The following is a 110,494-nucleotide window of genomic DNA, read 5'->3' as shown; positions in this document are numbered from 1 at the left end:
TCTCGTAGGGCAGCTCGCGGCCCACGGCCTTCTCGAACGCCTTGAGCATGGCCAGCACGGAGGTGCCGGTGCCGGTGCCGAGGTTGAACGGCCGGCACGCCTCGTCCATCTTCTCGAGGTGCTCGAGGGCGGCGACATGGCCCTCGGCCAGGTCCATCACGTGCAGGTAGTCGCGCTCGCAGGTGCCGTCGGCGGTCGGGTAGTCGTCGCCGAAGACGTTGAGGTGGCTGCGGCGGCCGACCGCGACCTGCGCGATGAACGGCATCAGGTTGTTGGGGATGCCCTGGGGGTCCTCGCCGATGGTGCCCGACGGGTGCGCACCGACCGGGTTGAAGTAGCGCAGGAGGGCGACCTTCATGCCGTCGGTGGCGGCGGCGACGTCGGTGAGGATCGTCTCGATCATCGCCTTGGTGCGGCCGTAGGGGTTGGTGGACTCCAGGTGGCGCCAGCCCTCCTCGTAGGGCACGGGCGCCTCCTCGCCGTAGACGGTCGCCGAGGAGGAGAAGACGAGCTTCTTCACGTCGTGGCGGCGCATGGCCTCCAGCAGCGACATCGTGGAGTCGAGGTTGTTGCGGTAGTACTCCAGCGGCTTCTCGACGCTCTCGCCGACGGCCTTGTACCCGGCGAAGTGGATGACGGCGTCGATCTCCTCCATGGAGAACAGCTGCGCGGTCTTGTCCGCGTCCTTGAGGTCGAAGGCGTGGACGGGCACGTGGGTGCCGGTCAGCGACTCCAGGCGTCCCACCACCGTGGGCTTGGCGTTGGAGAAGTCGTCGACGACGACGACGTCGTGGCCGGCCTCGACGAGCGAGACGACCGTGTGGGACCCGATGTAGCCGGCACCGCCGGAGACAAGCACGCGCATGGCGCCAGACGGTAGCGGAGTTCGGGCCGGCCCCTGGCTTTACCGTGGCCACGACCCGAAGATGCGGCACATGAGCGTGCACACCTCCCTGATCCCGTCCCTGTGGTTCGACGACCAGCTCGAGGAGGCGGCCGCGTTCTACTGCGCGCTGTTCCCGCGCAGCGAGGTCACGTGGACGGCCCGCTACGGCGAGGCCGGGCCGGGCGAGGCCGGCACGGTCATGGCCGGTGAGTTCGTGCTGGACGGCCTCCGCTTCCGCGCCATCAACGGCGGCCCGATGTTCCACTTCACCGAGGCCGTGTCCTTCGTGGTCGAGTGCGCCGACCAGGCCGAGGTCGACCACTACTGGTTCGGCCTGCTGGCCGACGGCGGCGAGGAGTCGCAGTGCGGCTGGCTCAAGGACCGCTTCGGGCTCTCGTGGCAGGTCACGCCCACCCGTCTCGGGGAGCTGCTCGGGGACCCGGACCCGGCCCGCGCCCAGGCGGCGACCCGGGCGATGCTCGGCATGCGGCGGATCGTCGTCGCCGACCTGGAGGCCGCGGCGGACGCCGCGGCCGGCGGTGTGGGCTGACCGGGCGGGCTGACCGGGCGGGATGACCGGGCGGGATGACCGGGTGGCGGGACGCGGGCGCAAGCCGTGACTGGTTAGCCTGGCGAGCAGTCCGTGGACTCCATCGGGGAGCCGCGAGATGTCACGTGAAGGAGCTCGACGATGAGCAACGAGGAGACCGCTCCGTACGGCAGCGGCCCCGCGAACCAGGCCACCCCGGCTGGGCAGGCACCGGCAGCACCCGTGCGCCGGATCCGCACCCACCACCTGGCCGCCATGAAGCAGCGCGGCGAGAAGATCACCATGCTCACCGCCTACGACATGTTCACCGCCGAGGTCTTCGACGAGGCAGGCATCGACATCCTGCTGGTCGGCGACTCGGCCTCCAACAACGTCCTCGGCAACGAGACCTCGATCCCCGTCACGGTGGAGGAGCTGCTGCCGCTGACCCGCGCCGTGGCCCGCTCCGCGCGCCGCGCGATGGTCCTGGGCGACCTGCCGTTCGGCAGCTACCAGGCCTCCCCCGAGCAGGCGTACCTGACCGCGGTCCGGTTCCTGAAGGAGGGCGGCGCGCACGCGGTCAAGCTCGAGGGCGGCGTCGAGATGGTGCCCGTGATCGAGAAGCTGACCGCCGGCGGCATCCCCGTCTGCGCGCACATCGGCTTCACCCCGCAGTCCGAGCACGCCCTCGGCGGCTACCGCGTCCAGGGGCGCGGGGAGACGGCCGAGCGGCTGCGGCGCGACGCGAAGGCGGTCCAGGACGCCGGCGCGTTCGCCGTCGTCATGGAGATGGTGCCCGGCGACCTCGCGGCCGAGATCTCCGCGGAGCTGACCATCCCCACGGTCGGCATCGGCGCCGGCGCCGGCTGCGACGGCCAGGTGCTCGTCTGGCAGGACGCCTTCGGCCTGCGCACCGGACGGATGCCGCGCTTCGTCAAGCAGTACGCCGACCTGCGCTCGGTGCTGCTCGAGGGCGCCCGCTCCTACGGCGACGACGTCAAGGGCGGCACCTTCCCCGGACCCGAGCACACCTTCGAGGGCTGAGCCCCGGACGACCGCCGCGAGGGGTGTCCCGGACGCGGACACCCTCTACGGTGGGCGAGTGACCCCCCTCACACCTCCCCCCGCCCCGCTGGACGTCTCCCCCTCCCACCGGTCTCGGCCCCGACTGCGCGCCCTGACCGCCGGTCTGCTGGCCGCCGCCGTGCTCGGCGCGCCGGCCCCGACAGCGGCGGAGTCGGCGGAGTCGTCGGAGTCGTCGGAGTCGCCAGCGTCGGTGGAGTCGTCAGGGTCGGCGGAGGAGACGGCCACGTCCGCCTCGTCCCGCCAGGCCTCGGCCCGCGGCCGCCTCGTCCGCGTCTCGGTGATGGCCTCCGGCCTGGACGTGCCCTGGGACGTCCGGTCGATCGGCGGCCGCACCCTGCTCCTCACCCAGCGCGACACGGCCACGCTGCACACGTGGCGCCGGGGCGTCGTGCGCCGGGTCCGCTTCCCGTCCCGGCAGGTCTGGGTCTCCGGGGAGACCGGCCTCATGGGCCTCGAGGTCGACCCGCGGTTCCAGCGCAACCGCCGCTTCTACACCTGCCAGGGTGCCACCCGCTCCGGCGGCGCCCACGACGTGCGCGTGATCGCGTGGCGGCTCAGCAAGGACGCCACGCGCGCCGGCCGACCCGAGGTCCTGCTCAAGGGCATCCCCGCCACCAGCGGCCGGCACGGGGGCTGCCGCCTCACCGTCACCAGCAACGGGGCGCTGCTGGTCGGCACCGGGGACGCCGCGACCTCCTCGAACCCGCAGGACACGACCTCCCTGGGCGGCAAGACGCTGCGGCTGAACCGGGCCACCGGACGCCCCTGGCCCACCAATCCCTGGCCGGACGCCCGCAGCAAGAAGCGCCGCTACGTGCTCACCTACGGCCACCGCAACGTGCAGGGCGTGATGCAGCGGCGCAACGGCACGCTGTGGTCGATCGAGCACGGCTCCTACCGCGACGACGAGGTCAACCTGCTGCGCAAGGGCGGCAACTACGGCTGGGACCCTGGCCCCGGCTACGACGAGTCGGTGCCGATGACCGACCACTCGCTCCCCGGTCGGCAGCGCTCGGCCCGCTGGCGCTCCGGCGAGCCCACCATCGCGCCCAGCGGCGGCACCTTCGTCGACGGACGGGAGTGGGGTCCGTTGAGGGGCACCATGGCCGTGGCGGCATTGAAGGGCTCGCAGATGCTGTTCCTGCGCTTCGACTCCGACAACCGCCTCACCCGCGTCCGGGCACCGCGAGCGCTGAAGCAGCACGGCCGCCTGCGCACCGTCGTGCAGCTGCCCGGCGGCAGCCTCGTCGCCCTCACCAGCAACGGTGACGGCGACGACGAGATGCTGCGCATCCGCCCCGGCGCCTGAGGAGCACCCGTCGAGACCTCCGGCCGCCCCTTGGACGCTTCCGGCAGGATGATGCTCCACCTACCTCAGGAGCCCGAACGCCCCCGTGGACAGCCAGACGCTGCTCAACCTCGCTCTCGTCCTTCTCTTCGTCCTCGTCGGGGGTGTGTTCGCCGGCACCGAGATCGCCCTCGTCTCGCTGCGCGAGGGCCAGCTGGACGCCCTCGAGCGTCGCGGCTCGCGCGGCGCCCGGGTCGCGAAGGTCGCGCGTGACCCGAACCGGTTCCTGGCCGCCGTCCAGATCGGCGTCACCGTGGCCGGCTTCTTCTCCGCCGCCTACGGCGCCTCGACCCTCGCCCCGGACCTCGCTCCCCTGCTGACGGGCATCGGCCTCCCGGACGCGGCGGCGGACACGGTCGCGCTCGTGCTGCTCACGCTGCTGATCGCCTACCTCTCGCTGGTGCTCGGCGAGCTGGTGCCGAAGCGCATCGCGCTCCAGCGCGCGGCCGGCGTCGCCCTCGTCGTCGGCCCCCCGCTGGACCGGTTCGCCACCGCCGTCCGGCCGGTCGTGTGGCTGCTCTCGCGCAGCACCAACGCCGTCGTCCGCGTCTTCGGCGGTGATCCCGAGGCCACCGGCGAGGAGATGACGGACGCGGAGCTGCGCTACCTCGTCGCCGAGCACGAGGGCCTGGACGACGGCGAGCGACGCATCCTGGTCGACGTCTTCGACGCGGCCGACCGCAGCCTGCGCGAGGTCATGCAGCCGCGCGGGGACGTGGTCATGGTGCCGCTGGGCGCGTCGGTGTCCGACGTGCTGGCGACCGTCGCCGAGCACCCCTGGTCGCGCTACCCGGTGCACGGGGAGAATGCCGACGACGTCCGCGGCTTCGTGCACGTGCGCGACCTGCTGGGGGTCTCGCCGGACGCCCCCGTCGCGGACGTGCTGCGCGAGATCGCGTTCCTGCCGGGCACCAACCGGGTGCTGCCGACGCTGACCCGGATGCGCCAGACCGGCCCGCACATCGCCGTGGTCGTCGACGAGTACGGCGGCACCGACGGCATCGTGACCCTCGAGGACCTCGTCGAGGAGCTCGTCGGCGAGATCGTGGACGAGCACGACCACCCGCTGCCCGTGCCCGGCACGAGCGACGAGGTCGAGGCCGGGCTCTCGATCGAGGACTTCGCGAACCGCACCGGCGTGCCGCTGCCGGACGGCCCCTACGAGACCGCCGCCGGGTACGTGCTGCACCGCCTCGGCCGGCTCGCCGAGGTCGGCGATCGCGTGCCCGTGCCCGAGGTGCTCCCGGACGGCGCGGACGCCGAGGGCGAGGGCGTCCAGGTCGGCGAGCTGGTGGTGAGCGAGGTGGACGGCCGGCGGATCACCCGGCTGCGGCTCGTCCACGCGGCGCCGGCACCGGAGGAGACGGCGCCCGGTGAGCCGGCAGTCGGCTCCGACTAGCGCGCCATAAGCAGCACGTCGTCCGCCAGGCGGTCCACGTGGTCGCGATCGACCGCGAGGCCGAAGACGACCCGGTAGTAGAGCGGCGCCACCACGTGGTCGAGCACCTGCTCGACGCTGGGCACGGACTCACCCCTCGCGGAGGCGGTCGCGAGGAGCCGCGCGGCCTGCTCCGCGCGCACCTCGCTGACCGGGCAGGAGCCGACCAGCCCGTCGCGCGCGCCCACCATGGCACGCAGGTAGCGCGTGCGCGCCGGCCTGCTGATGTCGGCGGCGATCGCCTCGGCCCAGGCGGTCAGGTCGGCGGCCAGGGACCCCAGCGCGGGCAGGGTCTCCCCGTCCCGGGTCAGCGTGGCCACCGTGACCTCCTCGAGGAGGGTGTCGACGTCCGACCAACGCCGGTACAGCGTGGTCGGGTTGACGCCTGCCCGCTCCGCGACGACGGGGAACGTGATCCGGTCCGCGCCCTCGGCCACGAGGTCGGCGACGGCGGCGTGCACCGCCTCACGGACCCGGCTGCTGCGACCGCCGGGGCGGGAGCCGGCATGAGCATCGGTCATGTGCACCACATTAGCGCAAAGAAGTTTGCGTTAAGAGGTACCGGGCACGTAGCGTCCTAACGCAAGGTTCATTGCTTTAGGAGGCTCTCGTGCTCAGCCGACCCGCGTCGTTCGCCCTCGCCGGCGTCATCGGCGCCGCCACGCTCACCGCCGCGTCGGCGCCGTCCCCGCTCTACCCCGTCTACCAGCAGCTGTGGGGGTTCTCCTCGTTCGTGCTGACGCTGGTGTTCGCGGTGTACGTGCTCGCGCTGCTGCTCGCGCTCCTCACGGTCGGGTCGCTCTCGGACCGGGTCGGCCGCCGGCCCGTGGCCTGCGGCGCGCTGCTCCTGCTGGCGGTCGGCATGGCCCTCTTCGCCCTCGCGGACGGCACGTCCTGGTTGGTCACCGCCCGGATCGTCCAGGGCCTGGCCGTCGGTGCCGCGGCAGGCACGACGACCGCCCTGATCGTGGAGGTGTCCGGGTCGCCCACCGCCGGCGCGGTGGTCAGCAGCTCCGCGCCGCTGCTCGGCATCGCGGTCGGCTCCGTCCTCTCCGGCGCCCTGGTCGAGCACGCGCCGTTCCCCCGGCAGCTCGTCTTCTGGGTGCTGGCTGCGGCGTACCTCGTCCTCGCGGCGCTGGTGTGGACGATCCCGGAGCCGCGCCGAGCACCCGTGTCGGGCTCGCTCGTCCGCTCGCTCCTGCCCCGGGTCGGGCTGCCGCCCGCCACGCGGGGCGTGTTCCTCGCGCTGCTGCCGGCGATGGCCGCCACCTGGGCGCTCGGCGGGCTCTACCTGTCCCTGGGATCCTCGGTGCTGGGCCGGCTGCTCGGCGTCGGCGACCACTTCGGCGTGGGCGTGGTGCTCGGCGCATTCTTCCTGGCCGGGGCGCTCGGCACGGTGGGGTCGATCGCGCTCCCGCCCGCTCCTCGCGCGGTGCTCGGCTACGGCACGCTGCTGATCGGTCTGCTGGCGACGATCGTCGCGATCGAGAGCGGGCTGCTCGGCGTCTACGTCGCCGGCTCCGCGCTGGCCGGCCTGGGCTTCGGCGCGACCTTCCGCGGCGTGGTCAGCGAGCTGGGCGCCGCGGCACCCGCCGCGCAGCGGGGCGAGGTCTTCGCGACCATGTACGTCGCCTCCTACCTCGCCTTCAGCGTGCCGGCCCTCGTCGCCGGGCTCGCGGTCGACGGGTGGGGCCTGCGCACCACGGTCGCCGCCTACGCCGGGCTCGACGTCGTCCTGGTGCTGGCGGCGGCCGCCGGCACCGCCGCACGAGCCCGGGCGACCCAGGCACGGCAGCCGGCCTGAGCCGTCAGGCCCCGACGGCGACCGCGCCTGCCCACAGGGCGGCGAGCACCAGCGGCACGGCGAGCACCCGCAGCGGGTGCGTCGTCCACCATCGGTAGCCACGCTCCAGGCCGATCGCCCACAGCAGGAGCAACGGCACCAGCGCCCACCAGGAGAGGAAGGGGGTGCTGGCCAGCAGGAGGAACAGCATGGCCGCGTGCAGCACGAAGCCGACGAACGGCCACGGCGAGACGTCGGTGCGGCGCTGCCCGGGCGGGCGGGTGAACAGCGAGATGGCTCAGTCCTCCCCGTCGGCGGCGTCCCACTCCTCGTTGCGCTCCTCGGCGCGCTCGAGGGCGTGCTCGGCCTCGGCCCTCGTCGAGTAGGGGCCGAGGCGGTGACGGGCGGGGCACATGTCCTCGGGCGTCTCCACCCGGTGGTGCTTCACGCAGAACCAGTACTCGTCGGGGTTGCCGCCGTCCATGGGCCCGACGCTAGCGCGCGGATGCCTCGGCCTGCACCACCCACGACTAGCCTCGAGCCGTGTCCCCGACCCCCGTCGCCCCGGCGCCGATCTCGGCGCGCCGCCCCGTCCCCGCTGACATCGAGCGGCCCGAGTACGTCGGCCAGGCCGCGCCGCTGCCGTTCCACGGCAGCGAGGTGAAGGACGCCGAGACGATCGAGAAGATGCGCGTGGCGTGCCGTGTGGCCGCCCAGGCCCGCGAGGAGGTCGGCCGGCACGTCGCGCCCGGCGTCACCACCGACGAGCTGGACCGGGTCGGCCACGAGTTCCTCTGCGACCACGGCGCCTACCCGTCCACGCTCGGCTACCGCGGGTTCCCCAAGTCGCTGTGCAGCAGCGTCAACGAGGTCGTGTGCCACGGCATCCCCGACGCGCGCCGGCTCGAGGACGGCGACATCGTCAACATCGACATCACCGGCTACCTCGACGGCGTGCACGGTGACACCAACGCCACGTTCCTGGTCGGGGACGTCGCCGAGGAGACCCGCCTGCTGGTGGAGCGGACACACGAGGCGACCCTGCGTGGCATCCGCGCGGTCAAGCCCGGGCGCCGGATCAACGTCGTCGGTCGCGTGATCGAGGCCTACGCGGCGCGCTTCGGCTACGGGGTCGTGCGCGAGTTCACCGGCCACGGCATCGGCACGTCGTTCCACTCCGGTCTGATCGTCCCCCACTACGACGACCCCGAGCACGACGACCTGATCGAGGTCGGCATGACGTTCACGATCGAGCCGATGCTCAACCTGGGCACCCACGAGTGGGAGATGTGGGACGACGGGTGGACCGCCGTGACCGCGGACCGCCGACCCTCCGCCCAGTTCGAGCACACCCTCCTCGTGACGCCGGACGGCGCCGAGATCCTCACCCAGCCCTGAGCCGGGCTTGACCCTGGCCTGACTCGGGCCTGACCCGGGTCTGACCCGGGCCTGACTCCGGCCTGAACCGGGCGGAGTCCTCGGCGAACCCCACCCGCTTCATCCCCCTGGGGGTTGCGTTTCGTGCCCCGCGCCAGGCGTCGAGAGCGCTGCACAGGTCACAGGCCGGGACACCGCGCGTTCTTACGTTCCAGAAACACTCACGTGGGTAGGGTCCGGCTCATGACGGCCATGTTCGAGGGCTACGGGTCGAGCGGCCCGGCCTATGACGAGATGTTCGACGGGCAGCGGCTGCGGCCGCCGTACCGACGGCTCCGCCACTCGCTGCGGGCCCTGACGACGCCGGAGCTGGTGCAGCGCGTCGAGGCGCTCCAGGCCGGGTACCTGGACCAGGGGGTGACCTTCGACATCGGCGGCGAGGAGCGGGCGTTCCCGCTCGACATCCTGCCGCGGGTGATCGAGATGGACACCTGGTCCACGATCGAGAAGGGCGTGCAGCAGCGGGTGAAGGCCCTGGAGGCCTTCCTCGCGGACGTCTACGACACGGGCCAGGTCTTCGACGACGGCGTCATCCCCCGCCGCGTCATCATGACCTCCTCGCACTTCCACCGGGAGGCGGCGAGCGTCCGGCCGCCCAACGGCGTCCGCGTGCACGTCTCGGGCATCGACCTCATCCGCGACAACGCGGGCGAGTTCCGGGTGCTCGAGGACAACTGCCGCGTCCCGTCCGGCGTCTCCTACGTGATGACGAACCGGCGCGCGATCACCGCCGCCCTGCCCGAGACGGTCGCGCAGCACCGCATCCGGCCGGTGGCCGGCTACCCGCAGCGGCTGCTTGCCGCGCTGCGCGCCGCCGCACCGGCGGGTGTGAGCGACCCGACCGTCGTCGTCCTCACCCCGGGCGTCTACAACGGCGCGTACTTCGAGCACGCGCTGCTGGCCCGCACGATGGGCGTGGAGCTGGTCGAGGGTCGCGACCTGGTCGTGCAGCGTGGCCGCGTCTTCATGCGCACCACCAAGGGCCTGGCACCCGTGCACGTCATCTACCGCCGCATCGACGACGAGTTCCTCGACCCGGCGCACTTCCGCAAGGACTCCGTGCTCGGCGCCCCCGGGCTCATCGACGCCTCGCGGGCCGGCAACGTGACGCTGGCCAACGCGGTGGGCAACGGCGTCGCCGACGACAAGCTCGTCTACACCTACATGCCCGACATCATCCGGTACTACCTCGACGAGGAGCCGGCGATCCGCAACGTCGACACGTGGCGCTGCGGCGACGCCGAGGCCCGCGAGGAGGTGCTGGACCGGCTCGACGAGCTCGTGCTCAAGCCGGTCGACGGCTCCGGCGGCAAGGGCATCGTGATCGGCCCGCGCGCGTCGAAGGCGGAGCTCGACGAGCTGCGGCAGAAGGTCATCGACTCCCCGCGCGACTGGATCGCGCAGCCCGTCGTCCAGCTCTCGACCGTGCCGACGTTCGTCGACGGCGAGCTGGGCCCGCGCCACGTGGACCTGCGCCCGTTCGCCGTCAACGACGGCCACCGCGTGTGGGTGCTGCCCGGCGGCCTCACCCGCGTCGCGCTGGCCAAGGGCGAGCTGATCGTGAACTCGTCCCGCGGCGGCGGCTCCAAGGACACCTGGGTGCTGGCGGGCCCGTCCACGGCGCCCGACGGCTACGAGGAGGACGACGACCTCGACCTCTCCCACGAGGTCGACCCGGCGGACGAGCTGGACACCCAGCCCACGTCGCCCCCGGCCCCGGTCACCGGCGTGATGCCCGCGATCACCCCGGAGGTCGAGGCCGAGATGGCCGCGGCCTTCGCGCAGCAGAGGCACCAGCAGTCGCAGTCGCAGACGGGCGCTGCGACCGAGAAGGGTGGGGACGCCTGATGCTCAGCCGCATCGCCGAGTCGATGTTCTGGATCGGCCGCTACGTCGAGCGGGCCGAGGACACCGCCCAGCTCCTGGACGTGCAGAGCCAGCTGCTGCTGGAGGACGCGACGCTCGACGAGAACGCCACCTGCCGCGACCTGCTCAACATCATGGGGGCGGAGCTGGGCGAGCACGAGGGCCCACTCGGCCTGGGAGCTGCCCTCCACATGCTCTGCTACGACTCCGGCAACCCCAGCTCGATCGCGGCCAGCCTCGAGGCTGCCCGCGAGTCGGCCCGTCGGGCCAGGGAGACCCTCTCGGTCGCGATGTGGGAGGCCATCAACACCACGTACCGCGCGATCCCGTCGGGGCACTTCGGCCGCATGCGTGCACCCGGCGTCTTCTCCTGGGTGCGCGACCGTGTCTCCCTGGTCAACGGCATCGCCGACGGCACGATGACGCGCGACGAGTCCTGGCAGTTCATGGTGCTCGGCCGCAGCGTCGAGCGGGCCGACATGACGAGCCGCCTGGTGGCCAGCGCGTCGTTGGCGTCCGGCTCGGAGACCCCGTGGACGACGACGCTGCGGGCGTCCGGGTCCTACGACGCCTTCCTACGGACGTACCGGGGCGTGGAGACCGAGCGCGCGGCCGCCGAGTTCCTGCTGCTCGACCGGCTCTTCCCCCGTTCCGTGGTGTACTCCCTCCAGCGCGCCGAGCAGTGCCTGCAGAACCTCGAGTCCGCCGACCCGCGCGCCGGCTTCCAGAACGAGGCCCAGCGCCTCCTCGGCCGGATGCGCGCCGAGCTCGAGTACCGCTCCCCCACGGAGCTGATGACCGACCTGCCGACCGAGATGGAGCGGCTCCAGCGCACCTGCGCCGCCGCCACCGAGGCGGTGACGCGCCGCTACTTCGCCGGCGCGGAAGCGACGAGCTGGACCGGGGTGAGCGTCTGATGCAGCTGAGGATCGTCCACACGACGACGTTCGAGTACGACGGCAAGGCCAGCGCCTCGGTCAACCAGGCGCGCCTGACCCCCGTCACCTCGCCCGAGCAGATCCTGGTGCACTCCCGCATCGAGGTGCACCCGGCGCCGTACACCTACGAGTACCGCGACTACTACGGCAACGCGGTGACCTCGTTCGAGATCATGGAGCCGCACGACCAGCTCACGGTGACGGCGACCTCGACCGTGCAGACCGAGCCGCACCACCACCTCGACCACCACCTCTCGTGGGCCGACATGGCCGCCTGGGACGTCTCCGACCGGTGGGCCGAGTTCCTGTTCCTGCCGGACCTCGTGGCGCCGTCGGAGGACTTCGCGACCCGGGTCAAGGACGCCGGCGGCGCCGCTGCGTCCCCTGCGGACGCCGTGGCCGCGGTGGCCGCGCTGGTGCGCGGCGAGGTCGAGTACCTGCCGGGCTCCACCGGCGTGCACTCCACCGCCGCCGAGGTCTGGGCCCAGCGGGCCGGCGTCTGCCAGGACATGGCGCACCTGACCATCGGTGGCCTGCGCTCGCTCGGCATCCCGGCGCGCTACGTCTCCGGCTACCTGCACCCCGCTCCCGACCCGGTCGTGGGGCTCCAGGTCACCGGTCAGTCCCACGCGTGGATCGAGTGGTGGGACGGCGCCTGGCGCGCGGTCGACCCGAGCCAGGACGCCGCGATGGACGAGCGGTACGTGACCGTGGCCGTCGGCCGCGACTACACGGACGTGAAGCCGCTCTCCGGCATCTACTCGGGCTCCGGCTCCTCCACCATGACCGTGGACGTGCAGATCACCCGCCTGTCCTGAGGTCTGCGCGCCTACCGGAGGTCGAGGAGGTTGCGCAGGAACCGCCGCGAGACCTCTACCCCACCGGCTGGTCGTGCAGGATGCGCTGGAACAGGTGGTGGTCCTGCCACGCCCCGGCGATGAACAGGTACTTCTCGGCCGTGCCGAACTGGCTGAACCCGGCGGCGCGCAGCACGGCCTGTGACCCGGTATTGGCGGTCATGGTTCCGGCCTCGAGCCGGTGCAGGCCGATCTCTCGCGCCCGGACGACGGCGTGCTCGACGAGCGTGGTGGCGAGCCCGCGCCGCAGGTGGTCGCGGTCGACCCAGTAGCCGACGCTGGAGGAGGCGAAGACCCCGCGGACGATGTTGTTGAGGTTCATCCGCCCGACGACCCGGTCGCCGTCCAGCAGCAGCCAGGGGTCGACGAGTCCCAGCTCCCACTGGCGAGCGGCACCGGCGAGGTTCTCGGCCTGCCCGGCCTCGGTGTAGAAGGCCGCGGGACGCACCGGGTCCCACGGCGCGAGGTGGTCGCGGTTGTGGGTGTAGGCCTCGGCGAGCCTGGGGGCGTCCTCGAGGGTGGTGGGCCGCAGGACGAGGCCCTGCACGTGGACGCTGGTTCCTGGCGCGATGCTGCTCTGCACGGCCGTGACGGTACGCTCTCGTGCTGCGGACGGGCTGGTCGGGCGACCGCGTTGCTCTCGTGAGGGAGCACCGAGGAAGGTCCGGGCTCCGAAGGGCAGGGTGGTGGCTAACAGCCACCCGGGGCAACCCGCGGGAAAGTGCCACAGAGAACAGACCGCCGGGCCCTCACGGGCACGGTCAGGGTGAAACGGTGGGGTAAGAGCCCACCAGCGGCCGAGGTGACTCGGTCGGCTCGGCAAACCCCACCCGGAGCAAGGTCAAGAAGCCACCTCAGGGTGGCGCGCACGCGTTCGAGGGCGGCCCGCCCGAGCGTGCGGGTAGACCGCTGGAGGGTGTCGGCAACGGCACTCGTAGATGGATGGTCGCCCCCTGGTCACCAGGGACAGAACCCGGCCTACAGACCAGCCCGTCCGCACCTCACCGGCCCCGGCGCCCCGTGCAGCCGGCGAGACGCTCACCGGTCTGCGTGACCGGCGGACGCACGCCCTCGCCGGCCGCTACCGTCCAGCCGTGACTGACACGTCTCCAGGAGCACCGGCCGGCGACGACAAGCGCATGCGGCTGCGCTACGCCGGCTCCTGCCGGCTGTGCGGCCACCCGCTGGCCGCCGGTGCCGACGCCGTCTACGAGCGAGCACGGCGGACGGTGCGGTGCGTGACCTGCCCGGAGGCGGGGGCAGCGACTCCGGGCGCACCGACCACCACGGAGGGGACCCTTCCCGAGCCCGTCCGTCCCGGGACGGCCGGTGCCTCTGCGCGGCGCGAGTACGAGCGTCGTAGGGACGACCGCGAGCGCCGTGTCCGGGAGCGGCATCCCCGGATCGGGGGCTTCCTGCTCGCCGTCGCCGGCGAGCCCGGGTCCACCCGGGCCTGGAGCATCGGAGCCGCCGGCGAGGAGAGGCTGGGGGCACGCCTCGATGCCCTGGACCCGGCAGCCGTCCGGGTGCTGCACGACCGACGGGTCCCGCGCACCCGGGCGAACATCGACCACGTCGCTGTGACCCCGACCGGGGTCGTGGTGATCGACGCCAAGCGCTACCAGGGCCGGCGCCCGTCGCTGCGGGTGGAGGGCGGCCTCCTGCGTCCTCGCGTGGAGTCGCTCCTCGTCGGGAACCGCGACCGGACGCCGCTGGTCGAGGGCGTGCAGCGTCAGGTCGAGGTGGTGCGCGGCGTCGTGGGCGAGGACGTCCCGGTGACGGGGGTCCTCTGCTTCGTCGACGCCGAGTGGCCACTCATCGGCGGCTCGTTCACCGTCCGCGGCGTGGACGTGGTGTGGCCACGACGGCTGTGCGACCGGCTCCCCTCGCCCGGGCCGCTGGCCGCTCGTCTGGACGAGCTGCACCGCCGCCTGGCCGAGGCACTGCCACCGGCGTGACGCTGAGCCCACGGACCCACCCGCGGTCGGCGGACACCCCGATCCCCCACCCTGGGGAAGCTGGCGGGATCTGCTCCGCGCGCACCCCGGCACCGCCACGATGTCGCGGGTGCGGATCGGCACGTGGAACCTGGCGGGGCGGTGGTCGGAGGCCCACCGCGCCTTCGTCGTGTCCCTGGACTGCGACGTCCTCCTCCTCACCGAGGTCTCCGAGCGGGTCCGGCTCCCGGGGCTCTTCGCCCACACCACGGCCGCCACGATGGCGCGCCGGCGGCGATGGGCGGGTGTCTACTCGCGCGACAGGCTGAGCCCCTTGGCCGACCCGCACGGAGCGACCGCCCTGGCGCAGGTGGACGGGCTGCGGGTCGCCTCCACCGTCCTGCCGTGGCGCGCCAGCGGCGGGCGTGCGCCGTGGATCGGCGTCAGCACGCACGAGCGGACGGTCGAGGCCGTCGACGCGATCGTCGACGCCGCTCCCACGGTCTGGGGCGGGGACCTCAACCACGCCTTCCTGGGCCGGGAGTACTCAGGTTCCCTGGCGGGCCGTCGGCACCTCCTCTCCGCGATCGAGGGTCTGGGGCTCCAGGTGCCCACAGCCCAGGCCCCGCACCAGATCGAGGGGCTGTTCTCCATCGACCACGTCGCCGTGCCGGCGTCCTGGACGACCACCGTGGAGCACCACTCGACGTTGCGAGAGGTCGGACGGCTCTCCGACCACGACGCCTACGTGGTGGAGGCTGAGCCCCGCTGAGCCCCGCTGAGCCCGTCCGACGGCTACGCCCGGTGGACGCGGGAGCGGCCGGACCGCGACGATCCGAGCATGGACTTCTCCGAGGCCAGCCTCGTCCCCGTCACCCTCGAGAGCTGCGGCACCCTCGGCGGGCCCTTCTGGCACGGCACCGCCGCCGCCCTGGAACCCGGTGCCGAGCTCGTGCCCGGCCACCGCTCGAACTACCAGTCCTCACGAGTGATGAACCACGTCTACTTCGCGGGCGACATCGAGGCGGCGGTCTGGGGCGCGGAGCTGGCGACCGCGCTCACCAGCGGCGGCCGCGGCCACGTCTACCTGGTCGAGCCGACCGGTCCCTTCGAGGACGATCCCAACGTGACGGACAAGAAGTTCCCCGGCAACCCCACCCGCTCCTTCCGCTCCCGGCACCCGCTGCGCGTGCTGGAGGAGGTGCCCGGCTGGCCAACGCACGACCCCGACGTCGTCGCCGGGATGCTCGCGGGTCTGGAGCAGCTGCGCAGCGAGGGCAGGGACGTCATCGAGGACTGAGCGGCACCCGACGCCCGCGGGGCGTCAACGCTGGTGCCACTGCCCCTGGGAGAGGACCCGCACGTCCTGCGCGCCCCGCTCCCCGGTGACGACGAGAGCGCTGAGGTCGTCGAGCAGGTACGACGGCCCGCCGACGCCGCCGGCCCACTCCTCGGCCGCGGCCAGCGTGTTCCCGGGCAGGTCCGGGTTGTCCAGGTGCGGGAAGATCGAGAAGTCGACCAGGCCGAGCGTCGTGTCGTGGCCGGGCTCCCCCGCGCCCGGGTGCCCGGGAGGGGTCCACCCGACGAACTCGGTACCGATCCGCGGCGTCACGACCATCGACCCGGCGCTCAGCCCGACGTAGACGAGGTCCAGGTCGGGCAGCAGGTCCGCCAGGCCGGAGGCCACCATCCAGTGGTGCAGGAACAACGGGTCACCGCCCTCCACGAGCACGGCGTCCGCCCGCCCGAGGGCCGGGAGCCACACCGACTGCTCCAGCGAGGGCAGCGCGGTCAGCTCGAGCACCCCGAGCGAGCCCCAGCCGGCGCCCGCCAGGCTGTTGCCACCGCGAGCACGGATCACCGTGCCCGCCATGTCGACCCCGATGCCCATCGCGTAGAGCGCGGTCGGCACCAGCACCGCGGAGGCCTCGGACACCGGCTTGTCGAGCAGCTCCTCCAGGGCAGCGGTGATGTCGTCGGTGGTCAGGCCACCGGAGGTCAGCAGCATCTTCACGAGGTCTCCCGAGAAACGTGGACGGCGGGCGTGGCAATCTTCGTCCATGCCCACCCAGATGTTCGACGACGGCACCGACAGCGTCCCCGAGGCCGTGGCCGGCGACGTGGGACGGGTCGTCGTCATCGGCGCCGGCATCGCCGGGCTCACGTGCGCCAACGCCCTCCTGACCGCCGGCGTCGACGTCGTCCTCGTCGAGGCACGCGACAGGGTCGGCGGCCGACTGCGGACCGTCGACGTGGACGGGCACCCGGCCGACCTGGGCGGCTCGTGGGTGCACCACCCCGAGGACAACCCGCTCACCGACTGGCTGGCGCTGGCCGGCGTCCCGAGCATCGTGGACCCCACCGGCACGCGCTTCACCGGCGCCGACCTCGGAGAGGGCCGCACCCTGACCCCCGCCGAGCTGGAGGGCACCGGCTACGCCGTGTTCGAGCCGCTGGAGGCGGAGGTCCGCGCCGCGATCGCCGCCGACGAGCCCGACGTGTCGGCCGCCGCGGCGATCGACGCCCACCTCGCGGCCACCCACGCCCCGAGCCCCGAGCGCGACAGGCTCCGCCAGCTCATGGCCGCCATGGTCGAGCAGGACGGGGCGGGGCCGCTGTCCGCCATCTCCGCCCGGTGGGCGCTGACCGGCGGGATGTTCGTGGGCGACGTCGTCGACCACGTGCCCGTGGGCGGCTACCGGGCGGTGCTCGCTCCGCTGGCCCAGCCGCTGATCGACGCAGGCGTCCTGCACCTGGGGCGGCCCGTGGACCGCGTGGTCACCTCGCCGGAAGGCGTCCGCGTCGAGGGCACCACGACCGAGGGCCAGGCGTGGGCGGAGTCCGGCACCCACGTGGTCGTCACCGTGCCGCTCGGCGTGCTCAAGGCCGGTTCGATCGCGTTCACCCCGCCCCTGCCCGCCCACCGGCAGGCCGTGGTCGACCGCACCGGCTTCGGCACGATGGAGAAGGTCGTGCTCGCCTTCGCGGAGCCCTTCTGGCGCGACGTCGACGCCGGTCTCATGCACTCGGTGATCTATCCCGACGACCGCCGCGAGGCCGCCACCTGGACGTGGGACTTCGGGCTCTCCCCCACCCTCATGTTCCTCGTGGCCGACAGTGCGGTGGCCTCGATGCAAGCCGATCCCCGCGGCTTCGCCACCGCCCAGCTGGCGGCGCTCCTGGGCGGCGACCTGCCGGCCGAGCCCACCGACGTCGCCAGCACCACCTGGGCCGACGACCCGTACGCCCGCGGCGCCTACGGGCACGTCCACCCTGGCCAGGACGACAGCGACTTCGACCGCCTCGGCGAGCCGGTGGGTCGGGTCTGCTTCGCGGGCGAGTCCACCCAGTCCGAGCGGGCCGGTTACGCCGACGGCGCGATGATCAGCGGGCTGCGGGAGGCCAAGCGGCTGCTCCAGCGCCCGGCCGTGGCCCTGACCGCCGCTCAGACCAGCAGCCCGACCAGCAGGTAGACCAGCGCGGCGAGGGCGAGGAGGCCCCAGGCGACCAGGATCAGGCGCGCGCCACGGACCTCCGCGTCCCAGCTCCGGTGGTCGCCGTCGCCGTAGGTGCGCGCCGACTCCAGCACGTGCGGGTCGCCCTCCTCCAGTCCGGTCAGGTAGTCCTCCTGCAGGGCGGCCAGCGCCGCCTCCCGACGACGTCGGCGCTCCCGACGGGCGTGCAGCAGCGCACCCCAGCCACGGCTGGTCACCGGCGTCCACCTCCCGAGTGGTTGACGAGGTCAGCGACCGTACAGCAGCACCTGACGCAGCGGAACCCCAGCGGAACCCCAGCGGCCCTGCTCAGGCCCCCACGTAGGCCGCCAGGTGCCGTCCGGTCAGCGTCGAGGCGTCGGCGACGAGGTCCGCCGGGGTGCCGGTGAAGACGACCTGGCCGCCGTCGTGCCCGGCCCCGGGCCCCAGGTCGATCACCCAGTCCGCGTGCGCCATCACCGCCTGGTGGTGCTCGATGACGACGACGGACTTGCCCGCGTCCACCAGCCGGTCCAGCAGGCCCAGCAGGGTCTCGACGTCCGCCAGGTGCAGCCCGGCCGTCGGCTCGTCCAGGACGTAGACGCCGCCGTCGTCCGCCATCTGCACGGCCAGCTTCACCCGCTGGCGCTCACCGCCGGACAGCGTCGACAGCGGCTGGCCCAGGGTCAGGTAGGGCAGGCCGACGTCCACGAGGCGCGCCAGGATCTTGGCGGCGGCGGGCACCTTGCCCTCGCCCGCCGAGAAGAAGTCCGCGGCCTCCGCCACGGGCATGGCCAGCACGTCCACGATGGTGCGGCCGCCGAGGGTGTACTGCAGCACGTCCTCGGAGAACCGGCGCCCATCGCAGGTCTCGCACGTGACCGAGGAGGCCTGCGCGAGCGGCAGCCCGTTGTCGATCACCCCGGCACCGTTGCAGGTGGGGCAGGCGCCCTCGGAGTTGGCGCTGAACAGGGCCGGCTTCACGCCGTTGGCCTTCGCGAACGCCTTGCGGATCGGCTCCAGCAGGCCCGTGTACGTGGCGGGGTTGGAGCGCCGCGACCCCTTGATCGCCGACTGGTCGACCACGACGACGTCCTGACCGGGCGCCTTGGCCACGGAGCCGTGGATCAGCGAGGACTTGCCCGAGCCCGCCACGCCGGTCACCACGCAGAGCACGCCGAGCGGCACGTCCACGTCCACCTCGCGCAGGTTGTTCGCGCTCGCGCCCCGCACCTCGAGCCAGGACGACGGCGTGCGCACCGTGCTCTTCAGCGAGGCGCGGTCGTCGAGGTGGCGACCCGTGAGGGTGTCGGCGTCGCGCAGCGCGTCCGCCGTGCCCTCGAACACGATCTCGCCACCTGCCGAGCCCGCACCCGGGCCGAGGTCGACGACGTGGTCGGCGATGGCGATCACCTCGGGCTTGTGCTCGACGACGAGCACGGTGTTGCCGAGGTCGCGCAGCCGCTGCAGCAGGTCGTTCATCCGGTCGATGTCGTGCGGGTGCAGGCCCGTGCTGGGCTCGTCGAAGACGTAGGTGACGTCGGTGAGCGCGCTGCCCAGGTGCCGGATCATCCTGGTCCGCTGCGCCTCGCCGCCGGACAGCGTGCCCGAGGGCCGGTCCAGGGAGAGATAGCCCAGGCCGATCGCCACGAAGCTGTCCAGGAGGTGCGCCAGCGACCCCAGCAGAGGGGCCGCCCCGGCCGCCTCGCCCGAGGCGCGCAGGTCGGCGACCCAGCCGGCGAGGTCGGTGATCTGCATGGCGCACGCCTCGGCGATGGAGAGACCGGCGACCTTCGAGGCCCGGGCCGCCTCGGTGAGCCGCGTGCCCTCGCACTCGGGGCAGGTGGTGAAGGCGATCGCGCGGTCGACGAACGCACGGATGTGCGGCTGCATCGCCTCCCGGTCCTTGGCGAGCATCGACTTGCGGATCGTCGGCAGCAGGCCCGCGTACGTCAGGTTGATGCCGTCGATCTTCAGCTTGGTGGCCTCGCGGTGCAGCAGGTCGTCGAGCTGCTTCTTCGTGAAGTCCTTGATCGGGGTGTCGCAGTCGAAGTAGCCGCAGCCGCGCAGGATGCGGCCCTGCCAACCCTCCATCGAGTACCCGGGGATGGTGAGCGCGCCGTCGTTGATGGAGAGGTTCTCGTCGTACAGGGCGGTCAGGTCGAAGTCGGAGACGCTGCCGCGTCCCTCGCACCGGGGGCACTGGCCGCCGGTCACCGAGAAGGCGCGGCGTTCCTTGACCTCGCGGCCCGCCTTGGTGGTCGTCACCGCGCCGGCCCCCGAGACCGAGGCGACGTTGAAGGAGTAGGCCTGAGGCGGGCCCACGTGGGGGTCCCCGAGCCGGGAGAACAGGATGCGCAGGAGCGCGTTGGCGTCCGTCGCGGTCCCCACCGTCGACCGGGGGTCGGCGCCCAGCCGCTCCTGGTCCACGATGATCGCGGTGGTCAGGCCCTCGAGCACGTCCACGTCGGGGCGTGCCATGGACGGCATGAAGCCCTGCACGAACGAGGAGTAGGTCTCGTTGATCATCCGCTGCGACTCGGCAGCGATGGTGGCGAAGACGAGCGAGGACTTGCCCGAGCCGGAGACTCCGGTGAACACCGTGAGCCGTCGCTTGGGCAGCTCCACCGCGACGTCGCGCAGGTTGTTCTCGCGGGCCCCGACGACCCGGATGGTGTCGTGGGAGTCGGCAGGATGCGCCGACCCGGGCGCGGTGTCGGAAGAGGGGTCGGGCACGGGCTGCCTCCTGCCGGGCGAGGGACGGACAGCCATGTCTACCGCACCGTCCCGACACAGACCTTGCACGGCCCGCGGGCTGCCGGGAGCCGTGACCGGACGGCGGCGAGCGGCCCCGGGCAAAGACTGGCGCGAGCAGGCAATCAACCCCGTACCGGGTCTCGCTTTCCGCGCGCGGCGCCCCCTAGAGTGGCGGCGTCGACGCGGCGAACTCCGGGGGGAGGCTCGCCGCCTGTCGAGTGCGGCGGTGATTTCCCTCAGTGGTCACCGATGACGCACCGAGGGCCCCGTCCATCCCACTCGGGCGGGGTCCTCGCTCGTTCTGCGGACGGCTCGAGGAGCATGTGGCCGGGCCGCCCGCGAGGGGGGTGCGCGAGCGACCCGGTCACCGGGTGTGTACCCACGGAGACCCACCAGCAAACGGCAAAGGTAAAGAAACTGTGCGCCCCCGGTGAGCCGGGCACCTCACACCAGCGAGAACCGCACCCGCCGCTCGGCGACGTCGACCTCCTCGAGGCGGAGCCTGACCTGCCCACCCAGGGGCAGCTCCCGGTCGGCCACCAGCGGGGCCTCGACCGCCGGGCTGCTGATCACGACCTGCCCGCGCGTGTGGTCGTCGTCGTCGCGGTCCACCACGAAGGCGTCGAACTGCTCGCCCACGGCGCCGGCCAGCACCCCGGCCTCGACGAGGTCGAGCACCGCCCGCTCGTAGGCGACCGCGCGCCGCCCGGAGGCCGCCAGCGTGGCCGGCAGACCGGGCAGCGCCGTGCGCACCCAGGTCGGCACGTCCCCGCCCGAGCAGAGCGCCAGGCACACCTCCAGCGCGTACCGGTCGCCCAGGCGCCGCAGCGGCGCCGTGACGTGGGCGTACTCGGTGGCCAGACCGGCGTGCCGGGCGTAGGGCGGCACGTCACCGTCGAACGTCACGTACCCGGCACCCCGCAGCACCCGGGTCACGTCCAGCAGCATCGCCACGTGCCGCGGCTCGTCCGGGTCGAGCGTCCGCACGAAGTCGGCGAAGAGCATCTCGGCGGGCCAGTCCAGGCCCAGCGCACGGGCACCGCGGTGCAGCCGCTGCTCCTCGCCCGGGTCGCGCGCCGGCAGGGTCCGCAGCATCCCCACCTCGCCGTAGAGCATCATCGCGGCGGCCGCGAAGCCGGTCAGCAGGGAGACCTGCGCGTTCCACTCCTCCACCGGCAGGCGGGTGCGGTGCTCGAGCCGCCACCGGTCCCCCACCACGTCCACCTCCTGCTCCGGCACGGGCAGGCTGATCCCACCGCGGGCGGCCTCGCGCGCCAGCCGCAAGGGCCCGAGGTCGGCCAGCACCGCCAGCGTGGACGGTCCGGCGCCGGCGTCCACCAGGGCCTGGGCCTCCTCGTAGGACAGCTGCTGGCGCGACCGCACCCGGACCCGCTCGAGGTCGGCGTCGACGCGCTCGCCGTCCGCGGTCATCCGGATCGTCCACAGCAGCGCCGGACGCTCCTCCCCCGGCAGCAGCGACGCAGCGCCCTCGCTGAGCACCGGCGGGTACAGCGGCACCGTGGCCTCGGCGCCGTACAGGGTCTGGCCGCGGCGGTGCGCCTCCTCGTCCAGCGGGTCGCCGGCGGTGACGAAGGCCGCCACGTCCGCGATCGCGTAGTGGACGAGGAACCCGCCGTCCTCCGTCCGTTCCAGGTGCATCGCCTGGTCGAGGTCGCGCGAGCCCCCGGGGTCGATGGTGATCAGCGGCAGGTCGGTGCGGTCGACCTCGGGCATGCGCGGGGCCGCCGCCGCGGCGCGCGCCGCGGCCAGCACCGCGGCGGGGAACTCCGGGTCGACCCCGAGCTCGACCTGCACCTCACGGACCCCCGCCGCCAGCGTGCGCGCCGACACCCCCTCGTCGTAGGCACGGACCCTGACCACGGGGTGGGAGCTCATACCAGGCACGATAACCAGCACCATGCTGATCCTGCTGCCCCCCAGCGAGGGCAAGACCGCTCCCCGACGCGGCGCCCCGCTGGCCCTCGACTCGCTCTCCCACCCCGCGCTCAACCCGACCCGCGAGCGCGTGCTCGACACCCTGGTCACGCTCTGCTCCGGGCACGCCGAGCACGCCGCCTCCGTGCTGGAGGTCGGCTCCACCCAGCTCGACCTGGTGACGGCCAACGCCCGGTTGCGCGAGGCGCCGACCGGGCGCGCGGACGCGATCTACACCGGCGTCCTCTACGACCACCTGGACGCCGGCGGGCTCAGCGCGGCCGCCAAGCGGCGGGCGTCCTCGCGGCTGGCGGTGGTCTCGAGCGTGTTCGGGCTGGTCCGCCCCGGCGACCGGGTGCCCGCCTACCGGCTCTCCGGCCAGACGAGCCTGCCTGGCCTCGGGCCCGTGGCGTCGGCCTGGCGGCCCGTGCTGGGCGAGGCCGTCGCGGCGCAGGTCGGTCGCGGCCTGGTGGTCGACCTGCGCTCCAGCGTCTACGCCGGCTTCTGGCGCCCCGGCAAGGACGCCGGCGACGTGGACCCGCGCACCCGGGTGGCGACCGTGCGGGTGCTGCACGAGCAGGGCGGCAAGCGGAAGGTGGTCAGCCACTTCAACAAGGCCACGAAGGGCCGCATCGTGCGGGCACTGCTCGAGGACGGCGCGGACCCGACCACCCCGGCCCGGCTGGCCGAGGCGCTCCGCGACCTGGGGTGGGCCGTGGAGGTCGGCGAGCCGGGCGCCCAGGGCACCCGGCTCGACGTGGTCGTCACCGAGCTCTGACGAGCTTCACCTCACCAACGGGAGGCGTCGAAGCTGCCGCCGTCCCCCGGGGGTCGGGCGTTGAACAGCCGCATGGACCCGCGGTGCCCCGGCAGCGGACCGTCGGTGACCCGGTCGTCGGGGTAGAAGGAGACGACGGTGACGGACGCCGGGGCCAGCTCCATCCGGTGGACGACGGCGATGTCGACGCCGAGCGCCGCCGCCGTCAGGGTCTTGATCGGCGTCACGTGCGAGGCCACCACCACGGTCGACCCGGCGTGCTCCTCGACCACTCGCCGCAGCCCTGCGTGCACCCGGTCGCGCACCGACCCGAACGACTCCCCGCCCGGAGGCGAGACCTGGGGGTCGGCGATCCAGCTCATCAGGTGCTCGGGGTCGCGCTCCATCACCTCGGGGAAGGTCAGCCCCTCCCAGTCACCGAACTCCATCTCGGCGAAGCCCGGCTCGGGCGCGGCGGCACGTCCCAGGCGGTCGCCCAGCACGGCCGCCGTCTCGACGGTGCGCCGCACCGGCGAGGTGACCAGGGCGCCGACGGTCTCGGCCAGCGGCGCCAGCCAGTCGGCGGTCGCCCGCACCTGCGCCAGGCCCTCGGCCGACAGCGGCGGGTTGTCGCCGCCCAGGCCCCCGGAGAACTTCTTCGAGGCGGTGTGCACGGTGACGCCGTGCCGCACCAGCACCAGGGTGGTGGCGGGCCCGCCCGACGCGGCCCAGCCGCGCGCGGGCGCGGGCTTCTGCTCGGTCGCAGCCGCGGTGGGGGCGTTCTCCACCTCGGGGGCGTAGGAGACCCCGTCGCGAATGCCGTCCAGGGCCTCGTTGGCGAGGCGGTCGGCGTGGGCGTTCTCGGCGCGCGGCACCCACGTGTAGGTGGTGCCGGCCGGGGCGAGCGCGGACGCCTCCGCGTGCAGCGGCCTCATCGCCGGGTGCTTGACCTTCCAGGCACCCTTCATCTGCTCCACGACGAGCTTGGAGTCCATCCGCACCTCGATCGCGGCGCCCGGGGCCACCTCGGCGGCCAGCCGCAGCCCGGCGACCAGGCCGGAGTACTCGGCCACGTTGTTCGTGGCGCGACCGATCGTGGTGCCGTCCTCGGCGAGCACCTCGCCGGAGGCGGCGTCGCGCACCAGGGCGCCGTAGGCGGCCGGGCCGGGGTTGCCGCGGGAGCCGCCGTCGGCCTCGACGACGACCGTGGTCGACCGGGGCCGGCTCACAGCCCGGATTCGGCCGTGCGCACGATGATCCGGTCGCACTCCTCGCAGCGCAGCACCTCGTCGGTGGTGGCGGCGCGGAACTCGGCGAGCACGCCCGGGTCGAGCGCCAGCTGGCAGCCGGTGCAGCGGCGCTGCACCAGCGGTGCCGCCGCGACCCCGCCCTTGGCGGCACGGAGCCGGTCGTAGAGCTTCACCAGCGGCTCGGGCAGGCCCTCGGCCGCCGGCCCGCGGGCGCCCTGGACCTCGGCGAGCTCGGTGGCCAGGCCGGCGTCCTTGGCCGCGCGGGTGCTCTCGAGCTCGTCGCGCTTCTCCTCGATGACCGCGACCTGGTCGGAGAGCTGCTGGAGCATCGCGGTCGCGGCCTCCAGCCGCTCCATGACCTCGAGCTCCTCGTCCTCCAGGGTCCCGATGCGACGCTCGAGGGAGACCAGCTCCGCGCTCATCCGCTCGAGGTCCTTGGGGTTGGAGATGGCGCCGGAGTCCATCCGGTCGCGGTCGCGGGTGCGACGCGTCTTCACGGCCTCCACGTCGGCGTCGACCTTCTTCTGCTCGACGGTCAGGTCGTCGACCAGGATCTGGGCGTCACGCACCTGGTCGACCAGGCCGGAGCGCTCCTTCTCCAGCTCGGCGACCTGCGCGATCTCCGGCAGCGTGCGCCGCTGGTGGGTGATGCGGTCGGCGCGGGAGTCGAGGTCCTGCACCTCCAGCAGCTGGAGCTGGGCGGCGGGGTCGGCTTTCAGCGTCGTCTCCTTGTTCCTCTACCCGGGCGCGTGCCTGCTGTTCAGGCCCGCAGCGACCAGGGGTCCGTGCACGTCGTGCTGACGCGGACCTCCACGGTATCGCCCCCGGGCAGCATGGGCAGCGTCGCGGTCAGCCGATCGGCCAGCACGGGCAGCCAGGTCCACTCCGCAGCCCAGTGCGGGACGTCGACGAGGGCCGGCGCGCCGTGCTCCAGCAGCTCCGAGGCGGGGTGGTGGCGCAGGTCCGAGGTGACGTACACGTCGGCCTCGCCCCGCGCGGCCAGCCCGCGCACGGTGTCCAGCAGGAAGTCGCCCGCGCCGCCGCACAGCGCCACCGACCGCACCAGGCGGTCGGGGTCCCCACCGGCGCGCACCCCGGCGGTGGTGCCGGGCAGGCTCGCGGCCACGTGCCGGGTGAACGCGGCCAGGGTCATCGGCGCGGGCAGCACGCCGAGGCGTCCGGTGCCGGTGGTCGGCTCGACGAGGCCGGGGTCGGCCATCTCGAGCACGTCGTAGGCGGGCTCCTCGTAGGGGTGCGCGGCGAGCATCGCCCGGACGACGGCCGCCCGCCGCGTCCGCGGGAGCACGACCTCGATCCGCACCTCCTCGACCACCTCCGGCACCCCGACCGTGCCGATCGTCGGGTGCGCGCCGGCGACGGGCCGGAACCGCCCCTCCCCGGCCGTCGTGAACGAGGCCTGCTCGTAGTCGCCCAGCCGGCCGGCGCCGGCCTCGGCCAGCGCGGCCCGCATCCCGTCGGCCTCCGCCACCGGCACGAAGACGCTGAGCTTGTCGAGCGCCGGGCCGCGTGCCTCGTCCGGGACGAGGGGGCGGACGTCGGCGAGCCCGAGCGCGAGCGCCATCGACTCCGAGACACCCCCGAGGGCCAGGTCGGCGTTGGTGTGCGCGGTGAGCAGCGCGCAACCGGTGCGCACCAGCGTGGTCAGGGTCCGCCCCTTGGGCGTGGCCGGCGTGAACCCGTGCACGCCCTTGAGGAACAGCGGGTGGTGGGTGAGGAGCAGGTCGGCGTCCCAGGCCTCCGCCTCGGTCGCGACTGCCGGAGCGGGGTCCACGGCGAGCAGGACCCGGCGGACCGGCTGGTCGTCCTCGCCCCAGGTACGGCCCACCCTGTCCCACGACTCCGCCGTGGACGGCGGGTACCAGCCGTCCACGAGGGACTGGACCTGCTGGAGCGTGGGGGCCGGTGTGCTGTCCGCCATGCGCCCGACCCTAGCCACCGCCACGGGCCTACGCTCAGGGCGTGCCCGTCGTGAAGATCAACGCCATCTCCGTCCCGCCCGGCGCCGGTGAGGAGCTCGAGAAGCGGTTCGCCGCCCGTGCCCACTCCGTCGACGGCTCCCCCGGGTTCCTCGGCTTCCAGCTGCTGCGCCCCACCGGCGGGGAGACCCGCTACTTCGTGGTGACCCACTGGGAGGACGAGGAGTCCTTCGCCGCGTGGCGCGACGGCGACGCCCGCGCCGCGCACGCCGCCCCCGAGGGCGAGGCCCCGCGCAAGCCGGTCTCCTCCGGCGCCGAGCTCCTCGAGTTCGACGTCGTGCTCGACGTCCGCCCCTGACCCACCCGTCCTCGCGCCGAGTCGGCAGCACGTTGCTGCCGACTCGGCGGCGGGGGCAGTCGAGCAGTGTCGGCGGAGCAGGGTCAGTTGACCTGGCGGGTGCGCCCCTCCCAGTAGGGGGCGCGCAGCTTGAACTTCTGCAGCTTGCCGGTGGCGGTGCGCGCCAGCTCGGGGCGGAACTCGATGCTGGTCGGCGACTTGTAGCCGGCGAGCCGGTCCTTGCACCACGCGATGAGGTCGGCCTCCGTGGCTTCCTCTCCGGGGGCGAGCACCACGAGCGCCTTGATCGTCTCGCCCCACTTCTCGCTGGGCACGCCGATCACCGCCACCTCGGCCACGGCCGGGTGGCTGAACAGGGCGTCCTCGACCTCGATCGAGGACACGTTCTCGCCGCCGGTGATGATCACGTCCTTCTTGCGGTCGCTGATGGTGAGGTAGCCGTCGGGGCCGATGGTGCCGCCGTCGCCGGTGTGGAACCAGCCGCCCTCGAGGCAGCGGGCGGACTCCTCCGGCTGCTCCCAGTAGCCCTCGAGCACCTGGTTCGCACGGGCGAGCACCTCGCCGCCCTCGCTGTGCTCGGTCGGCTCCGAGAGGGCCAGGCGGACGCCGAGGGCCGGCGCGCCCGCCCGCGTGAGCAGGCCCGCGCGCTCCTCGGCCGGCAGGTGGTCCCACTCGGCGCGGCCACGGTTGAACGTGAGCAGCGGGCTGGTCTCGGTGAGGCCGTAGATCTGGATGAACTCCCAGCCCAGCTCCTCCTCCACGCGCACGACCGTCTTCGTCGGGGGCGGGGCGCCGGCCATGATGATGCGGACCTTGTCGCGCCCCGGGATCGGCCCCTCCCAGTCCTTGGCGGCCTCGAGCACGGCGTTGGCGACCGCGGGCGCGGCACACATGAACGTGACGCCGTGCTCCTCGACGCGGCGCAGGATCTCCGCCCCGTCCACCTTGCGGAGCACGATCTGCGGGATGCCCAGCCCCGTGGTCGCGAACGGCATGCCCCAACCGTTGGCGTGGAACATCGGCAGCGTGTGCAGGTACACGTCCCGGTCGCTCAGGCCCGCGTGCATCGCGAACGTGACGGCGTTGGTCCACACGTTGCGGTGGGTGATCTGCACGCCCTTGGGCCGCGCGGTCGTGCCCGAGGTGTAGTTGATGTAGGCGGTGGCGTTCTCGTCGGGCTCCCAGGCCCGCGGCTCGGCCCCGCCGTCCTCCGGCGCCGCCGCGTAGAGGTGCTCGTCCTGCCCGAGCACGAAGGTGTGCTCCACCGGCATGTCGCCGAAGGTGTCGACGAGCTCCGGGTCCAGGTAGAGCACCCGGGCGCCGGAGTGCTCGAGGATGTAGCGGACCTCGTCGGGGCGCAGCCGGAAGTTCACGGGCACCAGGACGCGGCCGAAGCCGGCGACGCCGTAGAAGGACGTCAGCAGTCGCGCCGCGTTGTGGCTCACGACCGCCACCCGCTCGCCGACCTCGATCCCCAGCTCGTCCAGCTTCGCCGCCTGTCGCCGGGCCAGGGCGTGCATCTGCGCGTACGTGAGCGCGCCCTTCTCCCCCAGCGCCTCCGCGGGCTGCTCCGGCTCGTCGACGACGCCGGTGCGCTGGCCGTAGACGGTGAGTGCGCGGTCGAGGAAGTCGTTCACGCTGAACGGGACGATCATGGGCCCTCCTGGCGGTGGCGGAGCTCGGGCGGCGGTCGCAGATGTGACCGCCGCCACTGTAGGCCGGACGTCCGAGACTGCCCCGGCGTCACGCGGCGGACGTCGCTGAGCGGACGGCTGAGCACGCTCAGCGGCACGCTCCGCCGCGAAGGTCCCGGGCCGGTCGACCCTGGCGGCGCCCGGCCGCGCCGCGGTCCCCGATCCCCGACGCGGATGAGATGGCTCTCATGAACGGCTCACGCAGGCGTCATCCTCGGGCAGGATCGTCCTCGTCATGAACCGTTGGATGACCGCCGGGCTCGGCCTGGCCCTGCTCCTCGCCCTCGGCCTCGCCGGCTCCGTCGCCTGGGCCTCCTCCGGCGAGGACGAGGAGGAGCGCCGCGCCCCGATCGTGCTGCGCTCCCCCGGCACCGCCACACCCTCGGACACCGCCTCGCCCGGCACCGGTCCCTCCGACGACGCCACCGGCCGCGGCACCCGCGACGACCGGTCTGGCGACGGCGGGGACGACGGCGGGGACGACAGGGACGACCGCTCCGGTCGTGACGACGACTCCGACGACCGCGACGACGACCGCGACGACGACCGCGACGACCCCGACCTCGTCGTCCCGGACTACGACGACGATGACGACGATGACGGCGCGGACGACGACTCCTCCCGCGACGACTCCGACGACCGCGACGACGACTGACCGTGCCGCACCTCCCCCACCGCTCCGTCAGCGTCCGCACCCGCATCACCGCGGCCGTGGCGGCGCTGGTCGCGGCCAGCCTGGCGGTGGCCGGCCTGCTCGTCTGGGCCATCGAGAACCAGCGGCTGGAGGAGCACACCCAGGAGGCCGTCGAGCAGGAGCTGGGCGAGTTCGCCACCCTGGCCGCCGACGGCGTCGACCCCTCGACGGGCGAGCCGTACCCGGGCGTGGCCGCGCTGCTGCGCGAGTTCTTCGAGCGCAACGTCCCCGACACCGACGAGCTGCTGGTCGGATGGGTCGAGGGCCGCGACGTGCGCTACTACTCCGGCCAGGACGCCGACACGCTGGTCACCGACCCCGCGTTCGTCTCGGCGGTCGCCGACGTGGTGGCCACGGGCGGCACCAGCCGACTCAGCCTGCCCGGGGCGGGCGACCTGCTGCTCGTGGCGCAGCCCGTCACCGTCGACGGCGGCGAGCAGACCGGGGCGCTGGTCGTGGTGACCCGTCTCGACGTCACCTTCTCCGGTCTGGCGGAGACGATGCGCACCTACACGCTGGTCTCCCTGGTGGCGCTCCTGCTGGTCACGGCGGCCGCGTTCGCGCTCACGGGCAGGCTGCTCGCGCCACTGACGTCGCTGCGCCGCACGGCCGAGGAGGTCGCCTCGTCCGCGGACCTCTCCACCCGGCTGCCCGAGCGGGGCAACGACGACGTCACCGCGCTGACGCGCACGGTGAACCAGATGCTGGCCCGGCTCGAGGACGCCTTCGCCGAGCAGCGGCGGTTCCTCGACGACGCGGGCCACGAGCTCCGCACGCCGCTCACGGTGCTGCGTGGCCACCTCGAGCTGCTGGACGGCTCCGACCCGGCCGACGTGGCGGAGACCCGGGCGTTGCTGCTGGACGAGGTGGACCGCATGTCCCGCCTGGTCGGGGACCTCATCCTCCTCGCCAAGAGCGACCGGCCCGACTTCCTCCGCCCCGGCCCCGTCGACCTCGCCCGGCTCAGCGAGGACCTGCTCGCCAAGGCCACCGGCCTCGGGGACCGGGCCTGGCGCCTGGAGGCCGTCGGGACCGTCGGGACCGTCGAGGCCGACGAGCAGCGCCTGACCCAGGCCGTGCTCCAGCTGGCGTCCAACGCCGTGCGGCACACCGACCCCGGCGGCGAGATCTGCCTGGGCACGGCCTGGCGCCCGGACGACGGCGGGCGGCTGCGGCTGTGGGTGCGCGACACCGGCCCCGGGGTGCCGGAGGCCGAGCGGGAGCGCATCTTCGAGCGCTTCGCACGCGCCCCGGGCCAGCCCCCCGAGCACGAGGGCTTCGGCCTGGGCCTGTCCATCGTCTCGGCCATCGCCGGGGCGCACGACGGCCGGGTCACGCTGGACGAGGAGCACCCGGACGCCCCCCCGGACGCCCGCCACCGGGGCGCCCTGTTCACCCTCGAGGTCGCGGCGCCCGCGATCTCCGTCGAGCCGCACCCGGCTCCCACCGCCCAGGAGGTCCCGTGGCCCGCATCCTGATCGTCGAGGACGAGGAGCGGATCGCGTCCTTCGTGGCCAAGGGGCTGCGGGCCGACGGTCACCAGACGACCGTCGTCGGCGACGGCCTGTCGGCGCTCGACCACGCGCTGGCCGGCGTCGCCGACCTCGTCGTGCTCGACATCGGCCTGCCCGACATCGACGGGTTCGAGGTGCTCGAGCAGCTGCGCTCGCAGGGCAGCCGCGTGCCCGTGGTGGTGCTGACCGCCCGGGACTCCGTCACCGACACCGTCTCCGCCCTCGAAGGCGGCGCCGACGACTACCTCTCCAAGCCGTTCCGGTTCGCCGAGCTCCAGGCGCGGGTGCGGCTGCGGCTACGCCAGGCCCAGGCGGTCGCGGACGAGGCGCGCGGCCGCGACGTGCTCGAGGCCGGCGGGATCAGCCTGGACCTGCGCACCCGCCGCGCCCGCGTCGACGGCACCGAGGTCGACCTCTCCGCGCGGGAGTTCGCCATGGCCGAGCTGTTCATGAGCCACGCCGGCCAGGTGCTCTCCCGCGAGCAGCTGCTCGACCGGGTCTGGGGCTTCGACTTCGACCCCGGCTCCAACGTCGTGGACGTCTACGTGGGCTACCTGCGCAAGAAGCTCGGCGCCGAGGCGATCAGCACCGTCCGCGGCATGGGCTACCGCTTCGTGCTCTGAGCCGCCGAGGACGTCATACGTCTGAGGGACACTGCGTCCGCCCCGTATGACGTCCCGGCAGGCGTCAGCGCTTGAGGGCCGCCTTGGCCCGGACGCGGGCCTCGGTGCGGACGCGGTCCCACGGGGTCGGCCGCCCACGGCCGACGGCGTCACCGGCGACCGGCTCGGTCTGCTCCCACACGCGCCGCCAGGCGGCCACGTCGGGGCCCGACGGGTCCGGCGTGGTGCCGGCCGAGCGCCGCAGCTGGGCCTCGTACCAGGACGTCCGCTCCTCGTCGAGCAGCGCCGCGACGGCGTCCTTGATCCGGGGCGCGAACTCGCGCACCGACTCGCCCTCGGCGGCCCGCAGGGGCTCCCCGAAGCGCACGGTGACCTCGCGTCGACGACCATCCGTCTTCGACGGCCACCCGGCGCCGCGCGGCATGGCCGCGAAGGTGCCGCGGTGGGCCACCGGCACGACGGGCACGTCGTGGGTCTGCGCGAGGAACGCCGCGCCCATCCGGAAGCCCTGGAGCCACCCGTCGCGCGACCGGGTGCCCTCGGGGTAGACGACGAGCGACCAGCCGTCCGCGAGCACCTCGCCCGGGGTGGCGGCCATGGAGCCGCCGCGCCGGTCGATCGGGAAGGTGTTGAACACCAGCGAGGAGCCGACGGCCTTCCACCAGGTGTCGAAGAAGTAGTCCGCGGCCGCCGCGACGGCCGTCTTCCGCCGCCAGGCGTCGGGCAGCGACAGCAGCAGCAGGGGCGTGTCGAGGTGACTCGCGTGGTTGGCCACGAAGATGACCGGGCCGTCGAGGCGCTCGAGCACGTCGAGACCCTCGACGCGGGTGTGCACCTGGGAGCGGAACAGCGGCTCCAGGCCCACCTTCTGCGCGACCTCGCGGGCCGCCATCACGGCAGGACGCCGCGCCCAGCCCGTGTCGAAGACGGTGCTGTGCTGCGGCAGCACGTACGGCTCGGCCGAGCGCGGCACCTGGCCGCGCCGGCCCCAGCGGAACCCGCGTGCGGTCCGGCGGACGTCGCTGACGCCACCGGAGAGGAACTCACCGACGCCCATCCTCAGACCTTCACGTCCGCGAGGATGTGCGGCGGGTTGTGCAGGTAGGTGATCGACGGGCTGGTGCCCACCGACCCCGAGACCATCTCGAGGGCGTCGTTGAGCGAGGACGCAGCACGGAAGCCGAGCCGCTTGGCGACCTTGCGGTCGCCGCCCACCCAGACGACGTCGCCGACGTGGTCCATCGCGTGCGCCGCCCAGTACCACATGTAGAACGGGTGGACGCCGTGGTAGGCGTTCGAGGTGCGGTACAGGTGCCGGTACCAGGGGTCCTCGGCGAACTGCTTCTCGTACTTCTCCCCGATCACCTGCGGGTCGGTGGTCTCGGCGAGCACCTCCTCGTAGAAGTCCACGTAGGAGGGGTGGTGCAGCTGGTTGAAGCCCTCGTTGAGCGGGTGGTAGAGGATCACCGCTCCCCCGCGCTTGACCATCGGGTGGCCGCGGTAGGAGTTGAAGTAGTAGCCCAGGCCCATGCAGGTCGCGAGGATCGGGTTCATGGAGCTGTTGACGTTGTAGGGGCCCAGGTAGGGCACGCCCAGCACGAGGACGTCGGAGTAGCCGTCGACCTCGACGAGCTGCTGCTGGTGCACCTTGGCGATCGTCCGCTCGTGCACGGCCTCGACCTCGCCGGCGTTGACGCCGGTCAGGCCGTAGGGGGCGCGCATGTCGTGGAAGATCTTGTGCCGCAGCTTCTGCGGGGCCACCGCCAGGCCGCGGCGGGCCGCGAGCATCGACGCCTGGTCCTTGAGGTTCCACTCCCACTCGCGCTTCATCAGGAAGTCGAAGGGCTTGGGGAAGACGTCGTTGTTGACGGTCGTCTCGATCTGGAAGACCTTCACGTGGTCCTTGATGAGCCGACCCATGCGCCACGCGGAGTGGTGCATCTTCGAGGCCTTGTGGTCCATGAACGACCGGCTGTGGACCATCGTCTTGGCCGTGTGGTGGTGCTTGAGCGAGGTGTAGGACGACAGCCCCACGCCGACGGACTTGTGCCCGCCGTCCATCGCCACCAGGTTGAGGTTCACGTAGACCAGCAGGTCGGACTCGGCGGCCCGCTTGCTGATCTCGACGTCCTCGCCCTCGTCGGTGGTGCCCAGGTGCGCGAGCGCGTCGCGGTCCTCGGCGTCGAAGTTGTAGAGCTTGCCCTGCGGGTAGAACGACCGGAAGACGCGCTCGCCGACGATGTGCTCGAGCTCGGCGGCGTTCATCCGGCGGTGCAGCGCGTTGGCGGCGATGATCTCGACGTCGTCCACGCCCGCGGCGGCGGCCAGGGTCAGCACGGCCTCGATCACCCGCTGGCGGACGTCGGGTCGCTGCATCGTGGGCAGCGGCAGCGAGAGGTCGTCGAAGGCGATCGTCAGTCGCATGCCGGAGAACAGCAGCTCGGGCAGCGGCTCGGAGTCGACGGGGTTCAGCAGGGCGTCGCGGATGGCGCCGTCCACGTCGTCGATCGCCGGGAGGGACTCCGGCGGGTAGACGACGCGGGTCCCCAGCGGGAACTCCTCCATGCGGAAGCCGAGGCCCTCGTGGACGACCAGCGGCGGGGTGCGGTCGTCGACCTCCAGGACGAATCCGGGTCTGCTCACGGGTGCTCCACCTTGATCTCTCGTGCAGTAGTACTGGGTCTCGACGCGCCGCCGCGCCCTCGTGCCTCGGTCGCGCCGCTTGCTCGACCTCCCCGGGCCCACGCCACTCGTTCGTCCCTCACGAGCGGCTGCCCGGTGAGAAGGCGACCTTCACGGTGCCGAGGCGGCCTGCGGAGTGCGCGTGGTCGATCGCCTCGCGCCAGCGGTGCAGCGGGTAGCGGGCCACGGAGTCGGCCATGGCGGCGACGGCCTCGTGCCGGGCCAGGTCGACGGCCACGTCGAAGGAGCCCTTCTCGGCACCGTCCGCGCCGGTCAGGGCTGTCTCGGTGCGGGCCGAGGCGTAGGTGCCGACCAGCTCGAGCTCGCGGAACCACAGCGCCGAGAGGTCGGCCGGAGCCGGCATCCCGGAGACGACCACGCGTCCGCCGGCGCGGGTGGCACCCATGGCGGTCTCCAGGGAGGCCGCGGAACCGACGGCGTCGATCGCCACGTCCACGCCACCCAGCAGGTAGGGACGCGAGAACTCCGGGCGCAGCTGGAAGGCGCCGGTGGAGCGGCGCACCCGGCGCAGCACCTCGGACGGCGCCACCACGTCGGTCGCGCCGGCGAGCCGGGCGATCTCCTTCTGCAGCGGGTGCTTGGCGACGACGAGGATCTCGGCGGCCGGGGTCAGCTCGCGCAGGGCGAGCGTGGCCAGCAGGCCGACCGCTCCGGCGCCGGAGACGAGCACCCGGTCACCGGGCTGCACGCCCGCGCGCAGGGCGGTGTGGACGGCGCACGCGATCGGCTCGACCAGCACGGCCTGCTCGTCGGTGAGCGCGTCGGGCACCGGGTGCAGCTGGCTGCGGTGCGCGACCAGCTGCTGGCCCCACCCACCGCCGGTGTCGGCGCAGAAGCCGGTCTGCAGGCCGGGCGAGAGGTGACCGACCGTGATCCGCGAGCAGCGGTTCGTCGCGCCGACCGCACAGGCCTCGCAGGACTCCACGCCACGCGCGGCGCAGGTCAGCACCGGGTCGACGACGACGCGGGTGCCGGCGGGCAGGTCCTCGCAGTCGTCCACCAGGTCGGCGACGACCTCGTGGCCGGGGGTGAACGGCAGCGACACGACGGCCGAGAAGTACAGCGACGTGCGACCCGAGAGCATCCCGAGGTCGGAGCCGCAGATGCCGGACAGCCGGGTGCGCAGCCGGGCCCAGCCGGGCTTGCCGGTGGCCTTGGGGGCCTCGGGGCTCGCCACCCGCAGCGGCGCGGCGAAGCCGGACAGGATGCCGGGCATGCGGCTGCCCATGGCCTTGCCGGCCAGGGTCCGCGGCACGGACCGGAACATCTCCAGGGCGACGGTCATCGGGCGCTCCCGGCGGGGTCGAGGGTGCGGCGTCCGGTCTCGGGGCTGGCCCAGTCGACGATCGTCCAGTGGTGCCGGCGGGCGTGCCGCATGAGCGCGACGTCCGGGCTGACGGCGACGGGGTGCCCGACCTCGGCCAGCAGCGGCATGTCGGAGTGGGAGTCGGCGTAGGCGAACGAGCGGGACAGGTCGAGCCCGTGCTCGCTGGCGTAGCCGCGCAGGAACGCCGCACGGGACTCCCCCACCAGCGGCGAGGAGACCAGGTGACCGGTGGCGCGGCCGCGCTCGTCGGCCACCAGGTCGACGGCCTCGACGTGGTCGAACAGCGGCGCCAGCGGCCGGGTCAGCGGGCGCACGGCACCGGTCACCAGCACGGTGCGGTGCCCGGCCCGGCGGTGCTCGCGGATGCGGCGCACCGCCTCCGGTGCCAGGCGGGAGAGCACGTGGGCGGTGAGCAGCTCGTCGGCGACCGCGTCCAGCTCGGCCAGGTCGGCGCCGGCGTACTCGCGGTACACCGCACGCAGCAGGGCGCCGCGCTCCTTGCGCTCGGCACGCACCAGCCCCGGCACGCGGGCCGCGGTGCGGGCCAGCTCGGCGAGGCGTCCGGTGCCCTCCAGCTCGGCCAGGCGCATCCACAGGTAGGTCTCGACCACGTTGGACGACAGCAGGGTGCCGTCCATGTCGAAGACGGCGACGACGTCCGACTCCCCCGAGCCCTGCTCCGGCGTCGGACCCGCCGCGGGGCCCTCGACGACCGTGCGCAGCTCGGAGCCTCCGGCAGTGCGGCCCTTCTCGCGGCGCAGGCGCAGCTCGTCGAGACGGCGCACCGGCTTGGTCACCGACGGGAAGTGGATGTCGCCCAGGTACACGGGCCACTCGACCGCCGCGGTGTCGAACTTGAACACCGCTTGGTCGGCGTCGGAGAGCGAGTGCTGGAGCGCCAGCGTGCGGCGGTCGGAGTAGCGCAGGTCGGCCTTCGCGTACTCCTGGTAGAGCGTCAGGTAGCGGCGCAGGAACTCCACCCGCGCGTTCTGCTTGTCGATGCCGGTCGCGATCGACCGCGAGCGGGCCGAGCGGGGTGCCCGGTCGACGAGGTAGTCGGCGACCTTGAGGGCACGCTCGCTGGTGGACAGCAGCCGCTCGACGCTGGCCGCACCGGGGAACTTCCAGGTCGGCAGCGCGACGGTGCCGCGCGGGCCGCCCGCGAACGGGTGGGCCTGGAAGTAGTCGCGCACCTGCTCGTAGAGCACGCGGAAGGTGAGCGGGTTGCGGTCGCCGGAGGAGACGTGGAAGTAGGCCACCTCGGCGGGGGCCGGCGGGTGGGCCAGCACCGCGACGATCGCGGAGACCACGTGGTCGACCGGGACGATGTCGATGGTGGTGTCGGACGCGGCGGGGAACTCGGGCAGCTCGCCGCGGCCGTAGGCGAGGATGAGCGGCTCGGCCATCTTGAAGCCCTCGATCCAGCCCGGGTAGGGCCGCTCGAGCGCGGACTCGATGATGCTCGGGCGGACGATCGAGACGACCCGGCCGCCGGCGGCGTGGGCCTCGACGACCCGCTCCCCCAGTGCCTTGGTGAAGGTGTAGCAGTCGGTCCAGCCGAGGCTGCGGGCCCGCTCGGTGCCGACCCGGACCAGCTCGTCCTTCACCCACTGCTTGCGGGCCTCCTCGGCCGCACGCGAGGCGGTGAGCATGCCGGCGCGACCGTGGGTGCGCTCGGCGGCCTCGCTCAGCTCGGCGAGCTTGTCGCTGGTGCGCGAGCGGTGCTCGACCTCGCCCTTCTGGGCCAGGCCCCAGGCCAGCTCTGCCGCCACGTCCACGTCGTGCTCGACGCTCGCCTCGGGCACGTGGCCGCGGCGACGCCCGGCCACGTAGGCGGTGGAGACGTGCACGTAGTGGACGGGGCTGCCCTGGGCGGTCTCGACCTCGGCGACCCGCGCGAGCAGGTCGCGCGTGCCGACCACGTTGGTGGTGAAGGCCTCGTGCACGGGCGGGTCGAAGCTGACGTCGCCGGCGCAGTGCACGACCGCGTCGATGCCGGTGGGCAGGGCGGGGACGTCGGCCAGGTCGCCGTCCAGGACGCCGACCTTGGCCGCCATCAGTGCCTCGACCCCGCCGGCGGCCTCGACCACCTGCCTGAAGATCGGCTTGCCGAGCAGCTTGGCGGTGCGCTGCGCACCGGTGATCGCGCCCTTGGGGCGGACGAGCACGGTGGTGCGGACGTCGGGCACCTCGGTGAGGAGGAGGTGCAGCAGTGCCTCGCCGACGAACCCGGTGACACCGGTGAGCAGCACGTGCTGACCCGCCAACCTCGCCGCGACCCCGCCGGCCTGCGCCTGTGCCTGCGCCTCTGCCTGCGCCATGCGTCCTCCTGTCGTGCCACCGGGGTGTGGTCCCGGTGCCTGCGCACCGTACCGGGTGGGGGCGACGGGCCCGTCACAGGTGGCGGACATCCCTGCCCGCCGGTGCGACCGAACCCACGCCCCCTCACCCGATCGGTGGGCCCGGGGGTCAGCCGATGACGCCGGCGCCCTCGAGGATCAGCCACACGCCGAAGAGCGCGAAGAGCACCGCAGCACCGATCTGGATGACCTTCTCGGGCAGCTTCCGGCCGAGCACGGCACCGACGACGATCGCGAGCGCGTCCGCGGCGACCATGCCGACCGTCGAGCCGATCCAGGTGCCGAGCCAGCCGTGCTGCGTGGCCAGCGTGATCGTGGCGAGCATGGTCTTGTCGCCCAGCTCGGCGAGGAAGAAGGCGGTACCGACCGCGAGCAGGGCCATGCCCTTGGACTTGCGGGCCTTGTCGGCCTCCTCGTCGGTGAGCTCGTCGCCGCGCAGCGTCCACACCGCGAAGGCGAGGAAGGCGACACCGGCGACGATCGCGATCACGCCCTGGTACTCGCCGAACGCGTCGCCGATGAAGAAGCCGATCGCCACCGAGGCGAGGTGGACGATCGCGGTGGCGACGGTGATGCCGAGGATGACGTCGCGGGCGCGGTAGCGCGAGGCGAACGTCATGGCCATGAGCTGCGACTTGTCGCCGAGCTCGGCCACGAAGATCACGGCCGTGGAGATGAGGAATGCTTCCATCAGGGGGTCCTTCCCGGGCCCGACCTGGCGCTCACCGCGGGGGACGCGCGCCTCGGCCGGGCACGTGTCGTGGGCGTCCGCGCAGGCTCGCGCGGACGTACTGGCAGTGCCGGCCGAAGGTCTCGTCCGCCGCAGGCGGCCCCTCGTACCGGACCCGGCACTCCTGGCGGAGAGCCCGATCAGTGTGTCGACACGAGGCGTTGAGGACTACTCCCCCTCGAACAGGCAGCAACGCTACCAGGCGTGCACTCGCGCGTGCACTGCGACGTCGGCCACGCCCGCCGGCGCGGGTGGTCTCACTCCCGCGAGAACGCCGAGGCCCGGGCCACCTGCTCGTCGGTGGGCAGCACGCCGGTGTAGCGCTCGAACTGGCGCGCGGCCTGCAGCGCGATGACCTCGGCGCCCGTCACGACCGGCAGCGACGCCTCCCGGGCGGCACGGACCAGCGGGGTCTCGGACGGGAACGCCACCACGTCGAGGACACCCGAGGACGCGGCCAGGTGCCGGTGCGGGTAGGCCAGCTCGTCGGCCTGGGGCCCGTCCATGCCCAGCGGCGTCACGTTCACCAGCAGCGCCCCGTCCACGGGTGCGTCCGGCACGTCGGGCACCCAGCGGTACCCGTAGCGCTGGGCGAGGGCCTGGCCGGCCTCGGCGTTGCGGGCCACCACGGTGACGTCCTCGTAGCCGCTCCCCCGCAGCGCGGCGACGACGGCCTTCGCCATGCCGCCGGAGCCGCGCAGCAGCACCGGCGCGGAGGAGTCGAGCCCGTGCCGCTCGACCAGCAGCTGCACCGCCTCGTAGTCGGTGTTGGAGGCGACGAGGTGACCGCCGGTGTTGACGATGGTGTTGACGGCGTCGATGGCGGCCGCCGACTCCTCCACCTCGTCGACGAACGCCATGACGTCGGTCTTGAACGGCATCGAGACCGACGCGCCGCGGATGCCCAGCGCCCGCACCCCGCGGATCGCGCCCTCGAGGTCGTCGGTGCTGAAGGCCTTGTAGACGAACGGGAGCCCCAGCTCGTCGTAGAGGTAGTTGTGGAAGCGCGTGCCGATGTTGGAGGGCCGGCCCGAGAGGGAGATGCAGAGCGTCATGTCGCGGTGGAGGATCGGCATGGTCACACTCTGCCCGGCGTGGGAAGAGCCGCGTCACCCGGTGGGTTCCCGACTGGCGTGACTCCCCGCTCCCCGATCGAGCGCGTCGTCGTCCTGCACGGCTACGGCGCGACGCCCGACGACCACTGGTTCCGTTCCCTGGCCGCCTCCCTCGCACCACGCGAGGTCCTGCTCCCGACGCTGCCGGACCCGCAGACCCCCGGGGTGGAGGCCTGGCTCGCCGTCGCGGGCGACGCGATCGGCACGCCGGACGAGACCACGGCGATCGTGGGCCACAGCCTGGGGTGCGTGACCGCCCTGCACGCCCTCGACCGGGTGCCCGGCGCGTGGCGCCTCGGCGGCCTGGTCCTGGTGGCGGGCTTCACCGCCCCGCGGCCGGCCCTGCCGATCGGCGCCTTCACCGAGGCGGTCCCGGACCTGGCGCGCACCGCGAGCCGCACCGGCCGTCGCGACGTCCTGCTCTCCGACGACGACCCGTTCGTGCCCGCGCCCCTCACGCGAGACCTGGCCGCCGGGCTGGACGCCCGCGTGCACGAGGTGCCCGGTGCCGGGCACTTCCTGGCCTCCGACGGCCTCACCGACCTGCCGGAGGCCACCGCCCTGCTGCTCGGCTGAGCCGGCTCACCAGTCGCCGAGGTGCTCGTCCACGTCGGCGACGGTGAGCGAGGTGGCCGGCACCTGGAGGGTCGGGCGGGCCCCGGTGGTCTCCAGACCGAGGTCGTCGGTCGTGCCGCGCACGACGGCGGCGAGGGCACGGACGGCGGTGGCGCCGTCCTCGCCCGCGGACACGTGGACGGTGCCGTACATGCGCCCCTCCTGCACGGCCCGGACGCCGTCGATGCTGCCGCCGAGGCCGACGACGGCGATCTCCGCGGCGCGCCCGGCACGGGTCACCACGCGGGCCGCGGCCACGCACTCGGGGTCGCCCTGGCACACCAGCACGTCCACCCGGTCGTGCGCGGCGAGCAGCTGCTCGGTCACGGGCACCGCGCGGGCGGCGTCGAAGTCGTTGTAGGCGCGACCGACGAGCCGGATGCCGGTGGTCGTCGCCAGACCGTCCTCGAAGCCGCGGGTGCGGGCCAGCTGCGGCGAGGACCCCTGCACCCCCTCCTCCAGGAGGACGCGGCACGGCGACGGGACGTCGGCGCAGACCTGGGCCACCAGCGCTGCCTGGGCCGTGCCGATCGCCACGTCGTCGAAGCCGGTGTGCAGCAGCGGACCGCCGTCGCCGTAGTCGGTCGCCAGGGTGCGGTTGGCGGTGATGACCGGGATGCCGGCGTCGATCGCGGCCTGCGCGGCCGCCAGGTTGGCCTCGGGGTCGACGGGCGCGACGGCGAGCGCGTCGACGCCCTGGTCCACGAGGTCGGCGATCGCCGCGTCCATGGTGGCGACGTCGTTGCCGGTGTCGACGAGCACGAGGTCGAGGTCGAGCGCCTCGGCCTGGGTCCGCGCGGAGGTCGTCCACGCACCCCAGAACACCTCCTCGGTGGCGGGCAGGACGATCGCGACGGTCGGCCGGTCGGCGTCGGCCGGGGCGGCCTCGTCGGTGCCGCACGCGGCCAGCACGGGGGCGAGGGCGAGGAGAGCGGCGATGGCGAGACCGGCCCTGCGCGAGCGGGGCGGAAGGACGGTGGTGCGAGACATGGGGGCTCCCGGGGAGTGGGCGGTGAGAGGGGCGAGCGGTCGCGTCAGAAGGTGAAGCGACGGACCTGGTCGGCCAGGCGGTCCGCGGTGCCGGAGAGCGTGTGGACGACGTCCCGGTTGGCCCGGACGGAGGCGGAGGTGCTGTCAGCGGCGTCGGCCACGCGGGCGATGCTGCCGCTGATGGCCTCGGTGTCGGCGGCCGCGCCGGAGGCCGAGCCCGACATCGTGGCGGTGGTGGCGGTCTGCTCCTCCACGGCGGCGGCGATGCGGGCCTGGTAGTCGTTGATCTCGGCGATGATCCCGCCGAAGCGCTCGATGGTGCTGACGGCCGCGGCGGTGTCGCCCTGGATGGTGTCGACGCGGCGCGAGATCTCCTCGGTCACCTGCGCGGTCTCCCGGGCCAGCTCCTGGACCTCGGAGGCGACCACGGCGAAGCCCTTGCCGGCCTCGCCGGCCCGCGCGGCCTCGATGGTGGCGTTGAGGGCGAGCAGGTTGGTCTGCTCGGCGATCCCGGCGATGAGTCGGACGGCCTCGTCGATCTGGCTGGAGCTGGTGCCGAGGGTGCCGACCAGGCCGGTGGCCTCCTCGGCGGCCAGGGTGGCGTCGTGGGCCACCTTGAGCGCGTCCTGGGCGCCACGGGAGATCTCGGTGATCGACTCGCGCAGCTCCTCGGCGCCCAGCGCCACGGCGTTGACGTTGGTCGTGACCTTGTGGGTGGCGTCCGCGGCCGCGGCGGACTCCTGGGTGGTGAGGCCGACCTCGGTCTCGATCCGCCCGGCGGACCCGGTGAGCTGCTCGACCGCCCCGGCCACCTGCTGGGAGCCGGCGGCCACGTCGCTGAGGATGGTGCGCAGACCGTCGGCGGCCTGGTCCTGGGCCGCGGCCACGCGCCCGATCTCGTCGCCGCGGCGGATGCCGGTGCGGGCGGTGAGGTCGCCGTGTGCCATCGCCTCGGCGACTCGCAGCACGTGCCCGACGGGGCCGGTGATGCTGCGGCTGAGCCCGACGGTGAGCAGGACACCGAGGAGCAGGGCCACGGCCACGCCCACCCAGACGAGCAGGATGGCTCGCTCGGCGACGGTCGTCGCCTCGACGAGCCGCTCCCCGGCAGCAGCCTGCTCGGTGCCGGCGATCTCGCTCAGGGCCTCGTTGATGGTCGCCGCGGAGGAGCGCGCGACCGAGGCGTTGTAGGTGGCCACCCAGTCCTCCACGGCACCGGCCTGCACCAGCGGCTCCAGGTACTGGCCCCGGATGAAGCGCCAGGTGGCGAGCGCGGCGGCGAAGTCGTCCCGCAGCGAGGCAGGGCTCGCCGGGTCGGCGGCCAGGTAGGCGGCCCAGGCCTCGTCGAGCTCGGTCTCGAGGTCGCTGCGTCGTTCGGTCAGGGCAGCACGGATGTCCTCGTCGCGGTTGACCAGCAGGTCCTGGTCGGTCTTGGCCAGGGCGTTGAAGCTGGAACGCACGTCCCCGGCGGCCCGGGTCGCCTCCAGGCTGGCGGAGCTGGTCCGTGCCAGCGTGTCCTCCAGGTCGCGCAGACCCAGGCTGCTGATCAGGCCGATGGCCACGCTGAGCAGCAGGATCAGGCCGATCCCGCCTCCCAGTCGCCGGCCCAGTGGCAGGTCGCCGATCCATCGCCGCAACGTCATGCCCGTCCCCGCTCGGTGCTCTGGCGCCGGCACGTCACCGGCACTGCTGCGCTGGGCAACGGCTCGACCGGGCGGGGCTGAAGGAAGCCACCGGCGTCCACACAGGATCTTCATGGCCGTCCCCGCAGGAGCGGCCGACCGCGACGGCGAGCCGGGTCAGCCCCGGCGGACCTCCCACGTGGTCCGCACCAGGCCGTCGGCGGTGACGTGGCTGCCGAGCACCCGCAGCTGGACGTCGGCACCGAGACCGCCGAACAGGCGGCGGCCGGCGCCGAGCAGCACGGGCGCGGTGGAGACGGTGATCTCGTCGAGGACGCCGGCGGCCAGGAAGGACTGCACCGTGCGTCCGCCGTCGACGTAGACCTCGCGGGCGCCCACCTCGTCCAGCAGGTCGCAGGCCTGCACGAGACCGGCGACCACCCGGACGCGTCCGTCCTCCGTGGGGGCGGCGTCCGAGGCGCTCAGCACCAGCACCCGCAGCCCGGTGAAGGGCCACTCCTCGAAGCCGGCGACGGTCTCGTAGGTCTCGCGGCCCATCAGCAGGGTGTCGATCTCGGGGAAGAAGGTCTCCCACTCCAGGCCGGGGTGCTCGCCCCGAGTGGCGGCGTGGCCCACGTCCTCGGGCAACGCGGTGAGCCAGTCGAGGTCGCCGTCGGGCCTGGCCAGGTAGCCGTCGAGGCTGGCGCCGACGAAGGCGCGGGCGCGCCAGGCGCGGCGCTGCGGACTGAGCGTGGTCATCGCACTCTTCTACCAGCCGCCGCCGACCGCGTGCCGCCGTCCCGCGGCACGCGTCGGCCGGGCACGACGGTGGTGGGCGCAGAGGGGATCGAACCCCCGACCGCCTCGTTGTAAGGGATCGAGTGTTATGCGCTGTGCCGACCTGCGGTTACGCAGGACTCCTGCGAACACTGTGCTTAAGACTATGCGGTCTGGTTCCCGCTCGTCGCGGCTCCGAGGAGCTGGACGGGTGCGCCGATGGTGGCGTTGTCGCTGAGCTCGCGGATGACGAGCACCACGATGACGATGAGTAGGACGCTGATGATGATCACGGGGATGCGCTCGCGCAGCACCGACGGCTCGGGGAGGTCGTCGCGGTCGTCGTCGGTGCGGTCGACGTCGTCGTGGTGGTCGCTCATGCGGTGGCCTCTCCGTCCTGGTCGTGCCCGTGGTGGTCGCTGATCTCCTCGAGGCGGGCCTGGAGGTAGGCCCGCTCGGCGGGGTGGCTGATGAACCGGAGCCGGTCGCGGAGCGTGGGGACGTCGACCCACAGCTCGTCGGCCGCGGCCTCGAGGTCGCCCTCGGCCCAGGCGAGGGCGTCGGCGATCGCGCGGATGTCGGGGAGCAGCATCTGCGCAGCGAGCTTCCGCACACGCAGCTCCTCGCGCGCGGCCAGCCCCTCGGGGACGGGGCCGCGCTCGACGTGGAGGCACTCGTGGAGGATCGTCGAGCGGCGGCCGGCCTGGTTGAGGCCTCGTCGCAGGCTCACGGTCTGCGACTCGAAGTCGGTGAACCCGAGGTCACCGCCCTCGTGCCAGCGCAGCTTGAAGTGAGCGAGGTCCCGGAACCGACGCCACGGATGGATCATGGCGGGGACCGTAGGGGTCGCCGCCGACAGGTGTGGCGTGGTCGCCTTGACGGGGGCGGTCGTCAAGAGTCGTCCCGGCGCGCTGCCCGGGTCTGGACTCGCTGCATCTTGCGGCGCTTGTCGAGCTCGTCGCCGGCGGGCTGTTTGGCGTCGCCCTCCCCTGCCTTGAGGATGGCGTCGACGACGGACAGCACGACCTTCCGCTGGTCCTGGTCGAGCCGGTCGGCTCGGGTGGGTAGTTCGAAGCGGCCGAGTCGCGGCGCGATGCCGGCGGCTCGGTAGACGTCCGAGAGGGGGACGTCGAGCATGGTGGCGAGCGCGCTCGCGGTCGTGTCGGTGATGCGTGTGTGGCCGTTGCGGATGCGGCGGAACACCTCGTAGGTCGGCGGGCCGGCCTGGTTGAGCGGCACCCCTGTCTCGGCGGCTTCGAGCTCGTCGCGGTTCCGGGCGTCCAGCACTCGCTGGTAGGCCTCTCGCAGGCTGATGCTCTCGCCACGTCCACGTCGGTGTCCCATCTCTCGGAGTCGCCGCTCCATGAGGTCCTGGAGCGTCTCGTTCATGTCGCTCAAGGTGGGCCTTCCGGTGGTGGTTGGGAATCGCCGACGCGTAACCGACAGCGCGCCCGGTACAACTCGCCGTCGGATTTGTGGCGTGCAGGCTGCTTCTGACCTGCGCGGCAATTACTACTCGGCCACTTGTACAACTCACAACTGGTTGCTACTGTCTCGCGTGCCAGTTGTATTCACCGACGAAGGAGCGCACGATGACCCGAATCACCCGATCGCGGCCGGTACGCCGGCTGCGACCACCGACCAACGAGGTGTGGATGTACATCAAGGACCCGGACCGCCTGCGCCGGCGCCGCAAGACCAAGGGCTTCACCCAGACCCAGCTCGCGGTGCACGCCCGGTGCACCCAGCAGTACATCTCCAAGCTCGAGTCGGGCCTGGACCGCGACTGCGGCGAGGACATCGCCATCCGCGTCTCCAAGGCCCTCGACATCGAGCTGGAGGACTACTTCGAGACCCGTGCCGACGTTCGCATGCCGCACGTTGCTACTGCCTCGCGTGGCAGTCGCAACCCGGCCACGGTGCACGCCGGGGTCCGCGTCGTCCGCCCGGCCGGAGCCCGTCGGTGACCGCGTCCGACCCCGGGCAGCGCCGGCAGATCGCCAAGCTCGCCGCTCACGAGCGGTGGGCCCGCGAGACCGACCGGTCCGCTGCCACCCAGGCCGCCCGCGACGGGATGGCCCGCAAGTTCGAGAACCAGGTCGACCCCGACCGGGTGCTCTCCCCCGCCGAGCGCGCCAAGCGCGCCGAGTCCGCGAAGCGCGCGCACTACCAGCGCATCGCCATGAAGTCCGCCGCCGCGCGCCGTGCGCGCACCGCGAGCTGACTCCCCACACCTGCACATGCCGGAGCCCCCGGCGACGCCTGCACAGCACACCGAGGGCTCACGAACGAGAGGAAGTGTCTCAGATGGCACACCCCAACGCCGCCTCCCCGGCGCACTGCAACGCCGCGCTGCTCGCCGTGGCGCACCACCTCAACGAGCGGGACGTCCCGACCCCGATGGGTATCCACTTCGACCGGCACGTCGACCGCATCGAGGTCCACGTCCACCGCGACGAGCTCGACGCCTGGGTCACCAGCGGCCTCGCCGTCGACGAGGTCACCGAGAACATCCTCAGCGACACCGTGCCCGCCCCCTACCGGCAGAAGACGTCGGTGTCCGGGCGGCTCCCCGACAGCGGGGTCCGCGTCTGCGTCGTCACCTACGGCGCGGCCTCGGGTCGTCACCTCCGCGCGGTGGAGGTGACGGCATGAGCCGGAAGCCGCAGCCCGAGCCGCTCATGGTGTTCACCCACCACCCGACCGGCCGCCGCTACGCCGTCATCCACCGCACCCCGGCCGGCATGTGGATCCTCCGCTGCCTCGACCTGGACTGCGACCACAGCGTCGAGGTGTCGCCGCTGCAGCTGGCCGCGTTGTTCTTCGTCGCCGCGCCGCCCGTCGACGTGCCCGCCGAGGCCTTGCCGCCGGCGCGCGGTGTCCAGCCGGTCGTCGAGTTCGACGGCGTCGCGCCGATCCACCCCTCCCACCGCGCCGAGCTGACCGACCCGGTCATCGAGGCCACCGTCCGCGCCTGGGCCAGGGAGGTGCAGCCGTGATCGACCTCGACACCGGCCTCCACATCGTGGCCGTCGACGCCGCCGACCCCGACCAGGGGCCCATGTCCTGCGGGGCGTGCGGCGACGACACGAACCTCGCCTGCGACCACGGCACCGCGCAGTGCGGCGCCTGCGACCGCGGCGACGCGTGCGACCACTGCCGCGTCGAGGCCCGCGAGACCTCGGCCGCGACCCGCTACCCGGTCGCCGCGGCGCCCTGGGCCGGTCTGGCCTACCCCGACCCGCGGCCGGCGCCCACCTGGGCCCGGTCGGACGTCCACACCGGAGGTGACGCGGCATGACCGCCCCCCTGCACTCCCGAGACATCAAGGGCAAGGGCCGGTACTACGGCGCCTGCTCCGAGACCTGCCCGCTGGGTGAGGAGCTGCTGATCTCCGTCACCAACGCGCAGGGCGTCATCGCGAAGCCCCAGCTGGTGCCGGCGGCCGCGAAGGCCACCGCCGAGAAGGCGTGGGCCGAGCTGCCCCGCATGGTCGCCACCTCGAGGCAGCCCGCCGCCGGCCCGTGCGCGAAGGCCCGCGTCGCGGACCGGTGCGGCCACTGCCGGTTCTGCCTGACTGCGGAGATCAAGGCCGAGCACCGCAACCAGTGGGAGCGCGCCGCCGACTTCGGCACCGCCGTCCACGACCACGCCCACGCGCACGTCCTGGGCGAGCCCAGGCCCTACGTGCCCGAGGTCCAGCCGTTCGTGAACCAGCACCTGCGGTTCCTCGACGAGTTCGGCGTCAACATCGACCGCGACGTCGAGGCCGCGGAGACCACCGTGTTCTCCCGGAAGCACCGGTACGCCGGCACAGGCGACCTGTGGGTGTGGCTCCGCATCGACCCGGCCACCGGCCGCCCGTCGCCGCGGAAGCGGTTCCTGTGGCTCGTCGACATCAAGACCAGCCTCAAGAAGCCCGTCGGGACCGTGTACGTCGACCAGGTCCTCCAGCTCGCCGGCTTGAAGTACGCCGAGGCCGCAATCCTCCCCGACGACTCCGAGGTCGAGCTGCCGCGCTTCGACGGCGCGGCGCTGCTGAACCTCCGCGCCGACGACTACCGGCTCATCCCCCTGCCCGCCGACCGGGCCGCGCACCGCGCGTTCGTGAACGCCGTCGGGCTGCAGACCTTCCTCCACACCCAGGACACCAAGACCTGGACCCCCATCGACGCGCCCGCCGTGGCGCCCGCACGAAAGGCGTCCTGACCATGCCCATCTCTCCCCTCATGCTGCAGCGTCGGCACGCCGAGCTCGGCCGCATCCGGCTGGGCCAGAAGGGCTCCAAGGGGCAGCCCCAGAAGCTCGACCGGTTCCGCTTCACCTCGGTCTCCGAGCGGTACATCCGCGACCTCGCCGAGCTGTACGGCGGCACGGCGACGTCGTGGGACAACGGCGGGGTCGCCTCGTGGGAGGTGTTCACCGACGCCCGGTCCATCCCGGTGATCGCGGTGAAGGGTGGCCTGTCGCAGTGGCTGGAGACCTGGTCCGGCGGCGGCTGCGTGCACCGCTGCGACGGCGAGGTCAACGCGGTCACCGCGGAGCCGTGTGACCCGAACGACCGGGCCCACCAGGCCGCGAAGCCCACGACTCGCCTGTCGGTGATGCTGCCCGAGCTGGAGGCCATCGGCGTGTGGCGGCTGGAGTCGCACGGGTGGAACGCGGCCGCGGAGATCCCGGCCGTCGCCGAACTCGCGCAGTTCGTCGGCGACCTGGTGCCGGCGCACCTGAACCTGCAGGAGCGTCGCGCGATCAAGGACGGGAAGACGTCCCGGTTCGTGGTGCCGGTCCTCGACCTGCAGATCGGTCAGGCGCGGCTGCGTGAGGTGGTGAACGCGAAGGCGGGCACCGAGCTCGCGGCGCCGGAGCCGCAGCAGGAGCGGCCGGCGCTCGCCGCGGCCCCCGCGTCGTCCGATGGCCAGCCGGCCGAGGCAGCCGACGCGGCCGGGCCGAAGGTGCACATCCCGTCGCGGGAGCAGATCGAGGCCGCCGACCTGGACCTGGCGCGCCAGATGGTCGCCTACCTCGAGCAGCACGACCTGGCCGAGCACCCGGCGACCGCGGCCGCGCGGGCCCGGGTGGCGGCGTTGGAGCCGAAGCCGGACGCCGACGGTGTCGTGGACGCCGAGCTGGTCCCGGACGCTGCGCCCTCGCCCTCGACAGGTGCGGGCGCTGGTGCTGGTGACGCGGACGCGATCTGGCAGCAGATCCTCAAGCGCACCGGCGACCTCGGTTGGGACTCCGACCGGCTGGTCGCGGACTTCAAGGACGCCATGGGCGTCATCCCGGACGACGCTGCGGCGGCCGAGCTGGGGCTGTACCTGGAGCGGATCACCACCGGCGAGGCAGGTGCCGCATGAGTGCGGATCGAGAGGTGTACGTCGTGACCGGCCCCGACGGCTTCACGGAGTCATTCGATGCCGAACAGGTCGACACCCTGGTCCGCCTGGGTCTCATCCAGCACGACTACGACGGACACGTCCTCCAGGACGGCGCAGGCAACGGGGTCGGCCACCTGCACCACTTCTATCGGGAGGCCGACCGTGGTCACGAGACTGGTGCGCTCCTGACCCCGTCGGAGCGCACGGCGATCGAGAAGGCCGGAAGCCTGTGGAACGACCTGTGCCAGATCGTCGGAGACGGGCCTTCGCGTGCGGCCGACCTGCGGGAGCTCGTCGCTCACATCCATGCCATACAGCGCGCCGTCATGGCTCAGGCTGGGGCGCGCACCTGCCCGGACCACTTCCGCCTTCTCGGCGAGACGTTAAGCGATCGGCCCGGTCAGGGCGGTGTCCGCTGATGGCCGCCCCGAAGTGGCACGAGGGCCCCATGGTCGCCCTCGACACCGAGACCACCGGCATCGACCCCACCGCCGACCGCATCGTCACCGCCTCCATGGTCTGGCGCGTCCCCGGCTCCCGCCCCCGCGCCACCACCTGGGTCCTCAACGCCGGCATCCCCGTCCCCGACGAGGCCGCCGACGTCCACGGCTGGACCACCGACCGCCTCAACAACGAGGTCGCCCCCGGCCACGCCACCCGCCACACCCAGGACGGCCCCCCGCTCACCACCAGCATCGAGCGGGCCCTCGACGAGATCGCCGGCCACACGACGCTCCCCATGAACCAGGGCGTCCCCCTCGTCGTCCACAACGCCCCCTACGACCTCACCCTCCTCGAGCACGAGCTCGCACGCGCCAGCCTGCAGACCCTCACCGCCCGGCCCGCCGGGATCGCCGGCGTCATCGACCCGATGGTCATCGAGAAGGCCTACGACCCCTACCGGAAGATCTGCCACCGCGCGCCCGGCTGCGACCGCGAGAACAACCACCACGAGTGCGGAGGCTGCCGCGGCGGGAAGTGGAAGTGCGGAGGCTGCGGCGCGCTGAACAAGCAGCTCGCGTCCCTGTGCGCCCACTACGGCGTGGGCCACACCGGCGCCCACGACGCCACTGCCGACGCGCTGGCCGCGATCCGCCTCGCCGGCCGCCTGGCCGAGGCGTGGCCCGACATCGCCCGCCTCAAGCTCTCCACCCTCCACGAGAAGCAGGCCGGGTGGCGCGTCGAGCAGCAGACCAGCCTCGCGCAGTTCTTCCGCAAGGTCGGGAAGACCGCCGAGGCCGACTCCTGCGACACCGGGTGGCCGCTGCAGACCCGCACGGCGGTGGCCGCATGACCACCCAGCCCACCACCGGCCTGCCCGACACCGCGGTCGTCTGCCACCGCCTCAACGGCCACGTCGCCCACGACACCACCGCCGGCCGCTGCCCCGGACGCCCCCACCAGGCCGCCCTCGCGCTCGCCGACGTCCACACGCGCGCCGACGAAGCCCGCGCACTCCTCCACCCCACCCCGGACCCGAAGCAGGACCAGTCCGTGCACGACCACCCCCTCGCCGCCCTCGGCGGACGCCACCGCGCGCCCGTCCGCGTCGACACCGCATCCACCCCCATCACCCACGCGCCCAGCCACTGCGCCGGCCGCAACGGCGAGCACTGCCTCCACGCCCACCCCGACGACCCGCCCGGCCTCGAGCCGCCCGGGTTCTGGGGAGCCACACGGACGGCGGACGCCTGATGGCCGGCCTCGCCACCCTCCTCGTCCTCGCCATCGCCGCCTGGCTCGCCGACGCCACCGCCGACCCCACCCGACCAGCCACCCACCGGAGGAACCCGTGACCCTCGCCGCCGCCATCCCCGCCCAGCTCCGCGGACACCACGGATTCCGCATCACCGGCATCCCCGTCCCCCAGGGCTCCAAGGGAGCCCGCGTCATCAAGGGCCGCGCCCAGCTCTTCGACACCAACGCCACCGTCCTCGACGCCTGGCGCAAGCACGTGCGGGACACCGCCATCGACCAGTGGCGCTACACCGACACCCTCACCGGGCCCGTCCGCGTCTGGCTCTGGTTCGCGTTCCCCCGCTACCAGAGCCACTACCGCACCGGCCGCAACGAGACCCTCCTCAAGGACTCCGCGCCCCGGTACCCCACCAGCCACAAGCTCGGCGACGTCGACAAGCTGCAGCGCGCCGTCTTCGACGCCCTCACCGAAGCGAAGGTCTGGACCGACGACTCCCTCGTCGTCGACGTCCGCGCCCGCAAGTTCTGGGCCGGCGAGCACGAGTACGCCCCGCCCGAGCCCGGCGTCGACGTGATCCTCCAGGCGGTGACCGACTGATGGCCACCACGCTGCCCCGCGTCACCGTCACCCCGTCCGCCGGCATGTGGCTCGTCCAGTGCTCGACCTGCGGGCCCCTCGGCCTGAACCTGGCCCGCCCCTCGGCCGACCTCGCCGCCGTCCGCCACCGCGGCAACCACCAGCGCCCGGACCCCCGCGACCACATCACCGAGACCCCCACCGCCGCGCCCGCACCGGCCACCCCGGTCGAGCCCGCCACCGAGAGGAGCGCCTGATGGCCATCACCACCATCGCCGAGGCCCACGCGGCCCTCGTCATCGTCGACACCCTGACCCGGGAGGCGTCCCACGACGCCGAGACCGTCCGCGGCGCCGTCCGCGCCATCGACGAGGCCGCCAGCACCCAGCTCGGCGCACCCGTGCACCGTGACGTCTACGCCCTCGACGCCGCCATCGTCGCCGCTCAGCAGGGGGCCGGCCGATGACCCTCACCGTCACCGACCTGTTCTGCGGTGGAGGCGGGTCCTCGACCGGCGCGATGCAGATCCCCGGCATCGAGATCCGCATGGCCGCCAACCACTGGCAGCTCGCCGTCGACGTCCACAACCAGAACCACCCCGACGCCGACCACGCCGCCGTCGACCTCCACGAGGAGGACCCCCGCTACTTCCCCCGCACCGACATCCTCTGGGCCTCCCCCGAGTGCACGAAGTGGTCCCAGGCGTCAGGCGGGAAGTACGCCTCCATCTCCGTCGAGGCCGACCTGCTGTCCCTCCTCGACCCCGACCTCGTCGACGAGGACCCCGAGACCGCCGTCGTCCAGCGCTCCCGGCTGCTCATGTTCGACGTCCTCCGGTTCGCCGAGCACCACCGCTACGCCGCGATGGTCATCGAGAACGTCGTCGACATCGCCACCAACCCGAAGTACTGCGAGGCATGGGCCCTGTGGAAGAAGGGCCTTCGGAACCTCGGCTACGAGTACCGCGTCGTGTCGCTCAACAGCATGCACGCCCAGGCGCACGGCGACCCCGCACCCCAGTCCCGAGACCGGCTCTACATCGTCTGCTGGCTCGCCGGGAACACCGCACCCGACATCGACCGCGTCCTGCGGCCCATCGCCTGGTGCACCAGCTGCGAGACCGTCGCCGAAGCCCAGCAGTCGTGGAAGAACGGCCGCACCGTCGGGAAGTACCGCTCCCAGTACGTCTACGTCCACGCCGCCTGCGGCACCGTCGTCGAGCCCGGCTACCTCCCCGCGGCGGCCGCGATCGACTGGACGCTGACCGGCACCCGCATCGGCGACCGGCCCCGGCCCCTGGCCGAGAAGACCCGCCGCCGCATCGCCGCCGGCATCGCCCGCTACTGGTCGCCGTTCCACATGGAGTCCGGCGGCAACCAGTACGACGCCGCCGACCCCAAGCACCCCGCGTTCGGCCGCCCCGACGCCTACTACCGCGCCTGGTCCACCGACGACGTGCTCCGCACCCTCCACACGATGGAGTCCAAGGCGCTCGTCGTGCCGCTCGAGGGCCGCGCCGGCGACCGCGTCGCCTCCACCGACCGGCCGCTGCGCACCCAGACCAGCCGCCACCTCGACGCGCTCGTCCAGGCCCCGTTCATCGCGGAACTTCGCGGCGGTGGGTCCACAGCCCGCCCCGTGACTCATCCCGCAGCCACGTTCACCGCCTCCGGCACGCACCATGGCCTCGTCGTGCCAGCCGGCGGGACGTGGAACGACGACGCCCGCCCGACGAGCGAGCCGCACCGGACCCTGACCACCCGGGAGACTTCCGCCCTCGTGCTGCCGTACTACGGCGCCACGAAGACCGCCCGCCCCGCCACCGAGCCCCTCGGCACCCTCACCACCGTCGACCGGTACGCCCTCATCCAGCGGCATAACAGCAGCAAGGGCGACGGCGCCGAGATGCTCACCCCCGCCACCGAGCCCTACCGGACCCTCACCACCACCGGCCATCAGTCGCTCATCACCCCCGGCGACATCGCCGCCGCCGAGGCCCGGGTCGACGACTGCCTCTTCCGGATGCTCGAGCCCACCGAGGTCGCCGCAGGCATGGCGTTCCCCGCCGACTACCACTGGCACGGCACCCGCCGCGAGCGCGTGAAGCTCGCCGGCAACGCCGTCACGCCCCCGGCCGCCCGCGACCTCATCGCCGCCGTCGCCGCCTCCCTCGGAGCGGAGGTACCGGCGTGACCCCCGACGACCACCGCCATGGGACCCCGGCAGGCGGCCGCGCGCACCGCAAGGCCGGACAGGACCTGTGCACGCCCTGCCACGACGCCGAAGCCCGCTACCAGCGCGGCCTCGACTACGACCACCACAACGGCCGCCGCCGCCGCAGCGAACCCGCCACCGGCACCCGCCTCCGCCTCCGCGCACTCGTCGCCCTCGGCCACAGCGTCCCCCGCATCGGCGAGGCCCTCGGCATCAGCCAGACCGCCGCCAACCAGCTGCTCAACCGCCCGAAGAACTTCGTGTGGACCAGCACCGCCGACCGAGTCCGGGAGCTCTACCGGGACTGGTCCATGACGCTGCCGCCCAGCGACACCCAGCGCGACCGGTACGTCGCGGCCAGGGCCCGCGGGTACGCCACCCGCCGCGGATGGCTCCCGCCGCTCGCCCTCGACGACGCCCGCATCGACGACCCCACCTACCGGCCCCGCCGCCACGTCCCCCGCACCGAACGCCGAGCACTCGACCTCGACCTCGACGAGGTCTACGTCGACCGCCTCTTCGCCGACCCCCGAGCACGCACCCGCGCCCTCACCAACCGCGAAGCCCAAGCCCTCTACGACCGGCTCACCGCCCACGGCCACACCGGCCACGACATCGAGACCACCTGGGGCCTCAACGCCGCCCGCTACGCCACCCCGAGCACCACACCCACCTCACCCACAGGAGACACCGCAGCATGACCGACACCACCGCCAAGATCCGCGCCAAGGGTCTCGACGCCACCGGCATCACCGAGACCGTCGCCGCCCAGATGTACGGCCGCAAAGGCGCCCGCTACATGGCCATCGTCGAGCTCCAGGTCGACGAGCTCCACGAGAAGGCCGACGGCACCCGCAAGGTCGACCTGATCCTCACCCAGGTCGAGCCAGCCGTCGACGCCCACCTCACCGAGCACCTCCGCGAGCTCACCCGCACCTGCTACTTCAACCGCAAGGTCGACACCGACGGCCCCTCCCTCCCCGTCGACGGCGACGACGCCGACGAGCCCACCGTCGACGCCGTCATCGCCGCCGGCGCGAAGCACAAGCCCCACGGCTACCTCGCCTCCGGCCTCGCCGTCGACGACGACGCGATCTGCGACGTCTGCGGCCTCGCCCCCGCCGCCGGCGTCCACTCCGCCCAGCAGCTCCTCGACGACGAGGACGACGACGGGCAGGACGAGCTCCCCGAGCCCGAGGACCACCTCGAGGACACCGCCGACCCCACCGACCGGCTCGCCGACGACGACCCGGACCCGGACGACGACGAGGACGACGAGGACGACGACGAGCCCGTCCCGGCCGCCAACGTCCACCACCTCAACCCCTTCGCCCCCAGCGGCACCGCCTGACACCAGGCCCACCAACCAGCGCCCGGGGAGTCAACGAGGCACACGCACTCACCACCTCGAAGGCGGCCAGCACGCGGAGAACCAGCCGTTTCCTTTCCGGCCGGCGGCCCGCCTGCTCCCCGGGCGCACCCCAGCACCACCCCGCAACACCCAGAGCAACACCCGGCGACCACCAGCCGCACGGGACACCACCGCACCACCCAAGGGACACCAGTGACCAACGAGGGACCACGGCCCACCCGCCTCCGCCCCGTCACCACCGACGGGCCACCACCCGACCCATGGGCCGACACCTGGGACGACCACCCCACCACCAACAGCCCCGGCGACCGCGACGCCGAACGCGCCCTCCTCGACGCACTCATCACCGACCCCACCGGCACCCTCCCCCACATCACCCACCTCACCGCCGACCACTTCTACTGGCCCACCCACACCACCATCTGGGACGCCTGGCACCACCTCGCCGAAACCCACGCCGCCCACCCCGACGGCATCGCCATCGCCGCCCACCTCGCCGCCACCCGACAGCTCGACGCCGCACGCGCACTCCCCGAACTCACCGGCACCAGCCACCCCGGCATGGCACCCATCTACGCCACCCGCGTCCGCGAAACCGCCCGAGCCCGCGTCCTCACCAACCTCGGCGCCACCTTCAACGACCTCGGCCGCCGCGGCGGCGACCTCCAAACCGCCTTCGAGACCGGCCTCGACACCCTCGAGCAAGCACTCCGCGCCGGCTGGGGCCACGACCCCACCACCGCCAACAACACCGGCCTCAAGGACCTCTCCTGGGTCGGCACCGGCACCCCACCAGCCATCGCCCCACCAACCTGGTGCCAACGCGCCGACGGCACCGCCCTCTTCTACGCCGGCAAAGTCAACGGCGTCTTCGGAGACCCAGAAGCCGCCAAGACCTGGCTCGCCCAGATCGCCGTCGTCGAAGCCCTCCACGCCGGCCACACCGCAGCCATGATCGACGTCGACCACAACGGCCCCGACCACACAGCCGCCCGACTCCTCCTCCTCGGCGCCACCATCGACCAGATCGCCGACCCCAACCGGTTCCGCTACTACGAACCCGAAGACGGCGACGAACTCCGCGCCGCCGTCGACGACGTCTGCCGCGTCTCCCCCGCCGTCGTCCTCATCGACAGCCTCGGCGAGATCTTCCCCATGCTCGGCGTCAAGACCAACGACGGCGACGAGATCACCTCCGCCATGCGCCTCGTCTGCACCCGACCAGCCCTCACCGGCTCCTGCGTCATCACCATCGACCACCTCCCCAAGTCCCCCGAAGTCCGCGCCTCCGGGTTCGCCATCGGCTCCATCGCCAAGAAGCGCATGATCCGCGGCTCCTACATCCGCGCCGAAGCGAAAACCCAGCCAGCCCCCGGAGCAGTCGGCCGCGTCACCCTCCGCATCGAGAAGGACACCGCCGGCGAGCTCCGCAAGTCCTCCGGCGGCGGCTACGCCGGCACCTTCACCCTCAACTCCACCCAGCCCCACACCACCACCTGGGTCATCGGACGCGAAGAGACCCCCCGCAACGACGACGGGACCGTCCGACCCACCAACATCATGGAGCGCATCAGCAGGTTCATCGAGGACCACGACGGCTGCACCATCGCCGACATCAAGCACAACGTCTCCGGCAAGTCCGAGACCATCACCAACGCCATCGCCAGCCTCGTCGCCGACGGCCACGTCGCCCGCATCAAGGGCGCCCGCAACCGCACCCACCACCAGGTGATCGCCCCCTACCGGGCCCGCGAAGACGACCGCGCGAACCCCGAGCCCACCGACGGCCAGGACCACGCCGACGACGTCACCACCCGGGCAGCCGCCGACGCCGACACCCCCGGCCCGTCCACCGGCCCGTCGTCCAGCACGTCGTCCAACTCGGTGCCCGCCGACACCTCCCGACGACCCGCCTGGGAGGACCAGTGACCAGCCACCCCAACACCACCCCGAGCCGTTCCCGAGCCGTTCCCCAAGCCGTTCCCGAACCGTTCCCCGGGCATGCCGAGTCGAGCCGTTCCCCGTCCCCCCTCCTCTACGAGGGGAACGGCTCGAGGAGCCCCCACATCGAGCCATTCCCAAAACCAGGGAACGGCTCAACATCCACCCCCACCTACACACCCACCAGCACCACCACCATCCACCCCACCCAGCAACCCACCGGAGGCCAACCGATGAACCAGCCGGACCCCACGTCCTGCACCAGCTGCGGACGACCCCACCTCCGCTGCAGCGCCCACAAGCGCAACGGCGACCCATGCACCCAGCCGGCCATGGACGGGCAGCGCGTCTGCCGCCTTCACGGCGGCCGCGCGCCCCAGGCCCTCGCCGCCGCGACCCGCCGGCGCGACGAGCGCCAGGCGCTCCTCGCCGCCGAGACGTTCGGGCTGCCCCGCGAGGTCGACCCGCACACCGCGCTGCTGGAGGAGCTGCACCGCACCGCCGGCGCCGTCGCGTGGCTCTCCGCTCTCGTCGCGGACCTCGAGCACGACGAGATCGCCTGGGGCGTCGTTCGGGAGAAGACCGGCGGGGAGGACCACGGCACGACGAAGGAGGCGCGGCCGTCGGTGTTCGTGGAGCTGTGGGGTCGTGAGCGTGACCGGCTGGCGCGGGTCGCGAAGGTGTGTGTGGACGTCGGGATCGAGGAGCGGCGGGTGCGGCTCGCGGAGGAGTCGGGTCGGCAGATCGCGGCGGTGTTGCGGGCGGTGTTGGAGCGGCTGTCGTTGTCGCCGTCGCAGCAGTCGTTGGCGTTGCAGGTGGTGCCGGAGGAGCTGCGTCGTCTGGCGGAGCTCGAGGCCGGCCCTGCTGGTGCGGGGGTGGCGTCGTGATCGGCGGTCCGGTGGCTCGGCCGTGGCGGATGACCTGTGGCATGTGCGGTTTCTCCGAGGTGGTGCACCGGGCCGAGGACGCGGGGCGCTGGGACCTGGACCACCGGGCTGTGTGCCCGCGGGGTGCGACTCCGCCGGCATCCGGTCAGTCGTCCACGAACGAGGTGGACCGATGACCAGGCAGTCCGAGCGCACCCCCGAGTCCTGCGACTGCCTGTGCCACAGCCCGAAGGTGGTGGTGACGGGCATCTACTCGCCCTGCTGTGCGAGCCCCGGGGCAGATCGGTCAAGGCGAGTCGTCACCCTCAACCTCCCCAGGCTGGTCGGAAGTCGCAGCCGGATCTGGGTCGCGCTTGAGGCCGCGACCAGCGATCCCGACCTCTCTGACGCGCACCTGATCGTTAACGGCCGGGAACTTGCATCCATCTCGGACTCCGCCATGGACGAACTCGGAGCAGTCATCGCGTCAGCCTGCTCGGCGGAGATGGTCGACCTCACGGACGACGTCGTCAATGCAGTCCGTCCCGACTCCGACGAGGGGGCCGGCCGATGAGCGCGTGCCCGAAGTGCGGTCACGTGCACGTCGCCGCCGATGCCATCGCGCTGTCCAAGTTCGCGGGGATCAGCGACTACCGCACCGCCGACGGAGTGATCCACCAGACCCGCGCCGACGCCCAAGAGTGGCTCTGCGAGCAGCGACAGGCCCGTCAGAACTCCCGCCCCACCACCACCGAGCCCGAGGAGGGCACCCCGTGAAGGTCTACCTGGCCGGCCCCTACGCCGCCCGCTCCACCCTGCACACCTACGCCGCCGAGCTCGAGCCGATCGGCATCGAGGTCACGTCCTCCTGGCTCAAGGAGACCCACGAGATCACACCCGGCACCGAGAAGGCCGCGACCGACCTCACCGACGACGAGGTCTCGGCGCACGCCCGCATGGACATCGCCGACGTGAGGACGGCCGACCTGCTCGTGCTGTTCACCGCGGCGTCCGTGGGCTGCGAGGGCGGTGGCGGCCGGCACATCGAGACCGGCATGGCCATCGCCCTCAGCAAGCCCGTGCTGGTCGTCGGCGAGCCCGAGAATGTGTTTCACCGCATGGGGTCGCCGGTCTTCGTCTTCCCGGACTGGCACGCGACCCTGATCGACCTCGCGCGTCGGCACGCGGCTCCTCGCCAGCACACGTTCGCCGGGCGGTCCGCATGAGCGACACCGAGACCCCCGACCCGCTGGTGACGACCACCCTGCGCCGGCTCGTCGCGATGGACGTGCGCCTCATCCTCGCCGAGCTGGAACTGGACATCCCCGGCCTGCACGTCGCCATCGGCGCGAAGGTCGCCCAGACCCTCCGCGCCGCCGGGTGGGTGCAGCGAGACGAGCGGTCCTACCTGGGCCGGCACGTGCTCGAGCGGACCGGGATGCGCACCCGCATGGACGACCCCACCGAGCGAGAGGAGCAGGACCGTGGCTGACCTGGACATCGACGCGCTGCGGGAGGTGGCGCGAGGGGCGACAGATGGGCCGTGGGGCTACGACGCCTGGGGCAACGAGTCTTCCAGCGTGTACGTGAGCGGCATCCTCCGCCCGCCTACGGGCGTCGCCGTGGCGCACGGATCGTCCGTCGAGCCGACCGACGGCGAGCCCGACTGGGCGTGGGTGGAGAGGCGCTTCAAGCAGTCTCGCCGCGATGCCGAGCACATCGCCACCTTCGACCCGCCGACCGTGCTGGCCCTGCTCGACGAGCTGGAGCGGCTGCGGGCGACGGTGGCGCGGGTGGAGGCGCTGGCCGAGGCCGGCGTCCACTTCGACATGACCCCGACCATGCCCGGCCACGGCGTCGCCTACGCGGCCTGGCAGGGATACCTCCAGCGGCTCGATGACGCCTGGACCGACCGCCTGCGCGCCGCGCCAGGAGCACCGATGAACGCCCGCCTCGCCGACCTGGTCGCGACCCTCATGGGCCTCGCCGGCGCCGCGCTCATCACCTGGCGCTGGCGCACCACCCACCCCGCCACCACCAGCACCCCCGCCACCCAGCGGCCAGCACCACCCCCACGACCCGAACCACTGCCCAACCCCGTCGTCCCCAGCCACTAGCCAGCACCACCCCCGCACCACCCGACGCGACACCGGAGGACCAGTGCCCACCAGCACCAGCACCACCCCCAGCTGCCACTACGACCCCGCCCTCAACACCCGCGTCACCAACCACCACACCCCCCACTGCCCCACCCACACCGGCGGCCCCTGCCCCGCCCGCCACCACGGCTGCACCCCCTGCCCCCACCCCCACTGCACCAACTGCGGCCACCGCCACCTCACCCAACGCGACGTCGACACCACCACCGGCCACCACCGCACCTGCCCCACCTGCATCAACACCACCCGCGACGACCTCCACGACATCCGCTGGAACTGCCGCCACCTCCGCTGGCACGCCACCCGCGGCGGCCACAACGGCCACCTCCTCGCCGCATCCCCCATCCCCGGCGGAGACGCCATGGTCCTCATCGGACCCCACGGCGGCGACGGCGACCAGCTCATCTGGAACCCCCACCTCGACGACGACCACCACGCCCGCGACGTCGTCCCCCCACTCCTCCCCCTCGCCATCTGGGACACCCGCATCCGCGCCCTCCACGGCCACACCCCCGCCACCCGACCCACCCTCACCACCATCACCGGCTACATGGCCGCCCACCTCACCGCCCTCGCCCAGAACCCCCGCTTCGACTGGCCAGGGTTCGCCGCCGACATCGCCGCACTGCGCCGCATGCTCGAGCAGGTCCTCCACGACGAGACCGAACCCGAGCAGGGCGTCCCCTGCTTCGACTGCGGCTCCCACCTCGTCCGCCGGTTCGGGAAGGCCGCCCCGTGCCGCCACGACACCCCCGGCCGCCGCCACATCGCCGCCGTCCACGCCCAGGCCGCCGCCGCCCGCGACCGGCTCGCCGTGTACGCCACCTACCCCGAGCTCGGGCCGGCCACCTACGCCGACGAGAAGGCCGCCCGCCGCCGCCCCACCGCCGCGGAGGAGTCCGCCGCCCGCCGACCCTGCGCCGCGTGCGTCGAGGCCGGGCAGGGCGGGATCGCCGACCCGACCGTGGGGCAGTCGTGGGAGTGCCTGGGGTGCCGGAAGCAGTACACGGCCGGCGAGTACGCCACCGCGGTCCGCACCCACCTGCTGACGCGGGGGCAGGACGGTGACGGGTGGACGTTCCCCACGATGGCCGCGGACGCCGCGTCCACGCAGACCGGGATGGTGGTGCCGGCGGCGACGGTGCGGAAGTGGGCGGACCGTGGCCGGGTCGCGTCGTGCTGCCGGCTGGTGATCCTCGAGCGGGGCGAGGGCGAGGTGGTGCTGGTGCAGCCGTCGCCGCAGCGGCTCGTGTACTGGCCGGACGTCGCGGAGGCTGCGGCGGAGGCGGTGGCGCGGCAGCACGAGCTGGCGCGGGAGCGGGACCGGCGTGCCCGTGAGGCGTCCAGGTTCTACGCGCTGCTGGACGGCGGGATGCGGGTGGTGGATGCGGCGGAGCGGATGGCGTTGCACCCGAATCGGGTGCGGTCGCTGGTCGCAGCGTGGGAGGCTGCACGCCGTCATGACGAAGCGAACGACGCGACGAGCACGGCGTGAAAGCTGGAGCGACGAGCACACCATCGCGGTAGGGCTCCTCGGGGTCTGCATCGCCTGCATCATCCTGATCGGCACCGTCGTCGGTCTGGACCGCGGCACCACGGCCGACTGGGTCATCGCCCTCGCCACCGTGGCTGCAGTCCTGGCCGCCGTGTGGGCCGGACGGTCGGCTGCACGGACCCTGCAGCTTGAGGTCGAGCGTGACCGCCGCGCGCAGGCCAGCACCATCGCCGCGTGGTTCACGGAAGGTGCACTGCCACCACCGGGAGCCCCCGCGGTGCTCGTCAGCATCATGAACGGGTCCGGCAGCCCCGGCTTCAACCTCGAACTGACCGTGAACCTGATACGGCGGGGCCAGGTGATCCACTTCGGCACCTACACAGAGCGCGTCATCCCTCCTGCCGACCGCAGGGAAGGCCGTGAGCGCGTCATCGAGGTGCTTCGACCTGGCGTGCGTCCAGGGTTCCGAGGAGCCGAATCACTGCTCCAGTCGATGGCCATCGACGATGTACTCACAAACCGGTTCTGGATGCTGAACGGAACCCCCACCCTCGAACTCACGATGCGGTTCACGGATGGGCAATCGCAGCGTTGGGAACGGGGCCCCGACGGCACTCTCACCCTCCTAGAGCACGCGCCAACCACTTGACTCGCGAGGCAGTAGTAGTGTCTCATTCGCTCAAGAACCCCCTACCCAAAACCCGGGCGTAGGGGGTTCAGCCCGTCCGGACGGCGGTGAGACATGGGCAGCCTCAACGTCTGGGAACAAGCCGCACAAGCCTTCGAGCTCGGCGCCCCCGACCCCATCCGCGAAGCCGCCGACGCCGACTCCTGGTCCACCCCCGGCACCCTCGCCCGCCGCCTCGACCCCCGCACCCGACAGACCCCCGCCCTCGACGTCATCGACCGCGAGCTGCAGAACCTCGTCGCCACCCCCGACGGCCGGCTGATCATCACCATGCCCCCGCAGGAAGGGAAGTCCACCCGCGTCGCGAAGGACTTCCCCACCTGGGTCCTCAAGCAGCGACCCTGGACCCGCATCGTCGGCGCCTCCTACGGCCAGGGCCTCGCGAACCGCAACGGCCGCGCGATCCGCAACACCATCGCTTCCAACCCCGACCTCGGGGTGCGGATCGCCGCCGACAACGGGTCCGCCTCCGAGTGGCAGCTCGCCGGCCAGGACGGCGGCCTCGTGTCCGTCGGCATCGGCGCCGGCCTCACCGGCCGTCCCGCTGACCTGATGATCATCGACGACCCCATCAAGGACCGGAAGGAAGCCGACTCCCAGGTCTACCGCGACAGCGTGTGGGACTGGTGGACCGACGTCGCCTCCACCCGCCTCGCCCCCGGCGCGCAGGTCGTGCTGATCCTCACCCGCTGGCACGAGGACGATCTCGCCGGCCGCCTCCTCAAGGGCCCCGACGGGCACCTGTGGCGGGTCGTGAACATCCCCGCGCAGGCCGACCACGACCCCGCGAAGGGCGAGACCGACGTGCTCGACCGGGAGGTCGGCGAGTTCCTCGACTCCGCCCGCGGCCGCACCGTCGAGCAGTGGGCCGCGATCAAGGTCCGCGTCGGGTCCCGCACCTGGGCGTCCCTCTACCAAGGCCGCCCCTCGGCGACCGAGGGCACGATCTTCAAGCGCGAGCACTGGCGGTTCTACGACCAGCCGCTCTGGATCGAACGCCCCGACGGCACCCGCATCGTCACCGCCGCAGACCAGCTCCTGATCTCGTGGGACATGAGCTTCAAGGACACCGTCGGCGCCGACTACGTGTCCGGTCAGGTCTGGATGCGCCGCGGCGCGAGCGCCTACCTCCTCGACCGGGTCCACGGCCGCATGGACTTCCCCGCGACCCTCATCGCGTTCCGCGCGCTCTCCGCGCGGTGGCCGCAGGCACTGCTGAAGCTGGTCGAGGACAAGGCCAACGGCCCGGCTGTCATCGCGATGGCTTCCCGGACGATCCCCGGCATCGTCGCGGTCGAGCCCGACGGCGGGAAGGTCGCCCGCGCCACCGCAGTGTCCCCTGTCGTGGAAGCCCGCAACGTGTGGCTGCCCGCCCCGGAGATAGCGCCGTGGACCACCGAGGTCGTCGACGAAGCCGCCGCGTTCCCCACCGGCAGTCACGACGACGACGTCGACGCCATGACCCAGGCGCTGAACCGGATGCTCATCCAGCCCCTCCTCGACGGCGACACCTTCGACGAGAACGACCTCGACGACGAGCTCGCCGGGTTCCGCATCACCGCCTACTGACCACCCACCGCCCAGGAGGTGCCCGCCATGCCCGAGCTCCCTCCCGACGTCGAGGTCGCGGCCCTCCGCGAAGACCTGGCGCTCGTGTCTGAAGCGCTGGTGGACCTCGAGCTGGAGGCCGCCGACCGCGGCTGGCAGGTCGCGTCCCGCGCCCAGGAACTCGAGTTCACCCGCGCAGGCCTCGACGACGTCGCGCGGAACTGCTCGCTCATGGCCCTCGCCTCGCCGCTGGTCAAGCGCGGGGTGCTGCTCCGCACCGGCTACGTGTGGGGCCAGGGCGTCACCATCACCGCCCGCGCGAACGCCGACGCCGACCAGGACGTCAACGCCGTCGTCCAGGCGTTCCTCGACGACCCCGCCAACGCCGCAGCGCTGTTCTCCGCAGACGCCCAGGCCAGCCTCGAGCGGCAGGTCGCGACCGCAGGCAACCAGATCCTCGCGCTGTTCCCCGACCCGCTGACCGGAAGCGTGCAGGTCCGCACCGTCCCGTTCGCCGAGGTCCGTGAGCGCGTGACCAACCCCCAGGACCGCGCGGACACCTGGTTCTACCTGCGGTCGTTCGCCGCCACGGTCGTCGAGCCCGGCTACCTCCCCGGCTCGACCCGCCGCCGGCAGGAGACCCGCCGAGTCCTCCACCCCGCCCTCGGCTACTGGCCCCGGGTCCGGCCCCGCACCATCGACGGCATCCCCGTGCTGTGGGACCAGCCGATCCTGCACGTCGCCGTCAACCGACCCGAGGGCGCTGACTGGGGCGTCCCCGACGTCTACGCCGCGCTCCCCTGGGCTCGTGCCTACGAAGGCTTCCTCACCGACTGGGCGAAGCTGGTCAAGGCCCTCAGCAAGTTCGCGTGGCGGCTCTCCGGCGACCGGGCGTCGAAGGCGTCCCGCGCGGCCGCCCGCATGGCGCAGGGCCTGCAGACCGCCGTCGGCGCCGGGCCCGTCTCCGACCCGACCGGCACGGGCGGGGTCGGGATGGTCGCCGCCGGTGGCCCCGGCGTGGACCTCGAGGCCATCCCGAAGACCGGCGCGACCGTGGACTCCGGCTCCGGCCGGCCCCTGGCGTCGATGGCTGCCGCAGGGCTGGGAGTGTCGATGGTCGACCTGCTCGCCGACCCCGGCGTGACCGGTGCGCGCGCGGTCGCCGAGACCATGGACAAGCCCGTCGTCCTCGAGATGGGCATGCGCCGCCGCGTGTGGGCCGGTGTCATCCAGCAGGTCCTCGCCTACGTCATCGACCAGGCCGTGAAAGCACCGCGTGGTCCGCTGCGCGGCAGCATCGCCCGCGACGTCATCACCGGCCGCGAGACCGTCACGCTGGCCGGCGACGTTGACCGGACCGTGACCGTCGACTGGCCGGCGCTCGACGACCTCGACCCGCTGAAGCTGGTTGAGGCGATCGTCGCTGCGGACGGGACCGGGAAGATGTGGCCGCCCGAGACCGCGCGGCTGCTGATGCAGACCCTCGGGGTCGAGGACGTCGACGAGGTCCTCGCGCTGATGACCGACAACCAGGGCCGCTGGATCGACCCCGAGATGTCGGCCGGGCAGGCTGCGGCTGACGCGTTCCGCCGCGGCGACGACCCGGCGGCGGTGGCCTGATGACCGCCCGACGGTTCGAGCTGCACCGCGACGTCGATGTGTCCGGCATCTCCGGGACCGGCGTCGTCGCCGAGGGGGTGGCCTTCACCGACGGCAGCGCCGTCCTCCGGTGGACCGCCGGCGTGCACCACTCGACCGTGGTGTGGCCGGACATCGCCTCGGTCGAGATCATCCACGGCCACGGCGGCGCGACCCGCGTGCTCTGGATCGACGAGGCCTGACCGTGGCCGCCACCCGCGTCACCCTCCGCCTCGTCCGGGCCCTCAACGCCCAGCTCGCCGGCGTCACCGACGCGCAGGTCCGCGACCTCGTCGCCGCCTGGGCCGACGCGTGGGACGAGATCGCGCCGGACCTGAACGCCGCGCTCGTCGAGCAGCTCGTCGCCGGGGAGCGTGTCACCCGCCGCCAGATGCTCCGCTCCCTGCGCCTCCAGGCCGCGCTGCAGGTCATCGCCAGCCAGCTGCAGGACCTCGCCGCTAAGGCCGGGGTGCGGATCACCGCGGACCTCGACGACGTCATCGACACCGCCGGCGCCGCGCAGGCCTCGATCATCGACTCCCAGCTGCCCGCCGGGTACAACCTCGTGCAGCTCGACTCGTGGGCCCGGGTCGACCCCGACCAGATCGCCGCGATGGTGGCCCGCTCCACCGAGCAGATCACCTCCCTGACCCGCCCGCTGGCCGCCGACGCCTACCAGGCGGTCCGCCTCGAGCTGATCCGCGGCGTCGCGGCCGGGTCGAACCCCCGCGCCACCGCGGCCCGGATCGTCGACCGGGCGCAGGGCCGGTTCAACGGCGGCCTCACCAGGGCGCTGAACATCGCCCGCACCGAGACCCTCGACGCGCACCGCGCGGCCGCGCAGGTCAGCCAGGCCGCGCACGCCGACGTGCTCGCCGGGTGGCGGTGGGTCTCCGCGCTCGACGCACGGACCTGCCCGTCGTGCTGGGCGCAGCACGGCACCCTGCACGACCTCGACGTGCCAGGCCCCGACGACCACCAGCAGGGCCGCTGCGCACGCGTCCCGGTCCCTCGGCCGTGGTCGGACCTCGGTGTCGACGTCGAGGAGCCGCCGTCGCTGATCCCGGATGCGGGCGACACCTTCGAGGCGCTGCCCAGCGAGCAGCAGCTCGCGATCCTCGGCCCCGCCCGCTACCGGGCGTGGATGGCTGGCGACTTCCCGATGGGGTCCTGGTCGGTGCGGCGCAGCAACGACGGATGGCGCGACAGTCACACCGTGGCGCCGGTCCCGGCCGGGTACCGCCCGGGTCAGAGCGGCGGGCGTGTGTCCCGCAGCGCGGCCTGACCTGGCTGCACGGCGACCGCGTCGCAGCGGCCGCAGACCTTCACCCGCTCCATCCCGCGCAGGGTCGGGCGCAGCTCGGAGAGCTCCCACACGTGCTCGACGCAGTCCGCGTCGTCATCGAGACCCACGCACCGAACGGTAGACGCCCCAGGGAGGGACACGCCATGGCCCACATCAGCCTCCGCATCGGCGGCGCCACGCCGGACGACCCCCGGCCGGCCCGACTCGTCATCGACGGGGTCGAGATCACCGGCTCGGTCCTCCGCGACGGCTTCGCGATCGCGCTCGCCGAGGGCCCGGACGACCGGGCCGTCGTGTCACTGCGCATCCGCGCCGACCGGCTGGACCTCGACATGCCCGACGCGGTGCTCCAGGCCGTCGCCGCAGCCCCGACCGCGCCCGACCAGGAGGCCTGACCATGCCCACTCGTCCGCTCGAGGAGACCGCCCAGGCCGTCTCCCGCACCGCTGTCCTCGAGGCCGCCGCCTCCGGGCGGATGCTCGTCCAGCACCTCTCCCCCGGGTGGGGCTCCTCGGGCTACTACTCCAGCGAGGTCCTCGAGCAGGCCGTCGCCGACAACGTCATCCCCGCCGGCACCCAGATGTTCGCCGACCACCCCACCGCCGAAGAGGCCCAGGCCCGGCCCGTGCGATCCATCAAGGACCTGATGTCGATCACCACCGAGCCCGCCCGCATCGCCACCACCGACGACGTGGCCCGCGGCGCCGACCTCGGGTCCCTCGTCTCCGAGGTCGACATCGTCCCCACCTACCGTCCGCTGCTCGCACACCTCGCCGAGCACATCGGCGTCTCCATCCGCGGCGATGGCGAACTCGTCCCCGGCGAGGCCGAGGGCCGCACCGGGACCATCGTCGAGTCCCTCGTGCACGTGAAGTCGGTCGACTGGGTCACCCGGGCCGGCCGCGGAGGGAAGGTCGTGCAGCTGCTCGAGTCCGCCGCCGCCGACCACGACGCCAACACAGCCGCCGTCCGCCGAGGCGTCGCCGAGGCCACCGTCAACGACACCCGCGAGGCGCTGCAGGTCGCGCTGCGGGACGCCTACGGCCTCGAGCGCGTCGGCCAGACCCCGCCCACCTGGGTCTGGGTCCGCGACTTCGACGACACCCGCGTCTGGTTCGAGATCGACGGCCCCACCGCCTCCAGCAACGGCCTGTTCGAGCAGACCTACACCCAGGACACCGCCGACGCGGTGTCCCTCACCGGCGACCGCACCGAGGTGCGGGTCCGCACCACCTACGTCCCGGTCGCCCGGCCGGGCAGCACCACCACCACCGAGGAGTCCCAGGAGGACACCATGCCCAACATCGAGGAGGCGCGCCTGCGCCAGCTCGAAGCGGACGCCGGCCGGGTGACCGTGCTCGAGTCCGAGCGCGACACCGCTCTCGCCGAGCGCGACACCGCCCGCGGCGAGCTCGCCACCATCCGGCGCGCCAACCGCGCCATCACGCTCGTGAACGAGGCCGCCGCCGAGGCGAACGTCGACTTCACCCGCCTGGAGGTCCGCGGCATCACCGCCAGCCTCCCCCTCACCGAGGCCGGCGACTTCGACGAGGCCGCCTTCACCACCAGCCTCGCCGAGCACATCGCCGAGAAGCGGTCGGCCGGTGCCGGCGTCGTCATCGGACACGGCTCCCGCACCACCTCGGCGCCCGTCGCCGAGGCCGGCTCCCACCTCGCGGCCATCGACCGCGCCCTGGGCATCAAGAAGGAGTCCTGACCATGGCGAAGAACCTCGTCCTCAAGGGCCAGAAGCCCGCACTGAGCCTCCCCGTCCCCGCGGAGACCCGCTCCGGTGACCCCGTGATCGTCGGCGGCATCGTCGGTGTCGCCGAGACGGACCGCACCGAGGTTGTCTCCGGCGTCACCTACGGCGCCCCCGGCAACCCCGACGGCTACGCCTCGGTCAACGTCGACGGCACCTTCGAGGTGTCCGTCGCCGACGCCGTGACCGCCGCCGGCACCGCCATCTACATCCCCTCGGCCGGCGGTGCGCTCACCACCACCGCCACCGACAACGTCCTGTTCGGCCACACCGTGCCGGTCTTCCTCCGCGGCGCCGCCACCGGCGCCACGAAGGCGTCCGGTACCGGGACGGTCAACGTCGCCCTCGCTCCGACGGTCTGAGAGGAGACCACATCATGACCATGACGCTCCCGGAGATCGTCCAGCTCGTCGAGGCCGAGGTCGCCAACGGCACCTCCCCCGCCGCGTACCGCGCCCAGCTGACCCGCCGCCCCGAGGTCCTCGAGGCCGCCGGCCACCTGGCCACCCTCATCGGCCACACCCGCACCGGCTCCCGCCGGGCTCGCTTCGAGCTCTCCGAGGCGATCACCACGTCCGACCTGGCCAAGTTCGCCACCGGCATGCTGATCGACCGCGAGATGCAGGCCAACTACGAGTCGCTGCCCACGCAGTGGCCCAAGTTCCTCACCCCCACCACGGTGAAGAGCTTCAAGCCGAAGTACCTCTCCGAGCTGTACCTCGGCTCGCAGGTCTTCAAGGACGTCCCCGAGCGCAACCCCTACCCGCATGCCCAGGGGCCCGAGCTCGGCGAGTACCCCATCAGCGTGAAGAAGACCGGTCTGCTCTGGGGCTTCTCCTTCGAGGCCCAGGTCAACGACGAGCTGGACCAGCTGCTGATGGTGCCGAACCAGATGCCGCAGATGGCCGTCGACACCGAGGACGACCGGGGCCTGCGGCTCATGGTCGACCCGACCACCGGCGCGCTCAACACCGGCTTCTTCAACGTCGGCAACGCCAACATCGGGACGCTGGTGCTGAACGGCGCCAACCTGCAGACCGTGGTCACCTCGCTGCGTTCCAAGCGGGACCCGCGCACCAACGCACTGATCCCGGTCGGCCGGCTCCAGCTGGTCGTCGGCCCCGCGCTGGAGTTCGAGGCGGAGCGCATCCTGACCGCCACCGAGCTGTTCGTCGACGACGGGAACGGCGGCTACGTGCGGCAGCCCAACCCGCTGAGCGGGAAGCTCGAGCTGGTCGTCAACGAGAAGCAGGTCGGCTCGTCGTGGATCGTGATGCCGAAGCCCGGCACCACGCTGCGCGCGCCGTTCTGGCTCGCGAAGCTCACCGGCTACGAGCAGCCCGACTTCCGCTACAAGGCCGACCAGGGCAAGGCGCTGGGCGGCGGCGACATCGTGGTGACGGGCGGGTCGTTCGACGACGACACCACCTGGTACCGCGGCCGCCACATCGTGGGTGCGGCGACCGGCGACCCGGTCCTGACCTACGGGTCCGACAACACCGGCGCGTGAGAGGCGGTCTGATGAGCGACAAGAACGGCCGCCACCTGCTCGGGAGCAAGGACATGGTCGACCTCCTCGGCGAGGACGACAAGGTGATCGGCTCGGTGCCGAAGCACTGGGACGAGACGCTCCTGACGCCGGGCACGAAGAAGAAGGGCCGGTCCTCCGGCTCCCGCACCGCCTCGACCGGCGACGGCTCCAACGGCTCGTCCACGCCCTCCGGGTCCGGCTCGACCCCCGAGCCCCCCGCGGGGAACGCCTCCCTCGAGGACTGGACCGAGTACGCCAAGACCAGCAAGGGCGCCACCGACGCCGATCTGGTCGACGCCGAGGGCAAGCCGCTGACCCGCGACGCGCTCAAGGCGAAGTTCGGCCCCCAGGCGGGCTGACCCCGGTTCCGGGTGGCCGGTGGGGACGTCATACCCCGCCGGCCACCCGGCCACCACCCGCACGACGCCTCGGAGGAGCTGACCCATGACCGCCACCTACGACCTCACCACCGACGTCGGCCAGGTCCGACTCCTCCTCAACGACATCCCCACGACCGCCGAGGGTGCCACCGAGCCCACCGCGGTCTTCACGGACGCCGAGGTCACGGCCTTCCTCGCGCTCGAGGCCGGCAGTGTGAAGCGCGCGGCGGCGCAGGCGATCGACACGAACGCGACCAACGAGGCTCTCGCGTCCAAGGTGCTCCGCACCGACTCCGGCGTCACCACCGACGGCGCCAAGCTGGCCGACGCGATGCGCAAGCACGCCGCCGAGCTCCGCCGCCAGGCCGACGCCTTCGACGATGACGGCGACGCCGGCTACTTCTTCGACGTCATCGACCCGCTGCCTGGCTACTGCGCTCCCGAGCGCACCCAGCGCGGCTACCTGTACTGATGCCGCGCCCGACCCGGGCCCACGGCCGCCCCGGCACCCCCGTCATCCCCACCAGCTGGGCCGCCGACCACCAGCCCGTGGCCGAGGCCACCATGATCTCGGCCCTCGCGCTGTACCGGCAGGACGCGCCCACCCGCCAGGAGTGGGACCCCGCCGAGCAGCAGCAGATGGCCATCCCGCCTGGCGCCTACGACACCCGCCCGTGCCGCGTGATCGCCATGGCCGCGCAGGCCCGCACCGTCGAGGTCGTCGCCGACGACGAGACCGTCGCTCGGTACCTCGTCACCACCACCGTCGACGTCTCCGACACCCCCACCCTGCAGCCCGCCGAGGGCGACACCGCCGTGTGCACCGACACCGGCGACCCCCTCATCGAGGGCCGCACCCTCCGCGTCGAGCAGATCCTCCGCGGCACGCACCAGTTCGAGCGCGGCCTCGTCTGCACCCTCACCGACTGACCCGCCACCCGGGCGGGCCCCGACCCGCCTGGAGGTGGCCCCGTGAGCGTCCGCATCGACACCAGCCAGGTCCGCGCCCTCGGCGCCCGCGTCGCCACCAACGGCGGCCGCGTCGGGTCCCGCGGCTCCGCGGTCCTGCGCCGCGCCATGTACGCCATCCAGGAAGACGCCCAGGCCCTCGCGCCCGTCGACACCGGCGCCCTGGTCGAGTCGATCTCCACCAGCTTCACCGGCGACGGCCGCAACGGCCGCATGTCCGGCGAGACCGGCCCCACCGTCGACTACGGCCTCTACGTCCACGACGGCACGTCCCGCATGCCCGGCCGCCCCTACCTGGCCACCGCCTTCGACCGGCAGGTCCCCCGCTTCGAGGCCGCCGTCCGCCAGCTCGGCGAAGACATCCTCTGATGGCCGTCTCCCGCCGCCTCGTCGCCCTGGCCGTGGCCGAACGCCTCGCCACCGTCACCGGCCTGGTCGGCTACTTCGGGCAGATCGGCCGGCCCCTGCCCGGCCTCGAGGCCACCACCCCCACCGACCCGCCCACGAAGAGCGACCGCGACCGCCGCGTGCGGCCCTACGCCGTCCTCTACCCCGGCGCCGGGACCCCCGGCAGCGAGACCAGCCTCGCCGAGTGCGACGACGACCTCGACGCACCGTTCACGGTCACCGTCGCCGCCGGCGACGCCGAGGACCTCCTCGCCGCGATCGACCGCGTCCACGCCGCGCTGCACCGGTGGGCGCCCGGCCGCCTCGACCGCGACGGCACCCCGTTCACCGCCGGCCCGCTGCGCGTCCCGCCCGGCTACGACCCCGGCCCGCTGCGCCAGGACCGCGACGTCCAGCCGGTCCGGCTGTTCCTGCCGCTGGCCTACCAGCTGACCGCCCACACCTGAGCCGAACAGCACCGAGGAGACACCCATGGCCGCCGACTTCATCTGGGTCTACCGCAAGGACAACGGCGAGAAGCAGCGCGTCCCCGCGCACTGGATGGACCACCGCGTGCTGTCCCGCCCGTTCCGCAAGACCCCCAAGACCCGGGCCGCCGAGCAGCAGCCCGAGAGCACCACCAGCAGCACCCCCACCAGCACCGACGACGCCCCGGCCGCCGGGGACAAGGAGTAACGACATGCCCAAGTCGCTGGCCGACGGCCACATGAAGCTCACCCTGCTCACCACCAAGCCGGTCGACGAGGAGGCCCCCACCGCGGCCGAGCTCAACGCCGGCATCGACGCCTCGTGCGCGATCCTCGCCTCCGACTTCACCTGGACGGCCGCGGACTCCGACAAGATCGCCGAGGCCGCCCTCTGCGACACCCTCAACGTCAACGCCCTCGGCCGCGACAACTTCACCGCCGGCATGACCCTCTTCCGGTACTTCGACGACACCACGAAGAACGCCGACGCCACCGAGGACGCCGCGTTCGCCGCGACGAAGACCAAGGGCACCGAGCTGTGGGGCTACCTCCGCGTCACCGGCAAGGAGGCCACCGAGGACTGGGCCACGGACGACGAGATCGAGCTCGGCCTCAAGGTCCTCACCGACAACCCGCAGCGCCCCTCCAACGGCGGCGGCTACGTGAAGACCCGCATCCCGCTCGAGCCCCAGGCCGGCTGGCCGCAGATCGCCGTCGGTGCCGGCGCCTGACCGGAGCCGCGAGCCCCATGACCGGGGCGGCGGGTGCCTGAGGTGGACGCCCGCCGCCCCTCCCCCGGGACCAGACCCGGGACGCACGACCTCCACCTCGACCACCACCTCACCCACCTCGCAGGAGCACCACGATGACGCAGCAGCCCTTCGACGAGACCCCGCTGGCCGGCGACACCACCGACGGGAACCCGTTCGCCGTCCCCACGCCCGCCGCGGCGCCCAGCATCGACCTCACCGGCACCACGCCGGAGGCTGAGTGGACCATCGACGACATCCTCACCCGCGCCCGCCGCCCCGAGCGCCGCGCCCGGATCTGCCTGCGTGCCGACCTCGACGCCAACCACGCCGAGCTCGTGCGCGAGCTGGCCACCATCGTCGGGCCCGACGGCGCGCTCCTCGACCCCGAGGACGACGAGGTGTCCCTGACCGAGGAGTCCCGCACGGCCCGCGCGAAGCGCCTCAACGCCGAGCTGGACGGCGTCCGCGCCGAGATGGCCGCCAACATGTGGCGCCCGCTCGTCCGCGCCATGCCCTCCGACGAGTTCGCCGTCTTCCACGAGACCCACTACCCGAAGACCGAGGGCGCCCCGCTGGCCGACTACCAGAACCGGCTCGTCGCCGCGTGCCTGGTGGCGCAGCCGGCCTTCACCCCCGAGCACGTCGCCCAGCTGCGGAAGACCCTCTCCTTCCACGCGATCAACACGCTCGTGCGGACCGCCACCGAGGTCAACACCCGCTCCGGGGTCGACCTCCCTTTCTGACCGACCTCCTGGCCCAACCCTCTTCGGCCACGGCCCGGAACCTCATCGCCGCCGCACGCAGCATCGGCACCGCCGTCTCGATCTTCCTCGGGCAACGGCTCATCACCACCCGCTACCTCTACGAGGACCCCGACCACCCCGACCGGGTCACCGGCGCCGTCCAGACGCCCGCCTGGACCCCCGAGGACCGGGCCCTCGTCCTCGCCCTCGACGCCTACGAGGCCTCCCTCTGCCCCGGCTGCAACCAGCCACGCCACACCGCGTGGCACAGCGAGATGGACGGCTGGTACGAGACCCGCGGGTTCGTCTGCCACGCCTGCACCTCGCTGCGGGGACAGCAAGTCTCCTACGGCCTCGTCGAGAACACCCGGCCCACCTCCAAGGGCGCCCTCCCGGCGTTCGAGGTCGGCGTCACCACCACCGAGCCGGACACACCCGACCCGCCCCCGCGGCCGCGCTGACCCGCGCACCGCCCGTCCCCCACCAGGTCGAAGGGAGGCCCGGCCCATGACTGCCACCTCCCGCTCCGTCGTCGTCCGCCTCGACCTCGACACCGCCCAGGCCATCCGCAACAGCCAGCAGTTCGGCGACGCCATGGGCCGGGCCATGGACGACACCGAGGCCGGCGCCCGCCGCGCCGACGCCGCCGTCAACCAGCTCGGCAACACCGCCGGGAAGATCGGCGCCGTCGCCACCGGCGCCCTGGTCGCCGCCGGCAAGGCCGCCATGGACTGGGAGTCCCAGTTCGCGGGCGTCGAGAAGACCGTCGACGCCACCAGCGCGCAGCTCGTCACCCTCGAGGACGACCTGCGCGGCATGGCCCGCACCATGGCCGCCTCCCACCAGGAGATCGCCGCCACCGCCGAGGCCGCCGGCCAGCTCGGCGTCGCCACCGACGACATCACCGACTTCACCCGCACGATGGTGCAGCTCGGCGAGACCACGAACCTGACCAGCGACGAGGCCGCCACCTCGATCGCGCAGTTCATGAACGTGCTCCGGTCCTCCGGCGACGACGTCGACGAGATCGGCTCCACCATCGTCGCGCTCGGCAACAACGGCGCCTCCACCGAGGCACAGATCGTGTCCATGGCGCAGCGCGTCGCGGGCGCCGGCGCGACCATCGGCGCCAGCGAGGCCGACGTCCTGGCGCTCTCCGCAGCCATGGCGAACCTCGGCATCGAGTCCGAGCTCGGCGGCGGCGCGATGCAGCGGGTGCTGCTGGAGATCAACTCCGCGGTCCTCGAAGGCGGCGAGCAGGCCGAGGCGTTCGCCGAGATCGCAGGCATGTCCGCTACCCAGTTCGCGGCGGCGTGGAAGAACGACCCCATCGCCGCGGTCGACGCGCTGATCGGTGGCCTGGGCGACGTGCAGGCGTCCGGCGGGAACGTCGTCGCGGTCCTCGACGACCTCGGCATCCGCGGCACCCAGAACCTGCAGGTGATGCTGCGGCTCGCGGGCGCCGGGGACACCCTCACCGAGGCGCTGGACCAGTCGCGGTCCGCCTGGAGCGAGAACACCGCGCTCGTCGACGAGTACGGCAAGCGCGCCGAGACCACCGGCGCGCAGGCACAGGTGGCGTGGAACAACATCCGCGACGCCGGCATCGAGGCCGGTGACGTCCTCCTCCCCATCGTCGCCGACATCGCCGGCGGCGTCAGCGACGTCGCCCAGGCGTTCAGCGGCCTCCCCGACCCCGTGCAGAACAGCCTCGTCGGGCTCACCGGCATCGTGGCCGTCGTCGGTGGCGGCGCGTGGTTCACCTCCAAGGCCATCGGCGCTGTCCGCGACACCCGCTCCGCGCTGCAGGACCTCGGCCTCACCGCCGACCGGACGTCCGGGTCGCTCGGCAGCGTCGCGAAGACCGGCGCCGGGCTCGTCGCGGTCGCCGGGGCCGTCACGATGATCGGCAACGCCCTCGCCGAGGCGTCCGGCGCGAAGGTCGACGCCAGCGACCTGAACCGGCAACTCGAGGCCATCAGCCAGGGCGCCGGCCAGGACCTCATCAACCGGGTCACCGAGGACCTCACGATCCTCGACAGCACCCTCGGCAAGGTCAACGAGCCCCTCTACGAGACCGTGACGCTCTTCGGCGCGTTCGGCAACACCGGCCGCGACAACGCGCAGGACAACATCAAGCAGGTCGACCAGGCCCTCGCCGCGCTGGTGGAGTCCGGGAACGCCGAGCAGGCCTCGGAGATCTTCAACCAGATCCTCGCCGCCCAGACCGGCCTGTCGGCCGAGTCGTCGTTCACCAGCGACGCCATCAACGGGCTCGCCGGGAACTTCGGGTCGTTCCAGACCGCCCTCGGCAACGCCGGCCTGTCCGCCGTCGAGGTGTCCCGCGGCATCACCGAGGCCGGCGACTCCGCCGACGCCGCAGCCGATCCCACCGCGCAGTACAACGCGCAGATCCGCGAGACCCAGCAGGTCGCCCGTGCGTCCGCGCAGGAGATCCGCGACCTGGTCGACGCCATGTCCGAGCAGCGCGAGCAGGCGCTGTCCGCGTTCGACGCCGAGACCCGCTACCGGCAGGCCATGAAGGACGCCGCCGCGCAGGCCAAGACGAACTCCGCCGGCATCCGCGGGATGAGCGACGACGCGATCGCCAACCGCAACGCGCTCTCCGACCTCGCCGGCGCCTGGAACGACCAGGACAAGGCGGTCAAGAACAACGTCGAGCGGTACAAGGACGCGCGGAAGAACTTCATCGACACCGCGGCCAGCATGGGCGTGGCCCGGTCGGCCGCCGCGGACCTGGCCGCCGAGGTCCTCGACATCCCGAAGTCGCGGGTGATCAAGCTCGACGCGGACGCCCGGCAGGCGATGGCCGACATGCAGGCCGCGAAGGCGGCGCTGGACCAGCTGCAGAGCAAGACCATCACGATCCGCTACACCGCATCGGGCACGCAGGCGCTCTCTCCGGGGTTCGGGCCTGTCCCGGTGTCGGCGGACGGGTCGACCGTCCCGCACGATGGCGGCCCCTACGGTGACCGGTACCTGTACATGCTGGCGCCCGGCGAGGAGGTCGTCTCCAACCGCCGCGGCCAGGCCGACCGGTTCCGGCCGCTGCTGAAGGCCATCAACAACGCCGCCGACGGCGACACCGTGGGCGGCCTCCGTGGCTTCTCCCTCGAGCAGCGCGGCGACGTGTACAGCCTCACCCAGCAGGTCCGGCAGCTTGTCCGGTCCCTCGCCGCGACCGGCGACGACCAGCTCAAGGGCCTGGACCGGCTCATCGCGCAGAACGACCTCGCCCAGACCCGCGAGGACCTCCGCGACGCCAAGAACGCGCTGATCTACGCCCGCCAGGAGCAGCAGCTGGACCGGCAGTACGCGATCCAGCAGAAGCTCGTGGCGTCCGCCGAGCGGCAAGTCGAGGTGTCGCAGCAGAACCTGCAGGCCCTCCGGTCCCAGGCCAGCGAGCTGAGCGCGACGGTCGCGCAGCGGCTCACCACCAGCGACCTGTTCGCCGGCGCCGACGTGCCGTGGGTCGAGCTGGCCCGCCCGTCGTCCTACGACTCCTGGTCGGCCGAACAGCAGCAGGCGTGGATGGACCGGCAGACCGAGTGGAACGTCGCCAACGGGTGGGGCGGCAACGCCTCCGACCCGAACAGCATCCTGCGGGCCGACATCCGCAACGCCCGCCAGGAGCGCCGCGACATCCGGCAGCTGCGGCGACGCGGCCTGTCCGGCGACGCGCTGGAGTACGTGATCTCGCAGGGCAACGTCGACGACGCGCTCAACATGAGCCGACGCGAGCTCGCCGAGTTCCAGCGGCTCTACGGCCGCCGCACCGACGCCGTCGGCCAGGCCGGTGGCACCGCGGTTTCGGCGGTGCTCGGCGAGGAGCTCCGCGAGTCCCGCGAGGTGGCCAAGGAGTCCCGCGCCGAGCTGCGTGAGGCGAACCGGACGCTGGCCCGGATCGAGCGGCTCACCGAGCTGGCGCCGGACAAGCTCGCGAAGGCCGTGGAGAACGGCCTCGACATCAAGACCGTGCGGGGCAACCGCGGAAGGAGCGTCGGCAACCGTGGGTGACGCGACGTTCGGCCTCATGTTCGGCGACCTCGACTGGTCGCCGCAGAACCAGGACGGCGAGCGGGTCCGGGTGACCGTGAACGGGCTGCAGCGCGGCTCGGTCGTGCCCGTCATCAGCGTCATCGACTCCCTGATGCAGAGCAGCATCGAGGTCGTCTCAGGGTGGGAGAACCGCGACCAGCAGGTCATCCTCACGCTCGAGGGCCCCGACTCCGACGCGCTGGCCGAGTACGAGGAGCGGCTGCACCTGGCGACGGCTCAGGCGATGAACACGCTGACCTGGACCCCGAACGACGGGTTCGGCGCCCCCACGGCCTTCGACATCCTGTGGGCGCGGCTCGAGGGCGACGAGGCGGCCGGCTGGGACGACCGGGAGGTCGCGAACCGGCGCCGCTGGATCCTCACGTTCCGCGCGGAGCCGCACGCCCGCTCCACCGAGCTCGTCGTCGACGAGGCCCTGTCCCAGGACGGCGCGGCCGGCGCCCTGATCAACGGCTGCGAGTCGCTGACCGGGTGGAGCGCGGAGTCCACGTTCGCGTCGCTCGAGCTCACGACGCTCGACGTCGGGTTCGGGTCCACCGTCCCCGAGGGCACCTACGCGATCCAGATCAACCCCGGCGAGCAGCGGTACCGCGACGCCGGCGGCGGCTACTTCTGGTGGACCCGCTGGGAGACCGTCACGCTCGACGCGGCCGCCGTCATCGACTTCACCGGCACCCCGTACCTCACCGTCTGGTCCAACCCCTCTGGTGCCGTCGCGAACCCCTTCGAGGACCCGTCCGTGGTCCGCGCCTGGGTCGACGGCGTCGAGGCCGCCCTGGTGACCGTCGACGACGGCGTGTGGACCTTCATCACCGGCGCACCCGCCTCGGCCGACGAGGTCACCCTGTACGTCGAGAAGACCAGCAAGCTGTACTCCAAGACCGGTGATCCCGCGGACGCCCGCGTCTTCGCGCTCGACGTCCTCGCGATCGACAACCTGCGCCGCGAGTCGACCCTCCCCACGACCTCGCCCACCGGCCGTGAGTCGACCCGCACCATCACCGTGCAGGGTTCCGCCCCCACCCAGGGGCGCCTCGAGGTGTCCCACCCCACGCTCCCGCTGGGCACCGTGATCGTCTACACCGCACCGGTCCTCGGTCAGGGCGGCTACACCCCCGACCTGATGAAGTACCTCGACATCTCGCCGTACAGCATCGCCGACGCCGGGGGCCTGTACGGCACCCGCACCGCCATCGGCCGCAGCGAGGATTCCGACTCGGTCACCTTCCGTGTCCCCGCCGCCGCGCTGCCCGAGGGCAGCTACCAGCTCCTCGGCCGCCCCTACAACCCGGCGAACACCCCCGACCAGGTCGGCACCGTCACCGTCTCCGCGCACCTCGAGCTGCCCTCCGGCGCCGACGTCGGGCTCGTCACCGAGGAGTGCACCCCGCAGCAGGTCGGCGGCCTGATGCTGCTGTGCGGGTCGCTCGCGCTGCCGCCAGCCACCGTCCCGTCGGGGTCGGGTGGAGTCGTCGTCATCGAGATCACCAGCACCGGCTCCTCCGGCGCCGGAACCTACGGCCTGGTGGTCTCCGAGCTCCTCGCGTTCTGGGCCGGCGGCGGCGCCGAGGCCACCACCCGCGCCGACCCCGGCGTCGCTCTCGTCGTCGTCGACGCCGGGTCCGGGTCGACCACCACCCCCGAGGCGGGCACCGCGAACAACCGGCTGTGGATCGACGCCCCGTCCGTGGAGAACGGCGGCCGCCCGCAGATCTGGCTCGGCACCGAGGAGTCCCGCTCCGACGCCTACAACGCCGGCACCGTCACCAGCGCGTTCGGCGTCCCCGCGCTCTCCCCGCCCGCCACGAAGCTGTACGTGGCCACCACGAACGCGACCTACGCAGAGACCGTGATGTCGCACTACCCGCGGTGGCACACCAACGCCCGGAAGCTCGCCTGATGCTCGACGTCTGGGTCGGCGGCGCACCCCTCTCGCTGCTCTCCCCCGTCGGCGACCTGCGCTGGTCGACCAACGAGCACGGCTCCCTGGCCGCGTCGTGGTCGATGAACCTGCCCCGCGGCTACGCCCACCCCCTGCTCCGGCAGGGCCGACCCGTCGAGGTCCGCGCCGGCGGCGTGACCGTGTGGGGTGGCGTCCTGGCCGAGCCGGACCGCACGACCTGGTCGTTCGTCGCCGACGGCTACCACCGGCTCGCCGCCCGGTTCCTCGCCGAGACCGTCGGCGGGGCAGCGTCGACCGTCATCGACACCGCGGTGGACGCCGCGATCGCACGCGGCCTGCCCTGGACCCGGCCGACCTCGATCGACACCGTGGCCCTGTCCACCATCGCCCAGGACGACGCGTGGGGCATGAAGCTGTCCGCGCTGCTCGACGCCTGGTGCGAGATGTCCGGGCAGACGTGGCACGTCGACCCGTGGGGCGCTCTCCGCGTCGTCGACGACCCCACCCAGCCCCGCTGGCACCTCGACCCCTCGATCCCCGCCATGGCCACCGCCGACGACGACTACTCCTCCCGGCTCGTCGCCCGCTACGTCGCCGCGGTCTCCGGCGCGTCCGCCGAGCCGTCGGCCTACGCGCTCACCTCCGCCCAGCGGCCCCCGTCGGCGACCCGCTGGGGCGCCGCCGAGGACTTCCTCGACCTGGAGTCCCTCGGGCTCCTCACCGAGGCCGCGGCCGACGCCGCGGTAGAGGCCGCACTTCGAGCGGACCGTACGCGGCCGGCATTCACCCAGGGCGTCGACCTGTCCCCCATGGAGATCACGACCCCCGGCGGTGTCGTCCCTCACCCGTGGCAGGTGGTCTCCGGCGCCATGGTGAAGCACCTCGGCGCGCTCGACCGCGACGGCGCCGGTGTGCTCGGCGGGATGCTGACCTGGATCATCGGGTCCACCGAGTACGCGGTCGCCGACCGGCGCCTCACCCTCGCCCCGCGCGGCCTCCTCGCGCGGACCAGCACCCAGGTCGCCGCGGAGGTGGCGGCCACGAAGGTGATGCGACCACTGCTGAGGAACGGCGCATGAGCCGCGTCGTGGCCGGACCGGTGCGCCGCTCGGTGTCCGTGGAGCTCGTGAACGCCGCAGCCCTCACGCAGGTGGAGTGCACCGGCATCGACCGGGCGGGCCTGTGGTTCGCCGACGACCTCGACGAGGCCACGGCGGCCGCGGTCGCGGAGTGGATGGCGTCCCGTGACGACGCCGAGCTCGCGCGACGTGCTGCGCTCCGTGCGGTCGAGCCCTCCGCGCTGAACGCGTGGGAGATCGTCCGCGCGTTCGTGCTGGGCGACCCGCTCCCCGAGCCGGTCTACCCGGAGCCGGACCCCATCCCGGAGCCGGAGCCACCGGCCGAGCCGCTGCCCTCCCCGGAACCCGACCCGGACCCCACGGTCACCGTCGGCACCAGCCTCACCATCACCACCCCGACCAGCAACTAGGCCAGGAGGAACCACCGTGGCGACCAGCTACGCACTCACCGGTGACGTCACCACCATCACCGGCGGCGCCCGCACCGACAACGTGTTCGTCTCGGTGAAGTCCAACGTGTCCTCGGGCGCCCTGATCGACACCGCCGGCAACACGCTGCGCCTCGGCACCGCCCGGGTCCCTCTGGCCGCCGACGGGACGTTCACCTACGACCTGTGGGACACCAGCGACGGCGACCTCAACCCGACCAACTTCCAGTACGCAGTCGAGGTGTCGTACACCGACCCCACGACCATGAAGCGGAAGACCTGGACGTCGGGCTGGTTCTCCCACACGGCCGCGCAGAACCTGGCCGACGTGATCGAGGAGCAGTACGTCGACCCGACGTGGGTCACGCAGGTCACCACCGAGCTGCAGACCTACGTCGACGCGGCCGCCGACGAGGTCACGGCGGCACAGGGCGCGCGGACGGGCGCGGAGACGGCCAAGTCCGGCGCTGAGGCCGCCCGAGACCAGGCCGTCGAGATCGCCATGGGCAGCACCGAGGCGACCTTCGACGGGTACCTCGACGCCCGCGACCTGCCCCGCAGCGGAGCCGATCTGTCGGCCTCGTCTCGGGCGCTGATCCTGGCTGACGTGCAGGACCCCACCACGGACCTGGGCGCCACGCTGGACGCCGCCTACACCCAGACCAAGGGCGCCCCGGTGCGGACGATCGCCGCCCCGGTAGTCCTCGACGGGTCGTGGGCCTTCAACAGCAACCCGTTCCAGCAGGACTCGGTGACGATCTACAACGGCAACCTGTACGCCGTCATGGTCGGCCGAGGCCGCAACGTCATGATCGGCAAGCGGCCCGTGTCCGGCGGCGAGTGGGAGGTCTACAACCTCACCACCGAGACCACCGACAACCCCTTCGGCCTGAACAGCGAAGACGGCCACAACGTCGTGACGATGGGCATCGACTCCCAGGGGTACATCCACGTCGCTGGCAACATGCACTCGTGGCCGCTGCGGTACGCCAAGTCGAACAGCCCCGAGTCGATCGCGGACGGGTTCGCCGAGGCGACCATGATCGGCACCGACGAGACGAACGTGACCTACCCCATGTTCGTCAACGCGGCCAACGGTGACCTGCTCTTCTACTACCGCGACACCCCCGGCCAGCACGGCGTGCTCAACCGCCTCCCGTCCGGGTCCTCCACCTGGAGCCGCGTCGGCAACCTGTTCGAGCGGTACTACGTGCCCTACCTCGACCGCATCAACGTCGGCGCGGACGGGGTCATCCACATCTTCGGGTGCTGGCGCGAGGACGGGACCGGCAACAGCAACAACGACATCTTCTACATGCGCTCCGCCGACCACGGGACCACCTGGACCGACATCGACGGGAACGCGCTGACGCTCCCCATCGTCAAGGCCACCTCGCCCACCGTCGTAGACACCACCGACACCGGCTCGGGACTCATCAACCAGGCCGGCGCGTGCATCGACACCCGGGGCAACCCTCACAAGATCGCCTGGCTCTTCGACGGCAACGGGAACACGCAGTACAACCACGTCTACCACGACGGCACGAGCTGGCACGTCGACGTCGTGAGCGACTTCAACACCCGCATCGCGCTCGACGTCTCCACCATCGCCCGCACCATCTCCCGGGGAGCGCTGATCGCTTCCCCCAGCGGACACGTGCTCCTGGTCTACCGGGCCAACACCAACGGCCTGCGCGGAAGCCTCCGCGTCAAGGACATCACCCCAGCCTCCTACGGCCTTCCCGACCTGGGCGACTTCGCGCTGCTCAGCATCGACTCCTGGTACTCCGACCCCGCCGTCTCGATCGGCGACGACGGGACCGTGCTGATCCTGACCACGACGACCGGACCGGCCACCGTCGACCACGAGGACCAGCCCACCAAGGGGCTGTGGGAGACCCAGCTGGGCGTCATCACGATGATCCAGCCCGAGGCCCTGACGTCGCTCGCCGGAGCCGCCCGGACCCCGGTCCTCGCGAGCGTCGGCTCGGCCAACCTCACCACCGCCGAGGCAGTGACGTCCTACGGCCCGACGACCCTGGAGAACGTCCCGCCGGTCTCGGTGCCGCCGCGCCACGGTGACCGTCTTCTCGTCGCCCGCCTGCGGGGCTCCGCGTCCTCGTCCGGCGGCGACACCGGGACCGTCTCGCTCGTCTCCCAGCCCTACCACGGCAACGGCACTGTCCTGGCCACCACCAGCGTGGCCCCGACACCCGGGACCCGAGAGGGGTTCTTCACCCCCTGGGCGCCGCTCGACCTGTTCTTCGGCGACTGGCACAACGGCGGCACCATCATCGCCCGCGCCGCCACCGAGGCCGGGACGCTCACCATCGAGGACCTGACCATCGAGGTTGGTGTCGGCGTGGACGCGGACGGTTCCTCCATCGCCGGGCCGACAGGTGAAGTGCCCGTCGCCTCCTACCTGCCCTACGGCGGAACAATCCTGGAGTGGGACGCCGCGTCACAGACAGACCTCAGCGACGGCGACCCCGTGACCGAGATCATCGACACCAGCGGCTTCGGCTACTCCGCCGCGCCCAACCTCGGCGGCGGGACCTGGGCGGCGTCCGCGATCAACGGCCAGCCGGCCTATGTCTTCGACGGCAACGACTGCTTCCAGTCCGACGCCGACCCCGTTTCGGTGGGGCACACCTGGACCGTGTTCGTCGTCGCCAAGAAGGCCGCCACCAGCGCCACCGCGCAGATCCTGCTCTCCCAGGACACCTCGACGTCGAACAAGCGGAACCTTCAAGCTCGCATCGAGGACGACTCCACGGTCGGCGTGCAGGGGTTCACCGGCACCTCGGGAGCCACCAGCGCCACCGCCACCAGCGGGGCGAGCGCCGCCCTGAGCCCCTTCATCCTGGAGGCGGTCCGTGCACAGACCAGCCCGACCGCGTACTACCTGGAGTGCGTCATGAACGGTGTGTCAGGCGGTCAGGTCGCCACCACCGAGAACACGCGCGCGGTCGGCACCTACGTCGATATGGGCGCTCGTTCGGACGGAGCGAGCAAGCTGTACGTCAACGGGCAGATCGCCTACGCCGCGATCTTCAAGGGCGCTCTCTCGGCATCCGAGCGGGCCAGCATCCGAGCCGACCTCGCAACTCGGTTCGGCATCACCGTCTCCTGATTCGAGCTCAACCGCCTACGCGTCGAATGGGCCACGTGTTGTCGCGGGTCGCACCGACGGACTTGCGCCATCACGCTCCTGAAGACCTCTCCCTCACTGCATCGCGTAGTGTCGACAAGCCGGCCAGAGACACAGTCGCGATCGGGGAAAGGGCCCCAACTGGACTGCCTGCCAACACCTCGGATGGAAGATTGTCGTCAAGAAGGGCGTGAACCAGCCCGAACATCGCGGCCTCCTGGACCGAAGATGGCCTGCCGAGGTGCACGCCGCCTTCGACATGTGCGCAGTGCTTGATGATGTCGCGCACGCGCAGGGGGCGCCCCCCTGCTTCGCCGGTGATGTGCGCCATCCACGCTGATGCGCTTTCGCAAAAGGCCAAGGGCGACGAGTCGTGGCCCGGAATTACGGCGGCACCCTGAGCCCAGAACCTGGTCTCGCCACCCAGTTCAACGGCCGGCCTGACCGCCTCATGGGTGACAAACTGAAGACTCAGGCGCGACTTGCGATTGACCCTCTCCACCAAGCGGTCCCCATCCACGAACAACTTGCGGAGCAAAGGGGCAATGCCGAGCAGCGAGTACCGATCCTGTGGCGTCTTCAGGTGTAATTCGATGTCGTCCAGGGTGCGTAGGAATAGCCAATCCGCCAGCCGCTCCTGGACTGGGTCAGGGCGCGCGGCGTGCTGCCGCCGAGGTCTCTTCTTGGCCACGCCCGGAACCTAGACCCCAGGTCTTGTCATCGGTACCCTTGACTACAGCTTGGCATGGTGCAGGAAGCAGCGGCGATCTCTCTGTAGCCGCGGATAAGAGTGGTTCGATTCCACCCCAGTGAGCTGCCTCGCTAGCCCCGACCGGCCTGATCAACCGGCGGGGCCGCGTTGGCCCAGAACCTGCACCCATGGCCGGGACAGTGGCGATCCGTGTGACGCGGCTCAGCCGGCGGCCCCCGACGGCAACCAGGCTGCGACTCTCCCCCCATGGGGGTTGTCGCGCTGTGTCGGTCCATCGCGCAGCCCTGACTCGACATAGCGCAGCGCCTGCCGGGTGATGGACTCCCTCACCACCGTAGGCAGCTCAGCGGCGATGGCCAGGGCTAACTGGTGCCTAGGCTGAATCGTGAGGACCCCGCCAAGAGGCTTCCTCATTCCCGGGTGCGCGTGAAAGACGACGAAAGCAGCCTCAGCGTCGTGCAGGACGAAGTCCGCCCCAGCACCAGCCCAGGGCTCCACGCCATACCGCACCAAGAAACGCTGGACATCTGCCAGATCCCCACCCAGCCGCCGAGCGCTTCGGCCCTCCAACCCCGGCGATAGATCACTGGCTATGCCGAGCTCAGCGAGTCCCAGGTCTGCCCGCATAGCCCGAGGCAGCTGGGCGCTCACGCGGGCGAAGTGTTCATACTCCCTCGTCTGCCTCTCATTGGCGATGGGGGGCGTGCCGCTGTCCCGAGCGATCGGTACGAACACTGGCACGTCGAGATCGAGCAGGTGCAGGGCAACCGCTGCGGTCCGCTCGCGGGAAACTACCAAGGTCTCCATGGCAGTCTGGAGTAGGCGACCGTGTGCCGTCGTCAAGCTTGTCCAGGCTTGCTGTTCGTCCCCAACAGGGGTGGCACTGTAGGTCGGGATGATTTCCTCGACGATGACCCGGTTGAACTCTGAGCAGGCTCGCAGCAGCTCGATGTATCGGTCATGGACGCGATCGCGCTCCCATACCGCGCGTTCGTGCTCGCTATCAGCTGCTCGCGTCTGAGCAGCCCTGGCTTCCTCCCAGGCGCGCTCAGTCTCCTTCGACGCCTCGTCGAGCCGACGCCCCCAAGTGATCGACCAGACAGTGTTCACGGCAGCTGCCAACGCAGCGACTCCCGCAACCACCAAGGTCCAGATCTCAACGGGGGCGGGGCTGCCGCCGGATGTCTGCTGCTCCACAACCTCCATGACCAACACCGCGTCAGGTTCTCAGGAACGAGGAGAAATGGCTGTGAGAACGCAAAAGCGTGCCCGATACGGGCACCCCGTCTGGCTACTGGAAACGCCCCGGATCAGAGTCCGAGACGTCCTCGCCTACATCCTGATCTGGTACGCGCTCCCGAGCGGCGCCATCGCTCTGGCGGTATGCGCAGCGACCGGCGTCCTGGGCTGAATCACCGCCCACCCTGTGGCTGACGCAATCCGCAGGACGCCAGACGCGGCCCCGCGGCGTCGTCTAGGATAGCTGTACAGCCCGTGTGGTGAACGGACCCGAGACCGGTCACCGCACGGGCTGCTCGCATCCCCGGGCAGCACCCACACCTGAACAGCACCATCAGCGCACAGCCCCGCACGGCACCCCAGCCGGCGGGGCTTCGTCATGCCCGGACCTCACCCGGAACTCACCGGGCCGGCCGCCCCACGACGGGAGACCACGTGACAGACCCCGCCCCCGAGCTGCAGCGGGCCGTCGACCGGCTCACCAGCAGCATCGACCAGCTCCGCGCCGAGCTCGTCCGGAAGGACGTCTACGAGTCCGACCAGCGAGCCCGGGACGCGCAGTTCCAGGGCCTCCGCGACGACGTGACCCAGCTCAACACCCGCATGGACCGAGGCGACCAGCAGCGCGCGGCCGATCGCCGCCTCATCCTCACCTCGATCATCGCCCCGGTGATCGTGGCTCTGATCATGCTCTACGTCGCCGCGCAGGTCGGAGGACCAGCATGAGCCCCACCACCCGCCGGCTGCTGTACGCGGTCGTGTTCGGCGTCTTCATCATGACCATCGTCGTGCTCGTCAACGGCCTCTCCGGGCGCATCGACCGCGCCGAGGAGGACGCCCAGGAGAACCGGGTCGCCGCGGCCGACAACGCCGCCGCGCTCGGCGAGGCCGAGAACATCACCCGGCGCCTGGCCCGGCAGGTCCGCCGTCTCGGCGGAACCCCCGTCGTCACGCCCTCCGACATCGAGCCCGCCACCGGCCCGGCCGGCCCCGTCGGCGCGATCGGGCCGCCCGGCCCCCGCGGGCCCGCCGGCCAGGACGGCGAGGACGGCGAGGACGGCACCGACGGGCAGGACGGCGCCGACGGCAAGCGAGGCCGCACCGGAGCCACAGGCGCCACCGGCGAGACCGGAGCCACGGGAGCGACCGGCGCAGCTGGAGCCGACGGCACCGACGGCAAGACCGGAGCCACGGGCGCGACCGGACCACAAGGCCCCGCAGGACCCAAGGGCGAGACCGGAGCCACCGGACCCCGGGGCGAGACCGGCGCCACTGGCCCGGCCGGCTACCCCGAGACGTTCACCTTCACCGACCGCACCGGCGCCACCTACACCTGCACCGACCCCGACGAGGACCGCGCCTACGACTGCACCAGCGACGCACCCGGAGCCGCCTCGTGATGGCCGACGTCCTCGAGTTCATGCGCCTGATCAACGCCCCGCTGCTGGCCCTCGCCTGCATCGGCACCCTCATCCGGCTCGCCGAGACCTGGCCCAGCCACACCCGCGGCGCCCGGCTCGTGTTCGAGGGCCTCGTCGTCCTTCAGGCCGCCGGCGCCGCCGGGTCCGCCATCAAGTACCTCAGCGGCGCGCCCGTCGACCTCTCCATCGTCCCCGTCACCCTCGGCGGCGCGCTGGTCGTCGGCGGCCTGCTGTGGCCCACCCGCTCACGCAAGGAGACCTGATGCCCACGATCCTCGACCGCGGCACCGACACCTCGGGCCGCCAGATCCTCATGACCCCGCTCATGGCGAAGTGGCTCGAGGGCGTCTACTCCGCCCTGTCCTTCACCCCGACCATCGTCCAGGGCGCCTTCATGGCCCGGGCCGGGGGCGGCGCGTCCGAGTCGGCCGGCTACCACGACGGCGGCGGCTGCATCGACTTCCGCATCTGGGACCTCACCGAGGACCAGCAGACCCGCCTCGTGCGCGTGCTCCGCAAGCACGGCGCCGGCGCCTGGCGCCGCGACCAGGCCCACGGCGGCATGGACCCCCACATCCACATCGTCTGCGGCTGGGACAAGGACCTCGCCACCGGCGCCCAGTGGCAGTGGCAGCAGTACATCGCCGGGCGCGACGGCCTCGCCTCGTCCGGCCCCGACTACGAGTGGCGGCCCACGCCTCTCGTCACCGAGCCCGTACTACCCGAGGAGTTCGACATGGACGACGAGAAGTTCCGCAAGCTGGTGAACCAGGCGCTCAAGGAGCCCGACGGCCCCTTCGCCACCTACCGCGCCCAGCAGCGCGCCCGCGACCAGCGCATCAAGCAGGCCATCCTCGGCCAGCTCGACCAGCTGGTCACCGAGGTCTCCGACGACGCCTCCCGCAAGCAGGTCCAGCGGGTCCGCAGCACCCTGGCCGACGTCGTGGCCGCCCTCGACACGGACGGAGACGAGGCGTGAGCATCTCCGACTACCTGACCAGCCTCGTGACCAGCATCCGCCGCGAGCCCGCCCTCCTCCTGGACACCGTCGAGACCGGCCTGGTCCTGCTCGTCGTGCTCGGCGTCGGGCTGACCGACTCCCAGACCGCCGCGATCACCGCCGTCATCGTGGCCGCCATCGCCCTGCTCAAGGGATGGGCCACGAGGCCCTTCGAGGTGGCGCTGCTCGTCGACGGAGCCCGGTCCGTGCTCGTGCTGGTCATGACGTTCGGCGTCGGGCTGAGCCCCGAGTTCATCGCCGTGGCCACCACGTTCGTCGGCACCTTCACCACGCTCGTCATGCGCGGCCAGATCAGCCCGGCCAACGGCTCCACCACGCCGACCACCACGACCACCAGCACGGCGGTCACCGACGCCGGCCACACCCGGCCCGTCCCGGCCATCCTGGTCGCCGCGGCCGTCCCCCTGGTGCTGCTCTTCGCGTTCCTCCTGCTGCAGCCGCTGCTCGCCGTGCTGCTCACCTGACCCGCAGCACCCTCACCCTCCCGCTGCGGGACCGCGCCCCCTCCTGGCCACGAGCCGGGAGGGGGCGCTTCCGTGCGTCCGGAGTAGCCTCCGCTGGTGATCCTGCGCCTGATGACCCGCCCCGCCGACGACACCACCGCGGAGGCCAGGGAGATCACCGTCGAGACCGACGACTACGGCACCGGCCTCGAGCAGGCCCGCGCGCAGGTCCCCGACGGATGGGTGCCGCTCGGCCTCACCGTCCAGCGGTGAAGCGGAGCGATTACTTCGCCTCGTGTGAAGCGAGGCGCTTCACCAGGTGGTCGACCAGCAGCGCCATCTGCCGCTCACCGTCGCTCGTCAGCTGCACCTGAGCCAGCCGCCGGCCGACCTGCTCCCGCATCTCCGTCGGCGTCATCGGCCGCGCGCCGCCGTAGTCGATCGGGGTCTGCCACCAGTCCAGCTCGTTCACGAGCCCGGACGGTACCTGTGGATGACGCCAGCACGACCAGCGCCCAGCAGGCACGCTGGGCAGCATGACGAGCGACCAGGACGACGACCTCCACGCAGAGTGCGACCGGATCTTCGGGCCCTGCCTCGACCCCGCCTGCCCGGGATCAGAAAGTTCCGCAGGATCTCGTCGCTAGCGAAACGTCCCGGCCACCGTCCCTTCCAAAGGCAGAAATCCTGCCCTTGCTACACCCCGGAAAGGGACCATCTGATGAACCACACCCCCACCGTCTGGAGCGAGATCCTCGGCGTCATCGTCGGCGGCGTCCTCAGCGCAGCCGTCCTCGCCAGCCTCGCAATCGGAGCCGGCGCCCTCGCAGGCGTCGTCGACGAGGCCATCCACACCTACGGCAACACCTACTGGACGGAGGACGGCCACAACGACGCCTGGCGCTTCGCCCAGGTCGACTGACTCACCAGGGGTGGTGTCGGTGGCCGGTCGTAGCGTCCACGCCATGACCACCACCGACCCCACCCCCTCCCCCGCCCTCACCGACGAGCAGCACGCCATGCTCGACCTGGAGAAGCACTGGTGGCGCTACTCCGGGTCGAAGGAGACCGAGATCCGCGCACGCTTCGCGATCTCCGCCACCCGCTACTACCAGCAGCTCAACGCCCTCATCGATACCCCGGCCGCGCTCGCCGCCGAGCCGCTCCTCGTGCGCCGCCTCCGCCGCATCCGCGCCGCCCGCGACCAGCAGCGCCGCGCCTCGCGCGCCCAGCTCGCAGACGAGGCCTGACCCAGGCACCACCCCAGGGCCCCGCTACGGGCCGCTGGGCGCCCGTCAGAGGTTGTCCATGGGCGACCGAGCCTTGTACGCCTCCCGGGCCCTCTCCGCCCGCGTGGCGGCCGCGTACCGCGTCACCATCTGCCGCGACCGCCACCCCGTCAGCTCCATCAGGTCGCCCTCCGACCCTCCCGACCGCAGCCAGGCGTCCGCGAACCCGTGCCGGAACTGGTGCGCGTGCGCACCCTTCACCCCGGCCTGCTCGCCACGGCGGCGGATCATCTGCCGGATCGCGTCCGAGGACAGCGGCGCACCGTCCCGCTCGCTGATCCACAGCCACGGCCCCTCCGCGGTGTCCCACCGGGCCCGCAGCCGCAGGTACCGGTCCACGGCCCGCGCGGTCCGTGCCCCGAACGGCAGCACCCGGTCCCGCCGACCCTTCCCGGTGACCCGCAGCGTCCGCTCCCGCAGGTCGAGGTCCTCCACCTGTGCGGCGGCCAGCTCGGAGCGCCGTGCACCGGTGTCGGCGTACATCAGGATCAGGGCCTGGTCGCGCCGGTCGATCATCAGCGGCCCGTCGCAGGCGTCGATGATCGCCTTGAGCTCCTCGACCTTGAGCATCGGGATGATCTTCTCCGGCAGCGCCGGCGCCTTGACTCGCTCCATCGGGTTGGCGGGGATCTCCTGCTCCTCGGCGGCCCAGGCGAAGAACGACCGGAGCCCGTTCCAGCGGGTGCGGGACGTGGACGCGGACCGGGTCTCGGTGAGCTCGACGAGCCAGGTGCGGAGCAGCGCGGTGGTGATGTCCTCGGGGAGGACGGGGTGCTGGTTGTCCTCGAGCCAGCGGGCGAACAGCTCGAGGCTGTCGAGGTAGCCGCGGACGGTGCGTGGGCTCTTGTTCTCGGCCTCCATGGCGAGGGTCCAGGAGGGGTAGAGGCCGCGGAGGGCGGTGGCGTGGGGCATGAGGTGAGTCCCCTGACTAGGTGGTTTGCGAACACTGTGCTTAGGCATTGTGTTCGAAGGCACCGACAGTCACGCCTGGTCAGGGGCTGTTGGTGGGCGCAGAGGGGATCGAACCCCCGACCGCCTCGTTGTAAGCGAGGAGCTCTACCGCTGAGCTATACGCCCCGGCTGCCGGCGGCGCGGAAGGCCCCGGACAGGGTCGAACCGCCGGCGTCTCGGGTCACCGGCGGTTCGACGAGTCCAGTGTAGCCCGAGCGCGGGCACCCGTCCGGAGGAACGGGCGCACTGCTCGCCAGGCGGGACTGGACGACGCCTGTCGTCGCCTCAGAGCACCGCCGCCAGCTGGCGCAGGTGCTCGTCCAGGTCGCGCCCCTCAGCCATGGCGTTGTGCACCGACCAGCGGACCCGGCCCTCCTTGTCGACGACGTAGGAGGAGCGACGGGCGCACCCCTTGGCCTCGTCGAAGACGTCGTAGGCGCGGGCGACCTCGCCGTGCGGCCAGAAGTCGGAGAGCAGGGGGAAGTTGAGCCCGTCGCCGTCGGCGAAGGCCCGCAGCGAGTAGACGGGGTCGCAGCTGATCGCCACGACCTCGGTGTCGAAGGTGAGGAACTCGTCGAGCCGGCGACGCACGCCGGTCAGCTCCCCGGTGCAGACCCCGGAGAAGGCGTAGGGGAAGAACAGCACGGCGACCGCCTTGCGCCCTCGGAAGTCCGAGAGTCGCACGTCCTGGCCGAACTGGTCGCGCAGGCAGAAGTCCGGGGCCGGGCCACCGAGCGTGAGCCCCGGGGTGGTGGCATCGGGGTCGGTCGGGGTCTGGGGCGTCATCGCTCCTCCTGGCTCCGGCGTCGGTGGTGGGTGCGTCCTACGGTTCCGGCGAGGTCTCGGGGTGCGGCAGCTCCCGCTTGAGCACCTTGCCGGTGGCGTTCCGCGGCAGCGCGTCCAGCCGGACGACGTCGCGCGGAACCTTGTACCGCGCCAGATTGTCGCGCACGTGCTGCTGGACCTCCTCAGCGGTGGGTCCCCCGCCGCCCGCGGCCCCGGCGTGCGGTGCCCCGGCAGCCACGACGAAGGCGCGCAGCCGCTGGCCGAAGTCGGGGTCGGCCACGCCCACGACGGCGACCTCCTCGACGCCCGGCATCCGGGCGATGCAGTCCTCGACCTCTTGCGGGAAGACGTTCTCCCCGCCCGAGACGATCATGTCGTCGTCGCGGCCCTCGACGACCAGCCGCCCCGCCTCGTCCACGCGGCCCACGTCGCCGGTGGCCATCAGCCCGTCGACGACCTCCTTGGAGCCGCCACCGGTGTAGCCCTCGAAGAGGAGCCCGTTGCCGACGAAGATCCGGCCGGTCGTGCCGCGCGGCACGGGGGCGAGGTCGTCGCCGAGCACCCGGACCTCGGTGTTCCACGGCGGCCGCCCGGCCGTGCCGGGGGCGGCGCGCAGGTCCTGCGGGGAGGCGACCGAGGCGTAGGCGACCTCGGTGGAGCCGTAGGTGGACCACAGCCGGTCGCCGAAGCGGTCCATCCAGGTCAGCGGCAGGTCGCCCGGCAGCGCCGAGCCCGAGGAGGCCACCACCTGCACCCGCGAGAGGTCCGCGGCGGCGAGCTGCTCCTCGGGCAGGGCCAGGATGCGCTGGAGCATGACCGGGACCACGACGAAGGAGTCGCAGCGCTCGCGCCGGAGCAGGTCGAGGCAGGCCTGCGGCTCGAACCGACGCGCGAGCACGAGGGTGGAGCCCAGGAGCATCGACAGGGCGAGGTGGCCGTAGCCCCAGGTGTGGAACAGCGGGGCCGCCACGTGCGTGCGCCACCCGGCCCGCAGGGGCAGTGCGGAGAGCAGCGAGACGCCGGCGTCGATGCCGGCCTCGGCCCGCGGGGCGCCCTTGGGGGTGCCGGTGGTGCCGGAGGTGAGGATGACGGTGCGCCCGTTGCGGCTCGGCGGGGTGAGCGGGCCCCGCTCGTGGGAGGCGATGAGCTGCTCGGTGGTGACGGCGCCGGGCGCGTCCGTGTCGGTCCAGGCGACCACGCGGACGGCGGCGGGCTCGGTGCCCGCGCCGCCCCCTTCCCCACCATCCTCGACACCGTCCTCGATCCCGAGGAGGGCGGGGGTGAACTCCTCGTCGTGGACGACGACCGCCGGCGCGTCACGGGCCAGCACGTCGCGCAGCTGGGGGCCGGCGAACGCGGTGTTCAGGTAGAGGACGTCGGCCCCGAGCATCGAGACGGCGATCGTCGTCTCCACGAAGCCGCGGTGGTTGCGGCACAGGAGCGCCACCCGGTCCCCCTCGCCCACTCCCAGGCCGGCCAGGGCCCGGGCCAGGGACTGGGCACGGCCGACCAGGTCGGCCCAGGTCAGCTCGCCCAGCTCGTCGACGAGCCCGACCTGGTGGGGCGCCCGCGTGGCCAGCGAGGAGAACCCGCCGGCGGCACCGGTGCCCCACCGGCGCAGGGTCACGGCGAGACCGGCCAGGACACCGGGGCCGTAGGGCCGGACGACGCCGGCCCGCGTGAGCACCCGGGCGCCGGCGGAGGCGGTCGAGAGCGCCTTCGCGGCACGGGAGGCCGGGAGGCCGCCGAGCACGCTGGGCCCTCCACCTCGCTCCGCGCGTGTCGGGTCGGCGGGCGGGTGGACGGTGGTACCTGGCACGCGGGCCTCCGAGCGGTCGACGTCGTCCGCGGCGGTGCGGACGACGGCTCAACGACCGAGCACGCCCGGAGTGACGGCCGACACCCCAGCGGGTGTCGGCCGGCGGGAGCGCCTCAGACGGGCGTCTTGGGCGCGACCAACCGGGTCGCGGACCAGTCCTTGGAGACCGTCGCGGTGGTCGTCTGCGAGAGGCCGGCGATCGGCGCGGCCTCGGCGATGTCGGAGGGGTCCACGGAACCGGGACGCCCGACCTTCGGCGTGAGCAGCCAGATCGAGCCGCCGCCGACGAGGTCCGTCAGGGCGTCGACGAGACCGTCCACGAGGTCCCCGTCCTCGGCACGCCACCAGAGCAGGACGGCGTCGACCACGTTGCCGTAGTCACCGTCCACCATGTCGGCGTCGATGGCGTCCTCGATCGAGACCCGGAGGTCGTCGTCGGTGTCGTTGTCCCACCCGAGCTCCTGGACCACCATGCCCGCGCCCAGTCCGAGGCGCGCGCCGGCGCCGGACGCGGTGTCTGTCTGGGTGGACCCGCCACCCGCGGTCGAGCTCACGTGAGCCTCCGTCTTCGTCGATTGTGGTGTGCGACACCGGGCTCGCGCACCGGTGTGTGAGGCGTAGTCCATCGGAACCGACCATCCGGCGCAACCTCTGACACGCAACTGATGCCCCTCGACCAGCCCTTTTCGTGCCGCCGAGCCCCCGAGGAGGTGCCGCGCCGCGGTCCTGCGCGGGCCACGAGGGACGAGGCCCGCCGGCGAGGCACGCCGCGGACACTCGTGGTCCAGACCGGCCCCTGACGTGGGCGGGAACTCCTGTAGCCACCCATGTTCTGACAAACATCCCGCAAAAACGTCCGCTGAGCGAACAGTCGCGTCGCCAGTGCGAGAACCGGCGCCGGGGCGTTTCGTGCGGTCCGAAGCCGTGCGACGATGCAAGGGTGACCGAGGCATCATCGAACTCATCCGGCACCCGCACCGGCGGTATCCCGTCGGTGATCCACGAGGGTCTGCCCACCCAGCTGCCCGACATCGACCCGTCCGAGACCCAGGACTGGATCGACTCCTTCGACGCCATGGTGTCCGAGCGGGGCCGCGACCGCGCCCGCTACGTGATGCTGCGGCTGCTCGAGCGCGCGCGCCAGGAGCAGGTCGGCGTGCCCGCGCTGCGGAGCACCGACTACATCAACACCATCCCGCCCGAGCGCGAGCCGTGGTTCCCCGGCGACGAGGACATCGAGCGACGCATCCGTGCGTTCATCCGCTGGAACGCGGCGATGATGGTCTCCAGCGCCAACCGCAAGGGCCTGGAGGTCGGCGGCCACATCGCCACCTACCAGTCCTCCGCGAGCCTCTACGAGGTCGGCTTCAACCACTTCTTCCGGGGCAAGGAGCACCCGGGCGGTGGCGACCAGGTCTACATCCAGGGCCACGCCTCCCCCGGCGTCTACTCCCGCGCCTTCCTCGAGGGCCGGCTGAGCGAGGAGCAGCTCTACCGCTTCCGCCAGGAGGTCCAGCACGGCGTCGGCCAGGGCCTCTCGTCCTACCCGCACCCGCGCCTGATGCCGGAGTTCTGGGAGTTCCCCACGGTCTCCATGGGCCTCACCGGCATCAACTCGATCTACCAGGCCCGGTTCAACCGCTACCTGCACAACCGCGGCATCAAGGACACCAGCGACCAGAACGTGTGGGCGTTCCTCGGCGACGGCGAGATGGCCGAGCCCGAGAGCCTCGGCGCGATCCGCGTGGCCGCCCGCGAGGAGCTGGACAACCTCACCTGGGTCATCAACTGCAACCTCCAGCAGCTCGACGGCCCGGTCACCGGCAACGGCAAGATCATCCAGGAGCTGGAGTCCAACTTCCGCGGCGCCGGCTGGAACGTCATCAAGGTCGTCTGGGGCCGCGAGTGGGACGACCTGCTCGCCCGCGACGTCGACGGCGCCCTGGTCAACAAGATGAACTCCACCCCCGACGGTGCGTTCCAGACCTACTCGGTGGAGTCCGGCGGCTACGTCCGCGACCACTTCTTCGGCGACGACCCGCGTCTGCGCAAGATGGTCGAGCACATGAGCGACGACCAGATCCGCAAGCTCCCCCGCGGCGGTCACGACTACCGCAAGGTGTACGCGGCCTTCGACGCGGCGTCCAAGCACGTCGGCCAGCCGACCGTGATCCTGGCGCACACCATCAAGGGCTGGACGATCGACGCCCTCGAGGGCAAGAACGCCACGCACCAGATGAAGAAGCTGACGCAGGACGACGTCAAGAAGTTCCGCGACCGCCTCTACCTGCCCATCTCGGACGCCGACCTCGAGCGCTCCTACGAGGCCACCGGTGCCGCGCCGTTCTTCCACCCCGGCAAGAACAGCCCCGAGTTCGAGTACATGATGGAGCGGCGCAAGCAGCTCGGCGGCTCCGTCCCCGAGCGCCGCACCAACGCCAAGCCGCTCACGCTGCCCGGCGACAAGGTCTACTCCGAGATCAAGCAGGGCTCGGGCAAGAACAAGATCGCCACCACCATGGCCGCCGTCCGCCTGCTCAAGGACTGGATGCGCGACAAGGAGATCGGCAAGCGCATCGTCCCGATCGCGCCGGACGAGTACCGGACCTTCGGCATGGACGCCATGTTCCCGAGCGCCAAGGTCTACAACCCGCACGGCCAGTCGTACGAGTCCGTCGACCGCAAGCTGCTGCTGAAGTACGCGGAGTCCACCTCCGGCCAGCTGCTGCACGAGGGCATCTCCGAGGCCGGCGCGATGGCCTCGGCCACGGCTGCCGGCACGGCCTACGCCACCCACGGCGAGCCGATGATCCCGTTCTACATCTTCTACTCGATGTTCGGGTTCCAGCGCACCGGCGACTCCATCTGGGCGATGACCGACCAGATGGGCCGCGGCTTCCTCATCGGCGCCACCGCCGGTCGCACCACGCTGACCGGCGAGGGCCTCCAGCACGCCGACGGGCACTCGCCGCTCCTCGCGGCGACCAACCCCGCCGTCGTCCACTACGACCCGGCGTACGCCTACGAGGTCGCGCACGTGATGCAGAGCGGCCTGGAGCGCATGTACGGCTCCACCGAGGAGCACCCGCACGGTGAGGACGTCGTGTTCTACATGACCGTCTACAACGAGCCGGTCTCCCAGCCGAAGGAGCCCGAGGACGTCGACGTCGAGGGCATCCTCAAGGGCGTGCACAAGGTCGGGTCGATCCAGGGCGACGGTCCGCGCGTGCAGCTCATGGGCTCCGGCGTCGGCATGCCGTGGGTGACCGAGGCGGCCGAGATGCTGGCCAAGGACTGGGGCGTGTACGCCGACATCTGGTCGGTCACCTCCTGGAACGAGCTGGCCCGCGAGGCCGTGGCCTCCGAGGACTACAACCTGCTGCACCCGAGCGAGCCGCGTCGCACCCCGTGGGTGACGACCAAGCTCTCCGGCGGCCTCGGCCCGTTCGTGGCGGTCTCGGACTACATGTCCGCCGTGCCGATGCAGATCGCTCGCTGGGTCCCCGGCGACTACTGCGTCCTCGGCGCCGACGGGTACGGCTTCGCCGACACCCGCCCGGCCGCCCGACGGTTCTTCAACATCGACGCCGAGTCGGTCGTCGTCCGGGCCCTCCAGGGCCTCGCGGACGCCGGCGACATCGACCCGAGCCTGGTGGAGAAGGCCTTCGCGCAGTACAAGATCGACGACGCCACCGCCACGCGCGGCGTCAAGCAGGAGGGTGGCGACGCCTGAGGCGTCCCTCCCCCAGCACCAGCACCACGAGCGAGCCGTCGTCGGCCCCGGGAGACCGGGAGCCGGCGGCGGCTCAGCCGTTCCCGCCCGGGCTGCTGCCCGCCCGTCCGCCCAGGTCCCGCATGTACGCGGCCGGCGAGCGTCCGGTCAGCCCGGTGAACTCCCGCACCAGGTGGGACTGGTCGGCAAAACCCCGGTCGGCCGCAAGCCCGGCCCAGTCGACGGGCTCGCCCCCGTGCGCGGCGGCCGCGACGTCGAGCAGCCGGAACCGCCGCAGCACCCACTTCGGGCCGACGCCGACGTGCGTGGTGAACCGCCGTGCGGACGGTGACCCCGGCCAGCCCCGCCAGCTGCTCGACCCGTCGCAGCGACCGGTCCGTCTCGACGCGTTCCACCAGCGCCGCCAGCTCGTCGGTCACCGGGTCGGGCTCGGGCGCGAGCCCGCGCAGCCACTGCGCGAGCACCTCCACCCCGGCCGCCGGGTCCCCGGCGCCCGCGAGGGCGGCCGCGCGGGCCGCCACCGGCACGTCGTCGACGCCGAGCACGTCGGCCGCCGGCGTCTCGCGGTCGCGCAGCCGGGCCACGTCGGCACCCAGCACCGGGGCGAAGCCGGCCGGCCGGAAGGCCAGTGCCACCGTGGCTCCGGTCCCCTCCAGCCGCCGCTCGAACCCGGTCGTCCGCACCCCCACCAGCAGCCGCGGCCGCCCGTCGACGTCCTCGACCGCCACGTGCACCACGGGCCTCGGGACGACGGCCTGCACGTGCGGCTCCGGCAGCGACCAGGACACCCACCAGCCGTAGTCGACCAGCGGCGCCAGGTCCCCCGGCGGCTCCGTGCGGCCGGTGGCGAACCGCCCCTCGGCCAGGTCCGGCCGCAGCAGCTGCGCGCGGGCGCGCCGCTCGCCCCGGTCCTCACTCATCACCCCATCCTCGCCCCGCAGCACCCGGCTGTCGCGTTCCTCCAATCCCGGCCGGGGCGACGCGGCCAGCCTGGGGGCATGAGCGCACAGACCCCGCCCGTCGCCCGCCTCGCCATGGTCACCCTCGACTGCGCCGAGGTGGCGCCCGAGGTGACTTTCTGGGCCGCCCTGCTCGGCTGGGAGGTGGCCGTGGCGACCGACGACTACGCGATGCTCACCCACGGCCCCGCCCGGCTCGGCTTCGGCCGCGTCGAGGGCCACGTGCCGCCGTCCTGGCCCGACGAGGGCGGGCGCAAGCAGGTGCACCTCGACCTCGCCGTCGACGACCTGGACGAGGCGGCGCAGCGCGCCGTCGCGCTCGGCGCCTCCATGGCGGACCCGCAGCCCGGCGAGACCTGGCGGGTCCTGCTGGACCCGGCGGGCCACCCCTTCTGCCTCACCGACGCGGCGGCCTGGGGCTGAGACGCCCGGCCTCCGGCGGCGAGGCGACTCAGGCGCCGGTCGCGCCGCCCACCGAGGTGAGCCCGGTGTCGTGCCCGGTGCGCAGCAGGGCGCGCCAGCGGGCCCGGGAGTAGACCGCGGGCCGGGTGCTCGCGCAGAAGTCGAGCACCAGGTCGGCGAACCGCTCCGGGTCCTCCTTGTGCGGGAAGTGCCCCGCCCCGTCCATGATCTCGATCCTGGCCTTGGGCGCCAGGGCCGCCGCGTTGGCGGCGTGGCTGACCGGGATGACGTGGTCGTCGGTGCCCCACAGCACGCACATCGGCATGGCCTCGGTGAGGTAGGCGCGGTCGGCCATGGTGACGATCTGGCCCCGCCAGTCGACCACGGCGCGCACCACGTGCCGGATCGCGGCGCGGGCCGCCGGGTCCTTGAAGGAGTCGTAGATGGCAGCGACCTCGTCGAGGTCCCGGGTGGCCGGCACCGGCAGCAGGGAGAGCGCCGACATCGCCGTCGTCCCGACCTGGCGGACCACGGGCATCGTCAGCGCGCCCATCACCTGGTGGAACCCCGGGGTGGTCACGGCCCGGATGACGGGGGTGACCTCGGGGCCGAGACCGCCGGAGGCGACCAGGACGAGCCGCTCGGTGCGCTCGGGGAACTGGTAGGCGAACTGCATCGCGACGCCCCCGCCGAAGCTGTGCCCGACCACGGTGGCCTTGTCGATGCCGAGCACGGTCAGCAGGTCGCGCATGCCGTTGGCGTAGCCGCCGACGCTGTAGTCGGCGCGGGGCTTGTCGGAGGCCCCGTGGCCGAGAAGGTCCGGCGCGATGACGGTGAAGTGCTCCGCGAGCCGCCCGATCACGGGCGACCAGGTGGTGTGGTCGCAGCCGAGGCCGTGCAGCAGCACCAGCGCCGGCCCCTGGCCGGCCGTGACGAACGCCCGGCGGTGGCCGTGGATGGTGACGAACCTCAGCTCGTGGCCGTCGCGGCCGCGGGCGCGCGTGCGCGCGGGGCGGGCCTGGGTGCTCGTCGGCACAGCTCCTCCTCACCTGGCGCACGGACCTGTGACGTCGTGTCCACGGTAACCGCCCGGCGGGCTCACGGGCAGATCTTGATGAGAAGTGCATCACACCCCCGTTGCGGCCACGTTGCACGCGCGTGACCGCCGGCGGCGCACCGGACCCCGCCTGGACTAGGCTCGCAGGCATGACCGGCGAGTCCCCCGCGGCGGAGACCCTGCTCCGAGCCACGGGTGCGCTGAGCACCGCGGCCACCGCACGGATGGACTCCGCGCTCCCCTGGTTCCGCGAGATGCGCGCCGAGGACCGCGCGTGGGTCGGGCAGATCGTGCAGAACGGCGTGCGCAGCTTCGTCGACTGGTACGCCGACGACCAGCAGGGCGGCCACCGCAGCGGCACCGCGATCGCCGCCGCGGTCTTCGGCGCCGCGCCCCGCGCCCTGGCCGGCGCGATCAGCCTCCAGCAGACGGTCGACCTCGTCCGCCTCTCCATCGACGCCATCGAGGCGGACGTCGGCTCCCTGCTGCCGCCCGAGGAGGCCGCGCAGGTGCACGCCGCGATCCTGCGCTACGCCCGCGAGGTCGCCTTCGCCGCCGCGGAGGTCTACGCCCGCGCCGCGGAGGCGCGAGGCGCGTGGGACGCCCGGCTCGAGGCCCTCGTGGTGGACGCGGTCCTGCGCTCGGACACGGACGAGGCGATCCTCTCCCGCGCGAGCGCCCTGGGCTGGACGTCGCAGGACGGCATCGCCGTGGTGCTGGGCCAGGCGCCCCACCGGCGCACCGAGACGGACCTGTTCTCCGAGGCCCGGCGCCGCGCCCGCAGCGGCGGCATGGACGCCCTGTGCGCCGTGCAGGGCGACCGGCTCGTCGTCCTCCTCGGGGGCGCCGAGGACCCGGGCGCTGCAGCAGCAGCCGTGCTGCCGGTCTTCGGCGACGGGCCGGTCGTGGTCGGCCCCGTGGCCGACAGCCTGGGCGACGCGCACCTCTCCGCCCGTGCCGCCATGTCGGGGCTGCGTGCGGCCGCGGGCTGGCCCCAGGCGCCCCGCCCCGTGCCGGCCGACGACCTCATGGCCGAGCGTGCCCTGGCCGGCGACGGCCACGCGCGGCGGCACCTGGTGGAGGACGTCTACCTCCCCCTCGTCCACGCGCGCGGCGCGCTCACCGCGACGCTGTCGGCCTACCTGGCCACCGGCGGCTCGGTGGAGGCCGCGGCGCGGACCCTGTTCGTGCACGCCAACACGGTGCGCTACCGGCTGCGGTCGGTGGCCGAGGTGACCGGCTTGTCGGCCACCCAGCCACGCGACGCTCTCACCCTCTCCATCGCCCTGATCCTGGGCCGCCAGTCGGGTCGCGCGACGGAGACGCCCGACACCTGACGCGTGCAGCGACAGGTGGCACGTGACAGAACGCACTGATTTGTGGGGTTCCCACAAACGACACGGGCAAAAAATGGTGCGCGCCGCCCATGAGTCGTGGGGTCCGACAACGGCAGAGTGTCCTACGTGCTCGTCATCGTCGCTCCCGGACAGGGAGCCCAGACCCCCGGATTCCTCAAGCCCTGGCTGGAGGACCCCGCCTTCGCCGCGCGGTTCCACTGGCTCTCCACCGTCGCCGGCCTCGACCTGGCCCACTACGGCACGGAGGCCGACGCGGAGACGATCCGCGACACGCAGATCGCCCAGCCGCTGCTGGTCGCGACCTCGCTCGTCTCGGCCCTCCACCTCTTCCCGCACCCCGGTGACGCCTTCCAGCGCATCGGCGCCGTCGCGGGCCACAGCGTGGGCGAGATCGCCGCCGCCGCGGGCGCCCGGGCCATCACCGCCGAGCAGGCCATGGTGCTCGTCCGCGAGCGAGGCAAGGCCATGGCCCAGGCCGCCGCCGTCACCCCGACCGGCATGACCGCCGTGCTCGGTGGCGACCGCGAGGAGGTGCTCGCCGCGATCGCCGCGAACGGGCTCACCGCCGCCAACGACAACGGCCCCGGCCAGATCGTGGCCGCCGGCACGATGGAGCAGCTCGCCGCGTTCGCCGACGCGCCGCCCGCCAAGGCGCGGCTGCGTCCCCTGTCCGTCGCCGGCGCCTTCCACACCCAGCACATGGCCCCCGCCGTGAGCCACCTCGAGCAGCTCGCCGCCGCCGTGACCACGCACGACGCCCGCACCCGCGTCATCTCCAACCGCGACGGCCAGGTCGTGCACGAGGGCCGCGACGTCCTGCGCCGCATCGTCGGCCAGATCTCCTCGCCGGTCCGCTGGGACCTGTGCATGGAGACCATGAGCGACCTGGGCGTCACCGGCATCCTGGAGATGCCGCCGGCCGGCACCCTGACGGGCATCGCCAAGCGCGCCCTCAAGGGCGTGGAGACCTTCTCCTTCAACGGCCCCGACCAGATCGACGACGCCCGCGCGTTCATCGACAAGCACGGCGAGCCCGCGGGCCTCGACCTCACCCCCACCTGGCGCGTCGTGGTCTCCCCGGCCAAGGGCACCTTCCGCATCGGCGCCGAGGTGGCCGACGCCGAGGTCGTCGCCCCCGGCACCAGCATCGGCGAGGTGGCCTCCACCCGCGACAAGGTCTCGGTCGAGGCCCTGCACGGCGGCCAGGTCGTCGAGTGGCTCGTGGAGGACGGCGACCTCGTCTCCCCCGGCCAGCCGCTGCTGCGCCTCTACCCGGAGGGCTCCCTCTGATGCCCCTGTCCTCCCCCACCGGCGCGGAGTACGCCACGATCCTCGGGGTCGGGGCGTACCGGCCCTCGCGCGTCGTCCCCAACAGCGAGATCGTCGAGCGCCTCGACTCCAGCGACGAGTGGATCCGCACCCGCTCGGGCATCGAGCAGCGCCGCTGGGCGACGCCCGAGGAGACCGTCGAGCTGATGGCGATCTCCTCGGCCCGGGAGGCCCTGGAGGCCTCCGGCGTGGACGCCCGTCAGATCGACGCGGTCGTCGTCGCCACGGTGACGCACTTCCTGCAGACCCCCAGCCTGGCCACGATGGTCGCCCACCAGCTGGGCACCGACCAGGCCGCGGCGTTCGACATCTCGGCCGCCTGCGCCGGCTTCTGCCACGGCATCGCGCTGGCCAACGACATGGTGCGCGGCGGGTCCGCCGGCCACGTCCTGGTCATCGGCGTCGAGCGGCTCTCCGACATCACCGACCCCGACGACCGCTCGTCCGCGTTCATCTTCGCGGACGGCGCGGGCGCGGCCGTGGTCGGCCCGAGCGACACCCCGGGCATCGGCCCGGTCGTGTGGGGCTCGGACGGCGAGCAGTACGACCTCATCCGCAACCGCGAGACCTGGCTCGACGTGCTCGAGTCCGGCGAGAAGCGCGTGCCGCACCTGGTGATGCAGGGCAACCCGGTCTTCCGCTGGGCGTCCTTCACGATGGCCAAGGTCGGCCTCCAGGCGCTCGAGCGTGCGGGCATCACCGCCGACGAGCTCGACGTGTTCGTCCCGCACCAGGCCAACAACCGCATCACCGACGCCATGGCCCGGGCGATGAAGCTGCCCGAGCACGTCAAGATCGCCCGCGACATCGCCCAGCAGGGCAACACGTCCGCGGCCTCCATCCCCCTCGCGATGCACCGGATGCTCGAAGAGGGCGAGGCGAAGTCGGGCGACCTGGCCCTGATCATCGCCTTCGGCGCCGGCCTGGCCTACGCGGCCCAGGTCGTCGTCGTCCCCTGAGCCCCCTGGGCCCAGACCCCGCACCACCGGGCCGCAGGCCCGGTCAGCAGGACCCGCTCCACCCCTTCCACCCGGAACCCGTCGTGCCGACCGGCACGACCAAGAGAAGAAGAGGAAGCCTCATGGCCACCACCGAAGAGATCCGCGCCGACCTCGCCGAGATCGTCAACGAGGTCGCCGGTGTCGACGTCGACGACGTCCAGCTCGACAAGTCCTTCGTGGACGACCTCGAGGTCGACTCCCTGTCCATGGTCGAGGTCGTCGTGGCCTGCGAGGAGAAGTTCGGCGTCTCCATCCCCGACGACGAGGTGAAGAACCTCAAGACCGTCGGCGACGCCGTCGCCTACATCGAGAAGGCCCAGGGCTGACGCCCCCGGCGGGACGTCGGGGAGCCACCGCCCCCGCGACGTCCCGCCACCGGCCACCCCGTGGCCAGCACCAACCCGTCCGACCTACCTCAAGGACCTGTTGCACATGTCGAAGCGAGTCGTCGTCACCGGACTCGGCACCACCAATCCCCTCGGCGGGGACGTCGCCTCCACCTGGGAGGCCATGCTGGCCGGCGAGTCCGGCATCTCCCCGCTGACCGAGGACTGGGCCGCCGACCTGCCCGTCAAGATCGCCGGCCGCGCCAAGGTCGACCCGTCCGAGGTGCTCGAGCGGGTCAAGGCCCGCCGGCTGGACCGCTCCTCCCAGTTCGCGCTGATCGCCGCGACCGAGGCCTGGGCCGACTCCGGCATCGGTGAGGGCGACGTCGACCCCGAGCGTCTCGGCGTCGCGTTCGCCTCCGGCATCGGCGGCGTCAACACGCTGCTCGGCAACTACGACCAGCTCCTCGCGAAGGGCCCCCGCCGCGTCTCCCCGCTGGCGGTCCCCATGCTGATGCCGAACGCCCCGGCCGCGACCGTGTCGCTGCACCTGGGCGCCCGCGCGTTCGCCAGCACCCCCGTCTCCGCGTGCGCCTCCGGCAACGAGGCCATCGCCCTGGGCCTGGACCAGATCCGCCTGGGCCGCGCCGACGTGGTCGTCTGCGGCGGCACCGAGGCCGCGATCCACCCGCTGAACATCTCGGCGTTCGCCAACATGATGGCGCTGTCGAAGTCCGGCACGGCCAACGACACCGACCCCACCGCGGTCTCCCGCCCCTGGGACACCGGTCGCGACGGCTTCGTCCTCGGCGAGGGCGCAGGCTGCATCGTCATCGAGTCCGAGGAGCACGCCAAGGCACGCGGCGCGCGGATCTACGCGACCGTCCTCGGCGCCGCCGTCACCGCGGACGCCCACGACATCGCCCAGCCGGACCCCGAGGGTCGCGGCGGCACCCGCGCCATCCGCCGGGCGCTCGCCGAGGGCGACGTCGACCCGGCCTCGGTCGTGCACGTCAACGCGCACGCCACCTCGACCCCGCAGGGCGACATCGCCGAGGGCCTCATGCTGCACGCCGTCCTCGGCTCGGAGCACGCCCGCGAGGTCGTCGTCACCTCCACCAAGTCGATGACCGGCCACCTCCTCGGCGGTGCCGGCGCCCTCGAGGCCGTCGCCGTCGTCAAGGCCGTCGTCGAGCGTGTCTCGCCCCCGACGATCAACCTCGACGAGCAGGACCCGGCCGTCGACCTCGACATCGCCACCAAGCCGCGCGACCTGCCGGCCGGCGACATCGTCGCCCTCAACAACTCCTTCGGCTTCGGCGGCGCCAACGTGGCAGTCGCCTTCGGGAGCATCTGATGACCACCACCGCTGACACCCCCACCCCCGCGCCGGCCGCACCGGCGAAGAAGGTGAAGATCCCTCGCGACCAGGACCCCCGCAACCCGGTCAAGCGCCTCACCGCGCTGCTGGACGAGGGCAGCCTCGAGCTGATCTCCCCGGACGACGACTCGGGCATGCTCGCCGCGATCGGCACCGTCAAGGGCGCCCCCGTGGTGGCCTTCTGCTCCGACGCCACCGTCATGGGCGGCGCCATGGGCGACGACGGCTGCAAGGTCGTCGTGGACGCCTACCACCGCGCGCTCACGGACCGCATCCCGATCATCGGCCTCTGGCACTCCGGCGGCGCCCGCCTCGCCGAGGGCGTGCTGAGCCTGCACGCCGTGGGCCGGATCTTCCAGATCATGACCCAGGCCTCGGGCGTCGTCCCGCAGATCTCGGTCGTGCTCGGCCCCGCCGCCGGTGGTGCCGCCTACGGCCCGGCGCTGACCGACATCGTCATCCTCGGGCCCGAGGGCCGCATCTTCGTCACCGGCCCGGACGTTGTCCGCTCGGTCACCGGCGAGGACGTCGACATGCTCCGCCTCGGCGGCCCCGAGCCGCACGGACGCCGCTCCGGCGTCGTCCACCAGGTCGCCGACTCCGAGGACGACGCGCTCGAGCGCGCCCGGACGACCGCGCACCTGCTGGGCGCCCAGGGCAGCCTGCGGGTCTCCGAGGTCGAGGACATCGACCTCGCCGGCTTCCTGCCCGAGTCGAAGAAGCGCGCCTACGACGTGCACCCGCTCGTGGAGGGCGTCCTGGACGAGGGCACCATGCTCGAGCAGCACGCGCGCTGGGCCCCGAACATCGTCACCGCGCTGGGTCGCTTCGGCGGACGCACGGTCGGTGTGGTGGCCAACAACCCGCTGCGCCTGGGCGGCTGCCTGGACTCGCTGTCCGCGGAGAAGGCCAGCCGTTTCGTCCGCATGTGCGACGCCTTCGGCGTGCCGCTGATCGTCCTCGTCGACGTCCCCGGCTACCTGCCCGGTGTCGGCCAGGAGTGGGACGGCGTCGTCCGCCGCGGCGCGAAGCTGCTGCACGCGTTCGGCGAGTGCGTCGTCCCGCGCGTCACCCTGGTGACCCGCAAGACCTACGGCGGCGCCTACATCGCCATGAACGCCCGCTCGCTGGGCGCGACCAAGGTCTTCGCCTGGCCGGGCGCCGAGGTCGCGGTCATGGGTGCGGTGGCCGCGGTGCGCGTCCTGCACCGGCGCAAGCTGGCCGAGGTCGCTCCCGAGATCCGCCCGCAGGTGGAGGCAGAGCTGGCCGCCGAGCACGAGCGGATCGCCGGCGGTGTCGAGAAGGCCATCGAGATCGGGGTCGTGGACGAGGTCGTCGAGCCGTCGGCCACGCGCTCGACCCTGGCCGGCGCCATCCACGACGCCATCCAGTCCGACGGCGTCCACCGCGGGGCCCACGGGAACATCCCGCTCTGACGCACGAGCGTCGACAGGCCGCACCTCACGGGGTGCGGCCTGTTGCCATTCCGGACCAGCCGTGGCACCGTCGCATGACGCACGTCACATCACGCCGGCTCCCCTGGCCGGCCCCGGAGGTACTTCATGGACGCGCTCCCCCACTCCCGCCGCGCACGCCCCCGGTCGGGTGCTGCCCTGCTGGCCGTCGCGCTCCTCGCGGCGCTGCTTGCCCTGCCGGCGACGTCCGCCGAGGCCGGCACGCAGCACCGGATGGCCGAGTACGGCAAGACGGCCGCCAAGGACAGGGCGATGAAGCGCGGGTGCAAGAACTACTCCTACCGCTACCGCGTGCGGCCGCCGACGCAGGACGCGTGGGGCCTGGAGACCTTCCTGATCGACCGGGACGGCGAGCAGGTCGCCTCCGGCGCCTTCCTCTACGGCGGCGACCCCCGGCACGGCACGGGCTCCTTCCGCTTCTGCCGGTCCCAGACCCGTGCCGGACGCTTCACGATCCGCGCGAAGCTGACCTACTACGACGGCTGGACCAAGTACGAGGGGTGGATCGCCCCCACGCACTTCCGCATCCGGAAGCGCTGAACCCGCCCCGCGCGGCCCCGCCCCGGCAGGGGCGGTAGCTCGGCGCGCAGGGCGGGTCGCGGTGCCGTGCGCTCAGACGACCTGGTGCAGCCAGCGGACAGGGGCGCCCTCGCCTGCGTGCCGGAACGTCTCCAGCTCGTCGTCCCAGGGCTTGCCCAGGAGCTTGTCGACCTCGATCTCGACCGTGGTCTCGCCGGCAGCCGACTTCACGACAGCGGCGCGCAGCCGGTCCTCGGGGATGAGGATGTCGCCGTGCAGCCCGGTGACGGCGTGGAAGACGCCGAGCTCGGGGGTGTAGGAGTAGCGCGAGCCCTCCGTGGCGGAGGTCGGCTCCTCGGTGATCTCGAAGCGCAGCTTGTCCCAGCCCTTGAGGGCGGAGACGACGGCGGCACCGGTGCCGGTGCGGCCCGTCCACGACAGCTCGGCGCGGTAGGTGCCCGCCTGGGCGGGCTGGGGCGTCCAGTCCAGGCTCACGGGCGCGCCGAGGACGCCTCCCACGGCCCACTCGAGATGGGGGCACAGTGCGGACGGGGCGGAGTGCACGAAAAGCACGCCCCTCGTGGCAGCACGGGTGGCAGCAGCAGTGGTCACCGGAATCTCCTTCGTTCAGCGCGAGCTACGCCTTCCCCAGCGATCTCGAGCCGTCGTCGTCGGATGAACCGTGTGACGGATATGTGGTTGTGCCGCCCATTGTGACTCATGGGACGCGTCTGCACCAGTGAGACGCTCCGGAACAGCCCGTCCTGGTGCGGACCACCGCGCCGGCAGCGTCCGGTGCCGAGGCCTCAGCCGGTCATCGCGGCGCCCACCTCGCCGATGACGTGTCGAGGATCGCTCGCTGCACCGAGAAGCCGACCGGCTCCGCCCGTCGGAGCCACGTCGACGACCTCGAGCCACACCGCCGTGGCGTCGTCCCTGCTCCCCCGTGCCCGGGCCTCCCGGACCAGCGTCCGCGCCACCTGCGCCGGCCGCCCGCGCAGCACCCTCTCGAGAGGGTCGCCGCCGAGGTCCACACCGTCGCTGGTGAGCAGCAGGTGGTCACCGGGACGGGCGTCGACCACGAGGACGTCGGGCTCACCGCTGCCAGTCTCCGCGGCGACCGACCTGGTCACCACGTGCCGGTAGGGGTGCCCGATCGCCTGCTCGGGACGCAGGACCCCACGGGCCAGCATCTCGGTGACCCACGTGTGGTCCTGGGTCAACCTGCGCGCCACGCCGTCGCGGACGAGGTGGACCCGGGTGTCGCCCAGGTGCAGGATCACCAGTCTGGACCCGTCCAGACGCACGGCGGACAACGTACAGGCCATGCCCTGTCTGGCCGGGTCGTCACGCTGCCCCACCGCGAGCGACGCACGAGCCCGCAACAGCGAGGCCCTCAGACGAGCAGCGGCCTCCCCCGGCGGGACGGGGGACGACAGGTCGGCGCAGAGCACGTGGGCCGACGTCGCCGACGCCACCTGACCGGCGGGCGCTCCGCCCACCCCGTCCGCCACCAGGGCCAGCCGCGGGCCGGCGTAGGCAGCGTCCTCGTTGGTCATCCGCCCCGGGCCGGCGCTGCTCACGGCGGACAACACCTCGAAGCTCAGCACGGCGGCCTCCTGACGACGTCGCGTCCGTGGACGCGCTCCACGCTAGGCCCCCGAGCGGGCCGCAACCTGTGCTCGCCCCTGGAGACCACTGTGGGCGCCGTCCTCGGACGGCGCCCACGGTCAGGCTCGAGCAGGTGCGGAGGTCACTCGTTGGACGAGGCGCCCTTCGCCTCCAGGTCCGCGGCACGGGCGGCCGCGTCGGTGATCTCGTCGGCGTCGATGGCGTAGGTCCGGTGGAACCAGGCGAGGGCGTCCTCGAGCCGACCCGCCTCGACCAGCGTGTCGGCGTAGGCGTAGCGCAGACGCACCACCCACGGCTCGCGCGACTTGCTCTGCAGCGGTGCCAGCTCCAAGGTGCGCAGCGCGGCGTCCACCTGGCCGAGGTCGCGGCGAGCACCAGCCTCCACGATCGTCATCTCGGCCTTGGCCGGAGCGGAGAAGTTCGCCACGGACGGACTCTTCGCGAGCTTCAGCGCCTGGTCGGCCTGGCCGAGGGCCCGGTGGCAGTCCGCCATGATCGGCAGGTAGTCGGTGGCGCCGTTCATCCGCTTGGCGGCCCGCAGGTCCGAGAGGGCCTCGGAGTAGTGGCCCGCGGCGTAGGCGGCCTCGCCCGACGCCTCGCGGACCACGGCGAGCCGAGGCGCACGCAGCCGAGCCGCGACCGCGTGGCCGTAGGCCGTCTCGGGGTCGCTCTCGATCAGCGAACCGGCCGCCGCGAGGTGCCGGGCCACCCGAGCCGCGACCTTCTCGGGCAGGCCCTTCAGCTGCGCCGCCACGCCCCGGTCCAGCTCGCGGCCGGTGATGCCCTCGGGGAAGTCAGGTCCGTCGTAGCGGGCCTGCTCCTCCGGGGTGCGCTTCGGCCGGTCGTCCTCGGGACGCTCGTCACGCCCAGCACCACGCCCGCGGTAGTCGCCGTCGCGCCGCGGACGCGAGTCGTCGCGGCGACGGTCGTCCTTGCGCCGGTCGTTCTTGTCCCAGGAACGACCCTGGCCCCCGCGACCGCCCTCGGGGCGATCGCCGGACCGACCGCGGCCGTCGGAGGAGCCGTAGCCGCGGCCGTCGCCCTTGCCGCCGCTGCGCCCGCCCTGGCCACCCTGTCCCCGGTTCGACCCCTGGCCGCCTCGGGAACCCTGGCCCCCGCGCGAGCTGCTGGGCCCGCCGCTACGGCCACCGGGCCGGCGGTCTCCGTTGCTGGGTCGACGGTTCTCGGCCATGGTCTGGCTCCTTCTCCGGCTGGGCCGGCGACAGTCACGGACGCGGTCACGTCCGCACGGGTGCGATGCAGGTACGCGTGCTGGCTCCGACACGACTGAAAATACAAGAAGGGGCCACCCTGCTGGGTGGCCCCTTCTTGGAAGAATTGTCCGGCGGCGTCCTACTCTCCCACAACCTCGCGGTTGCAGTACCATCGGCGCTGAGAGGCTTAACTTCCGGGTTCGGGATGGGACCGGGTGTTTCCCTCTCGCTATGGCCGCCGTAACTCTATCGGCTCACACGTTCCGCCGCTTCGCCGGTCGTACCGGGAGGGCGTAGTGATGTGGCCAAGCCACTATTCATTTGATGGTGACGACCCTAGCGGATCACCACCCGCGTCGGCGAATCGCCGGCAAGCGTTTGGTTGTTCAATCAGTGGACGCGAGACACGCTCAATCACACGCTGTATCTGTGTGTTTGTTTGTGTGTGCAGTGTAGGAGTGTGGTGACAAGCCCTCGGCCTATTAGTACCGGTCGGCTGGGCATCACTGCTGTACACCTCCGGCCTATCAACCCAGTCATCTACTGGGGGCCTTA

120 protein-coding genes, 1 tRNA gene, 2 rRNA genes, 1 other RNA gene and 2 pseudogenes (1 of these 126 cut by a window edge) are annotated in these 110,494 nt (G+C 72.7%); 84 read left to right on the top strand and 42 right to left on the bottom strand.

Annotated elements, in window-relative coordinates; all coding sequences use genetic code 11:
* Window positions 1–865: the 5' portion of a UDP-glucose 4-epimerase GalE gene (gene galE / locus M8316_RS13415; RefSeq protein ID WP_250055317.1), read on the bottom strand. Its footprint begins 173 nt before the window's first position; the window shows 865 of its 1,038 coding nt (coding positions 1–865); its start codon is at window positions 863–865; its stop codon lies off the left edge, out of view.
* A gap of 70 nt (window positions 866–935) precedes the next feature.
* Here galE and M8316_RS13410 point away from each other — a divergent pair, with 70 nt between their 5' ends.
* The 4 genes from M8316_RS13410 (at window position 936) to M8316_RS13395 (ending at window position 5,248) form a co-directional block, all read left to right on the top strand.
* Complete coding sequence (locus tag M8316_RS13410) at window positions 936–1,436, top strand: VOC family protein (RefSeq protein WP_250055315.1); 501 nt, start codon at window positions 936–938, stop codon at window positions 1,434–1,436.
* Between the two features lie 141 nt (window positions 1,437–1,577).
* Entirely contained in the window at window positions 1,578–2,459 is an 882-nt protein-coding gene (gene panB, locus M8316_RS13405; protein WP_272495204.1) for a 3-methyl-2-oxobutanoate hydroxymethyltransferase, read from the top strand.
* 58 nt (window positions 2,460–2,517) lie between these two features.
* The gene (locus M8316_RS13400) at window positions 2,518–3,810 is read left to right on the top strand and encodes a PQQ-dependent sugar dehydrogenase (protein ID WP_250055313.1); all 1,293 of its coding nucleotides are present in this window, start codon (window positions 2,518–2,520) and stop codon (window positions 3,808–3,810) included.
* Between the two features lie 85 nt (window positions 3,811–3,895).
* The gene (locus M8316_RS13395; protein ID WP_250055312.1) at window positions 3,896–5,248 is read left to right on the top strand and encodes a hemolysin family protein; all 1,353 of its coding nucleotides are present in this window, start codon (window positions 3,896–3,898) and stop codon (window positions 5,246–5,248) included.
* Here M8316_RS13395 and M8316_RS13390 read toward each other — a convergent pair.
* The gene (locus tag M8316_RS13390) at window positions 5,245–5,808 is read right to left on the bottom strand and encodes a TetR/AcrR family transcriptional regulator (RefSeq protein ID WP_250055310.1); all 564 of its coding nucleotides are present in this window, start codon (window positions 5,806–5,808) and stop codon (window positions 5,245–5,247) included. The genes M8316_RS13395 and M8316_RS13390 overlap by 4 nt on opposite strands.
* A gap of 89 nt (window positions 5,809–5,897) precedes the next feature.
* Here M8316_RS13390 and M8316_RS13385 point away from each other — a divergent pair, with 89 nt between their 5' ends.
* The gene (locus M8316_RS13385; RefSeq protein WP_250055308.1) at window positions 5,898–7,091 is read left to right on the top strand and encodes an MFS transporter; all 1,194 of its coding nucleotides are present in this window, start codon (window positions 5,898–5,900) and stop codon (window positions 7,089–7,091) included.
* A gap of 4 nt (window positions 7,092–7,095) precedes the next feature.
* Here the strand turns inward: M8316_RS13385 and M8316_RS13380 are convergent, their stop codons facing one another.
* Both M8316_RS13380 and M8316_RS13375 read right to left on the bottom strand, forming a co-directional pair.
* Window positions 7,096–7,296, bottom strand: coding sequence for a hypothetical protein (locus M8316_RS13380; protein ID WP_250055306.1), 201 nt, complete (start codon window positions 7,294–7,296; stop codon window positions 7,096–7,098).
* Window positions 7,297–7,368: 72 nt separating this feature from the next.
* Entirely contained in the window at window positions 7,369–7,554 is a 186-nt protein-coding gene (locus M8316_RS13375) for a hypothetical protein (RefSeq protein ID WP_250055304.1), read from the bottom strand.
* Window positions 7,555–7,613: 59 nt separating this feature from the next.
* Between M8316_RS13375 and map the strand changes: the two genes are divergently transcribed.
* The 4 genes from map to M8316_RS13355 all read left to right on the top strand — a co-directional run bounded on the left by map (window position 7,614) and on the right by M8316_RS13355 (window position 12,129).
* Window positions 7,614–8,468 (top strand): type I methionyl aminopeptidase, encoded by an 855-nt coding sequence (gene map, locus M8316_RS13370; protein WP_250055303.1) that lies wholly within the window; start codon window positions 7,614–7,616, stop codon window positions 8,466–8,468.
* A gap of 222 nt (window positions 8,469–8,690) precedes the next feature.
* Entirely contained in the window at window positions 8,691–10,355 is a 1,665-nt protein-coding gene (locus M8316_RS13365) for a circularly permuted type 2 ATP-grasp protein (RefSeq protein ID WP_250055302.1), read from the top strand.
* Window positions 10,355–11,290, top strand: a complete 936-nt coding sequence (locus M8316_RS13360) for an alpha-E domain-containing protein (RefSeq protein ID WP_250055301.1) — start codon at window positions 10,355–10,357, stop codon at window positions 11,288–11,290. Before M8316_RS13365 ends, M8316_RS13360 begins: the two co-directional genes overlap by 1 nt.
* Window positions 11,290–12,129, top strand: a complete 840-nt coding sequence (locus M8316_RS13355; RefSeq protein WP_250055300.1) for a transglutaminase family protein — start codon at window positions 11,290–11,292, stop codon at window positions 12,127–12,129. The genes M8316_RS13360 and M8316_RS13355 overlap by 1 nt, the downstream gene beginning before the upstream one ends.
* Before the next feature lie 55 nt (window positions 12,130–12,184).
* On the opposite strand, the gene M8316_RS13350 is transcribed toward M8316_RS13355, so the two are convergent.
* Window positions 12,185–12,751 carry a GNAT family N-acetyltransferase gene (locus tag M8316_RS13350; protein ID WP_250055299.1) on the bottom strand — a complete coding sequence of 189 codons (567 nt, stop codon included), beginning with the start codon at window positions 12,749–12,751 and terminating at the stop codon, window positions 12,185–12,187.
* Window positions 12,752–12,781: 30 nt separating this feature from the next.
* On the opposite strand from M8316_RS13350, the gene rnpB reads away from it, so the two are divergent.
* The 4 genes from rnpB to arr all read left to right on the top strand — a co-directional run bounded on the left by rnpB (window position 12,782) and on the right by arr (window position 15,405).
* Window positions 12,782–13,165: RNase P RNA component class A (gene rnpB / locus M8316_RS13345), an RNA gene on the top strand.
* Window positions 13,166–13,262: 97 nt separating this feature from the next.
* Window positions 13,263–14,126, top strand: a complete 864-nt coding sequence (locus tag M8316_RS13340; protein ID WP_250055298.1) for a nuclease-related domain-containing protein — start codon at window positions 13,263–13,265, stop codon at window positions 14,124–14,126.
* Window positions 14,127–14,235: 109 nt separating this feature from the next.
* Window positions 14,236–14,877 carry an endonuclease/exonuclease/phosphatase family protein gene (locus M8316_RS13335; RefSeq protein WP_250055297.1) on the top strand — a complete coding sequence of 214 codons (642 nt, stop codon included), beginning with the start codon at window positions 14,236–14,238 and terminating at the stop codon, window positions 14,875–14,877.
* Window positions 14,878–14,946: 69 nt separating this feature from the next.
* On the top strand, window positions 14,947–15,405 hold the full coding sequence (gene arr / locus M8316_RS13330; protein WP_250055295.1) for an NAD(+)--rifampin ADP-ribosyltransferase: 459 nt from the start codon (window positions 14,947–14,949) through the stop codon (window positions 15,403–15,405).
* Window positions 15,406–15,429: 24 nt separating this feature from the next.
* Here the strand turns inward: arr and M8316_RS13325 are convergent, their stop codons facing one another.
* The gene (locus M8316_RS13325) at window positions 15,430–16,113 is read right to left on the bottom strand and encodes a Type 1 glutamine amidotransferase-like domain-containing protein (protein WP_250055424.1); all 684 of its coding nucleotides are present in this window, start codon (window positions 16,111–16,113) and stop codon (window positions 15,430–15,432) included.
* A 52-nt stretch (window positions 16,114–16,165) separates the two neighbouring features.
* On the opposite strand from M8316_RS13325, the gene M8316_RS13320 reads away from it, so the two are divergent.
* Window positions 16,166–17,578, top strand: a complete 1,413-nt coding sequence (locus tag M8316_RS13320; protein ID WP_272495203.1) for a flavin monoamine oxidase family protein — start codon at window positions 16,166–16,168, stop codon at window positions 17,576–17,578.
* Here M8316_RS13320 and M8316_RS13315 read toward each other — a convergent pair.
* From M8316_RS13315 to M8316_RS13305, 3 genes are all read right to left on the bottom strand, one after another.
* A complete protein-coding gene (locus tag M8316_RS13315) occupies window positions 17,551–17,817 on the bottom strand; it encodes a hypothetical protein (protein ID WP_250055293.1) in 267 nt (88 codons plus the stop codon). The two genes, M8316_RS13320 and M8316_RS13315, sit on opposite strands and share 28 nt — an antisense overlap.
* A 91-nt stretch (window positions 17,818–17,908) precedes the next feature.
* Window positions 17,909–20,350: an ATP-binding cassette domain-containing protein gene (locus M8316_RS13310; RefSeq protein ID WP_250055291.1), complete on the bottom strand. Its 2,442-nt coding sequence runs from the start codon at window positions 20,348–20,350 to the stop codon at window positions 17,909–17,911.
* 429 nt (window positions 20,351–20,779) lie between these two features.
* Window positions 20,780–22,231: an RNB domain-containing ribonuclease gene (locus tag M8316_RS13305; protein ID WP_250055289.1), complete on the bottom strand. Its 1,452-nt coding sequence runs from the start codon at window positions 22,229–22,231 to the stop codon at window positions 20,780–20,782.
* Between the two features lie 22 nt (window positions 22,232–22,253).
* Between M8316_RS13305 and yaaA the strand changes: the two genes are divergently transcribed.
* On the top strand, window positions 22,254–23,048 hold the full coding sequence (gene yaaA, locus M8316_RS13300) for a peroxide stress protein YaaA (protein ID WP_250055287.1): 795 nt from the start codon (window positions 22,254–22,256) through the stop codon (window positions 23,046–23,048).
* Window positions 23,049–23,059: 11 nt separating this feature from the next.
* Here the strand turns inward: yaaA and M8316_RS13295 are convergent, their stop codons facing one another.
* From M8316_RS13295 to M8316_RS13285, 3 genes are all read right to left on the bottom strand, one after another.
* The gene (locus M8316_RS13295; protein WP_250055285.1) at window positions 23,060–24,256 is read right to left on the bottom strand and encodes a bifunctional RNase H/acid phosphatase; all 1,197 of its coding nucleotides are present in this window, start codon (window positions 24,254–24,256) and stop codon (window positions 23,060–23,062) included.
* Entirely contained in the window at window positions 24,253–24,957 is a 705-nt protein-coding gene (locus M8316_RS13290; RefSeq protein WP_250055283.1) for a zinc ribbon domain-containing protein, read from the bottom strand. The genes M8316_RS13295 and M8316_RS13290 overlap by 4 nt, the downstream gene beginning before the upstream one ends.
* Window positions 24,958–25,037: 80 nt before the next feature.
* Window positions 25,038–26,216, bottom strand: coding sequence for a Nif3-like dinuclear metal center hexameric protein (locus M8316_RS13285; RefSeq protein ID WP_250055281.1), 1,179 nt, complete (start codon window positions 26,214–26,216; stop codon window positions 25,038–25,040).
* Window positions 26,217–26,257: 41 nt separating this feature from the next.
* Here M8316_RS13285 and M8316_RS13280 point away from each other — a divergent pair, with 41 nt between their 5' ends.
* Window positions 26,258–26,572, top strand: a complete 315-nt coding sequence (locus M8316_RS13280) for an antibiotic biosynthesis monooxygenase family protein (protein WP_250055279.1) — start codon at window positions 26,258–26,260, stop codon at window positions 26,570–26,572.
* An 83-nt stretch (window positions 26,573–26,655) separates the two neighbouring features.
* Here the strand turns inward: M8316_RS13280 and M8316_RS13275 are convergent, their stop codons facing one another.
* Entirely contained in the window at window positions 26,656–28,227 is a 1,572-nt protein-coding gene (locus M8316_RS13275) for an AMP-binding protein (protein ID WP_250055277.1), read from the bottom strand.
* A gap of 274 nt (window positions 28,228–28,501) precedes the next feature.
* Here M8316_RS13275 and M8316_RS13270 point away from each other — a divergent pair, with 274 nt between their 5' ends.
* The 3 genes from M8316_RS13270 to M8316_RS13260 are packed head-to-tail and all read left to right on the top strand — an operon-like array spanning window position 28,502 to window position 31,097.
* Window positions 28,502–28,921, top strand: coding sequence for a hypothetical protein (locus M8316_RS13270; RefSeq protein WP_250055275.1), 420 nt, complete (start codon window positions 28,502–28,504; stop codon window positions 28,919–28,921).
* A gap of 2 nt (window positions 28,922–28,923) precedes the next feature.
* Complete coding sequence (locus tag M8316_RS21150; protein ID WP_250055272.1) at window positions 28,924–30,438, top strand: sensor histidine kinase; 1,515 nt, start codon at window positions 28,924–28,926, stop codon at window positions 30,436–30,438.
* Complete coding sequence (locus M8316_RS13260) at window positions 30,423–31,097, top strand: response regulator transcription factor (RefSeq protein ID WP_250055270.1); 675 nt, start codon at window positions 30,423–30,425, stop codon at window positions 31,095–31,097. Before M8316_RS21150 ends, M8316_RS13260 begins: the two co-directional genes overlap by 16 nt.
* Before the next feature lie 64 nt (window positions 31,098–31,161).
* On the opposite strand, the gene M8316_RS13255 is transcribed toward M8316_RS13260, so the two are convergent.
* The 6 genes from M8316_RS13255 to M8316_RS13230 all read right to left on the bottom strand — a co-directional run bounded on the left by M8316_RS13255 (window position 31,162) and on the right by M8316_RS13230 (window position 39,293).
* Window positions 31,162–32,154: a lysophospholipid acyltransferase family protein gene (locus M8316_RS13255; RefSeq protein ID WP_250055268.1), complete on the bottom strand. Its 993-nt coding sequence runs from the start codon at window positions 32,152–32,154 to the stop codon at window positions 31,162–31,164.
* Between the two features lie 2 nt (window positions 32,155–32,156).
* A complete protein-coding gene (gene larAH / locus M8316_RS13250; RefSeq protein WP_250055266.1) occupies window positions 32,157–33,740 on the bottom strand; it encodes an NPN-dependent hydroxyacid isomerase, LarAH14/15/16 family in 1,584 nt (527 codons plus the stop codon).
* 118 nt (window positions 33,741–33,858) lie between these two features.
* Window positions 33,859–35,085 (bottom strand): zinc-dependent alcohol dehydrogenase, encoded by a 1,227-nt coding sequence (locus tag M8316_RS13245; RefSeq protein ID WP_250055264.1) that lies wholly within the window; start codon window positions 35,083–35,085, stop codon window positions 33,859–33,861.
* On the bottom strand, window positions 35,082–37,448 hold the full coding sequence (locus tag M8316_RS13240) for an HAD-IB family hydrolase (protein WP_250055262.1): 2,367 nt from the start codon (window positions 37,446–37,448) through the stop codon (window positions 35,082–35,084). Before M8316_RS13240 ends, M8316_RS13245 begins: the two co-directional genes overlap by 4 nt.
* 148 nt (window positions 37,449–37,596) lie before the next feature.
* Entirely contained in the window at window positions 37,597–38,178 is a 582-nt protein-coding gene (locus M8316_RS13235; protein WP_250055260.1) for a TMEM165/GDT1 family protein, read from the bottom strand.
* 296 nt (window positions 38,179–38,474) lie between these two features.
* Window positions 38,475–39,293: a shikimate 5-dehydrogenase gene (locus M8316_RS13230; RefSeq protein WP_250055259.1), complete on the bottom strand. Its 819-nt coding sequence runs from the start codon at window positions 39,291–39,293 to the stop codon at window positions 38,475–38,477.
* 57 nt (window positions 39,294–39,350) lie between these two features.
* Between M8316_RS13230 and M8316_RS13225 the strand changes: the two genes are divergently transcribed.
* Complete coding sequence (locus tag M8316_RS13225; protein ID WP_250055257.1) at window positions 39,351–39,908, top strand: RBBP9/YdeN family alpha/beta hydrolase; 558 nt, start codon at window positions 39,351–39,353, stop codon at window positions 39,906–39,908.
* Window positions 39,909–39,914: 6 nt separating this feature from the next.
* Here M8316_RS13225 and M8316_RS13220 read toward each other — a convergent pair whose 3' ends face one another.
* From M8316_RS13220 to M8316_RS13195, 6 genes are all read right to left on the bottom strand, one after another.
* The gene (locus M8316_RS13220; protein WP_250055255.1) at window positions 39,915–40,937 is read right to left on the bottom strand and encodes a sugar ABC transporter substrate-binding protein; all 1,023 of its coding nucleotides are present in this window, start codon (window positions 40,935–40,937) and stop codon (window positions 39,915–39,917) included.
* Window positions 40,938–40,981: 44 nt separating this feature from the next.
* A complete protein-coding gene (locus M8316_RS13215; protein WP_250055253.1) occupies window positions 40,982–42,580 on the bottom strand; it encodes a methyl-accepting chemotaxis protein in 1,599 nt (532 codons plus the stop codon).
* Between the two features lie 156 nt (window positions 42,581–42,736).
* Window positions 42,737–43,318: a dihydrofolate reductase family protein gene (locus M8316_RS13210; RefSeq protein WP_250055252.1), complete on the bottom strand. Its 582-nt coding sequence runs from the start codon at window positions 43,316–43,318 to the stop codon at window positions 42,737–42,739.
* Window positions 43,319–43,500: 182 nt separating this feature from the next.
* A complete protein-coding gene (locus tag M8316_RS13205) occupies window positions 43,501–43,716 on the bottom strand; it encodes a hypothetical protein (protein ID WP_250055251.1) in 216 nt (71 codons plus the stop codon).
* On the bottom strand, window positions 43,713–44,165 hold the full coding sequence (locus M8316_RS13200; RefSeq protein WP_250055250.1) for a hypothetical protein: 453 nt from the start codon (window positions 44,163–44,165) through the stop codon (window positions 43,713–43,715). Before M8316_RS13200 ends, M8316_RS13205 begins: the two co-directional genes overlap by 4 nt.
* A gap of 62 nt (window positions 44,166–44,227) precedes the next feature.
* Complete coding sequence (locus tag M8316_RS13195; RefSeq protein WP_250055249.1) at window positions 44,228–44,725, bottom strand: hypothetical protein; 498 nt, start codon at window positions 44,723–44,725, stop codon at window positions 44,228–44,230.
* 203 nt (window positions 44,726–44,928) lie between these two features.
* Between M8316_RS13195 and M8316_RS13190 the strand changes: the two genes are divergently transcribed.
* From M8316_RS13190 to M8316_RS21145, 29 genes are all read left to right on the top strand, one after another.
* Window positions 44,929–45,303 carry a helix-turn-helix transcriptional regulator gene (locus M8316_RS13190; RefSeq protein WP_250055248.1) on the top strand — a complete coding sequence of 125 codons (375 nt, stop codon included), beginning with the start codon at window positions 44,929–44,931 and terminating at the stop codon, window positions 45,301–45,303.
* Window positions 45,300–45,560 (top strand): hypothetical protein, encoded by a 261-nt coding sequence (locus tag M8316_RS13185; protein ID WP_250055247.1) that lies wholly within the window; start codon window positions 45,300–45,302, stop codon window positions 45,558–45,560. Before M8316_RS13190 ends, M8316_RS13185 begins: the two co-directional genes overlap by 4 nt.
* Before the next feature lie 83 nt (window positions 45,561–45,643).
* Complete coding sequence (locus M8316_RS13180; RefSeq protein ID WP_250055246.1) at window positions 45,644–45,991, top strand: hypothetical protein; 348 nt, start codon at window positions 45,644–45,646, stop codon at window positions 45,989–45,991.
* A complete protein-coding gene (locus M8316_RS13175) occupies window positions 45,988–46,335 on the top strand; it encodes a hypothetical protein (protein ID WP_250055245.1) in 348 nt (115 codons plus the stop codon). Before M8316_RS13180 ends, M8316_RS13175 begins: the two co-directional genes overlap by 4 nt.
* A complete protein-coding gene (locus M8316_RS13170) occupies window positions 46,332–46,637 on the top strand; it encodes a hypothetical protein (RefSeq protein ID WP_250055243.1) in 306 nt (101 codons plus the stop codon). The genes M8316_RS13175 and M8316_RS13170 overlap by 4 nt, the downstream gene beginning before the upstream one ends.
* Window positions 46,634–47,545 (top strand): hypothetical protein, encoded by a 912-nt coding sequence (locus M8316_RS13165; protein ID WP_250055241.1) that lies wholly within the window; start codon window positions 46,634–46,636, stop codon window positions 47,543–47,545. The genes M8316_RS13170 and M8316_RS13165 overlap by 4 nt, the downstream gene beginning before the upstream one ends.
* A 2-nt stretch (window positions 47,546–47,547) precedes the next feature.
* Window positions 47,548–48,696: a recombination directionality factor gene (locus M8316_RS13160; protein WP_250055240.1), complete on the top strand. Its 1,149-nt coding sequence runs from the start codon at window positions 47,548–47,550 to the stop codon at window positions 48,694–48,696.
* A gap of 23 nt (window positions 48,697–48,719) precedes the next feature.
* A complete protein-coding gene (locus M8316_RS13155) occupies window positions 48,720–49,136 on the top strand; it encodes a hypothetical protein (RefSeq protein WP_250055239.1) in 417 nt (138 codons plus the stop codon).
* Window positions 49,136–50,011, top strand: coding sequence for a 3'-5' exonuclease family protein (locus M8316_RS13150; protein WP_250055238.1), 876 nt, complete (start codon window positions 49,136–49,138; stop codon window positions 50,009–50,011). Before M8316_RS13155 ends, M8316_RS13150 begins: the two co-directional genes overlap by 1 nt.
* The gene (locus M8316_RS13145) at window positions 50,008–50,412 is read left to right on the top strand and encodes a hypothetical protein (RefSeq protein WP_250055237.1); all 405 of its coding nucleotides are present in this window, start codon (window positions 50,008–50,010) and stop codon (window positions 50,410–50,412) included. The genes M8316_RS13150 and M8316_RS13145 overlap by 4 nt, the downstream gene beginning before the upstream one ends.
* A 97-nt stretch (window positions 50,413–50,509) precedes the next feature.
* Window positions 50,510–51,013 carry a RusA family crossover junction endodeoxyribonuclease gene (locus tag M8316_RS13140; RefSeq protein WP_250055236.1) on the top strand — a complete coding sequence of 168 codons (504 nt, stop codon included), beginning with the start codon at window positions 50,510–50,512 and terminating at the stop codon, window positions 51,011–51,013.
* On the top strand, window positions 51,013–51,249 hold the full coding sequence (locus M8316_RS13135; RefSeq protein ID WP_250055235.1) for a hypothetical protein: 237 nt from the start codon (window positions 51,013–51,015) through the stop codon (window positions 51,247–51,249). The genes M8316_RS13140 and M8316_RS13135 overlap by 1 nt, the downstream gene beginning before the upstream one ends.
* A complete protein-coding gene (locus M8316_RS13130; protein ID WP_250055234.1) occupies window positions 51,249–51,458 on the top strand; it encodes a hypothetical protein in 210 nt (69 codons plus the stop codon). The genes M8316_RS13135 and M8316_RS13130 overlap by 1 nt, the downstream gene beginning before the upstream one ends.
* Complete coding sequence (locus M8316_RS13125) at window positions 51,455–53,185, top strand: DNA cytosine methyltransferase (RefSeq protein ID WP_250055233.1); 1,731 nt, start codon at window positions 51,455–51,457, stop codon at window positions 53,183–53,185. The genes M8316_RS13130 and M8316_RS13125 overlap by 4 nt, the downstream gene beginning before the upstream one ends.
* Window positions 53,182–53,907, top strand: coding sequence for a hypothetical protein (locus tag M8316_RS13120; RefSeq protein ID WP_250055232.1), 726 nt, complete (start codon window positions 53,182–53,184; stop codon window positions 53,905–53,907). The genes M8316_RS13125 and M8316_RS13120 overlap by 4 nt, the downstream gene beginning before the upstream one ends.
* Window positions 53,904–54,557 (top strand): hypothetical protein, encoded by a 654-nt coding sequence (locus tag M8316_RS13115; RefSeq protein WP_250055230.1) that lies wholly within the window; start codon window positions 53,904–53,906, stop codon window positions 54,555–54,557. Before M8316_RS13120 ends, M8316_RS13115 begins: the two co-directional genes overlap by 4 nt.
* Before the next feature lie 213 nt (window positions 54,558–54,770).
* Window positions 54,771–56,507, top strand: a complete 1,737-nt coding sequence (locus M8316_RS13110) for a DnaB-like helicase N-terminal domain-containing protein (protein WP_250055228.1) — start codon at window positions 54,771–54,773, stop codon at window positions 56,505–56,507.
* Window positions 56,508–56,752: 245 nt separating this feature from the next.
* Window positions 56,753–57,406, top strand: coding sequence for an HGGxSTG domain-containing protein (locus M8316_RS13105; protein WP_272495202.1), 654 nt, complete (start codon window positions 56,753–56,755; stop codon window positions 57,404–57,406).
* 172 nt (window positions 57,407–57,578) lie between these two features.
* Window positions 57,579–57,959 (top strand): hypothetical protein, encoded by a 381-nt coding sequence (locus M8316_RS13100; protein WP_250055224.1) that lies wholly within the window; start codon window positions 57,579–57,581, stop codon window positions 57,957–57,959.
* Window positions 57,956–58,162: a hypothetical protein gene (locus M8316_RS13095; protein WP_250055222.1), complete on the top strand. Its 207-nt coding sequence runs from the start codon at window positions 57,956–57,958 to the stop codon at window positions 58,160–58,162. The genes M8316_RS13100 and M8316_RS13095 overlap by 4 nt, the downstream gene beginning before the upstream one ends.
* Window positions 58,159–58,611 carry a hypothetical protein gene (locus M8316_RS13090; protein WP_250055220.1) on the top strand — a complete coding sequence of 151 codons (453 nt, stop codon included), beginning with the start codon at window positions 58,159–58,161 and terminating at the stop codon, window positions 58,609–58,611. The genes M8316_RS13095 and M8316_RS13090 overlap by 4 nt, the downstream gene beginning before the upstream one ends.
* Entirely contained in the window at window positions 58,608–58,877 is a 270-nt protein-coding gene (locus M8316_RS13085; RefSeq protein ID WP_250055218.1) for a hypothetical protein, read from the top strand. Before M8316_RS13090 ends, M8316_RS13085 begins: the two co-directional genes overlap by 4 nt.
* A complete protein-coding gene (locus tag M8316_RS13080) occupies window positions 58,870–59,502 on the top strand; it encodes an ead/Ea22-like family protein (protein WP_250055216.1) in 633 nt (210 codons plus the stop codon). The genes M8316_RS13085 and M8316_RS13080 overlap by 8 nt, the downstream gene beginning before the upstream one ends.
* A 43-nt stretch (window positions 59,503–59,545) precedes the next feature.
* Window positions 59,546–61,039 carry a hypothetical protein gene (locus tag M8316_RS13075; protein ID WP_250055214.1) on the top strand — a complete coding sequence of 498 codons (1,494 nt, stop codon included), beginning with the start codon at window positions 59,546–59,548 and terminating at the stop codon, window positions 61,037–61,039.
* Window positions 61,005–61,688 (top strand): hypothetical protein, encoded by a 684-nt coding sequence (locus tag M8316_RS13070; RefSeq protein ID WP_250055212.1) that lies wholly within the window; start codon window positions 61,005–61,007, stop codon window positions 61,686–61,688. Before M8316_RS13075 ends, M8316_RS13070 begins: the two co-directional genes overlap by 35 nt.
* Window positions 61,689–61,781: 93 nt before the next feature.
* Complete coding sequence (terL, locus tag M8316_RS13065; RefSeq protein ID WP_250055210.1) at window positions 61,782–63,296, top strand: phage terminase large subunit; 1,515 nt, start codon at window positions 61,782–61,784, stop codon at window positions 63,294–63,296.
* Between the two features lie 27 nt (window positions 63,297–63,323).
* Window positions 63,324–64,895 carry a hypothetical protein gene (locus M8316_RS13060; protein WP_250055208.1) on the top strand — a complete coding sequence of 524 codons (1,572 nt, stop codon included), beginning with the start codon at window positions 63,324–63,326 and terminating at the stop codon, window positions 64,893–64,895.
* Window positions 64,895–65,116 carry a hypothetical protein gene (locus M8316_RS13055; RefSeq protein ID WP_250055206.1) on the top strand — a complete coding sequence of 74 codons (222 nt, stop codon included), beginning with the start codon at window positions 64,895–64,897 and terminating at the stop codon, window positions 65,114–65,116. The genes M8316_RS13060 and M8316_RS13055 overlap by 1 nt, the downstream gene beginning before the upstream one ends.
* 2 nt (window positions 65,117–65,118) lie before the next feature.
* Window positions 65,119–66,198, top strand: coding sequence for a phage minor head protein (locus tag M8316_RS21145; RefSeq protein WP_250055204.1), 1,080 nt, complete (start codon window positions 65,119–65,121; stop codon window positions 66,196–66,198).
* On the opposite strand, the gene M8316_RS13045 is transcribed toward M8316_RS21145, so the two are convergent.
* The gene (locus M8316_RS13045; RefSeq protein ID WP_250055202.1) at window positions 66,162–66,326 is read right to left on the bottom strand and encodes a hypothetical protein; all 165 of its coding nucleotides are present in this window, start codon (window positions 66,324–66,326) and stop codon (window positions 66,162–66,164) included. The two genes, M8316_RS21145 and M8316_RS13045, sit on opposite strands and share 37 nt — an antisense overlap.
* 36 nt (window positions 66,327–66,362) lie before the next feature.
* Here M8316_RS13045 and M8316_RS13040 point away from each other — a divergent pair, with 36 nt between their 5' ends.
* From M8316_RS13040 to M8316_RS12955, 18 genes are all read left to right on the top strand, one after another.
* Window positions 66,363–66,614 (top strand): hypothetical protein, encoded by a 252-nt coding sequence (locus M8316_RS13040; protein ID WP_250055201.1) that lies wholly within the window; start codon window positions 66,363–66,365, stop codon window positions 66,612–66,614.
* Between the two features lie 2 nt (window positions 66,615–66,616).
* The gene (locus M8316_RS13035) at window positions 66,617–67,936 is read left to right on the top strand and encodes a hypothetical protein (protein WP_250055199.1); all 1,320 of its coding nucleotides are present in this window, start codon (window positions 66,617–66,619) and stop codon (window positions 67,934–67,936) included.
* A 2-nt stretch (window positions 67,937–67,938) separates the two neighbouring features.
* Complete coding sequence (locus M8316_RS13030) at window positions 67,939–68,343, top strand: capsid cement protein (protein ID WP_250055197.1); 405 nt, start codon at window positions 67,939–67,941, stop codon at window positions 68,341–68,343.
* Window positions 68,344–68,357: 14 nt separating this feature from the next.
* Entirely contained in the window at window positions 68,358–69,491 is a 1,134-nt protein-coding gene (locus M8316_RS13025; protein ID WP_250055195.1) for a phage major capsid protein, read from the top strand.
* 11 nt (window positions 69,492–69,502) lie between these two features.
* Window positions 69,503–69,871 carry a hypothetical protein gene (locus M8316_RS13020; RefSeq protein ID WP_250055193.1) on the top strand — a complete coding sequence of 123 codons (369 nt, stop codon included), beginning with the start codon at window positions 69,503–69,505 and terminating at the stop codon, window positions 69,869–69,871.
* A gap of 85 nt (window positions 69,872–69,956) precedes the next feature.
* A complete protein-coding gene (locus M8316_RS13015) occupies window positions 69,957–70,364 on the top strand; it encodes a hypothetical protein (RefSeq protein WP_250055192.1) in 408 nt (135 codons plus the stop codon).
* Window positions 70,364–70,822 (top strand): DUF6093 family protein, encoded by a 459-nt coding sequence (locus tag M8316_RS13010; protein ID WP_250055190.1) that lies wholly within the window; start codon window positions 70,364–70,366, stop codon window positions 70,820–70,822. Before M8316_RS13015 ends, M8316_RS13010 begins: the two co-directional genes overlap by 1 nt.
* A gap of 42 nt (window positions 70,823–70,864) precedes the next feature.
* Entirely contained in the window at window positions 70,865–71,230 is a 366-nt protein-coding gene (locus M8316_RS13005) for an HK97-gp10 family putative phage morphogenesis protein (RefSeq protein WP_250055189.1), read from the top strand.
* Window positions 71,230–71,715, top strand: coding sequence for a hypothetical protein (locus M8316_RS13000; RefSeq protein ID WP_250055188.1), 486 nt, complete (start codon window positions 71,230–71,232; stop codon window positions 71,713–71,715). The genes M8316_RS13005 and M8316_RS13000 overlap by 1 nt, the downstream gene beginning before the upstream one ends.
* A gap of 25 nt (window positions 71,716–71,740) precedes the next feature.
* Window positions 71,741–71,944, top strand: a complete 204-nt coding sequence (locus tag M8316_RS12995) for a hypothetical protein (protein ID WP_250055187.1) — start codon at window positions 71,741–71,743, stop codon at window positions 71,942–71,944.
* Window positions 71,945–71,948: 4 nt separating this feature from the next.
* Complete coding sequence (locus M8316_RS12990) at window positions 71,949–72,467, top strand: phage tail tube protein (RefSeq protein WP_250055186.1); 519 nt, start codon at window positions 71,949–71,951, stop codon at window positions 72,465–72,467.
* A 134-nt stretch (window positions 72,468–72,601) separates the two neighbouring features.
* Complete coding sequence (locus tag M8316_RS12985) at window positions 72,602–73,231, top strand: hypothetical protein (RefSeq protein ID WP_250055185.1); 630 nt, start codon at window positions 72,602–72,604, stop codon at window positions 73,229–73,231.
* A 275-nt stretch (window positions 73,232–73,506) separates the two neighbouring features.
* Entirely contained in the window at window positions 73,507–73,692 is a 186-nt protein-coding gene (locus M8316_RS12980; RefSeq protein WP_250055184.1) for a hypothetical protein, read from the top strand.
* A 46-nt stretch (window positions 73,693–73,738) separates the two neighbouring features.
* Complete coding sequence (locus M8316_RS12975; protein ID WP_250055183.1) at window positions 73,739–77,269, top strand: phage tail tape measure protein; 3,531 nt, start codon at window positions 73,739–73,741, stop codon at window positions 77,267–77,269.
* Window positions 77,262–79,211 carry a hypothetical protein gene (locus M8316_RS12970; protein ID WP_250055182.1) on the top strand — a complete coding sequence of 650 codons (1,950 nt, stop codon included), beginning with the start codon at window positions 77,262–77,264 and terminating at the stop codon, window positions 79,209–79,211. Before M8316_RS12975 ends, M8316_RS12970 begins: the two co-directional genes overlap by 8 nt.
* On the top strand, window positions 79,211–80,293 hold the full coding sequence (locus tag M8316_RS12965) for a hypothetical protein (RefSeq protein WP_250055180.1): 1,083 nt from the start codon (window positions 79,211–79,213) through the stop codon (window positions 80,291–80,293). Before M8316_RS12970 ends, M8316_RS12965 begins: the two co-directional genes overlap by 1 nt.
* Entirely contained in the window at window positions 80,290–80,703 is a 414-nt protein-coding gene (locus M8316_RS12960) for a hypothetical protein (RefSeq protein WP_250055178.1), read from the top strand. The genes M8316_RS12965 and M8316_RS12960 overlap by 4 nt, the downstream gene beginning before the upstream one ends.
* 16 nt (window positions 80,704–80,719) lie before the next feature.
* Window positions 80,720–83,854 (top strand): BNR repeat-containing protein, encoded by a 3,135-nt coding sequence (locus M8316_RS12955; protein WP_250055177.1) that lies wholly within the window; start codon window positions 80,720–80,722, stop codon window positions 83,852–83,854.
* A gap of 70 nt (window positions 83,855–83,924) precedes the next feature.
* On the opposite strand, the gene M8316_RS12950 is transcribed toward M8316_RS12955, so the two are convergent.
* Together M8316_RS12950 and M8316_RS12945 are read right to left on the bottom strand one after the other, a co-directional pair.
* A complete protein-coding gene (locus M8316_RS12950) occupies window positions 83,925–84,563 on the bottom strand; it encodes a hypothetical protein (RefSeq protein ID WP_250055176.1) in 639 nt (212 codons plus the stop codon).
* 222 nt (window positions 84,564–84,785) lie between these two features.
* Window positions 84,786–85,799: a hypothetical protein gene (locus M8316_RS12945; RefSeq protein ID WP_250055175.1), complete on the bottom strand. Its 1,014-nt coding sequence runs from the start codon at window positions 85,797–85,799 to the stop codon at window positions 84,786–84,788.
* Between the two features lie 459 nt (window positions 85,800–86,258).
* Between M8316_RS12945 and M8316_RS12940 the strand changes: the two genes are divergently transcribed.
* The 6 genes from M8316_RS12940 (at window position 86,259) to M8316_RS12915 (ending at window position 88,981) form a co-directional block, all read left to right on the top strand.
* Window positions 86,259–86,549 (top strand): hypothetical protein, encoded by a 291-nt coding sequence (locus M8316_RS12940; RefSeq protein WP_250055174.1) that lies wholly within the window; start codon window positions 86,259–86,261, stop codon window positions 86,547–86,549.
* Entirely contained in the window at window positions 86,546–87,223 is a 678-nt protein-coding gene (locus M8316_RS20690) for a hypothetical protein (RefSeq protein WP_272495201.1), read from the top strand. The genes M8316_RS12940 and M8316_RS20690 overlap by 4 nt, the downstream gene beginning before the upstream one ends.
* On the top strand, window positions 87,223–87,507 hold the full coding sequence (locus M8316_RS12930; protein WP_250055173.1) for a hypothetical protein: 285 nt from the start codon (window positions 87,223–87,225) through the stop codon (window positions 87,505–87,507). Before M8316_RS20690 ends, M8316_RS12930 begins: the two co-directional genes overlap by 1 nt.
* A complete protein-coding gene (locus M8316_RS12925; RefSeq protein ID WP_250055172.1) occupies window positions 87,507–88,223 on the top strand; it encodes a hypothetical protein in 717 nt (238 codons plus the stop codon). Before M8316_RS12930 ends, M8316_RS12925 begins: the two co-directional genes overlap by 1 nt.
* Window positions 88,220–88,729 (top strand): hypothetical protein, encoded by a 510-nt coding sequence (locus tag M8316_RS12920; protein WP_250055171.1) that lies wholly within the window; start codon window positions 88,220–88,222, stop codon window positions 88,727–88,729. Before M8316_RS12925 ends, M8316_RS12920 begins: the two co-directional genes overlap by 4 nt.
* 96 nt (window positions 88,730–88,825) lie before the next feature.
* The gene (locus tag M8316_RS12915; RefSeq protein WP_250055170.1) at window positions 88,826–88,981 is read left to right on the top strand and encodes a hypothetical protein; all 156 of its coding nucleotides are present in this window, start codon (window positions 88,826–88,828) and stop codon (window positions 88,979–88,981) included.
* A 10-nt stretch (window positions 88,982–88,991) separates the two neighbouring features.
* On the opposite strand, the gene M8316_RS12910 is transcribed toward M8316_RS12915, so the two are convergent.
* Entirely contained in the window at window positions 88,992–89,180 is a 189-nt protein-coding gene (locus tag M8316_RS12910) for a hypothetical protein (protein ID WP_250055168.1), read from the bottom strand.
* Window positions 89,181–89,429: 249 nt separating this feature from the next.
* On the opposite strand from M8316_RS12910, the gene M8316_RS12905 reads away from it, so the two are divergent.
* Window positions 89,430–89,630: a hypothetical protein gene (locus tag M8316_RS12905; protein WP_250055167.1), complete on the top strand. Its 201-nt coding sequence runs from the start codon at window positions 89,430–89,432 to the stop codon at window positions 89,628–89,630.
* Between the two features lie 43 nt (window positions 89,631–89,673).
* On the top strand, window positions 89,674–89,958 hold the full coding sequence (locus M8316_RS12900) for a DUF3263 domain-containing protein (protein WP_250055165.1): 285 nt from the start codon (window positions 89,674–89,676) through the stop codon (window positions 89,956–89,958).
* Between the two features lie 45 nt (window positions 89,959–90,003).
* Here the strand turns inward: M8316_RS12900 and M8316_RS12895 are convergent, their stop codons facing one another.
* From M8316_RS12895 to M8316_RS12875, 5 genes are all read right to left on the bottom strand, one after another.
* Entirely contained in the window at window positions 90,004–90,909 is a 906-nt protein-coding gene (locus M8316_RS12895; RefSeq protein ID WP_250055163.1) for a tyrosine-type recombinase/integrase, read from the bottom strand.
* Window positions 90,910–90,999: 90 nt separating this feature from the next.
* Window positions 91,000–91,074 (bottom strand) — tRNA-Val (locus tag M8316_RS12890).
* Between the two features lie 159 nt (window positions 91,075–91,233).
* On the bottom strand, window positions 91,234–91,734 hold the full coding sequence (locus tag M8316_RS12885) for a peroxiredoxin (protein ID WP_250055161.1): 501 nt from the start codon (window positions 91,732–91,734) through the stop codon (window positions 91,234–91,236).
* A gap of 37 nt (window positions 91,735–91,771) precedes the next feature.
* Complete coding sequence (locus M8316_RS12880; RefSeq protein WP_250055159.1) at window positions 91,772–93,487, bottom strand: AMP-binding protein; 1,716 nt, start codon at window positions 93,485–93,487, stop codon at window positions 91,772–91,774.
* Between the two features lie 179 nt (window positions 93,488–93,666).
* Window positions 93,667–94,107 carry a DUF3052 domain-containing protein gene (locus M8316_RS12875; protein ID WP_308196015.1) on the bottom strand — a complete coding sequence of 147 codons (441 nt, stop codon included), beginning with the start codon at window positions 94,105–94,107 and terminating at the stop codon, window positions 93,667–93,669.
* A gap of 386 nt (window positions 94,108–94,493) precedes the next feature.
* Between M8316_RS12875 and aceE the strand changes: the two genes are divergently transcribed.
* Window positions 94,494–97,286, top strand: a complete 2,793-nt coding sequence (gene aceE / locus M8316_RS12870) for a pyruvate dehydrogenase (acetyl-transferring), homodimeric type (RefSeq protein WP_250055157.1) — start codon at window positions 94,494–94,496, stop codon at window positions 97,284–97,286.
* 73 nt (window positions 97,287–97,359) lie between these two features.
* Here the strand turns inward: aceE and M8316_RS12865 are convergent.
* Window positions 97,360–97,596: pseudogene (locus tag M8316_RS12865) on the bottom strand (helix-turn-helix domain-containing protein); the annotation flags it as partial.
* Window positions 97,597–97,855: 259 nt separating this feature from the next.
* Window positions 97,856–98,206 (bottom strand): annotated as a pseudogene (locus M8316_RS21310) (DUF6597 domain-containing transcriptional factor); the annotation flags it as partial.
* A 78-nt stretch (window positions 98,207–98,284) separates the two neighbouring features.
* Between M8316_RS21310 and M8316_RS12860 the strand changes: the two are divergent.
* Window positions 98,285–98,668 carry a VOC family protein gene (locus M8316_RS12860; protein WP_250055153.1) on the top strand — a complete coding sequence of 128 codons (384 nt, stop codon included), beginning with the start codon at window positions 98,285–98,287 and terminating at the stop codon, window positions 98,666–98,668.
* A 28-nt stretch (window positions 98,669–98,696) separates the two neighbouring features.
* Here M8316_RS12860 and M8316_RS12855 read toward each other — a convergent pair whose 3' ends face one another.
* Window positions 98,697–99,683, bottom strand: coding sequence for an alpha/beta fold hydrolase (locus M8316_RS12855; protein WP_250055151.1), 987 nt, complete (start codon window positions 99,681–99,683; stop codon window positions 98,697–98,699).
* A gap of 170 nt (window positions 99,684–99,853) precedes the next feature.
* Here M8316_RS12855 and M8316_RS12850 point away from each other — a divergent pair, with 170 nt between their 5' ends.
* From M8316_RS12850 to M8316_RS12820, 7 genes are all read left to right on the top strand, one after another.
* Window positions 99,854–101,041 (top strand): PucR family transcriptional regulator, encoded by a 1,188-nt coding sequence (locus M8316_RS12850; RefSeq protein ID WP_250055149.1) that lies wholly within the window; start codon window positions 99,854–99,856, stop codon window positions 101,039–101,041.
* 126 nt (window positions 101,042–101,167) lie between these two features.
* Window positions 101,168–102,352, top strand: a complete 1,185-nt coding sequence (locus M8316_RS12845) for an acyltransferase domain-containing protein (RefSeq protein ID WP_250055148.1) — start codon at window positions 101,168–101,170, stop codon at window positions 102,350–102,352.
* On the top strand, window positions 102,352–103,350 hold the full coding sequence (locus M8316_RS12840) for a beta-ketoacyl-ACP synthase III (RefSeq protein ID WP_250055145.1): 999 nt from the start codon (window positions 102,352–102,354) through the stop codon (window positions 103,348–103,350). The genes M8316_RS12845 and M8316_RS12840 overlap by 1 nt, the downstream gene beginning before the upstream one ends.
* A 122-nt stretch (window positions 103,351–103,472) precedes the next feature.
* On the top strand, window positions 103,473–103,718 hold the full coding sequence (locus tag M8316_RS12835; RefSeq protein ID WP_250055143.1) for an acyl carrier protein: 246 nt from the start codon (window positions 103,473–103,475) through the stop codon (window positions 103,716–103,718).
* Between the two features lie 106 nt (window positions 103,719–103,824).
* Window positions 103,825–105,075 (top strand): beta-ketoacyl-[acyl-carrier-protein] synthase family protein, encoded by a 1,251-nt coding sequence (locus tag M8316_RS12830; RefSeq protein ID WP_250055141.1) that lies wholly within the window; start codon window positions 103,825–103,827, stop codon window positions 105,073–105,075.
* Window positions 105,075–106,535 carry an acyl-CoA carboxylase subunit beta gene (locus M8316_RS12825; RefSeq protein ID WP_250055139.1) on the top strand — a complete coding sequence of 487 codons (1,461 nt, stop codon included), beginning with the start codon at window positions 105,075–105,077 and terminating at the stop codon, window positions 106,533–106,535. The genes M8316_RS12830 and M8316_RS12825 overlap by 1 nt, the downstream gene beginning before the upstream one ends.
* Window positions 106,536–106,661: 126 nt before the next feature.
* Window positions 106,662–107,114 (top strand): hypothetical protein, encoded by a 453-nt coding sequence (locus M8316_RS12820; RefSeq protein WP_250055137.1) that lies wholly within the window; start codon window positions 106,662–106,664, stop codon window positions 107,112–107,114.
* Between the two features lie 72 nt (window positions 107,115–107,186).
* On the opposite strand, the gene M8316_RS12815 is transcribed toward M8316_RS12820, so the two are convergent.
* From M8316_RS12815 to M8316_RS12795, 5 genes are all read right to left on the bottom strand, one after another.
* A complete protein-coding gene (locus M8316_RS12815) occupies window positions 107,187–107,666 on the bottom strand; it encodes a DUF3145 domain-containing protein (protein ID WP_250055135.1) in 480 nt (159 codons plus the stop codon).
* A 233-nt stretch (window positions 107,667–107,899) separates the two neighbouring features.
* Window positions 107,900–108,703 carry a PP2C family protein-serine/threonine phosphatase gene (locus tag M8316_RS12810; RefSeq protein WP_250055133.1) on the bottom strand — a complete coding sequence of 268 codons (804 nt, stop codon included), beginning with the start codon at window positions 108,701–108,703 and terminating at the stop codon, window positions 107,900–107,902.
* Window positions 108,704–108,846: 143 nt separating this feature from the next.
* Complete coding sequence (locus M8316_RS12805) at window positions 108,847–109,917, bottom strand: tetratricopeptide repeat protein (RefSeq protein ID WP_250055131.1); 1,071 nt, start codon at window positions 109,915–109,917, stop codon at window positions 108,847–108,849.
* A 148-nt stretch (window positions 109,918–110,065) separates the two neighbouring features.
* Window positions 110,066–110,182 (bottom strand): 5S ribosomal RNA (rrf, locus tag M8316_RS12800).
* A gap of 219 nt (window positions 110,183–110,401) precedes the next feature.
* Window positions 110,402–110,494, bottom strand: a 23S ribosomal RNA gene (locus tag M8316_RS12795); the annotation flags it as partial.

The sequence above is a fragment of the Nocardioides bruguierae genome, assembly GCF_023554635.1.
GTDB lineage: Bacteria > Actinomycetota > Actinomycetes > Propionibacteriales > Nocardioidaceae > Nocardioides > Nocardioides bruguierae.
Note: the sequence above shows the minus strand (reverse complement) of the source record. Positions and strands in the feature narration are given on the sequence as shown.

Excerpts from the sequence above, each read along its gene's own strand:
- M8316_RS13410 (WP_250055315.1), top strand. The coding sequence starts at position 936 with ATGAGCGTGCACACCTCCCTGATCCCGTCCCTGTGGTTCGACGACCAG.
- panB (WP_272495204.1), top strand. The coding sequence starts at position 1,578 with ATGAGCAACGAGGAGACCGCTCCGTACGGCAGCGGCCCCGCGAACCAG.
- M8316_RS13390 (WP_250055310.1), bottom strand. The coding sequence starts at position 5,808 with ATGACCGATGCTCATGCCGGCTCCCGCCCCGGCGGTCGCAGCAGCCGG.
- M8316_RS13375 (WP_250055304.1), bottom strand. The coding sequence starts at position 7,554 with ATGGACGGCGGCAACCCCGACGAGTACTGGTTCTGCGTGAAGCACCAC.
- M8316_RS13365 (WP_250055302.1), top strand. The coding sequence starts at position 8,691 with ATGACGGCCATGTTCGAGGGCTACGGGTCGAGCGGCCCGGCCTATGAC.
- M8316_RS13360 (WP_250055301.1), top strand. The coding sequence starts at position 10,355 with ATGCTCAGCCGCATCGCCGAGTCGATGTTCTGGATCGGCCGCTACGTC.
- M8316_RS13355 (WP_250055300.1), top strand. The coding sequence starts at position 11,290 with ATGCAGCTGAGGATCGTCCACACGACGACGTTCGAGTACGACGGCAAG.
- arr (WP_250055295.1), top strand. The coding sequence starts at position 14,947 with ATGGACTTCTCCGAGGCCAGCCTCGTCCCCGTCACCCTCGAGAGCTGC.
- M8316_RS13325 (WP_250055424.1), bottom strand. The coding sequence starts at position 16,113 with ATGCTGCTGACCTCCGGTGGCCTGACCACCGACGACATCACCGCTGCC.
- M8316_RS13320 (WP_272495203.1), top strand. The coding sequence starts at position 16,166 with ATGCCCACCCAGATGTTCGACGACGGCACCGACAGCGTCCCCGAGGCC.
- M8316_RS13310 (WP_250055291.1), bottom strand. The coding sequence starts at position 20,350 with ATGGCTGTCCGTCCCTCGCCCGGCAGGAGGCAGCCCGTGCCCGACCCC.
- M8316_RS13305 (WP_250055289.1), bottom strand. The coding sequence starts at position 22,231 with ATGAGCTCCCACCCCGTGGTCAGGGTCCGTGCCTACGACGAGGGGGTG.
- yaaA (WP_250055287.1), top strand. The coding sequence starts at position 22,254 with ATGCTGATCCTGCTGCCCCCCAGCGAGGGCAAGACCGCTCCCCGACGC.
- M8316_RS13285 (WP_250055281.1), bottom strand. The coding sequence starts at position 26,216 with ATGGCGGACAGCACACCGGCCCCCACGCTCCAGCAGGTCCAGTCCCTC.
- M8316_RS13275 (WP_250055277.1), bottom strand. The coding sequence starts at position 28,227 with ATGATCGTCCCGTTCAGCGTGAACGACTTCCTCGACCGCGCACTCACC.
- M8316_RS13270 (WP_250055275.1), top strand. The coding sequence starts at position 28,502 with ATGAACCGTTGGATGACCGCCGGGCTCGGCCTGGCCCTGCTCCTCGCC.
- M8316_RS13255 (WP_250055268.1), bottom strand. The coding sequence starts at position 32,154 with ATGGGCGTCGGTGAGTTCCTCTCCGGTGGCGTCAGCGACGTCCGCCGG.
- M8316_RS13245 (WP_250055264.1), bottom strand. The coding sequence starts at position 35,085 with ATGACCGTCGCCCTGGAGATGTTCCGGTCCGTGCCGCGGACCCTGGCC.
- M8316_RS13240 (WP_250055262.1), bottom strand. The coding sequence starts at position 37,448 with ATGGCGCAGGCAGAGGCGCAGGCACAGGCGCAGGCCGGCGGGGTCGCG.
- M8316_RS13235 (WP_250055260.1), bottom strand. The coding sequence starts at position 38,178 with ATGGAAGCATTCCTCATCTCCACGGCCGTGATCTTCGTGGCCGAGCTC.
- M8316_RS13230 (WP_250055259.1), bottom strand. The coding sequence starts at position 39,293 with ATGCCGATCCTCCACCGCGACATGACGCTCTGCATCTCCCTCTCGGGC.
- M8316_RS13220 (WP_250055255.1), bottom strand. The coding sequence starts at position 40,937 with ATGTCTCGCACCACCGTCCTTCCGCCCCGCTCGCGCAGGGCCGGTCTC.
- M8316_RS13215 (WP_250055253.1), bottom strand. The coding sequence starts at position 42,580 with ATGACGTTGCGGCGATGGATCGGCGACCTGCCACTGGGCCGGCGACTG.
- M8316_RS13210 (WP_250055252.1), bottom strand. The coding sequence starts at position 43,318 with ATGACCACGCTCAGTCCGCAGCGCCGCGCCTGGCGCGCCCGCGCCTTC.
- M8316_RS13205 (WP_250055251.1), bottom strand. The coding sequence starts at position 43,716 with ATGAGCGACCACCACGACGACGTCGACCGCACCGACGACGACCGCGAC.
- M8316_RS13200 (WP_250055250.1), bottom strand. The coding sequence starts at position 44,165 with ATGATCCATCCGTGGCGTCGGTTCCGGGACCTCGCTCACTTCAAGCTG.
- M8316_RS13195 (WP_250055249.1), bottom strand. The coding sequence starts at position 44,725 with ATGAACGAGACGCTCCAGGACCTCATGGAGCGGCGACTCCGAGAGATG.
- M8316_RS13190 (WP_250055248.1), top strand. The coding sequence starts at position 44,929 with ATGACCCGAATCACCCGATCGCGGCCGGTACGCCGGCTGCGACCACCG.
- M8316_RS13180 (WP_250055246.1), top strand. The coding sequence starts at position 45,644 with ATGGCACACCCCAACGCCGCCTCCCCGGCGCACTGCAACGCCGCGCTG.
- M8316_RS13175 (WP_250055245.1), top strand. The coding sequence starts at position 45,988 with ATGAGCCGGAAGCCGCAGCCCGAGCCGCTCATGGTGTTCACCCACCAC.
- M8316_RS13165 (WP_250055241.1), top strand. The coding sequence starts at position 46,634 with ATGACCGCCCCCCTGCACTCCCGAGACATCAAGGGCAAGGGCCGGTAC.
- M8316_RS13160 (WP_250055240.1), top strand. The coding sequence starts at position 47,548 with ATGCCCATCTCTCCCCTCATGCTGCAGCGTCGGCACGCCGAGCTCGGC.
- M8316_RS13150 (WP_250055238.1), top strand. The coding sequence starts at position 49,136 with ATGGCCGCCCCGAAGTGGCACGAGGGCCCCATGGTCGCCCTCGACACC.
- M8316_RS13145 (WP_250055237.1), top strand. The coding sequence starts at position 50,008 with ATGACCACCCAGCCCACCACCGGCCTGCCCGACACCGCGGTCGTCTGC.
- M8316_RS13135 (WP_250055235.1), top strand. The coding sequence starts at position 51,013 with ATGGCCACCACGCTGCCCCGCGTCACCGTCACCCCGTCCGCCGGCATG.
- M8316_RS13130 (WP_250055234.1), top strand. The coding sequence starts at position 51,249 with ATGGCCATCACCACCATCGCCGAGGCCCACGCGGCCCTCGTCATCGTC.
- M8316_RS13125 (WP_250055233.1), top strand. The coding sequence starts at position 51,455 with ATGACCCTCACCGTCACCGACCTGTTCTGCGGTGGAGGCGGGTCCTCG.
- M8316_RS13115 (WP_250055230.1), top strand. The coding sequence starts at position 53,904 with ATGACCGACACCACCGCCAAGATCCGCGCCAAGGGTCTCGACGCCACC.
- M8316_RS13105 (WP_272495202.1), top strand. The coding sequence starts at position 56,753 with ATGAACCAGCCGGACCCCACGTCCTGCACCAGCTGCGGACGACCCCAC.
- M8316_RS13100 (WP_250055224.1), top strand. The coding sequence starts at position 57,579 with ATGACCAGGCAGTCCGAGCGCACCCCCGAGTCCTGCGACTGCCTGTGC.
- M8316_RS13095 (WP_250055222.1), top strand. The coding sequence starts at position 57,956 with ATGAGCGCGTGCCCGAAGTGCGGTCACGTGCACGTCGCCGCCGATGCC.
- M8316_RS13085 (WP_250055218.1), top strand. The coding sequence starts at position 58,608 with ATGAGCGACACCGAGACCCCCGACCCGCTGGTGACGACCACCCTGCGC.
- M8316_RS13070 (WP_250055212.1), top strand. The coding sequence starts at position 61,005 with ATGACGAAGCGAACGACGCGACGAGCACGGCGTGAAAGCTGGAGCGAC.
- terL (WP_250055210.1), top strand. The coding sequence starts at position 61,782 with ATGGGCAGCCTCAACGTCTGGGAACAAGCCGCACAAGCCTTCGAGCTC.
- M8316_RS13060 (WP_250055208.1), top strand. The coding sequence starts at position 63,324 with ATGCCCGAGCTCCCTCCCGACGTCGAGGTCGCGGCCCTCCGCGAAGAC.
- M8316_RS13055 (WP_250055206.1), top strand. The coding sequence starts at position 64,895 with ATGACCGCCCGACGGTTCGAGCTGCACCGCGACGTCGATGTGTCCGGC.
- M8316_RS13040 (WP_250055201.1), top strand. The coding sequence starts at position 66,363 with ATGGCCCACATCAGCCTCCGCATCGGCGGCGCCACGCCGGACGACCCC.
- M8316_RS13035 (WP_250055199.1), top strand. The coding sequence starts at position 66,617 with ATGCCCACTCGTCCGCTCGAGGAGACCGCCCAGGCCGTCTCCCGCACC.
- M8316_RS13030 (WP_250055197.1), top strand. The coding sequence starts at position 67,939 with ATGGCGAAGAACCTCGTCCTCAAGGGCCAGAAGCCCGCACTGAGCCTC.
- M8316_RS13025 (WP_250055195.1), top strand. The coding sequence starts at position 68,358 with ATGACCATGACGCTCCCGGAGATCGTCCAGCTCGTCGAGGCCGAGGTC.
- M8316_RS13020 (WP_250055193.1), top strand. The coding sequence starts at position 69,503 with ATGAGCGACAAGAACGGCCGCCACCTGCTCGGGAGCAAGGACATGGTC.
- M8316_RS13015 (WP_250055192.1), top strand. The coding sequence starts at position 69,957 with ATGACCGCCACCTACGACCTCACCACCGACGTCGGCCAGGTCCGACTC.
- M8316_RS13010 (WP_250055190.1), top strand. The coding sequence starts at position 70,364 with ATGCCGCGCCCGACCCGGGCCCACGGCCGCCCCGGCACCCCCGTCATC.
- M8316_RS13000 (WP_250055188.1), top strand. The coding sequence starts at position 71,230 with ATGGCCGTCTCCCGCCGCCTCGTCGCCCTGGCCGTGGCCGAACGCCTC.
- M8316_RS12995 (WP_250055187.1), top strand. The coding sequence starts at position 71,741 with ATGGCCGCCGACTTCATCTGGGTCTACCGCAAGGACAACGGCGAGAAG.
- M8316_RS12990 (WP_250055186.1), top strand. The coding sequence starts at position 71,949 with ATGCCCAAGTCGCTGGCCGACGGCCACATGAAGCTCACCCTGCTCACC.
- M8316_RS12985 (WP_250055185.1), top strand. The coding sequence starts at position 72,602 with ATGACGCAGCAGCCCTTCGACGAGACCCCGCTGGCCGGCGACACCACC.
- M8316_RS12980 (WP_250055184.1), top strand. The coding sequence starts at position 73,507 with ATGGACGGCTGGTACGAGACCCGCGGGTTCGTCTGCCACGCCTGCACC.
- M8316_RS12975 (WP_250055183.1), top strand. The coding sequence starts at position 73,739 with ATGACTGCCACCTCCCGCTCCGTCGTCGTCCGCCTCGACCTCGACACC.
- M8316_RS12965 (WP_250055180.1), top strand. The coding sequence starts at position 79,211 with ATGCTCGACGTCTGGGTCGGCGGCGCACCCCTCTCGCTGCTCTCCCCC.
- M8316_RS12960 (WP_250055178.1), top strand. The coding sequence starts at position 80,290 with ATGAGCCGCGTCGTGGCCGGACCGGTGCGCCGCTCGGTGTCCGTGGAG.
- M8316_RS20690 (WP_272495201.1), top strand. The coding sequence starts at position 86,546 with ATGAGCCCCACCACCCGCCGGCTGCTGTACGCGGTCGTGTTCGGCGTC.
- M8316_RS12930 (WP_250055173.1), top strand. The coding sequence starts at position 87,223 with ATGGCCGACGTCCTCGAGTTCATGCGCCTGATCAACGCCCCGCTGCTG.
- M8316_RS12925 (WP_250055172.1), top strand. The coding sequence starts at position 87,507 with ATGCCCACGATCCTCGACCGCGGCACCGACACCTCGGGCCGCCAGATC.
- M8316_RS12905 (WP_250055167.1), top strand. The coding sequence starts at position 89,430 with ATGAACCACACCCCCACCGTCTGGAGCGAGATCCTCGGCGTCATCGTC.
- M8316_RS12900 (WP_250055165.1), top strand. The coding sequence starts at position 89,674 with ATGACCACCACCGACCCCACCCCCTCCCCCGCCCTCACCGACGAGCAG.
- M8316_RS12895 (WP_250055163.1), bottom strand. The coding sequence starts at position 90,909 with ATGCCCCACGCCACCGCCCTCCGCGGCCTCTACCCCTCCTGGACCCTC.
- M8316_RS12885 (WP_250055161.1), bottom strand. The coding sequence starts at position 91,734 with ATGACGCCCCAGACCCCGACCGACCCCGATGCCACCACCCCGGGGCTC.
- M8316_RS12860 (WP_250055153.1), top strand. The coding sequence starts at position 98,285 with ATGAGCGCACAGACCCCGCCCGTCGCCCGCCTCGCCATGGTCACCCTC.
- M8316_RS12850 (WP_250055149.1), top strand. The coding sequence starts at position 99,854 with ATGACCGGCGAGTCCCCCGCGGCGGAGACCCTGCTCCGAGCCACGGGT.
- M8316_RS12840 (WP_250055145.1), top strand. The coding sequence starts at position 102,352 with ATGCCCCTGTCCTCCCCCACCGGCGCGGAGTACGCCACGATCCTCGGG.
- M8316_RS12835 (WP_250055143.1), top strand. The coding sequence starts at position 103,473 with ATGGCCACCACCGAAGAGATCCGCGCCGACCTCGCCGAGATCGTCAAC.
- M8316_RS12830 (WP_250055141.1), top strand. The coding sequence starts at position 103,825 with ATGTCGAAGCGAGTCGTCGTCACCGGACTCGGCACCACCAATCCCCTC.
- M8316_RS12825 (WP_250055139.1), top strand. The coding sequence starts at position 105,075 with ATGACCACCACCGCTGACACCCCCACCCCCGCGCCGGCCGCACCGGCG.
- M8316_RS12820 (WP_250055137.1), top strand. The coding sequence starts at position 106,662 with ATGGACGCGCTCCCCCACTCCCGCCGCGCACGCCCCCGGTCGGGTGCT.
- M8316_RS12805 (WP_250055131.1), bottom strand. The coding sequence starts at position 109,917 with ATGGCCGAGAACCGTCGACCCAGCAACGGAGACCGCCGGCCCGGTGGC.